This window comes from Planctobacterium sp. AWM4_229 (assembly GCF_056160305.1).
Genome location: NZ_JBSWWX010000009.1, coordinates 1 through 115,343 on the forward strand (window position 1 = coordinate 1; position 115,343 = coordinate 115,343).

At 45.6% G+C, this 115,343-nt stretch carries 97 protein-coding genes (1 of these 97 running past the window's edge); 36 read left to right on the top strand and 61 right to left on the bottom strand.

Translation table 11 applies throughout. The features are described 5' to 3' along the window. Positions 1 to 219 precede the first annotated feature (219 nt). The gene (locus ACXAGP_RS18680) at positions 220 to 1,185 is read left to right on the top strand and encodes a hypothetical protein (RefSeq protein ID WP_475263102.1); all 966 of its coding nucleotides are present in this window, start codon (positions 220 to 222) and stop codon (positions 1,183 to 1,185) included. 13 nt (positions 1,186 to 1,198) lie between these two features. Here the strand turns inward: ACXAGP_RS18680 and flgL are convergent, their stop codons facing one another. From flgL to ACXAGP_RS18745, 13 genes are all read right to left on the bottom strand, one after another. Continuing rightward, a complete protein-coding gene (gene flgL / locus ACXAGP_RS18685; protein WP_475263103.1) occupies positions 1,199 to 2,407 on the bottom strand; it encodes a flagellar hook-associated protein FlgL in 1,209 nt (402 codons plus the stop codon). Between the two features lie 40 nt (positions 2,408 to 2,447). Further along, a complete protein-coding gene (flgK, locus tag ACXAGP_RS18690) occupies positions 2,448 to 4,568 on the bottom strand; it encodes a flagellar hook-associated protein FlgK (RefSeq protein WP_475263105.1) in 2,121 nt (706 codons plus the stop codon). Then, positions 4,565 to 5,548 carry a flagellar assembly peptidoglycan hydrolase FlgJ gene (flgJ, locus tag ACXAGP_RS18695; RefSeq protein ID WP_475263107.1) on the bottom strand — a complete coding sequence of 328 codons (984 nt, stop codon included), beginning with the start codon at positions 5,546 to 5,548 and terminating at the stop codon, positions 4,565 to 4,567. The genes flgK and flgJ overlap by 4 nt, the downstream gene beginning before the upstream one ends. 9 nt (positions 5,549 to 5,557) lie before the next feature. Next, positions 5,558 to 6,670, bottom strand: a complete 1,113-nt coding sequence (locus ACXAGP_RS18700) for a flagellar basal body P-ring protein FlgI (protein WP_475263109.1) — start codon at positions 6,668 to 6,670, stop codon at positions 5,558 to 5,560. A gap of 35 nt (positions 6,671 to 6,705) precedes the next feature. Next, positions 6,706 to 7,401, bottom strand: a complete 696-nt coding sequence (gene flgH, locus ACXAGP_RS18705; RefSeq protein WP_475263111.1) for a flagellar basal body L-ring protein FlgH — start codon at positions 7,399 to 7,401, stop codon at positions 6,706 to 6,708. 12 nt (positions 7,402 to 7,413) lie between these two features. Next, positions 7,414 to 8,202, bottom strand: coding sequence for a flagellar basal-body rod protein FlgG (gene flgG, locus ACXAGP_RS18710; protein WP_338293912.1), 789 nt, complete (start codon positions 8,200 to 8,202; stop codon positions 7,414 to 7,416). Between the two features lie 63 nt (positions 8,203 to 8,265). Further along, the gene (locus ACXAGP_RS18715; RefSeq protein ID WP_475263113.1) at positions 8,266 to 9,009 is read right to left on the bottom strand and encodes a flagellar basal body rod protein FlgF; all 744 of its coding nucleotides are present in this window, start codon (positions 9,007 to 9,009) and stop codon (positions 8,266 to 8,268) included. A gap of 141 nt (positions 9,010 to 9,150) precedes the next feature. After that, positions 9,151 to 10,590, bottom strand: a complete 1,440-nt coding sequence (flgE, locus tag ACXAGP_RS18720; protein ID WP_475263114.1) for a flagellar hook protein FlgE — start codon at positions 10,588 to 10,590, stop codon at positions 9,151 to 9,153. An 18-nt stretch (positions 10,591 to 10,608) separates the two neighbouring features. Then, positions 10,609 to 11,535, bottom strand: a complete 927-nt coding sequence (locus ACXAGP_RS18725; RefSeq protein ID WP_475263116.1) for a FlgD immunoglobulin-like domain containing protein — start codon at positions 11,533 to 11,535, stop codon at positions 10,609 to 10,611. A gap of 9 nt (positions 11,536 to 11,544) precedes the next feature. Continuing rightward, positions 11,545 to 11,970: a flagellar basal body rod protein FlgC gene (flgC, locus tag ACXAGP_RS18730; RefSeq protein ID WP_475263118.1), complete on the bottom strand. Its 426-nt coding sequence runs from the start codon at positions 11,968 to 11,970 to the stop codon at positions 11,545 to 11,547. Continuing rightward, positions 11,970 to 12,371, bottom strand: coding sequence for a flagellar basal body rod protein FlgB (flgB, locus tag ACXAGP_RS18735; RefSeq protein ID WP_475263119.1), 402 nt, complete (start codon positions 12,369 to 12,371; stop codon positions 11,970 to 11,972). The genes flgC and flgB overlap by 1 nt, the downstream gene beginning before the upstream one ends. A gap of 148 nt (positions 12,372 to 12,519) precedes the next feature. After that, a complete protein-coding gene (locus ACXAGP_RS18740) occupies positions 12,520 to 13,344 on the bottom strand; it encodes a CheR family methyltransferase (RefSeq protein ID WP_475263120.1) in 825 nt (274 codons plus the stop codon). A 3-nt stretch (positions 13,345 to 13,347) separates the two neighbouring features. Beyond that, complete coding sequence (locus tag ACXAGP_RS18745) at positions 13,348 to 14,286, bottom strand: chemotaxis protein CheV (protein WP_475263121.1); 939 nt, start codon at positions 14,284 to 14,286, stop codon at positions 13,348 to 13,350. Positions 14,287 to 14,442: 156 nt separating this feature from the next. On the opposite strand from ACXAGP_RS18745, the gene flgA reads away from it, so the two are divergent. The 3 genes from flgA (at position 14,443) to flgN (ending at position 16,152) form a co-directional block, all read left to right on the top strand. Next, positions 14,443 to 15,153: a flagellar basal body P-ring formation chaperone FlgA gene (gene flgA, locus ACXAGP_RS18750; RefSeq protein ID WP_475263123.1), complete on the top strand. Its 711-nt coding sequence runs from the start codon at positions 14,443 to 14,445 to the stop codon at positions 15,151 to 15,153. 240 nt (positions 15,154 to 15,393) lie between these two features. Next, a complete protein-coding gene (gene flgM, locus ACXAGP_RS18755) occupies positions 15,394 to 15,729 on the top strand; it encodes a flagellar biosynthesis anti-sigma factor FlgM (protein ID WP_338293921.1) in 336 nt (111 codons plus the stop codon). Positions 15,730 to 15,732: 3 nt separating this feature from the next. Beyond that, positions 15,733 to 16,152: a flagellar export chaperone FlgN gene (flgN, locus tag ACXAGP_RS18760; protein WP_475263125.1), complete on the top strand. Its 420-nt coding sequence runs from the start codon at positions 15,733 to 15,735 to the stop codon at positions 16,150 to 16,152. A gap of 172 nt (positions 16,153 to 16,324) precedes the next feature. Here flgN and ACXAGP_RS18765 read toward each other — a convergent pair whose 3' ends face one another. Next, positions 16,325 to 16,822 carry an LPP20 family lipoprotein gene (locus ACXAGP_RS18765; RefSeq protein WP_475263126.1) on the bottom strand — a complete coding sequence of 166 codons (498 nt, stop codon included), beginning with the start codon at positions 16,820 to 16,822 and terminating at the stop codon, positions 16,325 to 16,327. Positions 16,823 to 17,114: 292 nt separating this feature from the next. Here ACXAGP_RS18765 and ACXAGP_RS18770 point away from each other — a divergent pair, with 292 nt between their 5' ends. Further along, positions 17,115 to 18,272, top strand: coding sequence for a flagella assembly protein FlgT (locus tag ACXAGP_RS18770; protein ID WP_475263127.1), 1,158 nt, complete (start codon positions 17,115 to 17,117; stop codon positions 18,270 to 18,272). 159 nt (positions 18,273 to 18,431) lie between these two features. On the opposite strand, the gene ACXAGP_RS18775 is transcribed toward ACXAGP_RS18770, so the two are convergent. After that, positions 18,432 to 18,704 (bottom strand): transcriptional regulator, encoded by a 273-nt coding sequence (locus tag ACXAGP_RS18775; protein ID WP_475263128.1) that lies wholly within the window; start codon positions 18,702 to 18,704, stop codon positions 18,432 to 18,434. Between the two features lie 261 nt (positions 18,705 to 18,965). Here ACXAGP_RS18775 and smrA point away from each other — a divergent pair, with 261 nt between their 5' ends. Further along, a complete protein-coding gene (gene smrA, locus ACXAGP_RS18780; protein WP_475263130.1) occupies positions 18,966 to 19,547 on the top strand; it encodes a DNA endonuclease SmrA in 582 nt (193 codons plus the stop codon). 73 nt (positions 19,548 to 19,620) lie between these two features. Here the strand turns inward: smrA and ACXAGP_RS18785 are convergent, their stop codons facing one another. Together ACXAGP_RS18785 and purL are read right to left on the bottom strand one after the other, a co-directional pair. Further along, on the bottom strand, positions 19,621 to 19,779 hold the full coding sequence (locus ACXAGP_RS18785) for a hypothetical protein (protein WP_475263131.1): 159 nt from the start codon (positions 19,777 to 19,779) through the stop codon (positions 19,621 to 19,623). A 255-nt stretch (positions 19,780 to 20,034) separates the two neighbouring features. Continuing rightward, positions 20,035 to 23,922: a phosphoribosylformylglycinamidine synthase gene (gene purL / locus ACXAGP_RS18790; RefSeq protein WP_475263132.1), complete on the bottom strand. Its 3,888-nt coding sequence runs from the start codon at positions 23,920 to 23,922 to the stop codon at positions 20,035 to 20,037. Between the two features lie 197 nt (positions 23,923 to 24,119). Here purL and mltF point away from each other — a divergent pair, with 197 nt between their 5' ends. Then, positions 24,120 to 25,517, top strand: coding sequence for a membrane-bound lytic murein transglycosylase MltF (gene mltF / locus ACXAGP_RS18795; RefSeq protein WP_475263133.1), 1,398 nt, complete (start codon positions 24,120 to 24,122; stop codon positions 25,515 to 25,517). A 243-nt stretch (positions 25,518 to 25,760) separates the two neighbouring features. After that, positions 25,761 to 25,910: a hypothetical protein gene (locus ACXAGP_RS18800; protein WP_338293930.1), complete on the top strand. Its 150-nt coding sequence runs from the start codon at positions 25,761 to 25,763 to the stop codon at positions 25,908 to 25,910. Between the two features lie 10 nt (positions 25,911 to 25,920). On the opposite strand, the gene tadA is transcribed toward ACXAGP_RS18800, so the two are convergent. Further along, the gene (gene tadA, locus ACXAGP_RS18805) at positions 25,921 to 26,412 is read right to left on the bottom strand and encodes a tRNA adenosine(34) deaminase TadA (RefSeq protein WP_475263134.1); all 492 of its coding nucleotides are present in this window, start codon (positions 26,410 to 26,412) and stop codon (positions 25,921 to 25,923) included. 173 nt (positions 26,413 to 26,585) lie between these two features. On the opposite strand from tadA, the gene ACXAGP_RS18810 reads away from it, so the two are divergent. Further along, positions 26,586 to 26,807 carry a hypothetical protein gene (locus tag ACXAGP_RS18810; protein WP_338293932.1) on the top strand — a complete coding sequence of 74 codons (222 nt, stop codon included), beginning with the start codon at positions 26,586 to 26,588 and terminating at the stop codon, positions 26,805 to 26,807. A 390-nt stretch (positions 26,808 to 27,197) separates the two neighbouring features. Further along, positions 27,198 to 29,615: a tetratricopeptide repeat protein gene (locus tag ACXAGP_RS18815; RefSeq protein WP_475263135.1), complete on the top strand. Its 2,418-nt coding sequence runs from the start codon at positions 27,198 to 27,200 to the stop codon at positions 29,613 to 29,615. 116 nt (positions 29,616 to 29,731) lie between these two features. Here ACXAGP_RS18815 and guaA read toward each other — a convergent pair whose 3' ends face one another. Both guaA and guaB read right to left on the bottom strand, forming a co-directional pair. Further along, entirely contained in the window at positions 29,732 to 31,309 is a 1,578-nt protein-coding gene (guaA, locus tag ACXAGP_RS18820; RefSeq protein WP_475263136.1) for a glutamine-hydrolyzing GMP synthase, read from the bottom strand. An 83-nt stretch (positions 31,310 to 31,392) separates the two neighbouring features. Then, on the bottom strand, positions 31,393 to 32,862 hold the full coding sequence (gene guaB / locus ACXAGP_RS18825) for an IMP dehydrogenase (protein ID WP_475263138.1): 1,470 nt from the start codon (positions 32,860 to 32,862) through the stop codon (positions 31,393 to 31,395). A 124-nt stretch (positions 32,863 to 32,986) separates the two neighbouring features. On the opposite strand from guaB, the gene xseA reads away from it, so the two are divergent. After that, positions 32,987 to 34,309, top strand: coding sequence for an exodeoxyribonuclease VII large subunit (gene xseA, locus ACXAGP_RS18830; RefSeq protein ID WP_475263140.1), 1,323 nt, complete (start codon positions 32,987 to 32,989; stop codon positions 34,307 to 34,309). Between the two features lie 15 nt (positions 34,310 to 34,324). On the opposite strand, the gene ACXAGP_RS18835 is transcribed toward xseA, so the two are convergent. The 14 genes from ACXAGP_RS18835 to trmJ all read right to left on the bottom strand — a co-directional run bounded on the left by ACXAGP_RS18835 (position 34,325) and on the right by trmJ (position 48,551). Then, positions 34,325 to 35,173, bottom strand: coding sequence for a DMT family transporter (locus tag ACXAGP_RS18835; protein WP_475263141.1), 849 nt, complete (start codon positions 35,171 to 35,173; stop codon positions 34,325 to 34,327). A 60-nt stretch (positions 35,174 to 35,233) separates the two neighbouring features. Beyond that, positions 35,234 to 36,673 carry a ribosome biogenesis GTPase Der gene (gene der / locus ACXAGP_RS18840; RefSeq protein ID WP_475263142.1) on the bottom strand — a complete coding sequence of 480 codons (1,440 nt, stop codon included), beginning with the start codon at positions 36,671 to 36,673 and terminating at the stop codon, positions 35,234 to 35,236. A gap of 107 nt (positions 36,674 to 36,780) precedes the next feature. Continuing rightward, entirely contained in the window at positions 36,781 to 38,037 is a 1,257-nt protein-coding gene (gene bamB, locus ACXAGP_RS18845; RefSeq protein WP_475263143.1) for an outer membrane protein assembly factor BamB, read from the bottom strand. Between the two features lie 2 nt (positions 38,038 to 38,039). After that, entirely contained in the window at positions 38,040 to 38,666 is a 627-nt protein-coding gene (locus tag ACXAGP_RS18850) for a YfgM family protein (protein WP_475263144.1), read from the bottom strand. A gap of 42 nt (positions 38,667 to 38,708) precedes the next feature. Next, the gene (hisS, locus tag ACXAGP_RS18855; protein ID WP_475263145.1) at positions 38,709 to 39,983 is read right to left on the bottom strand and encodes a histidine--tRNA ligase; all 1,275 of its coding nucleotides are present in this window, start codon (positions 39,981 to 39,983) and stop codon (positions 38,709 to 38,711) included. 107 nt (positions 39,984 to 40,090) lie between these two features. Then, the gene (gene ispG / locus ACXAGP_RS18860) at positions 40,091 to 41,206 is read right to left on the bottom strand and encodes a flavodoxin-dependent (E)-4-hydroxy-3-methylbut-2-enyl-diphosphate synthase (RefSeq protein ID WP_475263147.1); all 1,116 of its coding nucleotides are present in this window, start codon (positions 41,204 to 41,206) and stop codon (positions 40,091 to 40,093) included. Positions 41,207 to 41,208: 2 nt separating this feature from the next. After that, entirely contained in the window at positions 41,209 to 42,426 is a 1,218-nt protein-coding gene (locus ACXAGP_RS18865) for a RodZ domain-containing protein (RefSeq protein ID WP_475263148.1), read from the bottom strand. A 20-nt stretch (positions 42,427 to 42,446) separates the two neighbouring features. Continuing rightward, the gene (gene pilW, locus ACXAGP_RS18870) at positions 42,447 to 43,427 is read right to left on the bottom strand and encodes a type IV pilus biogenesis/stability protein PilW (RefSeq protein ID WP_475263149.1); all 981 of its coding nucleotides are present in this window, start codon (positions 43,425 to 43,427) and stop codon (positions 42,447 to 42,449) included. A gap of 18 nt (positions 43,428 to 43,445) precedes the next feature. Continuing rightward, positions 43,446 to 44,582, bottom strand: a complete 1,137-nt coding sequence (rlmN, locus tag ACXAGP_RS18875; protein WP_475263151.1) for a dual-specificity RNA methyltransferase RlmN — start codon at positions 44,580 to 44,582, stop codon at positions 43,446 to 43,448. A 148-nt stretch (positions 44,583 to 44,730) separates the two neighbouring features. Continuing rightward, positions 44,731 to 45,162 (bottom strand): nucleoside-diphosphate kinase, encoded by a 432-nt coding sequence (gene ndk, locus ACXAGP_RS18880; protein WP_338293945.1) that lies wholly within the window; start codon positions 45,160 to 45,162, stop codon positions 44,731 to 44,733. Positions 45,163 to 45,296: 134 nt separating this feature from the next. Further along, the gene (locus tag ACXAGP_RS18885; protein WP_475263152.1) at positions 45,297 to 46,454 is read right to left on the bottom strand and encodes an IscS subfamily cysteine desulfurase; all 1,158 of its coding nucleotides are present in this window, start codon (positions 46,452 to 46,454) and stop codon (positions 45,297 to 45,299) included. An 11-nt stretch (positions 46,455 to 46,465) separates the two neighbouring features. Continuing rightward, complete coding sequence (gene iscR / locus ACXAGP_RS18890; protein ID WP_475263154.1) at positions 46,466 to 46,951, bottom strand: Fe-S cluster assembly transcriptional regulator IscR; 486 nt, start codon at positions 46,949 to 46,951, stop codon at positions 46,466 to 46,468. A gap of 95 nt (positions 46,952 to 47,046) precedes the next feature. Further along, positions 47,047 to 47,814, bottom strand: a complete 768-nt coding sequence (cysE, locus tag ACXAGP_RS18895) for a serine O-acetyltransferase (RefSeq protein WP_475263155.1) — start codon at positions 47,812 to 47,814, stop codon at positions 47,047 to 47,049. A gap of 5 nt (positions 47,815 to 47,819) precedes the next feature. Continuing rightward, entirely contained in the window at positions 47,820 to 48,551 is a 732-nt protein-coding gene (gene trmJ / locus ACXAGP_RS18900; protein WP_475263156.1) for a tRNA (cytosine(32)/uridine(32)-2'-O)-methyltransferase TrmJ, read from the bottom strand. 181 nt (positions 48,552 to 48,732) lie between these two features. Here trmJ and suhB point away from each other — a divergent pair, with 181 nt between their 5' ends. After that, the gene (suhB, locus tag ACXAGP_RS18905; protein WP_475263157.1) at positions 48,733 to 49,506 is read left to right on the top strand and encodes an inositol-1-monophosphatase; all 774 of its coding nucleotides are present in this window, start codon (positions 48,733 to 48,735) and stop codon (positions 49,504 to 49,506) included. A gap of 58 nt (positions 49,507 to 49,564) precedes the next feature. On the opposite strand, the gene ACXAGP_RS18910 is transcribed toward suhB, so the two are convergent. The 6 genes from ACXAGP_RS18910 to queA form a co-directional block, all read right to left on the bottom strand. Continuing rightward, complete coding sequence (locus ACXAGP_RS18910) at positions 49,565 to 50,518, bottom strand: hypothetical protein (protein ID WP_475263159.1); 954 nt, start codon at positions 50,516 to 50,518, stop codon at positions 49,565 to 49,567. 194 nt (positions 50,519 to 50,712) lie between these two features. After that, positions 50,713 to 51,654, bottom strand: coding sequence for a protein translocase subunit SecF (secF, locus tag ACXAGP_RS18915; RefSeq protein WP_475263160.1), 942 nt, complete (start codon positions 51,652 to 51,654; stop codon positions 50,713 to 50,715). A gap of 9 nt (positions 51,655 to 51,663) precedes the next feature. Further along, entirely contained in the window at positions 51,664 to 53,508 is a 1,845-nt protein-coding gene (gene secD, locus ACXAGP_RS18920; RefSeq protein WP_475263275.1) for a protein translocase subunit SecD, read from the bottom strand. Between the two features lie 63 nt (positions 53,509 to 53,571). Next, positions 53,572 to 53,907 (bottom strand): preprotein translocase subunit YajC, encoded by a 336-nt coding sequence (yajC, locus tag ACXAGP_RS18925; RefSeq protein ID WP_338293953.1) that lies wholly within the window; start codon positions 53,905 to 53,907, stop codon positions 53,572 to 53,574. 24 nt (positions 53,908 to 53,931) lie between these two features. After that, complete coding sequence (gene tgt, locus ACXAGP_RS18930) at positions 53,932 to 55,053, bottom strand: tRNA guanosine(34) transglycosylase Tgt (RefSeq protein ID WP_475263162.1); 1,122 nt, start codon at positions 55,051 to 55,053, stop codon at positions 53,932 to 53,934. A 166-nt stretch (positions 55,054 to 55,219) separates the two neighbouring features. Next, positions 55,220 to 56,254, bottom strand: coding sequence for a tRNA preQ1(34) S-adenosylmethionine ribosyltransferase-isomerase QueA (gene queA / locus ACXAGP_RS18935; protein WP_475263164.1), 1,035 nt, complete (start codon positions 56,252 to 56,254; stop codon positions 55,220 to 55,222). A 205-nt stretch (positions 56,255 to 56,459) separates the two neighbouring features. Here queA and ACXAGP_RS18940 point away from each other — a divergent pair, with 205 nt between their 5' ends. Then, the gene (locus ACXAGP_RS18940) at positions 56,460 to 58,103 is read left to right on the top strand and encodes a methyl-accepting chemotaxis protein (RefSeq protein WP_475263165.1); all 1,644 of its coding nucleotides are present in this window, start codon (positions 56,460 to 56,462) and stop codon (positions 58,101 to 58,103) included. A gap of 336 nt (positions 58,104 to 58,439) precedes the next feature. Here ACXAGP_RS18940 and ACXAGP_RS18945 read toward each other — a convergent pair whose 3' ends face one another. After that, positions 58,440 to 58,880 carry a hypothetical protein gene (locus tag ACXAGP_RS18945; RefSeq protein WP_475263166.1) on the bottom strand — a complete coding sequence of 147 codons (441 nt, stop codon included), beginning with the start codon at positions 58,878 to 58,880 and terminating at the stop codon, positions 58,440 to 58,442. 506 nt (positions 58,881 to 59,386) lie between these two features. After that, the gene (locus tag ACXAGP_RS18950; protein ID WP_475263168.1) at positions 59,387 to 59,647 is read right to left on the bottom strand and encodes a DUF6471 domain-containing protein; all 261 of its coding nucleotides are present in this window, start codon (positions 59,645 to 59,647) and stop codon (positions 59,387 to 59,389) included. Positions 59,648 to 59,778: 131 nt separating this feature from the next. Between ACXAGP_RS18950 and ACXAGP_RS18955 the strand changes: the two genes are divergently transcribed. The 9 genes from ACXAGP_RS18955 (at position 59,779) to ACXAGP_RS18995 (ending at position 66,339) form a co-directional block, all read left to right on the top strand. Continuing rightward, positions 59,779 to 60,168: a DUF2170 family protein gene (locus ACXAGP_RS18955; RefSeq protein ID WP_338293960.1), complete on the top strand. Its 390-nt coding sequence runs from the start codon at positions 59,779 to 59,781 to the stop codon at positions 60,166 to 60,168. A 28-nt stretch (positions 60,169 to 60,196) separates the two neighbouring features. Beyond that, on the top strand, positions 60,197 to 60,877 hold the full coding sequence (locus ACXAGP_RS18960) for a PspA/IM30 family protein (protein ID WP_475263169.1): 681 nt from the start codon (positions 60,197 to 60,199) through the stop codon (positions 60,875 to 60,877). Then, a complete protein-coding gene (locus tag ACXAGP_RS18965; RefSeq protein WP_475263171.1) occupies positions 60,874 to 61,920 on the top strand; it encodes a potassium channel family protein in 1,047 nt (348 codons plus the stop codon). Before ACXAGP_RS18960 ends, ACXAGP_RS18965 begins: the two co-directional genes overlap by 4 nt. Next, entirely contained in the window at positions 61,913 to 62,560 is a 648-nt protein-coding gene (locus tag ACXAGP_RS18970; RefSeq protein ID WP_475263173.1) for a YjfK family protein, read from the top strand. Before ACXAGP_RS18965 ends, ACXAGP_RS18970 begins: the two co-directional genes overlap by 8 nt. Before the next feature lie 28 nt (positions 62,561 to 62,588). After that, positions 62,589 to 63,008 (top strand): DUF350 domain-containing protein, encoded by a 420-nt coding sequence (locus tag ACXAGP_RS18975; RefSeq protein WP_475263175.1) that lies wholly within the window; start codon positions 62,589 to 62,591, stop codon positions 63,006 to 63,008. 12 nt (positions 63,009 to 63,020) lie between these two features. Beyond that, positions 63,021 to 63,647, top strand: a complete 627-nt coding sequence (locus ACXAGP_RS18980) for a DUF1190 domain-containing protein (protein WP_475263177.1) — start codon at positions 63,021 to 63,023, stop codon at positions 63,645 to 63,647. Between the two features lie 44 nt (positions 63,648 to 63,691). After that, positions 63,692 to 64,855, top strand: a complete 1,164-nt coding sequence (locus tag ACXAGP_RS18985) for a glutathionylspermidine synthase family protein (protein ID WP_475263179.1) — start codon at positions 63,692 to 63,694, stop codon at positions 64,853 to 64,855. Positions 64,856 to 64,934: 79 nt separating this feature from the next. Then, positions 64,935 to 65,495 carry a rhomboid family intramembrane serine protease gene (locus tag ACXAGP_RS18990; protein WP_475263181.1) on the top strand — a complete coding sequence of 187 codons (561 nt, stop codon included), beginning with the start codon at positions 64,935 to 64,937 and terminating at the stop codon, positions 65,493 to 65,495. Between the two features lie 67 nt (positions 65,496 to 65,562). Beyond that, complete coding sequence (locus ACXAGP_RS18995) at positions 65,563 to 66,339, top strand: VC0807 family protein (RefSeq protein WP_475263182.1); 777 nt, start codon at positions 65,563 to 65,565, stop codon at positions 66,337 to 66,339. A gap of 77 nt (positions 66,340 to 66,416) precedes the next feature. Here the strand turns inward: ACXAGP_RS18995 and ACXAGP_RS19000 are convergent, their stop codons facing one another. Continuing rightward, a complete protein-coding gene (locus ACXAGP_RS19000) occupies positions 66,417 to 67,208 on the bottom strand; it encodes a substrate-binding periplasmic protein (protein ID WP_475263183.1) in 792 nt (263 codons plus the stop codon). Positions 67,209 to 67,420: 212 nt separating this feature from the next. Here ACXAGP_RS19000 and ACXAGP_RS19005 point away from each other — a divergent pair, with 212 nt between their 5' ends. Next, positions 67,421 to 68,317 (top strand): DUF2608 domain-containing protein, encoded by an 897-nt coding sequence (locus tag ACXAGP_RS19005; protein WP_475263184.1) that lies wholly within the window; start codon positions 67,421 to 67,423, stop codon positions 68,315 to 68,317. A gap of 99 nt (positions 68,318 to 68,416) precedes the next feature. Here the strand turns inward: ACXAGP_RS19005 and ACXAGP_RS19010 are convergent, their stop codons facing one another. Further along, positions 68,417 to 69,514 carry a hypothetical protein gene (locus tag ACXAGP_RS19010; RefSeq protein WP_475263185.1) on the bottom strand — a complete coding sequence of 366 codons (1,098 nt, stop codon included), beginning with the start codon at positions 69,512 to 69,514 and terminating at the stop codon, positions 68,417 to 68,419. Positions 69,515 to 69,809: 295 nt separating this feature from the next. Between ACXAGP_RS19010 and ACXAGP_RS19015 the strand changes: the two genes are divergently transcribed. Beyond that, on the top strand, positions 69,810 to 70,079 hold the full coding sequence (locus ACXAGP_RS19015; RefSeq protein ID WP_475263186.1) for a hypothetical protein: 270 nt from the start codon (positions 69,810 to 69,812) through the stop codon (positions 70,077 to 70,079). A gap of 15 nt (positions 70,080 to 70,094) precedes the next feature. Here the strand turns inward: ACXAGP_RS19015 and ACXAGP_RS19020 are convergent, their stop codons facing one another. After that, positions 70,095 to 71,093, bottom strand: a complete 999-nt coding sequence (locus ACXAGP_RS19020) for a DMT family transporter (protein WP_475263188.1) — start codon at positions 71,091 to 71,093, stop codon at positions 70,095 to 70,097. 37 nt (positions 71,094 to 71,130) lie between these two features. Here ACXAGP_RS19020 and ACXAGP_RS19025 point away from each other — a divergent pair, with 37 nt between their 5' ends. Both ACXAGP_RS19025 and ACXAGP_RS19030 read left to right on the top strand, forming a co-directional pair. Next, a complete protein-coding gene (locus ACXAGP_RS19025) occupies positions 71,131 to 72,786 on the top strand; it encodes an alpha-amylase family glycosyl hydrolase (RefSeq protein ID WP_475263189.1) in 1,656 nt (551 codons plus the stop codon). 89 nt (positions 72,787 to 72,875) lie between these two features. Continuing rightward, complete coding sequence (locus ACXAGP_RS19030; protein WP_475263191.1) at positions 72,876 to 74,402, top strand: GNAT family N-acetyltransferase; 1,527 nt, start codon at positions 72,876 to 72,878, stop codon at positions 74,400 to 74,402. On the opposite strand, the gene ACXAGP_RS19035 is transcribed toward ACXAGP_RS19030, so the two are convergent. Beyond that, complete coding sequence (locus tag ACXAGP_RS19035) at positions 74,399 to 74,800, bottom strand: VOC family protein (protein ID WP_475263192.1); 402 nt, start codon at positions 74,798 to 74,800, stop codon at positions 74,399 to 74,401. The genes ACXAGP_RS19030 and ACXAGP_RS19035 overlap by 4 nt on opposite strands. Next, positions 74,801 to 75,751, bottom strand: coding sequence for a chemotaxis protein CheV (locus ACXAGP_RS19040; RefSeq protein ID WP_475263193.1), 951 nt, complete (start codon positions 75,749 to 75,751; stop codon positions 74,801 to 74,803). It abuts the gene before it with no gap. Between the two features lie 165 nt (positions 75,752 to 75,916). Between ACXAGP_RS19040 and ACXAGP_RS19045 the strand changes: the two genes are divergently transcribed. The 9 genes from ACXAGP_RS19045 to ACXAGP_RS19085 all read left to right on the top strand — a co-directional run bounded on the left by ACXAGP_RS19045 (position 75,917) and on the right by ACXAGP_RS19085 (position 87,615). Next, positions 75,917 to 76,687: a substrate-binding periplasmic protein gene (locus ACXAGP_RS19045; protein ID WP_475263195.1), complete on the top strand. Its 771-nt coding sequence runs from the start codon at positions 75,917 to 75,919 to the stop codon at positions 76,685 to 76,687. 84 nt (positions 76,688 to 76,771) lie between these two features. Next, positions 76,772 to 77,233 (top strand): YHS domain-containing (seleno)protein, encoded by a 462-nt coding sequence (locus tag ACXAGP_RS19050; RefSeq protein WP_475263196.1) that lies wholly within the window; start codon positions 76,772 to 76,774, stop codon positions 77,231 to 77,233. 116 nt (positions 77,234 to 77,349) lie between these two features. Beyond that, entirely contained in the window at positions 77,350 to 78,405 is a 1,056-nt protein-coding gene (locus ACXAGP_RS19055) for a phospholipase A (RefSeq protein ID WP_475263197.1), read from the top strand. A gap of 125 nt (positions 78,406 to 78,530) precedes the next feature. Continuing rightward, a complete protein-coding gene (locus ACXAGP_RS19060) occupies positions 78,531 to 79,466 on the top strand; it encodes a LysR family transcriptional regulator (RefSeq protein ID WP_475263199.1) in 936 nt (311 codons plus the stop codon). Positions 79,467 to 79,608: 142 nt separating this feature from the next. Continuing rightward, positions 79,609 to 81,795, top strand: a complete 2,187-nt coding sequence (locus ACXAGP_RS19065; protein WP_475263201.1) for a malate synthase G — start codon at positions 79,609 to 79,611, stop codon at positions 81,793 to 81,795. Between the two features lie 400 nt (positions 81,796 to 82,195). Further along, entirely contained in the window at positions 82,196 to 83,794 is a 1,599-nt protein-coding gene (locus ACXAGP_RS19070; protein ID WP_475263202.1) for an isocitrate lyase, read from the top strand. Positions 83,795 to 83,983: 189 nt separating this feature from the next. Continuing rightward, on the top strand, positions 83,984 to 85,234 hold the full coding sequence (locus ACXAGP_RS19075) for a saccharopine dehydrogenase C-terminal domain-containing protein (protein WP_475263203.1): 1,251 nt from the start codon (positions 83,984 to 83,986) through the stop codon (positions 85,232 to 85,234). A gap of 66 nt (positions 85,235 to 85,300) precedes the next feature. Beyond that, positions 85,301 to 86,437 (top strand): carboxynorspermidine decarboxylase, encoded by a 1,137-nt coding sequence (gene nspC, locus ACXAGP_RS19080; RefSeq protein WP_475263204.1) that lies wholly within the window; start codon positions 85,301 to 85,303, stop codon positions 86,435 to 86,437. Positions 86,438 to 86,781: 344 nt separating this feature from the next. After that, on the top strand, positions 86,782 to 87,615 hold the full coding sequence (locus ACXAGP_RS19085) for a type 2 periplasmic-binding domain-containing protein (RefSeq protein ID WP_475263206.1): 834 nt from the start codon (positions 86,782 to 86,784) through the stop codon (positions 87,613 to 87,615). Between the two features lie 62 nt (positions 87,616 to 87,677). Here the strand turns inward: ACXAGP_RS19085 and ACXAGP_RS19090 are convergent, their stop codons facing one another. From ACXAGP_RS19090 to ACXAGP_RS19155, 14 genes are all read right to left on the bottom strand, one after another. Next, complete coding sequence (locus ACXAGP_RS19090) at positions 87,678 to 88,640, bottom strand: hypothetical protein (protein WP_475263208.1); 963 nt, start codon at positions 88,638 to 88,640, stop codon at positions 87,678 to 87,680. Between the two features lie 14 nt (positions 88,641 to 88,654). Continuing rightward, on the bottom strand, positions 88,655 to 89,338 hold the full coding sequence (locus ACXAGP_RS19095) for a hypothetical protein (RefSeq protein ID WP_475263209.1): 684 nt from the start codon (positions 89,336 to 89,338) through the stop codon (positions 88,655 to 88,657). Beyond that, positions 89,331 to 89,873, bottom strand: a complete 543-nt coding sequence (locus ACXAGP_RS19100) for an RNA polymerase sigma factor (protein ID WP_475263210.1) — start codon at positions 89,871 to 89,873, stop codon at positions 89,331 to 89,333. The genes ACXAGP_RS19095 and ACXAGP_RS19100 overlap by 8 nt, the downstream gene beginning before the upstream one ends. A 152-nt stretch (positions 89,874 to 90,025) precedes the next feature. After that, positions 90,026 to 90,934 (bottom strand): hydrogen peroxide-inducible genes activator, encoded by a 909-nt coding sequence (locus ACXAGP_RS19105; RefSeq protein ID WP_475263211.1) that lies wholly within the window; start codon positions 90,932 to 90,934, stop codon positions 90,026 to 90,028. Between the two features lie 158 nt (positions 90,935 to 91,092). After that, complete coding sequence (locus tag ACXAGP_RS19110; protein WP_475263212.1) at positions 91,093 to 106,656, bottom strand: Ig-like domain-containing protein; 15,564 nt, start codon at positions 106,654 to 106,656, stop codon at positions 91,093 to 91,095. A 10-nt stretch (positions 106,657 to 106,666) separates the two neighbouring features. After that, a complete protein-coding gene (locus ACXAGP_RS19115; protein WP_475263213.1) occupies positions 106,667 to 107,770 on the bottom strand; it encodes a TIGR03032 family protein in 1,104 nt (367 codons plus the stop codon). A 157-nt stretch (positions 107,771 to 107,927) separates the two neighbouring features. Next, complete coding sequence (locus ACXAGP_RS19120; protein ID WP_475263214.1) at positions 107,928 to 109,343, bottom strand: S8/S53 family peptidase; 1,416 nt, start codon at positions 109,341 to 109,343, stop codon at positions 107,928 to 107,930. 605 nt (positions 109,344 to 109,948) lie between these two features. Continuing rightward, positions 109,949 to 110,500: a phage tail protein gene (locus ACXAGP_RS19125; RefSeq protein WP_475263215.1), complete on the bottom strand. Its 552-nt coding sequence runs from the start codon at positions 110,498 to 110,500 to the stop codon at positions 109,949 to 109,951. A gap of 13 nt (positions 110,501 to 110,513) precedes the next feature. Next, positions 110,514 to 111,038, bottom strand: a complete 525-nt coding sequence (locus tag ACXAGP_RS19130) for a phage tail protein (protein ID WP_475263216.1) — start codon at positions 111,036 to 111,038, stop codon at positions 110,514 to 110,516. A gap of 15 nt (positions 111,039 to 111,053) precedes the next feature. After that, positions 111,054 to 111,593 (bottom strand): phage tail protein, encoded by a 540-nt coding sequence (locus ACXAGP_RS19135; RefSeq protein ID WP_475263218.1) that lies wholly within the window; start codon positions 111,591 to 111,593, stop codon positions 111,054 to 111,056. A gap of 18 nt (positions 111,594 to 111,611) precedes the next feature. Continuing rightward, positions 111,612 to 111,920 (bottom strand): hypothetical protein, encoded by a 309-nt coding sequence (locus tag ACXAGP_RS19140; RefSeq protein WP_475263219.1) that lies wholly within the window; start codon positions 111,918 to 111,920, stop codon positions 111,612 to 111,614. A 377-nt stretch (positions 111,921 to 112,297) separates the two neighbouring features. After that, positions 112,298 to 112,789 (bottom strand): GNAT family N-acetyltransferase, encoded by a 492-nt coding sequence (locus ACXAGP_RS19145; RefSeq protein WP_475263220.1) that lies wholly within the window; start codon positions 112,787 to 112,789, stop codon positions 112,298 to 112,300. A gap of 209 nt (positions 112,790 to 112,998) precedes the next feature. Then, positions 112,999 to 114,330 carry an SAM-dependent methyltransferase gene (locus ACXAGP_RS19150; RefSeq protein ID WP_475263221.1) on the bottom strand — a complete coding sequence of 444 codons (1,332 nt, stop codon included), beginning with the start codon at positions 114,328 to 114,330 and terminating at the stop codon, positions 112,999 to 113,001. 37 nt (positions 114,331 to 114,367) lie between these two features. Further along, a complete protein-coding gene (locus tag ACXAGP_RS19155) occupies positions 114,368 to 114,970 on the bottom strand; it encodes an aspartyl/asparaginyl beta-hydroxylase domain-containing protein (protein ID WP_475263223.1) in 603 nt (200 codons plus the stop codon). A 216-nt stretch (positions 114,971 to 115,186) separates the two neighbouring features. Between ACXAGP_RS19155 and ACXAGP_RS19160 the strand changes: the two genes are divergently transcribed. Continuing rightward, on the top strand, positions 115,187 to 115,343 hold the start of the coding sequence (locus tag ACXAGP_RS19160; protein ID WP_475263224.1) for a hypothetical protein. 347 nt of this gene lie beyond the right edge of the window; 157 of the gene's 504 nt are visible here — the first part of the coding sequence; it begins with the start codon at positions 115,187 to 115,189; the stop codon falls past the right edge of the window.

Here is a 115,343-nt window from a genome sequence, read left to right on the forward strand (position 1 = left end):
TTTTATTAAGTGATTGTCACTGGCTCTCTCACTTAGGGTTATCGTTATTTCAAAAAAAACCTTGAAGGTTTTTTGAGCTTTTTTGAGAAAACCAATAAAAACAGAGGGTTAAATATCAACTTCGAAAAGAATAAGAGAAATTCCGGCTACGACTTTAGTCGTAAAAATCACAGGATAGGGTAGGATAAACAGCAATGCGCTTTAAAAATGAAACCAAAAATGATGCAGTTTAAAATAAAAAAAATAGCAGGTTCAGCAGCCCATAGTGCCTTTACAGACCTCTGCTTATGGAACGGGTATCTTTACTGTTGTTTTCGCGAGGCTACAAATCATATCAGTAACGATGGACGTATATGTATTCTGCAACTGGACTTAAGTGGCGAGCTCCTGAACAAAACTTGGGTAACAGAAGCAAAATCAGATTTAAGAGATCCAAAACTGACCGTCACGCCTGACAATCAGTTAATGTTGTTGGTTTACCAAAGAAGATTTCACACTGAGGATAAAACCGAATACTGCAAACCTGCTATTTATCTGTCGAATTCAGGAAAGAGCTGGTCTTCTAAACGCCAAATCGGGCATAACCATTGGTGGCTTTGGCGCCTTCGTTGGCACTCAATACAACACCAAACATGCGCGCAACCAGAGCAAAAAGCTTACGGCTTTGCCTACAATCGAGGGGCCAATCGCATCCAACTCTATAGCGGCGATCCACGAAGCAATCTTCATATCCACAATAATGAAGCCCTGAGTCTGGCGAAACACAACTTGGGTTATCCCAATGAAAGCGACATTGTTTTTATTGGCAAAACCGCGTTTGCCATTGTTCGCAGAGACACTGACAGTTGCAGCGCACAACTAGGGAAATCAAGGTGGCCATTTAACAACTGGCAATGGACCGATCTAGGGGCTTACATAGGCGGACCTTGTATGATTTTCAAAGACAAAGATTCTTGCTGGGTCGCCGGCAGGATCTGGAAGGATCAGCAGTTTAACACGGCGCTTTTTAACCTGGACTTAAACACTCAACAACTCAAATTGATGGCCCGCCTTCCATCAGGCGGAGACAATAGCTATCCGGGTCTGGTTCAACACAAAAATACACTTTATCTGAGCTATTATTCCAGTCACTTGGACAACAAAAGCCAGATATACCTGGCGCAATTTGATATCAGTGGGCTTTAAATGTAGTCAGAGATTATATGTAGTCAAACAAGGATAGGTTAGTAACCCGCCCAAAAGTTTGTTGCGCTGCCTGAAGTGCAGTTTCTTGTTTGCTTAACTCTGATATCGCCTCGGCATAATCCACATCTTCTATTTGTGAGCGGGCATCTTTATTGGCTATTTCCAGATCCAGGTTAGATTCATAAACCGACTCTGCGATATTGATGCGTCCGCCGATAGAAGAAACCGTATTTGAAACCTGCTTCATACCGTTATCCAGTCCCACGAGCGCATCACTTATGGCTTCTTGTAACGCATCGCCGGTTACCGAAGAATCATTCAGGGCCGTCACAATTTCATCCAATGTCACCGCCAGATTTTTCTTCTCTGGTTGCGATAAGGTAAATTCAATCGTGTCGCCAGCACCGCCTGTCATGGTGAACTCCACACCTTGGAAGATAAACGGCTCACCGGAAGTAAAATTAACCGTCGTTGCATCAGGATCATCAAAAGTAATTTGAGTTCCTGCACCATTTACCGTTCCGGTGAAAACGTTATTTGCAGCTGTCACGGCGTCATAATTGGCCTTGTGGAAGCTATCAAATGCGTTTTGTTGGCTGATATTGATGGTGGCAGTACCAGTTCCTCCGGTAACCGTACCATCAAGACGAGCCAGTACATTTTCAAATACATCTTTACCTGAGTCGCCATTTGCCACAGTGACATTATTGGAGAGTTGAATCTTATTTTGCCCATCGTCTCCTTGAAATACGTAGCGATTTCCCGTCGCAGTTGAATCAAAGGTAAAGGCAGGAGAATCAGCCTGATTGCCAGCAAAGATATAATTACCATCAGCGTCCTGGCTATTCATCAGATCAAAAATTTCGTCGCGAATTTGCTCAAGCTCACTGGCAATCGCAACCCGGTCCTCATCGCTATTAATGCCGTTTCCCGCTTGCAACACTAAAGTACGCGCCCGGTTTGAAGAGCTGGTAATATTGCTCAAAACAGCCTCTTCTTGTGAGAGGGAGTTCTGCAATAAGGTATTGTTACGGTTGTATTGAGTGATCTGGTCCAGTTCTTCTGTAAGTCGCAAAACACTTGCTGCTCCGACGGGATCATCAGAAGGTGTAATTACCTTTTTGCCGGTGGAAAGTTGTAGTTGGGTTTCAGACAAGCCAATCTGGTTATCAATAACGCCATTGATTGCCCGGTCGAAAATCTGGTTATTTGAGATCCTCATTACAACCCCCTCACAGCAATAAACTGCCTGACTTTATTCATTAACTGACTGCACCCAATATTGTCTGGAATAGACTCTGTGCCGTGGTTAAAACCCTGGCTGACGCGGCGTAAGCTTGCTGAAAACGGATCAAGTCAGACGCTTCCTCATCTAAGTTTACACCAGAAACCGAATCTACCCATTCTTTTGACTGTCTTTCCATTGCAACCGCCGCTTCATATTCCACTTGAGCGCTCGCAGTTTTTGAGCCGACTTCAGTAACAATGCCTGCGTAGGCCTCATGGAAGGTTATTTGGGTACTATTGCCATCGTTACCCCGCAACATTAAGTCTTCTTCTTGTAAACCCGCAAGCTCCAGACCATTGCTGTTGTCGTTAAAACCATCGGTGTTATAAGCAATATTAAAGGTGTCTCCTGCTTGCGGAACCCCCTCAATGCTTAAATCATATCCGGGATAATCATCTTGTCCCGTAAAGCCTGCATCCCACGGTACCGCTGCGGCTTGTGCTAGAAGATTTTCAAGGGAAGTAGCGCCATTGACCGTTGCCAACACTGTACCTGCTGAGTCTTGTACTTCAAAGCTATCTGCTGCAGTAAAGACAATGGTAGTTGGTGCACCATCACCACCAGTATGGGGCGACGCGCCCGGACCTTGAATGCCCCCTGCACCATCAAAAGCGGAACCTTCAGTGCCAGCACTAACCTCTGTATTTGTTACTGTGATAGATGAAACTGAGGCCGTTCCCAGATTATTGAGTTCAGATTCCACTCGAATGGGAGACGCTAAAGCCAAATCTTCAGGGCGGTTAGTGGCCATTGCGATAGCACCAGCTGCTTCTTTAGCTGGTTGGATTAGGAATTGATCATCATCCGCATAAGCTGTACCGTCGGGGAATTGGATTTCAATATCACCACCGATATTTCCAGCAGGAATAGTTATATAGCCGCCACCAGAAATATCCACTCCCGTTAAAGATTGTGTGATAGCGGTACCTGTACTATCGGTAACTGGACTCCCATCAGGATTGAGCAAAGCAATATCAAAATCGATGCTAGTGGTGCCTCCACCACCTGTTATCGTTATCTGGTAATCCGCCGAAGTGATCTCGACTCCCCCACCATCAGGTACTCTGGCATTGACAGAACCGGTCCCGGTATTATCGTCATATGTTAGAGCACCGAACTCGGGCGTGGTAAAAAGGTCGGTACCCAATTCGTTATCCAGATCCAGTCCAAGCTTGTTCTGCTCGTTCATCGCATCCGTAATGGCTAAAGCAATTTGACCAAGCTCACGAATATTAGGCTCTAATACGTCGTCTCGGTAACGGATCAAACCGCCAATTTCACCACCAATATCGTCATCGCTAAGGGGAATACTGACATTACTGTTGTCAGCAGCTTCCAAGGTTAAATCCTTATAGGTTGGATCCGGATTGCCATTCTCACTAAAAACGTTAAATGAACCATCTTCCAGCACGAGTGCCTGTCCAGAGCCCATAAAAACTAGAGTTGATCCATCTGTACGTTCTTGTGTGCTTATCTCTACTAACTCAGACAATTCCACAATAGCCTGATCACGCTGGTTCTTGACTGACTCCGATCCCGATGTTTGTGGTGCAAACTGAGTGGACTTGATTTGGGTATTCAAATCTGCGATCTGCTGGATAAGGTCATTGGCTTGCTCTAGCTTGTCATCCAGTTCTTCATTTACAACTTCAACACTGGTTTCAAGATAACCATCAATATTGTTGAAACGCTTCACCATGGCTTCCGCCTCAGCAATGACGATCTCTCTGGACGCAATGTTATTGGGATCATCGGTAGCGGTTTGTAAAGCTGAAAAATATCGACTCATGCCTTCTGCGGCACTAATCGCCTCACTGGCAAAAATATTGTCAAGCTGATTTAGTTTGTCTAAATACTGACTGCTTTCACCAAGCTCTGATGTATCACGAATATATTGCTCTTGAGCAAACTTATCGACAACGCGCTCAACGTTGCCAAGTAGTACGCCGCCAACATCTTGCTCTTCTAATGTACCCCGTTGTCGCACGTAGCCGTCGGTGTTCACATTGGCAATGTTATTGGCAGTGGTGTTGAGTAAACCCTGCTGAGCATTCAGGCCCGAGGTGGCAATAGTAAAAATATCCGTTTGGATCATAACGCAGACCTCATAGAGTTAATCTCAATGCTATCGCCACGCAGACGCTCGCTTTTATACACCGACATTACTTTATCGGCATACGCAGGGTCAGTTGCATAGCCTGATTTTTGTAATTCATTAAAATAGGTAGCCGGATCGTCCGCCTTTTCCAGTGCCTGTTGATATCGAGGACTGGATTTCAGGAAATCGACATAGTCATGCATCGACTCTTCAAATGAGCCATAAGCACGAAAAGCCGCTTTAGTTTTTTGTGCTGCGCCACCTTCAAACTCCAGGGTATCCACATAGTTTTTATCACCTTGCCAGCCACGACTTGCCTTAACGCCAAACAGGTTGTGAGAATTCTGACCGTCACCCGAATGGATCAAGTATTGCCCCCACCCTGTTTCCACTGCTGCTTGAGCTACCATCGCTTTGGGATCTAAACCAATTTTTTCTGCTACCTGTTCTGCAATCGGCATTAAATTACTGACAAACTCTTCGGGTGATTCAAAACCCGGACGTTTTTGCGGTGCAGCCGGACTCATCTGCATCGGCTCAGCAAGCATACTGCGTTGTGCCATGCTCACTTTGGCGCGACTGAAATCGTTTATCGTAGAAAGGTTACCATCATTGCGCAGCAAATTTGCCGGCATCACGTTACTGCTTTGAGGGTCTAACTGTTGCACTATCACCTCAGCTAACCCCACGCTGCCGGAAGCCGACATATTGGTGGCCAACTGTTGATCGTGCATATCACGGTAAAATTTTACCTCTTGAGAATTAAAGGGACTATTTTCGTCGGCTAACACATCTTCTGCAGCACGCATGGATTTGAGCATCATCTGTACGAAAATCGCTTCAAAGTGTTTAGCCGTTTCTTCCAGTGCCTGTTTGTCATTCTTCTGGGCCCCCTGACGCAGCGCATCCAGGCTCTGCACATCATAGGCATTGCGAGCCTGCTGCATCTGGGTTTGAACGTGATTCATGGAGTCCATAATTCACCCCTAAATAATAACCAGCTCACCCTGGAGGGCACCAGCTTCACGCAAGGCTTCCAGAATCGCCATTAAATCACCAGGGGCCGCACCCACTTCATTGACGGCACGCACAAGGTTGTCCAGACTGACGCCCGGATCAAACTTAAACATCCGGGTATCGTCCAGGTTTACATCCACAATGGATTGTTGGGTAACTGTGGTATCCCCTTCGGCAAATTGATTTGGCTGAGACACAGTCTGGGTTTCAGCAATAGTTACTGTCAGCCCACCATGAGTGATGGCGGCAGGTTTTAGACGCACATCTTCGCCAATAACAATGGTTCCGGTACGACTATTAATCACTATGCGCGCTGGCGCATCGGCAGGTTCAAATTCAAAATTTTCGATGGTTGCTAAAAATCCGACACGTGCCCCGACATCTCTTGGAGCAGATACCCGCACCGAGGCGGCATCAATAGGTGTAGCAATCACATAGCCTTTATCGGGATCAGCACCTAAGCGGGCATTGATGGTATCCGCGAGGGTTTTGGCTGTAGAAAAGTCAGGATAATTCAAGTTGAGCGTTAAATAGTCACCATTCATCAGGCCGCTAGGTACAGAGCGTTCCACTACGGCTCCATTGGGAATACGTCCCACTGTCGGGGTATTGGAAATAATACGAGAACCATCAGCGCCTTCAGCGCCAAAACCACTCACCACTAAACTGCCTTGTGCGACGGCGTAGACTTTACCATCCATACCTTTTAAGAAGGTTTGCATTAGCGTGCCGCCACGTAAACTTTCAGACTCGCCAATAGAAGATACAGTAATGTCAATTTTTTGACCGGGCTTGGCAAACGCTGGTAAATCAGCATGTACGGCCACAGCGGCAACGTTGGAAATCTTAGGGCTAACATTACTGGCCAGAGCAATGCCGAAGTTGGATAACATGGCGCGGAAACTTTGTTCCGTAAACGGGCTCTGTTCTCCAGTGCCCGGCAAACCGACCACCAAACCGTAGCCGATAAGCTGGTTGCTTCTGACGCCAGAGATAGAAACAGCATCTTTAATCTTTTGCGCATAACTAACACTGCTCATCAGCACTGCCGTTAATACTACAAAGAATTTCAATAATTTCATGATGTCGCTCCTCACTCGCCTCAATACGTCAAAAATTAAAAGGGCCACCACGTAGATGCAAAGAACTTGCCAAGCCATCCTTGTTGCTGCACCTGTGAGAAACTACCTGTGCCACTGTACTGAATACGGGCATTGGCGATTTTAGAAGAAAGCACTTCATTGGCAGGATTTATATCTGCGGGACGAACGATACCGGTCAGACGAATGTACTCATCACCGTTATTCAGCGTTAACCACTTCTCACCACGAATAATCAAGTTGTTGTTAGGCATTACCTGAACCACGGTGACAGAAATGTTTCCTGTGAGATTATTACTCTGATTCGCTGAGGCATCTCCCTCAAAATCGTTACTGGCACCTAAATCAAGCTGAAAATCACCACCCAAACCTAAATTGAGGTTGCCACCGCCGGGTCCAACAATGGGATCAAAATCAACTTCTGATTCGCGTTCAAGCGTTGTACTGGCAGATTTGGTTGCGGACGTATTTTCACGCAAGATGACGGTAATAATATCGCCAATCCTGCGTCCTTTTGCGTCCGAATACAGACTATTGGCATGCATGGCGTTAAAGATAGAACCATCATTGGAAACCTGCTCAACGGGCATTTCTGGTACCACTGGCGCAAAAAAGGGGTCATTCGGGCGAGGATCCACCTGAACCGTAGACTGACATGCCGTCAGCAACACAAAGGAAGAAACAACAGAAAGTTTTGTGATTAGCTTATTCATACTACACCATCATTAAAGTTGCTGAATAACCTGGCCAAGCATCTGATCCACAGCTGAAATAACTTTAGAGTTCATTTCATACAAACGTTGGCTTTCGATCAGATTTACCAGTTCTTCTGTAACATTCACATTTGAGGTTTCAAGCGAGCCTTGTTGAATCGTGCCCAAGCCATCTAACCCCGGAACCCCCTGGATAGGTGCGCCGCTAGCCGCCGTTTCCACATACAAGTTTTGTCCGATGGGCTGCAAACCTGTGGCATTAACAAAATCGGAAATATTAAGCTGACCGATGATAGTTGGTGCCGCCTGACCTCGCACCTGAACGGAAACTTCACCGTCTTGTGAAATCGTGATCTGCTGCGCATCTTCAGGAACGGTAATAGCTGGTTGCAATTGGAAACCGGCACCCGGTGTCACGATTTGCCCGGTATCATCCAGGGTAAACTGACCATTTCGGGTATAAGCTATGGAGCCATCGGGTTGCAAAATCTCGAAAAAGCCACGGCCCTGAATTGACATATCCAGAGAGTTTTCAGTGGTTAACATATTGCCCTGAGTGTGTGCCTTTTGCGTTGCTACCACTTTACTCCCTGCGCCCACCATCAAACCTGATGGCAACTCGGTATCCGCTGATGAACGACCACCTGGCTGGTTGATATTCTGGTAGAGCAGATCTTCAAATATCGCCCGATCTTTTTTAAATCCAACCGTGCTGGCATTGGCCAGGTTGTTGGAAATTACCGACACATCGGTTTGCGCCGCATCGAGTCCTGTTTTACTAATCCATAATGCCGGGTGCATAAGCCACCTCCTCATTGCCAGGAAACAAAAGTGTTTCCGTGATTAATTGTTTTAATTTAGTCATTACATGATCATCATTAAACGAGTGCCACGCTGATCGATTTCTTCCGCCTTTTTCATAAACTTCACCTGCATTTCGTAATGACGCTGAGACTGAATAATGCCCATCATCTCTTCGATAGGGTTAACATTACTCGCCTCTAAAAATCCGGTACGAATGCCCACCGTCAAATCCTGGTCAGCTTGCTCACCATCGGGTAATCGAAACAATCCATCCTCACTGCGCTGCAGATTTTCAAGATCGGGTTTGACCAATTTGATTCGACCCACTGGCTCCAACACATTGGCAGGCGCGCCTTGGGGTCTGACCGAGATAGTGCCATCCTGAGCCACACTCACGTTTGAAAGTGGGATTGGTAAAAAGATAGGACCTGCCTCACCCACAATTTGATTGCCGCGGGTATCCAACAGCTCACCGTTGGTGCCCATTTGCAGGCTGCCGTTACGGGAATAGGCTTCACCGCCGTTTTTGTCGATTACCGCAAACCAACCATTACCTTCAACGGCAATATCCAGGTCGCGATTAGTTTGCACCATGGCTCCGGCGTCGTAGCGATTCGCCGGACTTTCTGTCATGGCAAATACACGTGTCGGCAAACCGTCGCCGAAAGCCGGCATGGCTCGGGCTTGCGCCATCATCGCCTTAAATCCGGTGGTTTGGGCATTTGCCAGGTTGTTGGCTCGAACCGCACTCGATAACAGGTCCTGAGAGGCACCTGATGCGGCAATATAAAGCATTTTATCCATGACGGTAATTTGACCTGTTATTTACTTAACAGTATCAAAGCATTAATCATGCCAAAAACGATTTTGGAGTAGTGCAGAGCGAAATGGAAGGTGGTTACAAAAAGGGCCACGTTATGTGGCCCTTTATTATTGACGTTAAGATTATCTGATACCCAAGATTGTCTGGTTCAGGGCATTGTTTATTTCCAAGGCTCGTGAGTTGGCCTGGAAGTTCCGCTGCGCGATGATCATATCAATCAGCTCAGTAGTCAGGTTTACATTGGATTGCTCCAGAGCTGAGGAGTTGATATCACCAAAGGTACCCGTGGTGGCCTCACCCGCTAGCGCTTCGCCGGACAAAATACTCTCTTTCCAGGAGGCATTACCATTTTGGGTTAAACCTTGCTCGTTAGAAAAACGCGCCAAAGCGATACGGCTAATAGGCTCTGAGGTACCGTTGGAGAACGTTGCTCTAACCAGACCATCCGGGCCGATATCAATACCCGTTAAACGCCCTACAGGTAAACCATCCTGTTCTAACGATGTCACCTCAAAGTTTGAGGCAAACTGCGTGGGTTCATCATCACCGATGCCATTGGTATCCAGATTAAAGTTGATGGCCAATGTTTGGGCTGTATCGGCACCTGAAGTCAATCCTGTTAACGGAATAGTTGTAGGGATGAGTACATCGCCCGCGACCCCCGTAGGCAAAGCGTTACCATCAGCAGACTGGATTTCAGTGAAATCACCGCTGGAGTCAAACACCAGTCGCGTGCCCCAAATACCGGTGTTAGTGGTACCACCGCCAGCGGTCGTGAGGGTATTGCCAAATCCAACGTGGTTTGAACCACCATTGTTTACAGCGGCAGCATCAGCAGGGTCTGTTCCGTCAGAGTTAGTATAATCGTAAAACTCACCATCTACGGAAGTGATCATTAACCACTCATTGGATGCCGCATTGGAATCCTTTATAAAGTAAAAAGTCTGAATATGAGACTCACCTAGGGAATCGTACACTGTAATCGAAGTTGACGCATTGTAAGTTGTTGTGTCATCTGGATCGAAATCATCCGGGTCGATAGCAGCATCACCGGCAGGGAGGTTCATGCGCAGGTCAACCTCGGTTGTGGCTGATGGATTACCAGAAGAATCGGGTATTTGCACTGGCTCTGCGGTACTCAATGCAATTGAAGATGAAGTCCCATCGCTGTTTACCGGAAAACCTAATAAGTTGTCGCCTTGGGAGTTAACCACAAAGTTATCTTCGTCCAGCTTAAACTGGCCAGCACGAGTATAGGTAAAATCCTGAGAGGAAATATCAGGTACGGTAACAAAAAAGCCGTTACCGGTAATGGCTAAATCCAGCGCAGTATTAGTGAACTGTAAGCTGCCCTGACTGAATTGTTGGGCTACTTCCTGGGTTACTACACCGTCGCCGACTTTGGTTCGACCACCGCCTAATAATGAGGATGCAAACACATCTCCAAATTCGGCACGTGACTCTTTGAATCCCACAGTATTTACGTTGGCAATGTTGTTTGCCGTGGTATCCAGGTCTTTTTGAGCGGCAGCGACACCACTCAGGGCTATATTAAATGACATTGCTCGTTCTCCTGCTAATTAGCTTACGTTTATTATGTCGGTGAGGCGGATGCTTTCATCGCCTACCAAATTGAGTACAACACCTTCATTACCTGCGCCTGCCAAACTGACACTCTCTACGCGACGGTTAATGCCAAAGGGAATTGACTCTGTCTGGCCATTGATTTCACCTTCGATTTTGATGTTATAAGATCCAGGCGGCAGGATATTCCCAGCATCATCCGTGCCATCCCAGCCAAATTCGATATTACCGGCTTGCTGACTGCCCACATCAATGGTACGCAGCACCTGACCAATATCGTCTTCGATAATAATCTTCATGTCTTTGACATTTTGCGCAGCCACGGCAGTACCGGTAACCTGAGCGTTCATCTGTACGTTCAGTTCGGTATTCAGGCCGTCAATGGTGCCTGTTGCCTGCACCTTATACTTACCGGCCGGCAAATGATTGCCGTCGGCATCAGTACCATCCCAGCCAAAAGAAATGGCACCAGCATCGTGATTACCAGCGTCCATTTCACGAACCACCTCGCCATACTCATTTAGTACTTGAATTTGCATATCTTCAACCGGTGCATCGGCTATGATGTAGCCACTCACACCACCCTCTTGCCAGGTGTTGCCCACGCTGCTTTCCGTCAATACGGTTTGACCGATGAGGCTGGTTGCTTGCAGTGCCTGGTTTGAATTCATGGATGAAGCAAATTCATCAAACTTATCGTTCAGCTGGGACAGACTATCCGCCATGGTAAAGCTGGTCATCTGCGCCACCATCTGGTCGTTGTCCACCGGTTTGGTGGGGTCCTGCATGGCAAGTTGCTCAGTGAGTAAGGAGAAAAAATCTTCCTGGGTTAACTGTGAATTGGCATTGGGATCCGCCACCGGTACCCCTTCTTCTTGCCAGTACAGCTGATCGTTTAATAATTTGCTGCCTATTGCGTCCATCTTATTCTCCTATCGGCCTTGGCCTAACATCATCACGCGGCGGAAAATTCGCTTAGTGGTATCAGCCACCTGCACGTTTGCCTCATAGGCTTTTGAAGCTGAGAGCATATCCGCCATGGATTCCACGACATTGACATTAGGCTTAAAGATGTAACCATCTTCATTGGCCATGGGGTGATTGGGGGAGTACTCCATCTGCAGGGGCTTTTGGCTCTCCACAACACCCAACACATTAACTTTGGTGCCCAGCGGTGCCTGGGCATTTGTGGCATTTTTCATTTCTGCGGCAAAAACGGCATGTCGCGCCTTGTAAGTTTCACCGTAGGAAGAACTTACGCTGTTAGCATTTGCCACGTTACTAGCGGTGGTATTCAACCTTACGCCTTCGGCATGCATGCCCGAGGACGCAATGTCCATTACATTAAACAAACTCATTATTGTTGCCCTCCGGTCAGTGCTTTTTTCATGCCTTTAAATTTGCCATCCAGAAATTGAATACTCGCCTGATACCGCAAACCGTTATCCAGGAACGCATTTTTTTCCATCTGTCCTTCAACTGTGTTGCCATCGCCGGTATCCGGCTGGGTTGGAACCCGAAAGGTGACAAGTCGGTCGCTTTGCATTTGCCCTTCTATATGCCCGGATGAGGTGCGATTGAGATGCATACGTTGTTCATACGAAGCGCTTTTCATCGCTTCCTGAAAATTTATGTCTCTGGCTTTGTAGCCGGGTGTATTCTGGTTTGCCAGATTGCCGGCAATAAGCTCCATACGATCCTGTCTCACTGAGACAGCTCGATGATGCAAAGCGGTTAATTTGTCTAAACTGATAGCCATTCTGGCCTCCACAGCGTCAAAAAACTTACAGTGGATTGAAAGCAAGGCATGTGCCAGTTTTGGAAGAAGCAATATATTTTAGATAGAGGGGCTGCGCCGAGAAACGCGAAAGGCCTCTAAATTAGAGGGGTTCGTTGATATAATAAAATTATTTTCGAGTGTAATATAAGCCAGGATTACATCGAATCATATTAAAATCGGAGGATAAGCCAGCCATAGATTCTGACGCACCCAAGAATAAAATGCCGTCTTTATTTAACACAGAGGCAATTTTTTGCAGTATAGCGCTTTTCACTTCTGGTGCGAAATAAATCAAGACATTGCGACAGAACACCATATCAAAACGCCCCAGATTGGCGTAGCTGTCCAGCAAATTGAGCTGTCTGAAGGTAACCATACGCGCAATCTCAGGCTTGATGCGCTTGTTTCCTTCTGGTGTATCGTCGAAAAACTGGCGTTTTCGTTCCTCAGATAATCCTCGCGACAAGGACAATGAATCGTAAGTGGCCACTTTACATTTTTGCAGCATTTCCGTGGACAGATCGGTACCGACAATTTGCACACCGGCAAATCGACTATTCAACTTCTGATATTCAGCTGCAGCCATCGCAATTGAATAGGGCTCTTGCCCTGATGATGCCGCAGCACACCAGATCTTTACCGGCTGTCGACTTTCTGCGAATTTGGGAAACAGCTCTTTGACTAACAGTTCAAAAGGATATCTGTCTCGAAACCACAGTGTTTCATTGGTGGTCATGGCATCAATAGCATCGTCTCTCAAACCCCTATTTCTGCCGTTGATCACATCATTAACCACCTGACTCAGCGAAGGCTCGTCATATTTTCGCATCAAAGGCGCTAAACGACTTCTCACCAAATACTGCTTGTTCGGTCCCAAAACGATACCACAGCAGCGCTCCAGGAATTCACTAAACAGTGTGTAGTCGTCTTCGCTTAATGTTTTATTCACCACAGATTATTTTTCCGCTGACTTGTCCAGCCATTTCTTTACCGCAGTAGCCAGTTCATCTGGGTGGAACTTCGCAATAAAATCATCCGCCCCCACCTTCTTAACCATCGCTTGGTTGAATACACCGCTCAATGAAGTATGCAGCACTACATGTAACTTAGCCAGTTCAGGCGTACTCTTAATCTCTGCCGTTAAGGTATAACCATCCATTTCTGGCATTTCAATATCACTGACGATAACGCCAACTTTGTCGGTTACATCGCCGGTTTCCGAGGCAATTTCTTTCAGTCTTTCAAGCGCTTCTCGGCCATCTTTGGCAGCTTCAATTTCCAGGCCCAATGAGGACAAGGCCTTTTTAACCTGGCTTCTCGCTACCGATGAGTCATCCGCGATGAAAATAATCTTGTCATCCAGACTGGCGTCGTGCTTAGCCAACTCTTCAGCCATGTCTTCGCGCACCACTTCTCGTGCTGGCGCGATTTCATTGAGGATTTTTTCAACATCCAGAATTTCAATTAATTCGCCATCAACTTCTGTGACAGCAGTAAGATAACTGGCCTTACCCGCCCCCTCAGGTGGTGGCAAGATGGCTTCCCAATTGATATTAATAATGCGCTCCACCGAGCCCACTAAAAAACCTTGTACTGAGCGGTTGTATTCCGCGATGACAATAAAGGCATTTTTGATATCTTCAATCTTACGTCCACCTGTTGCCATACTCATATCGATAACCGAGATAGTTTGGCCGCGAATATGGGCAACACCTCTTACCAAGGCATTCAGCTTTGGCATTGAAGTTAAGGGCGGACACTGTAAAACCTCACGTACTTTAAATACGTTAATTCCGTAGCGTTGGCGATTATTGAGTTTGAACAATAATAGCTCAAGGCGGTTTTGCCCCACCAGCTGAGTTCGTTGGTTAACAGAATCTAAAATTCCCGCCATAAAACACCTCTAATTCATCCAAACAGGCACGATACTTGAATAGTACTCTTATGTGGATGCGTGATTATTATTCGCCCACACAGCGTTATTTTTTTGACGCTGTTAAGTTTTTACCAAAATTGCCTTTAAGCATAGCCAAATTGGAAGAAAGTGAACATGAAAAATTTCGCCAACCTCAAGAAAACCTTAAAACTTTCCTTAATTGGTTGGTTTATAACAACCAATATAGCGGCTGCGCAAGAAAAAGATTTAATGCGTAATCTTGTGGAAGAGACCGCAGAGATATTTGTTTATCAAAATGCCGAAGTAGACAACATCAATGATGTACAAATTTCCGTCAGGAGTATTGATGAACGCATCAACATCCCTGCCTGTCCTGTGGATTTGCAAGCCAGCAGTAGTTCGCAATCTTTGCGTCAATCTAACGTAACAGTAAGAGTGAGCTGCCCGAGCAATGGTTGGTTCCATTATTTGAGTGTCAGCGTAACAGAAATGCAAGAAGTCGTTGTACTGGCAGATACGGTCTCCCCGGGTACCTTATTAACCGCCAATAACGTTACTTTAGAAAAAGTAGACAAAAGACGTATAAGAGGCGGCACTTTTGCCGATATAAAAGATGTTGTGGGTGCGCGTTTAAAGCGCCGTTCACGAGATGGCACTACCGTATCTCCGAATATGCTATGCTTTGTTTGTAAAGGCGACGCCATAGTGATAACTGCGAAGCTCAGCGGACTTGAAATAAAAACCAGTGGTGTAGCACTGCAAGATGGCAATATTGGTGATACGATCTCGGTTCAAAATAGACGCTCTAAAAAGCAGCTAGAAGCAGAAGTGGCGAATGTTAACGAGGTTCGAGTCCAGATATAAAATGGAACGAGGTGCGCTGCAACTCGGAGAGGCGCATTAGAAGATTGCCAATGTCGCTGTTAACCTAACAAATATTGGCAAATCATTGATTTTATAAAGACTTTTTTATGGTCTTAATTTAAACTGCGAAAATACAGTTAGCCAGTATAAAAAAAAAGCGCATTTATTGGTTTTTTATTAAAGATTGAAAGGCGTCAGCCGATAAGCTAACTGAGGGTTTAAAAGTATTGGAATTTAATCATGGCTATTAACAATGTAAATGGCACAGGTCAGAAGCCACAGTTGGAGAGTCAACGACTCAATCAACAACAGGCTCAGCAAGGCCAAAGTGCGAATACAGCACAGCAAGCTCAAACCGCTGCTGCTGCCCCTCGCCAGGATTCCGTTTCGCTGACCCAGTCAGCACAACAACTGGCGAACGTGCAGAAAAAAGCAAGCGACGCTCCGGTGAATCAAGATAAAGTTGATAAACTAAAAGCGGCGATTCAGAACGGCTCTTACAAGATTGATGCTGAGCAACTGGCATCCAAAATCTCGAAAGCTGAAACTGAACTGTTTGGCTTATCCAAAGGTTAATTGATGTCAGATTTGACTGCAGCTCTAGAACAACAACTAACGCTACTTCAGGCGTTAGAAGCTAACCTCCAAAAAGAACTGGAGTTGGTGGTTGCTCGCGATGCTGAAAGTCTGCTGACATTGATTGACGAAAAATCGGCATTACTGGAGCAGTTAGCACAAAACGATGTGTCTCTGCAAAAATTAAAAACGCCTGAGAGCGAGCTTTCCGAAGAACAATTCGAATTGGCTCAGCAAGGCAAAGAACTATTGCATAAGTGTCAGCATCAGACTGAAGTAAACGCTGCGGCAGTAGAAAAGAACCAAATAAGACTTCAGCGATTACGCAACGTAATGCTGGCAGCACGAAACAAAGAATCACTTACTTACACCAACAAAGGTAAAACACAGGGCGGCATGTTGGGCTCTGGTGTCAAAGCCTGACGTTTTATTAAAGCTCCCCTAACCGTTGAGCTAAGCACACAATATACCTTACCTATAAACCCCTTTAGCATAAACTCGTTTTACTTTGCACCTCGATAGTACTTGCTCAAAAACGACAAAACCTCTCAAAAGAGAGGTTTTCATGTTGAGTGGAGCGGGAAAACTCAATATATCAATAATAGGTGATTTCTTTTATTTTTCTTGGACGTGCCGTGGAAAGGTAAATATCATACACTTTTTGAAAATCGAGACTCAATTCCGTTGCGTAAACATCCTCACCTACCGGATAGGTTTTAACCACTTCAGCACCTCTGATTACGCCTTCAACCGATGCCTTTAAATCATTGTCCTTGAGCACCAGGTTAGCCAAAGACTGCTGGGTGTCAATTCGCTGCCCATACACTTGCTCGGCCAGTTCTTTGTAAGCATCCAGTTTGGATGCCTTTATGGCCATCAACATTTTGGCTGAGTCTGTTTTGCCCATTTGTGCGCTAACAGGTGCATAACCTACCGCAGTCAGTACAGGATGTTGCTCCGGTTGGACATACTCCCACTCTACTTGCTTATCACTGTAATACATCGCTTCCAGCGATTTACAGCCGGATAGCCCAAGTGTCACTAATCCAACGACAAGTAATTTGTCCATTTTGGAATTGAATTTTGTCTTCATAACCCACCCATCAGTTTGCCTGAATTTTGCATACAATCCGCTTGATAAAAGGATATCTTTATCAGCGCTATATTATTGACGCAATTGATACATCAATAATGTTTAATGCTTTCTAAGCAAGTTGTTTGCCATTTATTCTGATAAATAACAATGATTGATTGAGGTGGTACGTAATGTGCTTGTACCAAAGCAGCTAAAAAAACTGACGCCTTATTGACGGTAATTCACCAATTGCAGCAGATATAAGTGACAAAATATCGCGTCATGGCAAAAGATGTAAATTGAGGTTCTTATGTTCAGACAGATTTTTACTTTGTTGGCACTACTCAGTGTAGCGAGTCTGCCTACGCATGCAGCCTGGTTTGAAGCCAGTGGTCAAGCAGTAATACACAACAACAACAAAGAATTGGCCAGACAACAAGCAACTCATGAAGCGATACGACAAGCCCTTTTGTTTGCAGGTGCTTCGGTGCGCAGTGTTCAGGAAATGACCGACGGGTTGTTACGAGATGAACGGCTTGAAATAAGAGCCTCAGGCGAGGTAGCCAGTGTGGAGTTAATATCCGAGCATTACTACGATGATTTTGTAGAAGTCGCCATAAGAGCGGATATCTTTCCCCAAAGGGATCAGTGCAGTGCGTCTGATTACAAAAAAAATATTGTTACTAGTAAACTCCATGTCAGCGCCTACCGGCAAGCAGCCATAGGTGGTCTCAATGCCCTTGATGGCCCATTGGCTAACGCCATTAAAGAAAGTTTTGAAGTCTATTCCCAACGCGCCACGATCAGTAAAGTAGAGCCTTACACCTTCTTCCCTCAGCCTCAGGACCTTAAAACTCAATCAATGCTGTTAGCCGAACAAGCCAGCGCACAATATGTGTTGATCGGCGACATTGTGGAACTCAGTTTGGATGAAGAACCCCAGACCTACCTGGATGTGGCAAAATTCTGGGATGAGAAACATCCCGGTAGAAACCTGTCGATTCGCTTTATGTTATTAGACGGTACCAAAGGGGATATTCTTTTTGACAAGACTTATCATCGCTCGGCAATTTGGCAATTTGATAAACACCAGAAAGTACAAGCCACAAGCAAAGAGTTTTGGGGATCGCAATTCGGCAAAGCTACTGGCGAAATGCTGCGGGAGTTAACCTCTGAGATTGATGAGCTTATTGCTTGTATGCCTACTTATGGAAGAATAATTGGTATCCACAATAACAGCCTGTCGGTAAACATAGGTAGTAAGCAAGGTGTAAAAAAAGGTGACGAATTAGCGGTTTTTCAGATGCGTCATTTCTTCTCCCCCAATGGTTTATCTCAAACGCAATACAGTATTCATCCGTCAAGAGTTGTGGTGACTGAAGCCTTCTTTAATTCGGCACAATTAAGGGTGGTGGACGGGACTCCATTGGCGAATATTCAACCAAACGATTTTGTGGTGCGCCGCTAACGCTTTTATTGTAATTATGATTGCGTAATAATCTAAACAGTTAATGGTGATTAGTTCATAGCTAAATCAGCGTCCCCATAGTTTAACCGGATAAAACAAGAACCTCCTAAGTTTTAGATCTGCGTTCGAGTCGCGGTGGGGACGCCATTTTTTCTTTGGCTAAATACTTAATTCTTTTTTAATTAATTTGGCAAATTGCTTTTGGGTTTCAATATCTGCTCGTGCACGGCATAAATTCCACCAATTTTTAATCGTATCTAACTCTAATGCCAACATTGATTTTAAATGGCAGTTTTCTACCGCCACCACTTTTTCTCGACTTATGCCCAATTTTTCGGCGATCTGCTTTTGCGTAAAACTACTTTGCAAGCGAAGACTTCTCAAAATATCTGAACGCTCTACATGCAATATATCGGTACTTTTGTTGGCCATATTTACTACTTCCTTAATGCTGCCTTGAATTTGTCATTCTGGTTTTGGCGCTCAATGATAAGCTAGCGCTAATTGTATAGTTTAATTCATGTAAAGTATCGAATATTTACCTATTTAACAATCCCGAATGGTAATTATTTTAACCTGCATTTATTTCTATATAGTCTCTAAGATTTAAAACCATGATGATCTGTAGAAATGTCTTGAAGGTACAAGCTTCGTACATATATTTATATCTGCAGATATTTTTCAGGTTGTATCATGATTGGGAATGAAGATTTCGACGCATTTATGGCGGAAGTGGCTGATGTAAAAACGTTGAAAAATGATGACAAAGTTTTTTTGAAAAAGACAAATGGCAATGAACTGGCAAAGCAACTACGAAGAGAGGCAATCAAGAACGAACAGCGCAATAGCAAAAATTTCCTAACCCTCGCCGACATAGATCCCGTTGCAGTTGAGGATCCTATCCAGTTTAAGCAAGAAGGCGTTCAGGATCTGGTGTATAAGAATCTTCGCCTTGGAAAATACGCCATAGAAAGCTCCTTGAATATGCAACACTTATCATTAGAAGTTGCCCATAGAGAAGTGTTTGATTTCATAACACAAGCCCATGTTCGCGGATTGCGTTGCGTTTTAATGCGCCACGGACTCAGCAAAGATAAAAAACCCTTTTGCGGTTACCTGAAAAGCTACCTGAATGTATGGTTGCAGCAAATGCCAGAAGTTCTAGCATTTCACAGCAGTCAAATGCAACACGGCGGCATTAAAAGCACGTATGTATTGTTGAAAAAGAATAAACAACAAAAAGCAGAAAACAGAGAAAAACACAAACTCAAGTAAAAGCAATTGGTGATATCAGCCACTATCACTAAAAGTAATTTTGCTGTGAGCCTGGCTTTGATGGAGCCTTATTTTATTTTGTTTGAGCCACTTGTATTTGCTCAATAGTAGCAACAGTACCTGACGCATACTCTTTCGAGGAAACGGTGGTACTGATGACAGCGCTTACAATGAGAACCACGACTGTGACGAAAACACCTGCCAGGCCGAAGCCTTTACTGGAACGATTCATAACCCACTCTTATTATTTTTATTCTTGAGATTAAATGGTAATGGTGGCGCTAAGGTTCCTTTAGCTAGAATGCACATATACCTTGTTGTGCTCTGTAGGCACCAAGAGATGTCTACAATTTAACCAATCATATACAATATAAAACCAGCAAACAAGCCATCTTATTCACCAATTCGTCGATTTTTAGCCTAAATTTCAGGAAATTATGGTGTTTTAAGCCAAAATCCAACAAAGAGGGCGTTACGCCCTCCAATCTTAGCCCAAAGATTTCCTGGCATTCCTGAACATTCTCATCCAGGCCCCATCTTCTTGCCAATCATCAGGGTGCCATGAGTTTGCTACCGTTCTGAATACACGCTCCGGGTGTGGCATCATGATGGTGGCACGCCCATCTTGTGAAGTCAGGCCAGTAATCCCTTCAGGCGAGCCATTAGGGTTCATGGGGTAATGCTGCGTTACGCTGCCGGCATAGTCCACGTATCTCAGGCTAACATTCGGTTGTGCAGCCAGTAATGCAGTATCGTTAGCAAATACAGCGCGCCCTTCACCATGTGATACGGCAATTGGGATCACTGAGCCAGCCATACCCTCAAAAAAGATAGACGGACTCTGTTGTACTTCCACCATGGCCAGTCTGGCTTCAAAGCGTTCAGAATAGTTCTGTACGAAGTGCGGCCAATGCTCAGCACCTGGAATCAACTGCTTGAGATTAGACAACATTTGGCAACCATTGCAAACACCAAGAGAGAAGGTATCCTGGCGTTCAAAAAATTGCTGGAATTGGCTGCGAATTTGCTCATTGAACAATATTGTTTTAGCCCATCCTTCGCCCGCTCCTAATACATCACCGTAAGAGAAGCCCCCACAAGCAACCAAGCCTTGGAAATCTTGCAAAGATACGCGACCAGCGATTAAATCACTCATATGCACATCGGTACTAGCGAAACCGGCTCGATCAAAAGCGGCCGCCATTTCTACGTGAGAATTTACCCCTTGCTCTCGCAAAATGGCCATTTTGGGCGCAGTACCTTTAGCAATGCAAGGGGCAGCGATATCTTCATTGATATCAAATGTCAGTTTGGCAAACAAACCGCTGTTGTCAGGGTTACTCTTGAGCTGATGTTCCTGTTCAGCGCACTCTGGGTTGTCTCTCAACAACTGCATATTGTAGGTGGTTTGTGCCCAAAGCTGACGATAATGAGAGCGCGTATTTTGCAGTACCGTCTCTCCGTCTTTACTAAAGCGAACAAGATCTTCGCCACAGACAGAGCCAATGTTATGCACAAGAGCAGACAAACCATTCTCTGCAAAAACCGACATCACTGTTTCTAGTTGTTCATTAGTAACCTGAATTACCGCTCCCAGCTCCTCATTGAACAAAATGCTATTAGCATCACCGGGAATGGCGTCCAAATTAATGTCAACACCACAATTAGCGGCAAAAGCCATTTCTACAACCGTGGTGAACAAGCCCCCATCTGAGCGGTCGTGATACGCTTTAACCAGGCCTTGCTGATTTAGCTGCTGGATGGCAACAAAAAAGCCTTTTAATAGCTCAGGAGAATCAACATCAGGAGCGCGTTTGCCAAGCTTGTTATACACCTGAGCAAGACATGAGCCTCCCATGCGATTTTGGCCTTGTCCCAAATCAATCAGAATCAGACTGGTATCTTCAGAGTTTGTATCTAGTTGAGGGGTCAAGGTTTTACGCACGTCTTCCACACGAGAAAATGCCGTAATTACCAGAGACAGCGGCGCAGTGACACTCTTTTGCTCTGCACCATCTTGCCACTGGGTTTTCATCGACATCGAATCTTTACCCACTGGAATGGTAATTTCCAGAGCCGGACACAATTCTTCACCTACCGCTTTTACCGCTTCGTACAAGCCAGCGTCTTCACCTTTGTGCCCTGCTGCAGACATCCAGTTTGCCGACAACTTGATGCGCTTCAGTGATTCTATGTTGGCAGCAGCAATATTGGTTATTGCTTCACCTACCGCCATCCTCGCAGAAGCAGCATGATTTAATAATGCGATTGGGCTTCGCTCACCCATGGCCATCGCCTCGCCGGCATAAGTATCAAATGCGGCACAGGTTACCGCGACATCAGCGACCGGGATTTGCCAAGGGCCCACCATTTGATCACGCGCTACCAGCCCTGTTACGGTTCGGTCACCAATGGTAACGAGGAAGGTTTTCTCTGCCACAGTTGGCAAGCTCAATACTCGCTGTGCTGCCTCTTCCAGCGATACATTGGCTGCATTAAAATCGTCGCCCTTAGCAGTGGAAGATGTGACATCACGATGCATTTTAGGTGGCTTACCCAGGAGCACATCCAAAGGCAAATCCACCGGGTTATTGCCAAAATGAGCGTCAGTGACTCGTAAGTGTTGCTCTTCTGTTGCCACACCGACAACCGCGTACTGTGCTCTCTCACGGGCACAGATTTGCTCAAAAACAGAGAGTTTTTCTGGGGCTACGGCAAGTACATAGCGCTCTTGCGATTCATTACACCAGATTTCCAGTGGAGACATGCCCGGCTCATCGTTAGGCACATTGCGCAATTCAAAATTACCGCCTCTGCCGGCGTCGTTTACCAGCTCGGGAAACGCATTGGATAACCCACCCGCACCGACATCATGGATAAATAAAATGGGGTTCTCCTCGCCCATTTGCCAGCATCGGTCTATCACCTCCTGGCAACGTCTTTCCATTTCCGGGTTATCACGTTGTACGGAAGCAAAATCTAAGTCTTCATTGGATTGACCAGATGTCATGGAAGATGCAGCACCGCCGCCTAAACCGATGTTCATTGCTGGGCCACCCAATACAATCAATTTGGCACCAGGAATGATATCTCCTTTCTCTACGTGATCTGCACGGATATTACCCAAACCACCTGCAATCATTATGGGTTTGTGATAACCGCGAACTTCCTCACCGTTAAAACTATCCACCTGATTTTCATAGGTACGGAAATAGCCCAAAATATTGGGACGACCAAACTCGTTATTAAAGGCCGCACCGCCCAATGGCGCCTCCAGCATAATGTTCAACGCGGTAACAATACGCTCAGGCTTGCCATAATCGATTTCCCACGGTTGGGTTAAGGCTGGAATTTTCAAATTAGAGACGGTGAAGCCCACAAGCCCTGCTTTGGGTTTTGCGCCGATACCAGTTGCCCCCTCATCGCGGATCTCTCCACCTGAACCTGTCGCTGCGCCGGGAAAAGGTGAAATGGCGGTGGGATGGTTGTGAGTTTCCACCTTCATTAAAATGTGAATATCTTCCATGTGGTAGCGGTATTCACAACTACCACTATCAGGGTAAAAGCGACCAGCCTGCGAGCCTTGCATTACCGCAGCATTGTCTTTGTAGGCTGAATAAACATAGTCAGAACACTGCTCGTAAGTGTTTTTAATCATTTTGAACAGCGATTTGGGCTGTTCAACGCCATCAATTGTCCAGTCGGCGTTAAAGATTTTATGTCGGCAATGCTCTGAGTTAGCTTGGGCAAACATCATCAGTTCGATGTCATTCGGGTTGCGGCCCAAAGCTTGATAATTCTCTACCAGGTAATCAATTTCATCATCTGCCAATGCCAGGCCAAGAGTTTGGTTTGCAGAGTGAAGAGCCTCAGTGCCACCGGATAAAATATCCACTTGAGAAAAGGAAGCAGGCGTGGTTTCCGCAAATAGTGCTTCCGCCTCTTGCAGGTTAGACATAGTCACTTCGGTCATTCTGTCGTGCAATATGCCAGTAATCGCCGAAAGGGCCTGCGCATCGGCGCCATCAGTTAGCTGCACGTAATAAGCAATCCCCCTTTCTACTCGTTTAACCTTAGATAAACCGGTATTGTGCAAAATATTAGTGGCTTTTGAGGCCCACGGAGAAATTGTACCAATCCTGGGTACCACCAAAATTAATTCACCATCAAACGATTGCTCATCCATTTCGATGCCATAAGTCAGCAACTGTTGCAACACTGACATTTCTTTATCGGTCAGTTCATCCGTGGTGTTTGCAAAATGCACATACTGCGCTCTGATACTCGCTACAGGCAGTTGTTCTTCGTGGAATTGGTTGATAAGTTTTTTAACTTTGAAGTCAGAAAGTGCGCTGGCACCATGCAAAATTAACATGCGATATCACTACCCAGAATGACAGTTTCCTTTGCAAAAAGGAAATCAGTTGAAAAAAATGGCTATACCTGCAACCCTGAGACTAAATTTCAGGGAACTTCGGCGGCAGGATTATAGAGCAAATCCGATCCATTTATAAGATTCCTGACCAAAAACCCGGTATAGAATTAGCTTAAATTTCCATATTTTTTTGTTCCATGAAGAAAATACTACTGATCTTGCTATTGAGTTGCCTTTTGCAGAGCTGCGGACAACGCCTACCCGAGGCTTCTCTATTGCTGATAACTCAGGATGGAGTCATTAAAGTAGGAACGCAATACGGTCCCACCACTTACCTGAATGGCTCAACACAACCTCAGGGATTCGAATATGAAATGGCCAAAGGTTTCGCTGACTATCTCGGCGTAAGATTGGAAGTATACCCCTACTACTCCACCACAGAACTGCTTCAAGCTTTACAAAAAGGCAGTATAGATGTGATTGCGTCTAATATGCCGGTCACCAATGAAAACCGGGAATATCTCAAGTTCAGTCCAGCGTACCAACAGCTCAGTCAAAAGTTAGTCTTTTTGCAGGGCCGTACTCGCCCTAAAAGCTTTAGTGAATTAGAAGGTCAACTGGTCCTGGCCAGTGACACCAGCGACGAGCATGTCATCAGAAAAGTAAAAGAGGCCTATGAAATAGATGAAAATCAAAAATGGTCTTTTGAACTTACTGAGGAAAAAGATGAACTGGAATTACTTGAGGCCATAGTCAGTGGTGACATCACATACACAATAGTGGATTCCAATCTGTTGTCATTGATACGACGCAAATACCCTGAACTAAGTATTGCATTTACAGTGAATGCCGAGCACCCCGTGGCATGGGCCACATCTATAAACAGCGATGATTCGTTGTCTGGCGCTCTGATAGAGTACTTTGGCCTGATTAAACAAAACGATACTTTGGCAGTATTGGAAGACAAATACTTCGGTCATGTCAGGCAATTTAATTATGTCGATACGACACTTTTCTTAAAAGCTGCGAAAGAAGTTTTACCAAAGTATGAACCCTGGTTCAGGCAATATTCTGGCGATATTGACTGGCGCTTAATTGCAGCAATGAGTTATCAGGAAAGTCACTGGGATCCGAGAGCAAAGTCTCCTACAGGTGTAAGAGGCATGATGATGTTGACGCTGCCCACAGCGAGAGACTGGAAGGTTACGTCAAGATTAGATCCTGAACAAAGCATCCGGGGCGGCAGTCAATACTTTAACAGTCTTTTGCGTAGGATCCCGGCCCGGATCACCTCTCCGGATCGATTGTGGTTTGCCCTGGCTGCCTACAATATAGGCTTGGGGCACCTTGAAGATGCCCGTGTCCTGACCCAAAGGCAAGGAGCGAACCCCGACCTATGGGTAGACGTGAAAAAGCATCTGCCACTGCTACGCCAAAAACGTTTTTACAAAACGACTCGATATGGTTATGCCCGGGGTAATGAGGCCCTGCAATACGTAGCAAATATAAGACGTTATTACGACAGCTTAGTGTATTATTACGATGAGCAAGCGCCTGCAGAAGAGCAAAAACCGCCTGTACTTCCCGACACCTGACATTGTTAATGTCACAAATTGTTACCTACAGTTTCATTGTTTTGCAATAAAACCCTTGTAATTTGAAACATCAGTCTCAATCTTTAATAAAATTGAAACGAATTTTCAATACTCCGGTCTAATGAAATAAGATGTATTGTTTTTGTGACTTAAGCGAGCCTGCCAGAGTCCAAACGTCAATAGAGCATGCATGAACAGACCCTGCATGAATAGATCGAGAGGAAACCGAACAAGGAGTAGCTTATGAAAAGAAATACATTAACCCAAAGACGCAATATGAATTGCGCCACAAGAAGGAAGCAGTTGCTGAAAAAACTGCAGCGCAAAGTGAATATGCGCAGACAAGACTTTCAATCACAATTAGAAATGGATGATCTGGCAACAGCGAGCTAACACCAACAACTCAGCCCGCTGTTTGCTTCAGCGCTTTTCTTTCAGCGCGACGGCGCTTAAAAAATTCCGATAAACGCGCGCCACATTCCTCCGCCAGTACTCCCGACGTAACTTCTATTTGATGATTTAATTGGCTATTGCGTACCAGGTCCATAATGCTGCCACAAGCCCCTGTTTTATAATCCGAGGCTCCATACACCAGGCGTTCGATACGCGAGTGCACAAGCAGTCCTGCGCACATGGGACAAGGTTCAAGCGTTACATACAAAGTAGTCCCGGGTAAACGATAATTATTGAGCAGCTCTCCAGCTTTGCGTATCGCCTGCATTTCAGCGTGCGCTGAAGGATCATTTAAGGTAATACTTTGATTCCACCCTTCTGCAATAATACTTTGCTCTTGCACCAGAATAGCGGCAACCGGAATTTCACCACTAGCCTCAGCTTTGTCGGTCAACTCCAGGGCCTTGGCCATAAAAAAATCATCGTTATTTTGCTTTAGCATTTTTTCGTCATTCAGGTCATACTTTGGTGAATATCGCCATCAAACGTTGTGGTTCGCTATCATGATATGCGTATCCTTTTGTATTTAAACGTTTTTTTATTTGGCAAAAGATTTGCTTTGAATTGAGACTATATTGCAAATCTCATCAATTCATATTTTAAGGGGAAACAATTATGAATGTCACTGCTGTTGCCATCATCGGTATTATTTTTGGTTGCACCATTGCGATGGTCAGTATGATCCTCAATCACCGTAGCAAATCAAAATTAACCTCTGATGATAGTGAGCAACTAAAAGCTGAAATCAATCAGCTCAAGGAACGGGTTGCGACGCTAGAGCGCATTGTCACCGATAGCAAATATCAATTGAACAAGGAGTTTGACTCTTTAAATTAAATCACTAACAACTGCCAACTGAGTAATGAGATACTTAGTTAGGCTTAATCTTTGTGTGAGGGAGGTCGCTTTGCCAGAATCGTGGGCTCCCTCTGAAGTACTGCGCAGATTCTCTAAACTCAGCCCCTCGCAAAAATCACTCGTAATCAACAGAACTAACTGCTCGTGTGCACTTCTGAATTAGTTAATATTGCTTTAAACTTCACAACATTTTTAGACACGTAAAATCTGCCATTGAACAACAGCAGCCTAATCAGAGTGATAATTTACCGTTCGGGTGATTATCCCATTGGAAGTTAATTGGTGATATTAAACCAAATGCAAAAATACAGAGATTAATTTTCAGCAAAGATGGCAGGCGTTGGGTGACATGAGGAGAATCAGTTAAGTATGAATTTAAAAAATGAATTACTGCAGGGAATAGAAGCACACAAACAAGGGAAGCTGCAAGTCGCAGAACGTCAGTATCGAAAGATACTTAAAGCAAACCCGGCTCACCCTGACGCCAATCATAACTTGGGTATACTGGCACTTACAGCCAATCAGCCTGAAGCAGCGATTCCCCTGTTTAACAACGCCATCAAAGCTAACCCCAGAGAGCAACAGTTTTGGATTAGCTTTGTGAATACTTTGATAAAAATTCGGCACTATAAGGAAGCCAAAGCGGCAATCGATGCGTCAAAAAAACAAGGTATTAAAAGTCAGAAGTTGGATAAGCTCTCGGAACAAATCGCACTACAAACCGATGCCACATCAACAAACAGTATGAGTGAACAAGCCCTTTGTTCGCATTTATTGTCTCTGTTTGAGCAAGGTGAGTTTGCACAAGCAATAAGTGTTGCGCTTGCGGTTACAGAGCGCTTCCCCAAAAACCAATTTGCCTGGAAAGCACTGGCAGGTTCTCATTGGAAGTTAGGTGACCTCGATGCAGCGATGACAGCAATCAATAAGGCGATCGCTTTAAATGGCAAAGACGCAGAAGCATATTGTCATTTGGGCACGATACAGCAAGAAAACAAACAACTGGAACAGGCAAAACAAAGCTACGAAAAAGCAATCGCCCTGAACAATAAGTATGCTGAGGCTTATAGCAACTTGGGTGTTGTCTTAAAGAGTTTGGGACAGATTTCAGAATCTATTGATATCTATAAAAAGGCAATAGAATTAAACCCCAACAGTGCGGAAGCACACAACAATTTAGGTGTTAGCCTGCAAAGCCTGGAACAATACCAGAAAGCGCGCGAATGCTTTCAAAAAGCAATTAAGCTTAACCCGGCTTATTTTGAGGCTTATAACAACCTCGGAGTTGCTTGTAAAAATCTCAACATTTTGGATTCAGCAATATCAGCGTTTGAGAAAGCCATCACACTCAACCGAAATTATTGGGAAGCTCATCGCAACTTAGGAAAAACCCTCAAAGACCAGGGAAAATTTGAAAACGCGGCCCATCATCTCAAACAAGCACTCTCCATCAATCCTGAAGCAATTGATATAAATCTAGACTTAAGCAACGCGCTCAAAGAGTTAGACAAACTGGCAGAAGCAGAAAATTGTTTGCGCGAGTTGATAAAATACAAACCTGAGTCCGCAGAAGCCCACAGCAACTTAGGCAGTATCCACAAAAAACAAGGAAGGCTGGAAGATGCTGAAGCTAGTTACAGGAAAGCTTTGCAGCATAACTCAGAGTTGTTCGAAATCCCCTTCAATCTGGGCAAATTAATGCAGGATAGTGGCAGGTCAGAAGAAGCTATAAAATACTACAAACAAGCCCTATCTTGCGACTCAGAGCACGCTGAAACCTATCGAGTGTTAAGCTCAATGAACTGCATCAAGACAGGTGATGAGGCCTATTTAAAAATGAAATCCTTGTGCCAGAGTGAGGTTTACCCTGAAACAGGGAAATCTGAGCTCTATGTAGGTCTGGCCAACATCTACGAAAAAGAGGGTGAATACGAGAAAGCCTTTGAAAGTTACTCTACAGGAAACGCGTTGCGTAAACGCCTCCTTAGCTACAACATTGAAGAAGATATAAAACTCTTTGATAAAATTAAAAAGACCTTTAGCAAACTTCGAAAAACACAAGTACCAAAGCAAACAAATCACGATTTCCCAGCTCCAATATTTGTGCTAGGCATGCCTCGCTCCGGGACAACTTTAGTTGAACAAATAATCTCTTCCCATTCCCAAATACAGGGCGCGGGAGAGTTAGCCTATGTGGGTAGCTACGGTATTAAACTTGCCAGAGGAGATCGAAAAGCAACACCTGAAGCATTGTTGCAATTTCGAGACGGTTACCTGAACCATATTAAAGAACGCTCTGAAGGCAAGCCATTTGTAACAGACAAAATGCCCGCCAATTTCCGCTTTATTGGCCTTATCAACCAGGTTTTCCCAGACGCTAAAATAATCCATGTACAAAGGGATGCTGCAGCAGTTTGCTGGGGCAACTTTAAGCAATATTTCGTGGCAAACGGATTGGGCTACAGTTATGACCTGGCTGACACTGTTGAATACTACAAATTGTACAAAGATTTAATGAGTTTTTGGTATAAAGAAATCGACGCTAACCTCTGTACCATTAGCTATGATGCAATAACTGAAAATCCTGAATCAGAAACTAAAAAGCTGCTGGACTTTCTGGAGCTGGACTTTGAGGATGCTTGTCTTCGCCCCGAAGATAACAACAGAGCAGTTACAACGGCTTCTAATATGCAAGTACGCAAAGGTATTTACCGAGGAAGCTCAGAGCAATGGAAGCGCTATGCCCCATTTTTAAAAGGGATGCTGGATGATATAGATACGGAATAGTTATAAACCCGTATCGCATAATCAAAAGGCCTTGATAACCAAGGCCTTTCATATATTTATGGGCTACCAGATAAAAATCAATTAGCCAAATACTTTAGCGAGTAAACGCTCACTTACTATTCCCACTCAATCGTAGCTGGGGGTTTGCCAGAGATATCGTAAACCACACGAGATATGCCGTCGATTTCATTGATAATACGATTGGATACCTTACCTAAGAAATCATAAGGCAAATGTGCCCAATGAGCGGTCATAAAATCAATCGTTTCCACGGCGCGCAGTGATACTACCCAATCATATTTTCTGGCATCGCCCATAACACCTACAGAGCGCACCGGCAGGAATACGGTGAAGGCCTGGCTGGTTTTGTGATAAAGCTCAGCAGCGTGAAGCTCTTCAATGAAAATGGCATCAGCTCTGCGTAACAAATCACAGTATTCTTTTTTGATTTCACCCAATACCCGCACACCTAAGCCCGGTCCCGGGAAGGGGTGACGGTATAACATGTCATAAGGGATACCCAACTCCAGGCCAATCTTGCGCACTTCGTCTTTAAACAATTCGCGCAATGGTTCAACCAGGCCCAGCGCCATATCATCGGGTAAACCGCCGACATTGTGGTGGGATTTGATCACATGGGCCTTACCTGTCTTTGAACCTGCTGATTCAATAACATCTGGATAGATTGTACCTTGCGCCAGCCACTTAGCATTTTTCAGTTTCTTCGATTCTTCATCGAATACTTCCACAAAAACACGGCCAATAGTTTTACGCTTGGCTTCGGGTTCTTCAATACCTTTAAGTGCGGAAAGAAAACGCTCTTCGGCATCCACTTTAATAATATTCAACCCAAAGTGGTCACCAAACATATCCATCACCTGCTGTCCTTCATTGAGGCGCAACAAGCCATTGTCTACAAATACACAGGTTAAGTTGCTACCGATAGCCTGATGTAACAGCATCGCGGTAACGGAAGAATCAACCCCGCCAGATAAACCTAAAATGACCTCATCGTCACCTACCTGCCGCTTAATGCGCTCCACTGCATCTTCAATGATTGAAGCTGGTGTCCAAAGTGCCTCACACTGACAAATCTCCTGCACGAAGTGAGACAGCAAACGCATCCCTTGTTTAGTATGGGTGACTTCCGGATGGAACTGTACGCCATAAAACTGTTTTTTAGCGTGGAACATACCCGCAAAAGGGCAAGTTTCGGTTTGTGCCATCAGCTCGAAGCCTTCCGGCATCGCCACCACCTTATCACCGTGACTCATCCACACATCTAACAACGGGTTACCCGCACTGTTGAGATGATCTTCAATCTTATCCAGCAGTGGTGAAGGATTTACTACCTCTACCTGAGCATAGCCAAATTCCCGCTCGGTACTGCCCTGCACCTTACCACCCAATTGTTCCGCCATGGTTTGCATACCATAACAGATACCCAGCACCGGAATACCGGCTTGAAAAACCCACTCAGGGGCTCTTGGCGAGTCAGCTTCATGTACTGATTCTGGGCCACCCGATAAAATGATCCCGTTTGGCGCAAAATCTTTAATACTTTGCTCATCAACATCCCAAGCCCAAAGTTCGCAATAAACGCCAATTTCACGCACGCGACGGGCAATGAGTTGGGTGTATTGTGAGCCAAAATCAAGGATCAGGATTTTATGTTGGTGGATATCTAAATTCATTTGCTCGTCTTCCGAATCAATCATTTAACAATGAGAAATAAAAAAGAGTAGCCGGTTGGCTACTCTTAGAATTACAGGGTCACTTAGCCCATGCGGTAGTTGGGGGCTTCCTTGGTAATAGTCACGTCGTGCACGTGTGATTCGCCCATACCCGCCGCAGTAACCTTGACAAACATTGGCTTGGTACGCAGTTCATCAATAGTCTGGCAACCGGTTAAGCCCATTGCCGAGCGCAAACCGCCCATTTGTTGATGCACGATATTGGCGATAGGGCCTTTGTAAGCTACTCGACCTTCAATACCTTCCGGTACCAGTTTTTCAGCGTTTTTGCTGTCCTGGAAGTAACGGTCAGAAGAACCATTGCGCTGATTCATGGCACCCAGTGAGCCCATGCCGCGATAAGACTTGTAATAACGGCCTTGGTAAAGTTCAACTTCACCCGGCGCTTCCTCTGTACCGGCTAGCATACTGCCCACCATGACACTACTGGCACCAGCAACCAGTGCTTTAGCAATGTCACCAGAGTAGCGGATACCACCGTCTGCAATTACCGGTATATCTCTGTCCTTTAACGCTTCCACCGCATCAGACACCGCGGTAATTTGCGGAACACCGCAACCTGTAACAATACGGGTAGTACAAATTGAACCTGGACCAATACCTACTTTAACGGCATCAACACCGGCATCAGCCAAGTCCCTTGCCCCATCAGCAGTAGCGACATTACCGGCAATAATTTGCAATTCTGGATAGGTATCACGAACCGTTCTCACCCGTTCCAGTACGCCTTCCGAATGTCCGTGAGAGGTATCAATCAAAAGTACATCGACGCCAGCTTCCACCAACAATGCAATGCGCTCATCCGTGCCAGGACCAACCCCAACGGCGGCGCCGACACGAAGTCGACCTAATTTATCTTTACAGGCATTGGGTTTGCTTTCGGCTTTTTTGAAATCTTTTACCGTGATAAGCCCTACCAGCTTAAACTGCTCATCCGTAACCAGAATTTTTTCGATACGGTGCTCGTGCATAAGCTCCATTACTCTTTCCGGCTCTTCACCTTCAGTCACAGTAACCAGACGCTCTTTGGGTGTCATTACACTTGAAACGGGTTGATCGAGATGCAGTTCGAAACGCAGGTCTCGACCAGTAACAATACCCACCAGGTTATTTTCTTTATCCACAACAGGGAAACCAGAGAAACCGTGAGTAGCGCTTAGGGCATTAACATCGGCAATGGTGGCGTCTGGATCAATGGTGATGGGATCAGATACCACGCCACTTTCATATTTTTTAACGCGGCGCACATGATCAGCCTGTTCTTCCGCTGTCATGTTCTTATGAATAAAGCCCATACCGCCCTCTTGGGCAAGAGCAATAGCCAATGGCGCTTCTGAGACAGTATCCATTGCTGCCGAAACCATCGGAATATTCAAATAAACGTCACGCGTCAGGCGTGTGCGAAGGTTTGCAGTATGGGGTAAAACAGAGGAGTGTCCGGGGACCAATAAAACGTCGTCAAACGTTAAAGCTTCTTTGGCGATGCGCAACATGTAACTACCTATATGAGTATTTTGTTGCGGCGCAATTGTAGCCGCTTTAGTTATTCAGGTAAACTTAAAAACAGCATCAAAACTAAAGTTTATTTTTCCCAACAGTTAGGATTCTCAGCAAAACATGCAATCCCGTAGCGATATTTTTACAGTCAGCAAATTAAATCGATTCGCCAAACACATTCTGGAGTCCGAAATAGGTAGTATCTGGATCTCGGCGGAAATCTCCAATTTTGTGGCTGCCAGCTCGGGGCATTGGTATTTCACTCTCAAAGACGCCCGAGCCCAGGTTAAGGCCGCCATGTTCAAAGGTGCTAACCGCAAGGTGAGAGTTCGTCCCAAAGAGGGAGACAAAGTCTTGGTTAGAGGGGATATCAGTCTCTATGAAGCCCGCGGAGACTACCAACTAATCGCGTCTCATCTGGAGCCCGATGGCGAAGGCGATTTAAAAGTGCAATTTGAACAGCTCAAAGCCCGATTGAGCGCAGAGGGGCTATTTGATCCTGCACGAAAACGCCCTTTACCGGAAAAAGCGAAGCGCATCGGAGTCATCACCTCGCCAACGGGAGCTGCTGTGCGCGACATTATTACCGTGTTTCAACGCCGTAACCCGGCCATCGAAGTAATAATCTATCCGGCACAAGTTCAAGGAGCGAGTGCTCATAGTGATCTAATAAAAGCCCTGCAATTAGCCAACGAGCACAATCAGGTTGATGCCATCATCATCGGACGTGGTGGCGGCTCCATGGAAGATCTATGGTGCTTTAACCATGAATCACTGGCACGCGTCATCGCCACCAGTCAAATACCTGTTGTGAGTGCGGTGGGTCACGAAATTGACTTTACCATTGCAGACTTTGTGGCGGATCTCAGAGCCCCTACGCCTTCTGCTGCGGCAGAAATACTGAGTTACTCCAACGATGAAGCCATCAAGCATCTAAGGGGATTACAACGTCAATTAAGTGCCAGCTTTATGCACCTGTTGCAGGATAAGCGCCACATTCTTTTACAGCAACGTCATTCGTTAGAGCGACTTCATCCTGAATATCAACTCAGAGAACAATGGCAAACCCTGGACCGTTTAACTGAACGCTTGAGTCGCATCACTAATGAACAACTGTTGCGAAAACAACACCAGTTACAAGCACTCAATAATAAAATCCAAAACAATAATCCGGTCGTTGAGATCAAACAGCAGCGACCAATATTAAATGAGCAAAACAATCGTCTTAATAAGAGCCTGTTGCACTTAATCAGCTCGAAGAGACAACAGTTTGCCAGCCAATGCCATCTGCTGGACACCGTTAGTCCACTGGCCACCATGACGCGTGGATATAGTATTACCTTTAAAGAGGGGGAAATTGTGAAAAGCGCTAAATCTCTCTCGTCGGGCGATGAAGTAACCACGCGCTTTGCCGATGGTGAAGTTCGCAATCGGGTTATCTAGCAAGGGCAAGTATGCTCAATTAGATTGCTTGCTAAAATGTAACTTGAGTATGCCCAGCATAACCAAAATACTCGCGCCCCAAAATTGCAACGATAAGTGCTCACCCAGGAAAACCACACCAGCCAAAGCTGCCAGGAAAGGAACACTTAATTGAGAAACGGAGGCCTGTAGCGTACTGATATGAGGTAAAACGCGATACCAAAAAGCATATCCCATTCCGGAAGTTAAAGCCCCGGACATTACCGCCAACCAAACTCCATGACTATCAAATTTTTCCGGTTTACCACTCACAATGAATAGAAAAAGACAAAATGGCAGCGTATAGATAAAATTAGCAGTAGTGTCAGCCAGAGGATTGTCGCTATTAGCCCCAAATTTCGTGTAAGCCCCCCATGCAACACCAGAAACTAGCATCAATAGAAATCCAGTAAAAGAAGGGGTTGTGGCGGAGGGCAACAACAACACTAAAAGCCCTGAAAACGCAACTATTAAAGCAATTCCCTCTGCCATGGAGAGTCGATTGCCACTGAATAAATGCAGAGCTATTAGAGTGAACTGCACAGCACCAAATAATATTAAAGCTCCAGTTGCAGTATCCAGACTAACATAAGCAAATGAAAACAAAGTTGCATAGATAAATAATGCCAGTCCCCCCCGAAAACTGCCATGAGCTAAAAAACTGAAACGTTTTTGCGCAGGTTGACTGAAGACATATAAAACACAAAGGGTGAAGGCTCCCGAGACCAGACGTATAAGCGTAAAATCCGCAGGCTCTAGCAAGCCACCCGCCAGTGCCCAGCGACACAACAAAGAGTTGCCCGCAAAGGCTACTAACGCAAAAATGCAATATAGAAGTTTAATCATAACCTTCTTAAACAAAAACGGGATCCATTTAGACCCCGTATTTACTGTAATAATTGCACCTTATTTTTTGTGCATCTTCATCAATCTCTGCCGCTTGCGGTACTGAGATTGAGTGAGTTTGTTGGTTTTACCTTCAAACGGGTTAGCGCTGCCCTTGAATTCAATTTTAATCGGGGTGCCCATGATTTTTAGCGACTTTCTGAAATAGTTCATCAGATATCGCTTATAGGAATCAGGTAAGTCTTCCACCTGATTACCGTGCACAACAATCCTGGGTGGATTGTAGCCACCGGCGTGAGCGTATTTCATTTTAACCCGGCGTCCGCGCACCAAAGGCGGTTTGTGATCATCTTGAGCCAACTCCATGATTCGCGTCAGCATGGAAGTATTAACCCGCTTGGTAGCCGACTGATAAGCCTCTTGCACCGACTCATATAAATGGCCAACACCAGTACCGTGTAAGGCAGAGATAAAGTGCAATCGAGCAAAATCGATAAAACCGAGGCGGAAATCCAACTCCCGTTTGATGTCATCTTTTACCTTGATATCCAGACCATCCCACTTGTTCACTGCGAGCACCAGCGCTCTACCTGCATTAAGGATAAACCCCAACAAGGACAAATCCTGGTCGGAAATCCCCTCACGCGCATCAATAACCAGTAACACCACATTAGCTTCTTCAATAGCTTGCAGTGTTTTTATTACCGAGAACTTTTCGACAGCATCGTTGATTTTGCCTTTTCGACGCACACCAGCCGTATCGATAAGGATGTACTCCTGATCTTCTCGCTGCATGGGTATATAGATACTGTCTCTGGTTGTACCCGGCATGTCGTAAACCACCACCCGCTCTTCGCCTAATATACGGTTGGTCAGGGTGGATTTACCGACATTGGGTTTACCGACGATTGCCAATTTGATAGGTAAGCTTTGCAAGCGTTCCAGCTCTTTTTCCGCGTCCTCTTCGTCCCGTTTTACTTTTTCAGGGATGTGTACCTCAGGGAATTGCTCAGCCATTGGCTCCAGCACGGTCTCCACCAGCTGCGAGATGCCTCGGCCATGAGATGCTGCAATTTGATATACGTTGCCTAGCCCCAGTGAGTAAAATTCTGCTGAGGCACTATCGCCATCGATACCGTCTACTTTATTAGCCACCAAAAGGGTCTTTTTCCCTTGCATTCTCAGATGCTTAGCAATGCCTTCATCTGCCGCAGTCAGGCCAGCGCGCGCATCCACCAGAAACAACACCACGTCTGCTTCGTCTACAGCCATTAAAGATTGGCTGGCCATTTCCGCATCAATACCCTGCTCATCGCCACTGATACCGCCGGTATCAATCAGGATAAATTGCCAACCTTGATATTTTGCCTGACCGTACTTACGATCACGGGTAAGTCCGGGATAGTCAGCTACCAGCGCGTCCCGGGTATTAGTCAACCGATTGAACAGTGTTGATTTACCTACATTGGGGCGTCCCACAAGAGCAATTACAGGTAGCATGAATCTATCTTCCTAAAATAACTAATGCCCATACCGAGATGAGCTAAAAACAAAAACGGCCCTTATAGTATGAGGGCCGCTGTCAATATTGTCGATTATCGCAGCGCCTAAGGCGTTGTAATAGCCGCGATATCACCTTCGCGAGTTATCGCGTATAGGGTGTTGCCGTCAACGACAGGCTCAACGTAAACCGAATTATCTTCGTCGTCACCACCAAAGTTGAGTCGTGCAACCAGGTCACCTGTGGACTTATCTAACCAGTGCAAGAAGCCGTATTTGTCACCCACAACCACATAACCAGACACCGGCGCTGCGGAGGTTAATTCTCGATCTCGCAGTGCCGACTGCGACCAGCGTTCGATACCGTTGCGTCTGTCCAAAGCATACACCTGGCTCTTATCGTCAACCACAAACAGGTTGTTTCCGTCGATCGTCATTCTGCGGTAAGAACGGTATTCGCGTTTCCACAATACGCGACCGGAGCGCAGTTCCACTGCCGCCAATGTGCCGTTGTAAGAGACAACATAAACAATACCACCGAAGACGATGGTCTCGCTGTCGATATCAACGATGCGTTCCAGCTCGGTGGCACCAGAAGGAGCCGCAACAGTTTGTTCCCACAACACCTGGCCGTTTTCCAATAGTACCACGGCCACTTTTCCGCTGGCTGTACCCGCTATCGCGGCTCCATTGGCAATAGTGGCAGGCGCTACACCACGCAAACTCAGTGCAGGTACTTCAGATTCGTAAACCCAACGTTCCTCGCCCGTTTCAGCATCAAGCGCATGCATCACACCTGCAGCGGTATTCACCACAACAACACCTTCGTTTACTGCGGGAGCTGCTAATACTTCACCCTTCACTTTGGACTGCCAAACAACCTTCCCGCTGTCCACATCCATGGCAAACACTAAACCGTTTTCCGAGCCGAAATAAATGCGTTGATATGCAGCGGTAATACCGCCAGACAAGCGCGCTGACACACCGTCGGACCACAATTGAGTCACTGAAGATAACATCCCTTCATCGCGATAGTCCGCCAGGTCTGTTTTCCAGATTTCATTGCCTGAAACTTTGTTAAACGCCTTCACTACCCCCTGTCGACTGGCAGCAAACACTCTGTCATAAGCAACAACTGGGGTAAGTCGAGAAAAGTAAGACTCGACTCCGTCACCTACAGAATCTTCCCAAACAACTTCGGGTTGAAACTGCGCACTGATGGGTTTCAGAACTCGGATTTCTGCTTCTTCCTCGTCCTCGAACCAGGTAGTGGGATCCATCCAGGTAGGTATCATAGAGCACGCTGTCAGGTTCAGCAGAACCAACATCAAAGCGCCTCTTGATAAGATTTTAGATAGCGTCATTGTTAACTACTTACTTTGGCGTTGAGGTGGTCGATCTTCATTTGGATAAGCGCCGGATTACCTTCAGTCAGTTCCAGTGCTTTAGTGTAACTTGCTTGCGCTTCTGCGAATAATTCCTGGCGTGCCAGAATGTCACCTTTTACGGTATAAGCTTGGGCCTGAAACGCATCGCTACTCACCTTATCCAAGGTAGCTTTAGCTATGTCAAATTTCTCAAGCTCGTTTTGCACGCGCGCCAGGCGAACCAAAGCCAGATCTTTAATGGCAATATCGTTGACTGAGTCAGCGGCCCACTGTAATTGTTTTTCAGCTTCAGTTAAATCACTTTGCTCTACTGCAACTTTAGCAAGCTGTAATGCCGCCATAACCGCATAAGTCGACTCTGAGTTGGTATCGATAAAGCCTTTTAAAGCAGCCGTGTCGGTTTCGTCTGCAGCAGCACTCTCAATAGCGACATTATAGGCATCGCTAGCTTGTTCTTGTGCGTTTAACTGCTGTTCGTTATAGAAACGCCAACCCCAAAGTCCACCCAATCCCAGCGCTGCACCGACAATGATTGGCATGCCATTTTCTTTCCAAAATTTCTTTATGGCTTCAATTTGTTCTTCTTCAGTATTGAGATGATCCATCAGTGTCCTCTGATTAATTTCGTATGCTTACCTGAATAATTCTCAGGCCAATTTTGATTCTAAATATGCTTGTAACTCTGCTTGAGCGACTTCTTCTTGCTGGCCATCTTGCAAAGATTTAACCAGAACTTTCTGCTCACTCAATTCTTGCTCACCAACAATAATGGCGTAACTGGCATTGACCTTGTCGGCTCGCTTCATCTGTTTCTTGAAGTTCCCGCCGCCCATGTGGGTTTGCACGCGAGCTTGAGGAAATGCATTCCGAAGGTTTTCGGCAAGCGATATGTTAAAAAGTTCCGCGCTTTCCCCCATGGAAGCCAGATAAACATCCGTAGGCGGGTTAATGGTCTCCTGAGGGACTCTTTCAGCGAGAATTAACGCCAGTCTTTCCATACCCAATGCAAATCCGACGGCTGGACTGGCCTTACCGCCTAATTGCTCCACAAGACCATCATAACGTCCGCCAGCGCATACCGTACCTTGTGCGCCCAAACTGTCAGTAACCCACTCAAACACAGTGCGATTATAGTAATCCAGACCACGCACTAAGGTGGAGTTGACTGTATAAGCAATACCGTATGCATCGAGACGCGCTTGTACCGCTGCGAAATGCTGTTTCGACTCTTCGTCGAGATATTCTGTGAGTGACGGAGCAGATTGTAACAAAGCTTTAACACCGGCATTTTTGCTATCCAGTATGCGCAACGGATTGCTATCAAGGCGACGCAAGCTATCTTCGTCTAACTTTTCTTTGTGCCCACTTAAGTACTCAACAAGGGCGTTTTTATATTGCTCACGCGCTTCATTGGAGCCTAAAGAGTTTATCTCCAACCTGACATCATCAGCAATACCAAACTCTTGCCATAACCTGGCAGCGACCGCGATCACTTCCGCGTCCGCTTCTGCTGATTGGAACCCGTAAGTTTCTATGCCGAATTGGTGAAACTGGCGATAACGGCCTTTTTGCGGCCGCTCGTGGCGAAACATAGGGCCCATGTACCAAATTTTCTGCTGTTGGTTGTATAGTAAACCGTGTTGGTTACCCGCTCTGACACAGCAAGCCGTGCCTTCAGGTCTCAACGTCAAACTGTCGCCATTGCGATCTTCGAAAGTGTACATCTCTTTTTCGACGATGTCGGTGACTTCACCAATGGAGCGCTTGAATAAGTCAGTACTCTCAACGATAGGAGTCCTGAGTTCCTGATAGCCATAGCTGTTTGCAGCGGCTCTTAGCTTCGCTTCTATCCATTGCCACAAGCCCGACTGCTCGGGTAAGCAATCGTTCATTCCGCGTACGGCTTGTATCGTTTTACTCACGGTTTACTTCTCAAACTTATTTTGCAGTTAAAAGCCCGGCATTATAGGCGCAAAGCCTTTAAACAACAATGTTTGAATCGTTGGCTTTGAACAATACCTGTTAAGCATTACAACTGTGTTGTCGGGATTTTATTTTTTTCGTCAAGGGCCGCGGCTTTGGCGCGAATACGCTGCTCAAGTTGCTGCACTAGATTATCATTTGCCAAACGCTCTCTTTGGCGCTTACCATCCAGATAAAAGCCACTCATGTTGCGTGCTCCGGTTAAGCCCAAATCCGAGACTTCTGCCTCACCGGGACCATTAACCACGCAGCCAATGATAGAGACATCCATAGGAGTAAGCACATCTTCCAGGCGCTCTTCAAGCGCATTGACTGTCCCGATGACATCAAATTCCTGACGAGAGCAGCTGGGGCAAGCAATAAAGTTAATGCCCCTGGAACGAATACGCAGCGACTTGAGGATATCAAAGCCAACTTTGATCTCTTCCACCGGATCAGCCGCTAACGAGATGCGGATTGTATCGCCAATTCCCTCAGCCAGCAGCATACCCAGCCCCACAGAACTTTTAACGGCCCCGGCTCGAAAGCCACCCGCTTCAGTAATACCAAGGTGCAATGGTTGATCTATTTTTTGCGCCAGCAAACGATAAGCCCCCACAGCCAAAAACACGTCTGAAGCCTTAACGCTGACTTTGAATTGGTCAAAGTTAAGCTTGTCCAAAATATCCACATGACGCATTGCTGACTCAACCAGTGCTGCGGGAGTAGGTTCCCCGTACTTTTCCTGGATATCTTTTTCAAGCGAGCCGGCGTTAACCCCAATTCGAATGGGAATGTCTTTATCTCTGGCGCTCTCGACTACCGCCTTAATGCGCTCCATGTTGCCGATATTGCCGGGATTAATACGAAGACAATCAACACCATACTCAGCAACTTTAAGTGCGATGCGGTAATCAAAATGAATATCCGCCACCAGCGGCACATTCACTTGCTGTTTAATTTGCTTGAAAGCTTCTGCAGCCTCCATGGTGGGTACTGAAACTCTGACAATCTCACCGCCGACGCCCACGATTCGGTTTATTTGTGCGACTGTGGCGGCGACATCAGTAGTGGGCGTATTAGTCATACTTTGCACGGCAATTGGTGCCCCATCACCAATGGGCACATTACCGACATTGATGCGAGTGGATTTTCTGCGTTTAATGGGAGACTCAGGGGTCATAACTATTCAGCTCCTATAGTAAACGTAGCAGTGCGACCGGCCGGGAACCCGCTCATATCAAACGGCACTCCATCCACCATTAAACTCACAGCTTGAGGAGCGCCTAATTTCACTTCAAAGGGCGGAACGCCGCTAACCGGCATTACACGTCCGGCGGCTTTGATGCCATAAGCTATCGCTTCGCCTGTGGCATCGGTTAAATTCATCCAGCAATCTTCAGAGAAAGTAAAAATCAGTTCAACAGGCTCTGCTGTCGCAATCTCAGTGTCCTCGGGCTGCAGAGTTTGCAGCTCTTCGGTTACCGCAGGTGCAGACGCTTCTGCAGTTTGTGCTATGGTGGATTCTTCTATTGCAGTCGACTCTTCGATTGCGGTCGATTCCTCGATTGAAGACGCGTCCTCTGTTGCTGACAATCCCTCTGTCGTAATTTGAAGTTCTGCACTGTCAGTTGCAACAGTCTCTTGTGCTTCGCTGAAAACTGGCTCAGGATTTTCTTCAATCTCGTCATTAACTTCGTCATCTGCAAGCTCAGTAGTACTGTTCTGCTCTGCAGCGTTTTCAGTAGAATCTACAATGGCAGTAGCAGTGTTATCGCTGTTGTCCGTGATTTCAGAAACAACTTGCGCACTACTCTCAAGCACCTGAGGTTCATTACTCTCAGGAGCGTCTGTAGATATCAGGTCAGACTGGGCAAATGTTTCAATAGGTTGTTGCGCGCTAGTCTCTTGATTATTCGAAGTAGCCTCTGTAGGTTGCTCAACACTCCCAACATCCTGTGCTTGAGATGAAGTGGCTGTCGTGGTTGTTGAGCCAGTATCAGGTTGTTGGAACCACCAGACCACAGCCATGGCAACGATAACGAACAAGACAAACCAGGTAAACATCATCAAGCGGGCATCACTGGCTTGTTTGGCCACTTTCTGCGAAAAGCTTTGCAGTTTGGCAGGCTGTTTGACCGGGTTTGCCAGTTCGTCAAATTCAGCCAGCAAGGGCTCAGGATCCAACTCGAGATGGCGAGCGTATAAGCGGATATAGCCACGAGTAAACGTCATAGAAATATTGTGATCAATGACATCACTCTCTAACTCAGCCACCACAGAGGGGCGCAAATGAAGCTTGTCTGCGATGTCTTCAATGCTGAGGTTTAACGCTTCTCGGCGCATCTTTAATTTTACACCGGGCGCCGGGAGAGGCGTTTCTTCCTGAATTTCTTCTGCCATAAATGCACAAATACTTCTAGTTAATTTGGGTTGGATACGATAATTCTTTGTCCGATGGATAAATCGGCAACATCCTTGATGTTGTTCCAATCCACCAGAGTCTGAACTCTAACATTATATCGACGCGAAATCTGATACAAAGTTTCGCCTTTCTGTAACACGTGATACACCACATCTTTGCCCTCAACCTGGCTGGATAACCCTACGGATTGCTGCTCTGCTTGTGTGTGTATAACTTGAGAAGGTGCCAGTATTACAGTACGCGGCATTCCCACCCGTTCCGGGTATAAGGTTTGCAACATATCAGCGTAACCCTGTGCAATATTGGCATTGCCAAGGCCATTTTCAATCTCTATCGCCAGATTTAGCGTGTCTGCGGTCACCGGCACGACTTTTTCGTACTGACGATAAGCAATTTTCGCCTCTTGCCACTGTTGTTTGGCCAACAAAAGTTCCACCAACATATACCAGCTACGGGCCCGTCCGGGCTGATGTTGTAAGGCGCTGCGCAGATAATTCATGGCTTCGCCGATATTGCCTTGGCGGTGACTACAAATAGCGAGGTTCTCATAAGATTCCGCACTGCGATTGTAGGTTTTAATATTGATAGCGCGCAGCAGGTTTTCTTTGGCCTCCCGATACTCGCCAATCTCACATAAAAACGCGCCGTAAGAGTTGATCAAATCCGGGTTATTGCTATCCAGGTGCATGGCCTGCTCGTAGTATTGGCGTGCGATTTGCCACTCCGAAACACGCTGGTAATAGTATGCCAGCGCAAAATGAGCATCACCAAGACGAGGGGCAAACTCCAGTGCTTTATCGAGATTACTTTTGGCCTGAACATAGTTGCCATTTTTCAGGTAGGTTAGACCCAAGGAGACACGTGTTTTAGCGGCTTCTACCTGGTTTACACCGGGTGCAAGAGTATTCTTGTTACTTACTGGCTGGCTGGCACAACCGGCTAAAAGTATCGAACAAACAAATATTAAGTTGCGCATCATTTTAGGCTTTTATTGTTATTAATTAACCCGAACTTCAATACTTTCACCCTTCATGCGTTTTTTCAACAAGCGTTTGGTGCGATCCACCACATCCCCGACAAGTTGACCACAGGCGGCATCAATATCATCACCACGGGTTTTGCGTACCACCACAGTGTAACCATGGCCCATTAACACTTTGGCAAAGCGATCTATGCGGGAATTACTGGATCGAGTATAAGGGGATCCTGGATAGGGATTAAATGGTATCAAGTTAATTTTACAAGGCGTGCTTTTCATTAGCTGAGCCAGTTCTTCAGCCTGATCCATACTGTCATTGATACCGTTAAGCATCACATACTCAACAGTTACTTTGCCGCGATTGGCGTTGGACTTTTCTAAATAGCGTCTTACGCCGGCGAGAAACTCTTCAATCGGATATTTTTTATTGACCGGGACTATCTCATCACGCAATTCATCATTTGGTGCGTGCAATGAAATCGCCAAAGCGACATCGATTTGATCGCCCAATTTGTCTAGTGCAGGCACCACACCAGAAGTACTCAGCGTAACGCGACGCTTGGATAAGCCGAACCCCAAATCATCTAACATGATCTCCATCGCCGGGACGACATTTTTCAGGTTAAGTAGAGGCTCTCCCATGCCCATCATAACCACGTTGGTAACTGGACGTTCATTGGTATCCGGAGACAGACCGATAAATTTAGCAACACGCCATACCTGACCAATGATTTCCGATACCGTTAAGTTGCGATTAAAGCCTTGTTGCGCTGTTGAACAAAAAGTACATTCCAAAGCACAGCCCACTTGGGACGAAACACACAGGGTGGCTCGATCTTCTTCGGGGATCCACACCGATTCCACTTCCTGACCGCCAGCGAGCACCAAAGCGAATTTAATGGTGCCATCGGAGGCTTGTTGAAATGTGCTTATCTCCGGAGCGCGGATCTCACACCGAGCTTCCAGTTTGGCTCTTAAGTTTTTGTTGAGATTAGTCATTTTGGAGAAGTCGTCTTCCCCTTGCTGATAAATCCACTTCATTAGCTGATCCGCTCTGAAGGGTTTTTCACCCATTTCGGAGAAAAAGTCGCGCAAAGATTGCCTGTTTAAATCCAACAAGTTTACTTTTGCTTCGCTGACACTTTTCACTGTCATTTAGATCATACCTCAACAAAAACCAATGATGCCCTACTTAACAAGCCGCATTGTATATATTTCAACCATTTCTTGCTATAAGCAAGAAAAAGGGAGCAAAAGCTCCCTTTCATTATCAACGAACCGCCTTCTGGCAGTTCAAAAGCAATTATCTGGTGCGAGGGCACACTTCTTCGTCAGCGAAGAAGTAAGCGATTTCACGCGCCGCAGACTCTACAGCGTCAGAGCCGTGAACTGCATTTTCGTCGATAGACTCAGCGTAATCAGAACGCAAAGTACCAGCTAAAGCTTCAGCTGGGTTCGTTGCACCCATGATTTCGCGGTTTTTAGCAACTGCGTTTTCGCCTTCCAGAACCTGGATCATTACCGGACCAGAAGTCATGAAGTCTACCAGAGCCGGGAAGAAAGGACGCTCTTTGTGCTCAGCGTAAAAGCCTTCAGCTTTTTCTTTGCTCAGGTGCAGCATTTTAGCTGCAACGATACGCAGGCCTGCAGATTCAAAACGATTGTAGATAGCACCGATAACATTTTTTGCTACTGCATCGGGCTTGATGATGGAAAAAGTGCGTTCTAGCGCCATTTTACCGCTCCAATTATTGGTTAAAATTAAATCGGCGCGGATTATATGCAATTGTGCGCCGCATTCCTATCTTTGTGAGGTAATTTTTAAGAAAAATTCATCTAGTGGGGTGTAAAAACCACTCAATACGCCTGTCAACCGGCAATGTCGCGCAATCTAGGCACAGCGAAAAACAGGTTGTCCAACGCCAGATCTATATCGGCTTCTGTTGTATAACGACCGAATGAGAAACGAATAGAGGCATGAGCAAGCTGCGGCTCCACTCCCATGGCAGTTAATACATATGAAGGCTCCATGCTGGCTGATGTGCAAGCAGAACCAGAGGATACCGCGATATCTTTTAAGGCCATTAGCAGCGATTCACCGTCCAGGTGTTCAAAACTGACATTCACAATACCGGGCACGGACTGGGATTGCTCACCATTGATGATCACATCAGATAAATCCGCCAGGCCATCAATAAACTGCTCTTTGAGGGCTCGTATTTTTTGTTGTTCTTCTTGCATGCATTCATCGGCAATAGCAAACGCTTTGCCCATACCCACTATCTGATGAGTAGCAAGCGTACCTGAACGCATTCCTCGCTCATGGCGACCGCCATGAATTTGCTCTATTACATGCACTTTTGGTTTACGCCTTACGTACAGTGCACCAATGCCCTTGGGACCATAAATTTTATGACCTGAAAAAGACATTAAATCCACAGGTAACTCAGCCAAATCAATAGCAATTTTGCCGGCACTTTGGGCCGCGTCTACATGAAACAAAACGCCTGCTTCGCGGCACAGATTTCCAATAGATGGTAAGTCCTGAATCACACCGGTTTCGTTGTTCACGTGCATCACGCTAACCAGTAATGTGTCGTCTCGAAGCGCACTCTTAATTTGCTGTAAATCCAGCACCCCATTTTTTTGAGGTGTTAAATAAGTTACTTCATAACCATCATTTTCCAGCGCCAGACAGGTATCCAATACGGCCTTGTGCTCAGTGGCAACAGTAATGATGTGCTTACCTTTTTGATAATAATGGTCTGCAACCCCTTTGATGGCCAGATTATTAGACTCTGTTGCACCCGAGGTAAATACGATTTCTCGGGGATCAGCATTAACCAAATTGGCCACCTGCTCACGAGCGGCTTCAACAGCCTCTTCAGCCTGCCAACCAAAACGATGAGAACGTGAAGCGGGATTACCAAAAACACCATCTTTGGTGAGGTGTTGAAACATAACTTCAGCCACGCGTTCATCAACTGGGGTAGTTGAAGCGTAATCCAGATATACAGGGGGATTCATAACAATACCAATTACAACTGCAAACTAATTTCTATTTTATCACTGTTGCAGCGTTTAGACTTATCGTTGTCCTGGCGTTTCGCAACTGAACGAACTGATGCATTAGTGACTAACTCGCCCAGCGTGATGCCATCTAAAAACACCTCGATGCGTTCACTTAAGTCCTGCCACAAATTATGGGTTAAACAACGGTTGCCGTTTTGACAATCAGACTGCCCCTGACAACGGGTAGCATCTACGGTTTCATCAACCGCTTTGATTACTTCACCTACCGCAATATCTTGAGCGTCACGTCCAAGCAAATAACCGCCGCCCGGACCGCGGATACTGGTCACCAACTTTTCCCGGCGCAGCCTGGAAAACAATTGCTCGAGGTAAGAAAGTGAGATCTCTTGTCGCTCAGAAATGTCAGCCAGTGGAACAGGCCCTTTTTCTGAATGCAAAGCCACGTCCAGCATAGCTGTTACTGCATAGCGACCTTTCGATGTTAACTTCATAGGGGATTCCGGACAAAAACTGCTGCGATAGTCACATAGCTGACAAACGCAGTCAAGATAATACCCGAGTATTTTACTCAAGTATTATCGTTTTACTAGATTTTGGGGTCGAAATCGTCATTCAGGAAGTCTGGAAGGTTCAATTCTGGGAATTTCTTATCACAGACATTGCCGCCCATTTTATTGATCTCACCGCACATGTCCTCCACCTTACTGTCCACCAGGTGCAGATGCTCCAACATCAGGCCAATAGCGTTGGCCACGGGGTCAGGATTATCAGGCGAAACCGCATAAGCATCAAAGCCATATTTTTGGGCGATTTTGTCTCGTTGCGACTGACCAGTATCATTCGCTTTAGACACTACGCGTCCCGGAATACCCAATACGGTAGTCTCTTTGGGCACATCTTTGATCACCACCGAGTTAGAGCCTACCTTGGCATTTTCATTAATGGTTATCGGTCCAAGTACTTTGGCACCTGCGCCAACCACCACGCCATCTTTTAAGGTGGGATGGCGCTTGCCAACATTCCAACTGGTGCCGCCCAACGTTACGCCGTGATAAAGGGTAACATCATCGCCAATTTCGGCGGTTTCGCCGATCACCACACCCATGCCATGATCAATGAAAAAGCGTTTCCCGATAGTCGCTCCGGGATGAATTTCGATACCCGTTAACCATCGTGCAAACGTAGAAATAAAACGGGCTAACCACAACCAGTTTTTGCGCCATAAACGATGGCTAGTACGATGCAACCAGATAGCATGTAGTCCGGGATAGTTAGTTAACACATCGAAATTATTGCGGGCCGCCGGATCACGGTGATACACGCTGGCAATGTCTTCTTTGATTCCTGCAAACATAACGATTACTTAACCGATTTATCTATGGAGGTAAGGATCCCTCTGAGAATATTCAATTCCTGGCTTTCCACTCTGGCGCGATTAAACATTCTGCGCAACTTCATCATGACTTGGCCAGGATGTTGGGGAATAATAAAACCTGTGCCAGACAAGGTCTTTTCCAGGTGCACGTAGAAGCGTTCCAGGTCTTCCGTCAGTGGATATTCTTCTGAGGCCACCTGTTCCGCACTTTCTTCGTTAAGTTCCCCGCTTTTCTCCAACCCAGCCATGCGTACTTCATAACATATAGTTTGTACGGCAGCCGCCAGATTCAAAGAACTATATTCTGGATTGGCAGGGATAAATACATGGTATTGGCACTGTTGTAGTTCTTCATTGCTGAGACCGTTATTCTCCCGACCAAACACAATCGCAACAGGATAATTTGCCGACTCTGCAACGGTTTTCCGTCCGCACTCACGAGGATTTAACATAGGCCAGCTATGGGTGCGCGAACGAGCACTTGTCCCAATAACCAATCCGCAATCTGCGATCGCCTCAGACAGAGTAGATACCGTCTTGGCGTTGGCAAGGACATCACCTGCACCTGCTGCCAGCGCACTGGCCTGTCCATCAGGAGCACTTACAGGATCAACCAAATACAAATCATTCAATCCCATAGTTTTCATGGCTCTTGCGGTAGAACCGATGTTGCCAGTGTGGGAGGTGTTAACAAGAACAATTCGGATATTATTCAAAGCAAAACTCTAATCTCAATTACAAAGTGCGTGATAATAGCATAAGCAAATAATGAAAAATTGTGTTTATTTTAGGCAATTTTTCTGTTAGATTCCGCGCCGAAATACGCACTGCCGCAAAAAATCGGTGCGTTATGCTCTTTCCACAATCCAGATGGCTTTTTAATTACAGGATATCGCTATGCATCCCATGTTGAATATTGCGGTACGCGCTGCTCGTACTGCTGGTAACATTATCGCCCGAAACTTTGAATCTCGGGACAATTTAGAAATTGAGAGCAAGGGAGCCAATGACTTTGTCACTAAGATAGATAAAGAAGCAGAACAAGCCATCATTTCCAAAATTCAACAATCTTACCCCGATCACACCTTTGTGGGTGAAGAAAGCGGCCTGACCGAAGGCAATGAAGACTTTAAATGGATCATTGATCCACTAGATGGCACCACTAACTTTGTTCATGGCATTCCCCATTTTTGTGTTTCCATTGCACTGCAATACAAAGGCAAATTAGATCAAGCTGTAGTGTTTGATCCGCTACGCGGCGAGCTATTCACCGCCAGTCGAGGGAATGGCGCCCAGTTAAACGGTTTTCGCATTCGCGTTGGTCAGCGCAAAGAGCTGGACGGTACGGTTTTGGCTACTGCCTTTCCTTTTAAAAATAAAGAATTACTAGGCGAATCTCTGGAAAGATTCAGTAAAGTGTTTGCAGAAGCCGGTGATGTGCGCCGCTCTGGCTCAGCAGCGTTGGATATGGCTTATGTTGCTGCAGGTCGTTACGATGGCTATTGGGAACAAGGTATCAAGCCATGGGATATTGCGGCTGGTGAATTACTGGTACGTGAATCCGGTGGTCTGGTTTCTGATTTCGGTGGTGGCCATCAGTACTTCAAGAACGAGCAAGTGGTTGCTGGCAACCCTAAAATCGTGCAAAACATTGTGAAGCACCTTAAATAGAGTGCACCATTATCGAAAAGGGCAGCCAACGGCTGCCCTTTTGCTTTTTAAGCAAAAATCAATTCTTTTGCTTTAAACGCATACGCAATTGTTGCTGCTGACTTTCCGGTAGTGTTTTCAGGGCATTCTCAAATGCCACTGTGTTGTTGGCTTTTACAAACGCTGGAACCAGATTCAATGCTTGCCAATAGTCTCCCCTATCCTGCAACGCCTCTGCTATCAAAATTGAAACCGATGTATCTTTGGCAAAATGCTGAGCCAGCAAGTTAAAACTCTTAGTGCGTAGCTTGCGATTAATTGCTGCGTTTTTTAGCAAGGTTATTTGCTCCGGTTCAGAAAAGTTTTCAGGGATCTGATCAAGAAAAGCCAGGGTATGTTCAGAGGCCGTTTGCTGCAACAAATAATTAGCCACTTCCACATCGCCCAGCATACTTGCCATATGTACCAGCATGGCGCTGTAATCTTTACCGCGTAATTCTTCTGAGTCTTGCAGTTGCTCAACACTCCAATCTTTAAAGCCTGTCTGCAAGTAAAGCGGCAAACGATTAAAAAAGGTCTTAAATACTGCCTGGCCTTTGTGGCCAGTAAAATCAGCTAAGTCTGAAACTGTAAATTCGTTGGCCTGCCACTTTTCGTAGGCTTCATCGGCAACGGCACGCGACTGAATCGCCAGAAAGGTGGCTTTCGCTTCGGCACTGATATTGGCCACAGTTTTTGCTTCACCCGCTTCCTGTGATACCACCAGCACGGCGTCTGAGCGGCGCCACTTGTTGAGTTGATGTAACTGTTTAGCGGTGAAGTCCTTTTGCCACTTCAAGACTTCAATAAACTGACTCACCAGCATAATATCTTTCGGGGATTTAGGAGTATCAGGCAGAGTATTGTTATCTCTTGGCTCGCTTTTCAGAGCATAAGAAAGCGTCAGCCATTCCTGTTCTGAAATCTCTACACTGTGAGTATTCACAGATACAAACAATGCAATGATAATCAATAATTTATTGAGGAACTTCATATACCTACCTGTATTTGATGAGCTTATTTTCGTTGCTCTGACGTACATCGAATAACCGACAGAATAGCAACATTTGACAATTTATTAACCACAAATGTAGGAAGTTAGCTCATATTTTTGTTTTTCTTCGAACTTAAAGCTTTCTTCAGACATAAAAAAACCGGGCTGAGCCCGGTTTTCAATTTAGTTGATTTCTAGTTAAAAGGCGTTGATTCCAGCTCCTCACCTTCTTTTTCAACTTCAGCGGGAATAAGATCTTCTTTACTGATCCCCAGCATCAGTGCTACCAAACTCGCCACATAAATAGAGGAGTAGGTACCAATGAAAACACCAAACAGTAAAGCCGTAGCAAATCCGTGGATAAGTGCCCCACCAACAAAGAACAAGGCCAACAATACAAAGATAGTGGTCATTGACGTGATGATGGTCCGGTTCAGTGTCTGAGTAAGAGAAATATTGATAATCTCTTCCGGGCCACCTTTACGCACCTTGCGGAAGTTTTCTCTGATGCGATCTGACACCACAATGGTATCGTTAAGGGAATAACCGATTACGGCCAGTACCGCAGCCAGTACTGTCAGATCGAACTCTAATTGCAAGAATGAGAACAAGCCCAAGGTTAACAATACATCGTGAGCCAATGCCACAACTGAGCCCAGTGCAAAACGCCATTCAAAGCGCATTGCTACATATACCAGGATACACAACAAGGCCACCAGCATGGCCAGTCCGCCCTGCTCGGTTAGTTCTTCACCTACTGAAGGTCCTACAAACTCAACACGTCGGATGTTGCTGGTTTCCAAGTTCAGTGCATCCATAACCTGGTTGCTCAACTCAGACGCTTTAACATTGTCTCTTGGCGCAAGACGAATGAGCACCTCTGAGCTACTGCCAAAGTTTTGCACTACCGCATCAGGAAAGCCTGAGGTTTGCAGTTGCTCACGGATTTGCGGCAAATTTGCTTCCTGGTCATAGCCAACTTCAACCAAGGTTCCCCCGGTGAAATCCAGGCCCCAATTCAAAGAATTGGTGGCCAGACTAGCCAACGAGGCGAGCATCAATATTGCCGAAAATATCATTGCTGGTACCCGCAATGACATAAAAGAAACAGTATCTTTTAATTTCAATAATTGCATTGCAGTTCCTTAAATTGATAATTTCGTTAAACGCTTACCACCCCAGACACTATTAACAATAGCGCGAGTCAGAATGATAGCCGTAAACATAGAAGTGATAATGCCCACCATTAAGGTAACCGAGAAGCCTTTTATCGGCCCGGTACCCACAGCAAACAAAATCAGTGCTGCGATCAAGGTGGTAATGTTGGCATCCAAAATTGTTGAGAATGCGCTGTCGTATCCGTGATGTATAGACTGCTGCGGACTGCGCCCATCTCGCATTTCTTCGCGGATACGTTCAAAAATCAGTACGTTGGCGTCTACCGCCATACCCACTGTTAATACAATACCCGCCATACCCGGCAAGGTGAGTGTCGCACCGGGGATCAAAGACATAACACCGATAATCAACACCAGATTTGCCGCCAATGCAACATTGGCCACGACACCGAAGCCCTTGTAATAAATCAACATGAAGGCCAGTACCAGCACAAAACCCAGCACAATAGCATCAGTACCTTGACTGATATTTTGCTGACCCAGGCTAGGTCCAACCGTGCGCTCTTCAACGATTTGAATAGGTGCGATCAAAGCGCCGGCGCGTAATAATAACGCCAGATTACGGGCTTCGCCTGGTGAGTCCAGTCCAGTGATTCGGAAACTGCTGCCAAGCACCGCCTGAATTGTAGCAACACTGATCACACGCTCTTTTTTCTCAAATTTCAGCTTGCCTTCTTTAGTGCGCTCGCGAGTAGGTTCGTATTCAATGAATACGGTAGCCATGGGCTTACCTACATTGTCACGAGTTCCCCTGGTCATTTTGCTGCCACCTTCAGAATCAAGACCAATGCTAACTTGCGGACGGCCATATTCGTCAACGCCGGAATTGGCATCCACAATATGATTTCCGGTGAGCATAACGCGCTTTTTAAGTAACACTGGAGTGCCGTTCTCATCTTCGATGAGTTGTGAACCCGCTGGCACACGACCAGATAAGGCACTGCTAAGATCGTTGTCTTGATCAACCATACGCAATTCGATAGTTGCCGTGGCGTTTAGGATTTGTTTTGCTCGTGCGGTATCCTGAATACCTGGCAATTGCACCACAATACGGTCTGGACCTTGACGCTGGATCACCGGCTCCGCTACACCCAACTGGTTCACCCGGTTGCGCATGATGGTGATGTTTTGCTTGATGGCATAATCTTTAGTCTCGGCAAGCGTTTGCTCAGACATTTGAGCCACTAAGGTAAGCTCATCTTTATCAACGTATTGCCAATCGCCACGATTGTTACGCAAGAAGAATTTGGCCTGGTCTTTCGTTTCCTCATCGCGGAACTGGATCTCAAGCACATTGCCTTCTTTTACTACCCGACGGTAGCGAATTTTTTCTTCTCGCAACGCAGTGCGAAAATCAGATACGGTATCCTCTAACTTGGAATTCAGCGCCGTGTCCATATCCACTTCCATCAGGAAGTAAACACCGCCGCGTAAATCCAGGCCCAGTTTCATGGGTGATGCGCCCAATGACTTCAACCAATCTGGTGTCGCTGGTGCCAGGTTAATGGCCGCGATGTAGTCATCGCTTAGAGCAATATCTAATGCTTCCTGTGCTCTAAGCTGGGTGTCGTTATCCGCTAAACGCACGAGTATTTTCTGATCTTCCAAGGCAACACTTTTGGCGACAACATTTCGCTCTTTAAGTATTTCCTGAACGCGGTCTAATAATGCCGCATCTATAGGTGCTGTGCGCTCAGCAGATATTTGTACGGCCGGATCTTCACCGTAAAGATTCGGTGAGGCGTACAGCGCAAAAAACGCCACAACGAGGAAAACCAGTATGGCTTTCCACATAGGCGTATGGTTCAAAATGGCAGTTCTATTGTTGTTCATAATCGGCTTGCGCCCTTTTTTTGGGGTAGCTGAAAAACAGGTTTAGATGTTTTTCATCGTACCTTTAGGGAGAACGGCAGAAACCGCAGATTTTTGCACAACAATAGTCACGCTATCGTTTAACGCAATTTCCATGAAATCTTTTTCTTCGGTTACCTTGTTGATACGACCAACCATACCACCTTGAGTCAACACCTCATCACCTTTGCTCAATGAGCCAATGAGATTTTTGTGTTCTTTAACGCGTTTGGCTTGTGGTCTGTAAAGCATAAAGTAAAAAATTAAACCGAAAATACCCAACATAACGAGCATTTCCATACCACCGCCACCAGTTTGGCCAGCGGATTGAGCATAAGCATTTGAAATAAAGAAATTCATGAGTTTTACATTCCCTAAAAGTGATTAATTTTCTTCTAACGCTGGAACCGGTCGTCCCAACTTGTTATAAAAATCTGCAACAAAATCATCTAGTTGATCGTTGTCTAAGGCATTTCTCAAGCCTTCCATCACACGCTGATAATATCTCAGATTGTGGATGGTATTCAGGCGAGCGCCCAACATCTCATTGCACTTGTCTAGATGATGTAGATATGACCTGGAATAATTTTTACAAGTGTAACAATCACAAGTTTCATCCAAAGGTGCCGTATCTGTCTTGTGGCGGGCGTTGCGTATCTTGATTACGCCTTCCGGTACGAACAAGTGACCATTGCGGGCATTTCGCGTAGGCATAACACAATCAAACATATCGATACCGCGGCGCACCGCTTCAACGATATCTTCAGGCTTACCCACGCCCATCAGGTAACGCGGCTTGTGCTCGGGGATTTTCCAGGCAGTGTGATCCAGAACGCGGATCATGTCCTCTTTAGGTTCACCCACGGATAGTCCGCCAATGGCGTAACCATCAAAATCAATATCCACTAAACCTTGCAGAGACACATCCCGCAAATCTTCATACATGCCGCCCTGTACAATACCAAACAGCGCTGAAGGATTACCCTCGTGCGCCTCCTTACTGCGCTTCGCCCAGCGCAAGGATAGCTCCATGGACTTTCTGGCTTCTTCATAGGTAGCCGGATAAGGAGTACACTCATCAAAAATCATAACGATGTCAGAGCCCAAATCCCGTTGCACTTCCATAGATTTTTCTGGCGTTAATAGTATTTTCTCGCCGTTGATGGGCGAGCGGAACGTCACGCCTTCTTCAGAAATTTTGCGCAGCTGGCCCAAGCTGAATACCTGAAAACCGCCTGAATCGGTGAGAATAGGCTTTTGCCATTGCATGAAATCGTGCAAGTCGCCGTGCAGTTTCATGATTTCAGTGCCCGGACGCAGCATAAGATGGAAAGTGTTGCCGAGACAAATATGAGCACCCGTGCCTTCCAGCTCTTCAGGGGTCACCCCTTTTACGGTGCCATAGGTGCCAACAGGCATAAACGCTGGCGTTTCAACCACACCGCGCTCGAACTTGAGGCGGCCACGACGCGCCTTACCTTGTGTATTTAACAGTTCAAATTGCATGATAAATCTTGCTTTTGATAAAAATGACAGTGATTCGAAAACCTTCGATACCACCAAAACTGCGGGATTATAAACGAAATCACCCGGTCGGTGCCAACCCTAATTGGCGACACCACCGGATTGTTATCGAGGCTGTTGTAAAAAAGCTACTGCTTTTCCAAAAACCTCACTTCTTTTCCAGAAACATGGCATCGCCGTAGCTAAAGAAGCGATAACGCTCTTCTACCGCCACCTTGTAAGCATGCAAAATGTTGTCCTGTCCACAAAAGGCACTCACCAACATGATCAGGGTAGATTCCGGTAAATGGAAATTTGTCACCATGGCATCCACCACCTGAAACTCATAACCCGGATAAATAAAGATGGAGGTATCCGAGCTAAAGGGGGCAATTACGCTATTGATTGCCGCTTGCGCTGCCGACTCCAAAGACCGCACAGAAGTGGTTCCTACCGCAATAACGCGATTACCATTTGCTTTAGTCGCCAGAATGGCATCCACCACCTCTTGTGGCACCTCTGCATATTCGGAATGCATTTTGTGCTCTTGAATATTATCCACGCGCACCGGCTGAAAGGTACCCGCGCCTACATGTAGAGTGACAAAAGCGATGTTCACGCCTTTCTCTTTGATAGCAGCTAACAGTTGATCGTCAAAGTGCAACCCGGCCGTAGGCGCAGCAACAGCACCAGGTTTTTCATTGTAAACGGTTTGATAACGCTCTTTGTCTTGCTCTTCGTCAGGCCTTTCAATATAGGGCGGCAATGGCATGTGGCCGTGTTTTTCCAGTAAATCAAACACACTTTCCTCATGCATGAAGCGCAACCTAAATAGCTCATCCTGACGCTCCACCATTTCTGCCTGAATAGCCCCTTCCAACTCTAATACATTGCCGGGTTTAGGGGATTTATTGGCGCGCACGTGAGCCAACACATGATGCTCATCCAATACCCGTTCCACCAACACTTCCACTTTACCGCCGGAGGCCTTTTGTCCTAACAATCTGGCAGGTATCACCCGAGTATTGTTAAACACCATCAAGTCGCCCGGATTGAGCAGTTCCAGAATATCTGGAAACAGTCTGTGGTTAATGCTGCCATCATGCCCTTGCAGATGCAGTAACCTGCTATCGGTGCGATTCTCCGGTGGATAATTGGCAATCAGCTCTTCCGGCAAATGGAAGGCGAAATCAGAAAGTTGCATAAATTGGATTCCTTAATCAATTGCGCGGATTTTACGTTGTTGCGGATTCCGTCGCAAACCTTGCATAAAGTCCATTGATTGCTACTAAAAATAACCACCAATCCCATACAATCGCAAAGTTAATATATCCGTAATAATATCGAAATATACTCCGCGCCACTGGCAAAGGTATGCTCAATGGCTAATTTAGAGGGGTAAAGCAGTAATGGTACCAAACAGATTCAGAAACCTCAGAACCAAAATTTTATCCTTGCTTGGAGCAGGGATTCTCTCCGTTGGTATCATTGCATTTGTTATCTCTGGTTTATTATCAGGAAAGATCGATCAATACGGTCAGCTCATTGAGCAAGAAGTGAATGCTATGACCATGGCAGACAGTATCAATCTCAATTTCAAACGCCAGGTACAAGAATGGAAGAACGTACTGTTAAGAGGCCACAAGGCATCTGATAGGGAAAAATACTGGCAGCGTTTTAAGGACCGCCACGAAGAAGTGCAGCAGGATGCCAGAGCATTTCTACAGCTGGATCTGGAAAACACCTATCTGACCCAAATGCGCCAATTTATAGATATTCACCAAAGCCTTAAACCTCAATATGAAGCTGGCTACCGATCATTTATGCAGAATGACTTCTCCCATAAAGTAGGGGATGAAGCCGTAAGAGGCATAGATAGAGAGCCAACCAAGCTTCTGGAAACACTGTCTGAATCGCTACATAAACTCGGTGTTCAAAAAAGCCAAACCCTTTCAGCTCGAGCCAGCGAAACCATTTTTTGGGGCACTACCATCATCACGCTGGCCATACTCATCAGTATGGCAATTTCACTGCTTTTCATGAACCGTAAAATCATTCAGCCTATCACCGCTCTGATCCAACATTTGCGCAAAGTAAGTAAAGGAAACTTTAAAGAAGAGCTGAGCTTCTATCGCAATGATGAAATCGGTCAGATGTCGAAAGCGATTGAGTTGTTGCGACGCAGCCTGAATGATACCTGTAGCGAAATGGCAGAAGTGCAAAACGAGCTGGATCAGGTGAGTGCCAGTTTGTTAGACAGCGCACAAGCCATTGATATGGGAGCTAAAGATCAAAATCGAGGTACCGATACCGTCAGTACATCAATGCAAAGCATGACGGACATGGCGCGCCGAATTACCGACAGTGCCAATGATGCTTCTGTAGCTGCTTCACAAGCTGACGACTACGCCTCACAAAGTATCAAAGTTATGCAGGAAACTATCGATACCATCACCCATTCTTCCGGGCAAATCAACGATACGGCAGAAGTTATCAATAAATTGGATGAAGATGCCCGAAATGTCGGCACGGTATTGGACGTTATTAAGAGTATCGCCGAGCAAACCAACTTACTGGCGCTCAACGCCGCTATCGAAGCCGCGCGTGCTGGAGAGCAAGGTCGAGGCTTCGCAGTGGTAGCCGACGAAGTGCGTACCCTGGCTGCTAAAACGCAGCAATCCACGGAAGAAATCCAGGAAATCATCGCCAATGTGCAAACCGGCGCGAAAAACGCGGTAGCCGCCATTCAGTTGGGTGAACAGAATTCACAAGTGAGCGTGGACAAGGTATTGGAGGCCGATAGCAACCTGAAATCAGTGACGGGTTCCATTAAACAAATCAACGAACTCAATAAACAAATCGCCGATGCCATTGCCGAACAATCTCATGTGGCCATGGAAATCGAGAAAAATATCTTAGGGCTGGCAGAAATCGCTGCGGTGAATGAGCAACACGCCAACAGTTGTAATGACGATAATGTGGTACTTACCGAAGTAAAAAACCGTATGGCGGTATTGATTGCCAGGTTAATGGGCCAGAAGAAAGGGCGCTAGAAATTTGTGGTTCATCGGAGCAAGGAGGCAGGTTGGTTGAAACCTTCCCACCTTCTCTAGATTGTCGAAATTTGTATAAGCTTTAGGTAAACACCCCACTTCATGATCCAAAGCTAAGTTGGCAAACGTTTTGTGTTTCTAAAACTGATGACGTCAAATTATTTAAAATGCTGCAAGACATCAACTGAACCCCTTTTTAATATTTGAAATGATTCCAAATTCATTGAAATGGTCCATTTGATGTTTCGAATACTCGCTTAAACTTGTTTGCTAGTTGAATGAGCAACAAAGCACAATCTTTTTGACTTAATTCCGAGCTTATTAACATCGCTCATTTTAAAAAGGCATGCCATTATTCACCGTTATTACAAAATCTGAACGTCTGGAGCTTGAATTGGTAGTGCTTCTATACCCATGAGCAACTAATGCAACGGTATCGTTATCATCACCTTCATTTTTCCACTCGACTACGGCGTATCCATAGTTAAAACTCGACGGCTCAATTTTGACATACCCTGTAGTGCCTGCGGCGATCTGAGTATTACTATTGATAAAATTATCAAATCCTGAAGGGGAAAGTGCAGTACCAGATTTATTGTAAAAAGTGACTGTAACGTCCACGTTATTACTACTAATGTTCGACAAATAGATTAGTGTGGGGCTAGCGCCCGGCGATAGACCTGCCCAGTGTGGGACGATTGCTTTACCACTCCCGGCAAAGACCAACTGTGAGAAAAATAAACCGGAGACAACAAATAATTTCACAACAATTTTCATTTTTATTCCTTTTTGATTTGATCACTAAAAAAGTAAATTAATTCTGGCGAGAGTCGTCGACCAAGCATCAAAGCTAACAGCAACTGACTCTCATACAGATGAAAGGGTAAATTATCACGCCGAACTACTCTTTGGTATAGTCAAAACCGCATAAAAGCGTGTTTTTAGAACCTCATTTTTGCTCGCAACTTTGTTTCAACTTCGAATTAAACTGAATACTGAGGATCACAAAAAAGGGGGCAGGTTCACTGAGATCTGAAGATTGGCAACAGGGATGTTGCCCAAGTTAACGCTATCGCAGGAACGCGCTATCATTGACGCTCTTCAGGTTCTGAGATTGATGCTTATGTTGTCTCGCGTCCGGGCCAAGAGGGGGTTGAAGGGGAGCTCCCCTTCGAAGAAATAACATCAGGAAACTAAAATAGAAGTTATGCAAGCATGTTCAAATTAACATCAAGCAATGTACTAAATACAGTATGAGCAGGCATGAATAAAACCCAGGTCCACTACCCCTCTTTCAGCAAACTCTTGGCTATTTCTTTTAACCGCTCTCGTTCTATTTTTTTGATGTCCATTACCAGCATGATTTGCAGCAGTAAATCTGCGCCCAATATCCCTTTATTTACCTTATTGCGCAGGTTGTCGGCGGTCTGGCTAACACCGATCTCCTGGAGTTTATCGCTGAGTTCCTGGTAGCGTATGCCTTTTAAGCTCATTTCCGATTTTATCAGTCTTTGCACTACTAAACGCCAATTAACAGAATCCATGAACACCTCAAAAATCACATTTGTGACTTATAATTTACAAATATTTACTACTTTATACAAATAAATAATTTGACGAGAGTAAAAATAATAGCCTATGCTAAGCATCAAACTAAATAACCCGGAGAAAAACAATGCATTGGGATCTTGACCAGTTAGAAGCGCTTATTGGTAAAGAATCAGATTTAGTTGTTACCCGCGAAGCCGATTGTCTGTTGATAGCGAACCAGGATGGTATCGACGCATGGCTGGCCATTAGCGGTGAACAGATTCTGGTGGAATCACTGTTATTTGCCACCAGCGAAGTAAAAGACCAGGCGGAGTTGAATGAGGTGATTTTACGCACCCACATGATGTTCCCGCTAACAACGGTTGGTATTTCTGACATCTCGGGCGAAAGCTACTACACAGCATTTGGCTCATTGAGCGCGCAGTCAAAAGAGTCCAGCGTACTCATTGAAATTCATACCTTGTTTGACAATGTCGAAGCCTTTATTGATGCCTGGCAGGAATTTTTAAAGTAACCCATTTATCCATCTGAGGAGATGTATTATGTCTGTTTGGAGAAAACTTGTTACCGCTGTAAAAGGTGGTGTTACTGAAGCAGCGGAATCCGTTGCTGATAATCAAGCGATCCGTATACTGGAGCAGGAAATTCGCGAAGCCAAAGAAGAGCTGCGCAAATCCGATCACGCTCGTACCCAAATTCTGGCCAAGTGCAAATTGGCGCAACAAAAAGTGGATGGCTTGAATCAATCCATCGCAGAGTATGAAGAACACGCCCGCAAGGCTATCGATACTGATCGCCAACTGGCGTTAGACTGTGCCCAACGCGTTTCTGAGCTGAGCGAGCAATTACAAACTGAGCAAACTTACCTTGACCAGTTCAAAAAGTCTGAGGTACAACTAGCCAATAATATCAGTCAGGCTAAAGCAAATTTGCGCCGTCTGGAGCAACAAGTGGATATGGTGAAAGCCACGGAATCGGTGCAAAAAGCACAGGTAGCCGTTTCTTCACGCCACATGGGTGCTAACAGTAAAATGAAGACGGCAACTGAATCGCTGGATCGCATTCAGAAAAGACAAAACCTGAGAGCCGCTGAGTTAGAAGCCGCTGAAGAGTTGGCCGCTGACGAAAGCACCGATGATCTGGAGAAACGACTACAGGCCGCAGGTGTAAAAGGCGGTAACAAATCAGCTGAAGATGAGTTAAGTCGAATTCTAGGAAAATGATACATAAAATTCGCAAAGTATTAATGCGTTATTTCACGCAAATGCGCTGGCACACAATTGTGCTGGCGCTTTTGCTTTACGGTGTAAGCAGTTGGTGGTTCATGCAACTGGCCGGTGAAACCGCGCTAATTAATCCTACTGATTTTATTTATTGGATGGTGGTTACCGGATCTACCGTAGGCTATGGTGATTTCTCACCTGCAACTGCCGCGGGCAAATACGTAGTAGCGTTTTACATTATCCCGGTTGGATTAACTATTTTTGCGTTTGTCTTGGGTCGAGCTGCCGCATTTGTTTCCGAACAGTGGCATAAAAAAGCCAGGGGGTTAAAGCCAGTGCATTTAACAAACCACATACTATTAATTGGCTGGAATGGTGAGCGCACTATGCATCTGCTGCGTTTATTATTACGTGAACGGGAATATGCCGGAGACGATCAAGCCATTGTCCTATGCGTTAAGGTCGATGTGGAAAACCCATTACCCGGCCAGATAGAATTCGTAAAAGTCACCTCTTTTAATCAAGATGAAGACATGAATAACGCCAGCATTGATTCTGCCGCCACGATTATTGTGGATAATCCGCAGGATGATCTCACCATGACCACCAGTTTGTATGCCAGCCATCGCAATCCTGATGCCCATATTTTGGCCTACTTCCAGGACGAGAGTCTGGTGAAATTGCTCACTGAACATTGCCCCAACGTGGAATGTATGCCCAGTGTAGCCGTAGAAATGCTGGCAAAATCTGCCTTCGATCCCGGCTCCAGCAAACTACACTTTGATTTACTGGATGTTTATGCTGGTCAGGCCCAATATTCAGTGGCGGTGCCAGAACTGGATAAAACCATTAACACCGGTAATCTGTTTGCGGAATTCAAAAAACAATACGATGCCACCCTGATAGGGCTCGCTAAAGCACAAGATCTGAAAAATATTGAATTGAATCCGGCATCAGATTCTCAAATTGGCAGTGGCGACAAACTTTACTACATCGCCGATAAACGCATCGCAAATATCGACTGGCAGAACCTTTATGTTTAGTAAACTATTCGGCAAAAAAGAACAAAAAGTCACTCCCAAGGCCCCTGAAATAATGGGCTTATACCTGGGCGGTTCTTTTGAACTGGACGCGTTAAAGCTGAAACTTATTCAACCGCAATTGATTATTGAAAATGCCGCCAGCCACCACCTTATTCAGGCGGTTGGAGAAGTGAACCTGGATACCGGCGGTAAAATACTGCGTTTTTATACCGATGATGATGCATTTTTACAGGTGGTGATGGATGGCGGTGACACCGAAAATCACATCACAGATGTAAAACTTTGGTACTTTTATGATACTAAAACCGTCGGCAGCGATAGTCAGTGGCAACAGTTATTAAGCGATGAGATTTCAAAGCCTCTTTACCAGCTTGAAGGACACGAGTTCGAACGGGTATGGGATGCTGTGGGTGAAGAGTCTCCGCCGGTCGCCATGACCGAAAAAACCTACGAAGAAGACGGTGATACCAGCACTACAGACCAGTTTGTCATGCTCTACGAACGTGATTTGGGCAATGATAACGTAGAAACCCTTTTGGTTTCTGGTGAAGAAAAAATCATTAACAATAATCATGACCGTTGCCTGGTGATCAGTACCGGCTTTAATATCAATCCAGCAGATATCCGAATTAACGGCTAACTGAATTTAGCGAGAAAGGGGAATAACTATGACAGACACCATTATGGAATCCATTGCGGGCTTGGGAAATTTCGCCATCTATTTCGTTATTTCTGTGGCGCTGCTTTTTGTATTTAAGTTTATATTTACCGCCATTACGCCCCATGACGAATGGCAACTGGTGAAAGAAGAAAAAAACGTCGCCGCGGCACTGGGCTTTGGTGGCTCTATGGTGGGCTTTAGTATTGCCTTGGCGGGTGCAGTGTCGAACTCAGCAAACCTGATTGATTTTGTGGTGTGGGGCTTTGTTGCTATTGTGGCACAGGGTTTAGCATTCGCCTTGTTGCGCTTTACCTTTATGCCCAAAATTGTTCAGCGTATTGAAGACAATGAAGTATCTGCCGGCATCATGTTAGCGGCTATGTCAATTTCTGTTGGTTTGCTTAACGCCGCTTGCATGAGTTGGTAAGAGGAGGTTCTGATGTCTTCACAACCTAAGTCTAACAATAAACGTTCGTCCGTTCTGAATCTCGGTCAGTTTCGCAAACAACACACACTGAAGCCCTTATCACTGGGGATTGCGTCTGTGTTTATCGCTTCAGCGTGTAGTGACAACCGTCAGGAAGCAATGGTGTTTACCAGCTTAAATGATTGCCAATACCAGCTTCCCGACTACGCAGCGCAATGTGAAATGGCCTATCAAAAGGCGCTTGAAGAAGCCGCGGAAACCGCGCCCAAATACAATTCCCGCTCAGATTGTGAATATGAATTTGGTTCAGACCAATGCGTTGTTTATCGCAACGATTCCGGCAATAGCTGGTTTATGCCACTAATGGCCGGTTACATTATTCGAGATTTGTTGGAGCCGCGTCGCTACTCGCAGCCGCTTTATACTTCGTATTCCCGTTATTCACCTTATCGCTATCGCTGGATCACTGCCAATGGTTACGATTACGGCGATTTTCGCAAGCGAGAAATACGGGTGCCCAAGACCTATACCAAACCCCCTGCGGTTAACCGTACTATCAATCGCGGCGGATTTGGCTCTTCGGTACGAGCTAAATCCAGCTGGGGTAAAAGCAGCAGTAGCAAAGGTTGGGGCGGCTAACGCCCCGCTATACTTTTCGCAGATACTCACACTCACAAAAGACTATGATCCGACTCCCCACCCAGGAAAGGCCAGGCTGGCGACAGCAGGCCGATGAATTTGGCTTTAAATTTCATACTATGTATGGCCAACCCTATTGGGACGAAAGTGCTTACTATCAATTTACCTTGCAACAGATAGAACAACAGATTGAAGACCCCACAGAGGAACTTCACCAGATGTGTTTGCAAGCGGTAGACAAGGTGGTGAAAGATGAATATTGGTTAGAAAAGTTCAAAATACCCAATCTCTATTGGCAAAGTATCGCCGACGCCTGGCGAGACAAAACACCATCACTGTATTCCCGTCTGGACCTGGTTTTCCACAAAGATAAACCCGTGAAATTGTTGGAAAACAACGCCGACACCCCTACCAGCTTATATGAATCCGGCTTTTGGCAATGGTTGTGGCTGGAAGATATGGTCAATACGGGCAAAATCAGTAAAGCCGCAGACCAGTTCAACTCGCTGCAGGAAAAACTAATTGCTCAGTTAAAAACGATTCAAAACTGGTATCAGACAGACACCATTCATTTTGCTTGTTGCAAAGACACCGATGAAGACCGAGGCACGGTGCAATATTTACAGGATTGCGCCAGAGCCAGTGATATTAACAACAAATTTGTCTTTATCGAAGATATTGGCTTGGCGGATACCGGCTATTTTACCGATCTTGACGATAATGCCATTGCCCTGATATTTAAACTCTATCCATGGGAGTTTATGATGAAGGAAGAGTTTGGCAATGCCATAATTGAGTCACCCACCCAATGGATTGAACCTATGTGGAAGGCAGTATTGTCTAACAAGGCATTGCTGCCTTTACTGTGGCAGATGTTTCCCAATCATCCTAACCTGCTACCCGCCTGGTTTGAAGAAGACCTGGGTAAAGCGGATGTAAGTAAATTAGTGAAGAAGCCCTTGTTTTCCCGCGAAGGCGCTAACATCTCCATTATGGAAAACGGTAATGTCCACCAAGCGGTTGATGGCCCTTATGGCGAAGAAGGTTATATCTATCAGGCATGGTATCCACTGCCGCAATTCGCTGACAATCATACCTTAATCGGCTCCTGGTTAGTGGATGACAAACCGGCGGGTGTTTCCATTCGTGAAGACAAACAACCTATTACCCAAGACTTATCACGCTATTTACCGCATATTATTTTGTGACATTTTTTCACAATTCTGGTCATCTATTCATGACACAATTTAGTATAACAACTGGTGTTGAATCATCTAAGGATAACTCTTGAGCGCACGTTACAGCCTCGAGCAACAACTTAATATTACGCTACGCCTTTTTGCCTTATTAACAGTGCTGGAATTGCTGAACCTGGTTACAGGGCGACAACTTAATCACCTGGCGCTGGTGCCTCGTGAACTGGATGCGCTTGGTGGTATTTTTATTAGTCCCTTCTTGCACGGCAGTTTGATGCATTATGCCTCGAATATCATCCCGATTTGCCTGTTTAGCGTATTGCTTATGCAATACGGGCGCAAAACCTGGTGGCAAGCCAGCGCGTTTATCCTTGTGCTTACAGGACTACTGGTCTGGCTACTGGGTCGCAACGCCTACCATCTCGGCGCGTCAGGTATGGTATATGGTTATTTTGGCTTTTTACTGTTTGCTGGCTTTATCAGCCGCAGCATAAAGCTTATCGCCATATCCTTGTTGGTGGGCTTTTTCTACGGAGGCTTAATTTTTGGCGTATTACCCATGCGCCCTTATATTTCATGGGAGTCGCATCTTTTCGGATTTCTTGTGGGTATCGCGGCAGCCCGCTTATTTGTGAAGAAAACCACAAGTTAAACGAAACCGCTGCATCGAGGAGCCCAGACGGGTTATAATTGAGTTAATATCACATATTAAGTATCACATGAATCAAGCAGACAATAAGCCAGTAAAAGACGCATCAAAAACAGACAGTGGGATAGAGACAAAATCGACCCAGCCACAACAGGGTGGTTTCTTCGGCAACCTGGTGTTTAACATCATTATTCCTACCTTAGTGCTCAGCTATCTCAGCAAGCCTGAGTACCTTGGCCCCGCGATGGGCATTGTGGTAGCACTTGCCTTCCCGATAGGGTACGGCATCAAAGACCTGATATCCTCAGGTAAAATTAACCCCTTTTCAGTACTGGGCATCATCAGTGTGTCTCTGACAGGCGGCTTCAGCTTGATGGAATTAGATCCCAAATATATCGCCATCAAAGAGGCGGCAATACCCGCCATTATCGGCCTGGCAGTACTCATTAGTAATCGTACCCAATACCCGCTTGTGAAAACCTTTATTCTCAATGAGCAGTTAATCAATATCCCTCTGTTAAACAGCGCCTTAGATGCCAAAAACAATCTCAAAGCGTTTGAGCGTAAAGTGGCACAAAGCTCCATGATAGTCGCCGCTTCGTTTTTTCTATCGGCTACCTTGAATTATATTTTGGCCAAAGTATTACTGGTGAGCCCGCCGGGAACCTCAGCCTACAATGAAGAACTCGGTAAGATGACCGCATTGAGCTATCCGGTTATTGTTATCCCGAGCATGATTGTTTTGTTTATCGCGCTTTGGTTTTTGTTCAGTCAAATGAAGAAATTAACGGGGCAAGATATTGAAACCTTCTTAAACGATCCGCAGCAGTCTGAAAATAAGGCGTGAGGCTCTCGTTTTAAGTCATTTACCTGTTTATTTCAGGAGTGTTTTTACGCTCCTGAATATCTATTGCCTACCCCTGACTAATCACTTACTAAAATCTGCTTTTCCAACATTTTCAGATATTTTGTAGTCAGCTTTTCCACAACACCCGTTGCGATAAATGTTGCAATTTTTTTGCTCAGGAAGTCGGAATATTGGCGACATGGCGAAGATCTGGCAAAAGGCAGATACATTGGCTCTGAACTGATGAAGTTGGGCGAATAGCTAATCTCACCTGAAAATCCGCCTTTGGCGGCTTCTGCAAGTCCTGGGTTTAGGCCATAAATCACATAATCTACACGCTCATTGACCAACATTTCAAACAACTGTTGTATGCTTGAGGCGCTATAAAACTTTAAATTCTCTTGCGCAAAACCATCAAACTCATCACCGAAACGATGCCCCAAAGGTCGCGCTCCGGTGTAGGATCTCAATACTGACCAATCTGAAATATCTATTTCATGACCTTTCTTAAAAAATATAGCGATAGGGTCCTGCATGAATGCCGGCTCCAGATATTCCAGATACACATTGCGCTCAGGCGTGTGGTAAGGCCCGGCGAGCAAATCAATTTTGCCTGTCATGGCACTGTGCTGAGCGCGTTTCCAGTTACCCACATGGACAACTTCTACTGGAATTGATATTTCGCTAAAGGCCATCTCTACCAATTCTATAGCTATGCCTTGCATTGGCATCGAAGCGCGATTTTCACTCCAGGTGATTGGCGGGTAATCGGGATTGCCAGATATGACTATTTTTGAGCACTCTTGTGCCTCCAAAATAAATGGAAGCATCAAAAAAGTGATAATGAGTAGTGGTTTTAACCTGTTCAAGCGCTGAAGAATTACGATTCAGTGAGACAAGACTCACTGCAGTTTAGCCTTTGAATTCCTGTTTTTACAAGGCTATTGTTAAGCCTTGAGAAATAAGCAACGCTGTTCTCCATGATGACCCGTTTAAAAACCTGTCGATAAAAATAAGCGCATAATGATAGTATCACCCGATACCTTAAAAATTCGCTCATAGAGATAACAAGAAGATAGATATGAACAAATGGTCACATAAAGCCCTCATTCTCACGGCACTTTTCACAATCGCGGGTTGCTCAGCGACTGCTGAGACTCCAGCTTTGCCCATTAAGCAAGAAAAAGTATTGTCCTACGAACCTATTGTGGCGGAAGTTAAACGATTAAACGCCAAATATGGCGAATCCAACGTTTTAATCGTATTGGATATCGACAATACCATTCTCACCAGCTCTGTAGATTTGGGTGGTGACGTTTGGTATCAATGGCAACGGGGAAAACTGGACATAAAGCCCACGGACGAGCAAAAAGTGGCTTGCCTGTTCGAAGATTCCATTGGATTACTTTATGAACTTGTGCCCATGACCCTCACAGAGAGCAATGTGGTGGACATCATTAAACAGTGGCAAACCGGAGGCAATACCCTGTTTGCTTTGACCTCGCGTGCGCCAAAATACAGAGCGGCTACCGAACGAGAACTCTACAACAAAGGTATCAACCTTGAAGCTACGGCGCTGGCACCAGCAGGACAACCTGCCCCAGTTTACCGCGAAAAGGCAGGCCGAGAGTTGAGCTATATGAAGGGAGTTATGATGACTTCCGGCATGAACAAAGGCGACATGCTGGAATACATCTTACAAAAAACCGGCAGAAGCTTTGATGCCTTTGTATTTGTTGATGATTCCAAGAAAAACATTGTCGACCTGTACGAAAAGTACAAAGACAACACCAATATCGACGCCAATATTTTTCACTACGTGCATATCGAGCATCAAAGGGAAGAAACCTATGGCAAGATTATCACCGAGCAGCAAGCGTTGAAAATGGATAATGATTGGAAAACGCTTAACAAGACACTGAACAGCCTGTTTCCACAGAGAAAGCTAACTGAAGGCTGTTTGAGTTCTGGGGATTAGTAGAAAATTTTAGCACTGAATATATAAAGGTTTGCAAGGTCGAATACTCTCTTCGACCTTGCCCCTGCAAGATTTCATCAAGCCCTTTCTGATTCGGGACTAATTCTTACGCCCCGTATTACCACCCGTAGTTTTATTCATTCCCATTTGACGTTCTTTGTGAGCGACGTAACTGCGCTGATGTTGCATCAAATTAACCAGCTCCGCCTTGTTATCTTTGATCTTTTCTTTATCCGATTTGGTGACTCTGGATTTAAGCGCATCTTTGCCAAAGTATTCGGCAACACTAGTCGTCGTTCCTACGGTTTTTTGAGTTATGTTAGTCGCCTCTCTGGTGGCGTTGAGTGCCCCCATTCCAGCTTCTATGCCTTTTTCGATGCCCATATCGACGCCCATCATAGCGCCGCCAGCAACGGCTGACACCGCCGTACTTTTCGCTGTGGAGTTACGAGTATTTTGCATTAGGTTGGCTTTTTCCTGGGCGATATGACTATCAAACATATTCATCCCTGTTGCATCATCTCTGACATTTCCTTGATAGGAGCTTCTGGCTTTCTCATAAGCACCAGTAGCAGCAATTCCAGCTAAAAGTTTTGTACCTTTCGCGCCAGCCTTTATTCCCATCCCTACTTGGGGGGCTATTAAACTCACTCCAGTACCAATATGGTTGGCCACCGTGGCGCCTTTTCTGACGTTGACCATGGTGTCACCTGTGCGCTCTGCAGTCACTGCACCTTTGTTTAATCCTTCCATCCGAGATTGCATCGGCATCAATGCACCATGTTGCTCTCGCGCATTCTTGCGATCGGCTTTTTGGGCGATGGCTTTGTCAGCCCTTGCTTGCGCCTTATCGCCTATTCCTAGCATGTTTACATTTTGCAATGCCTGTCCCGCTTTGGAGTTCCAGGCTTTCACCGCCATAGAAGAGGTTTTGCCTCTTACCGTATCAGCGGCTTGCCCACCAGCAGTGTATATGTTCATTTTATCGTAAATAGCGACACGCTGATCTCTCAACTTGGTTGCGCTATTTTCGTGAATTTCCTGACGACCACGTGTTAATGCGGCATTCAAAGCAAGCCTACCCGACGCCCCAATTTTGTTGAGCGCAGCATTTGTCCGGCCGGTATTCTGAGTCGGCTTAATAACACCACCTGATTGGCTGGCACCACGACCGACGTTTGGCGGCTTGTTACTCATGATAAACTCCAATAATCTGCGTAAAAAACGCATCTATGAGTTAATAAAATTACCGCTTAAAACCCAGACAGGCAAATTACACCACATCAGTTTCATAAATAATCACCAAAAAACACGCCAAAATTCTATCGCAATGCTGAGTATGCAGAAATAAATCCACACTATTAAACGCCACAAGGTTTTTATTCGATATTGAAAAGCTAACACTTCGGTATCTTTAAATAAAAAACTTGAGTTTATTGGAGACTCACCTATCTACTTCACTAACAAGTTGATTCTAAAAAGAATGATTTAAATGGATTTTTTTAATGTATTACCGGGAAAAATATTAGCATTAGTAGTTGCTCTACTCATCTTTCTTATATTTGTAGTGGCATTTATTAAACTCGTGCTGTGGAGCAAAAAAATGCCGAAGGGGGCCTACTTGTTCCTGGCGTTTTTTCCCCTCATATCTCTGTTTCCTATCCCGCCACAAGAAATTAAAAAGCTGGAAAGGATAAAGCAAGAACGGATTAACGAAGAAGACGAAAGTGGCAAAAAGAAGCGGGATTCGAAGGAGCACTGAAAAAGCGATTTCAGGTCAAGTCACTTTCTTTTCAGTAGCCACCAGATAAACCCCCATCATCACCAACCCAGTTCCCAGTAGATGTGCCAGGCCGAAAGGCTCCTGCAATAAATACACTGCTGATAACGCAGTCATGATGGGCCCCAAGCCACCGAGAATACTGGTTTGCTGTGGACCAATGCGGCTTATCGCGGCGGCAATCAACAGCGACGGGATCACCGTACACACCAGCGCCAATATTAAGACATGACCGTATACTGGCCAGGGTAAACCTGAGATTGCCACATCGCCTATCAAGCTTAAGTGTCCGCCTACGCAGATAGAAGCCACCAGCATGGCAAAGCAGGTAAATTGCTGCGAGCCCAGTTTGGCAATACCGCTTTTACTCAGAATTAAATAGCCGCCAAATGCTGCTGCACTGATGAGTACCAACGTGCCTCCCCACAAGACATCCAACATATTGTTTTGAATCTCAACGCCCAGTACCGTGAAGATCCCCATCCAGGTGGCGACTAAGGCGAAAATGGTGTTTTTACCCGGTATGGTGCGCCAAACCAGCCAGCTGAATAGCATCACAAAGCCCGGATAAGTGTATAAAATTAAGCGCTCTAACTGGGCACTGATCAGCTCCAGTCCCTTTAAATCCAGTAAGCTTGCCAGATAATAGCCCAATACCCCTGATGCCAATATAGTCCACTTATTGGCATTCAGTGTTTGCAGCGGAATAGGTTTACGCCAGCATAAAATCCCCAAGATGATTAAATAAACCGGGGCAGAAAATAGCATTCTCAACGCGATAACTTGATAGGCATCAATTGCGTATTGATAAGCCAGTTTAATCACAATGGACTTAAAGGAAAAAAGTACCGTACCTAATACGGCCAGCAAAATACCAATATTGCGTTGACCGGATACGGGGTGATTTGGGGATATCATGGCAGTCCATTGTGGTGAAGGATAAATGCCCTGCCAGCATAACAATTTCGGCATTAAATCCAAATACGGATATGGCATAGTATATCCTTAACGGTACACAGCGCAGAGAGTAACTATGTCTGATTCGAAGCCGCTTAAAAGAGACTTTACGCAAGCAACGACTCCACAGCAAACACCAGACGAATGGTGGCGCGGAGCGGTGATTTATCAAATATACCCCCGCAGTTTTTACGATGCCAACAACGATGGCATTGGCGATTTGCCAGGCATAACCGCGAAATTAGACTACATTAAATCCCTCAACGTAGATGCCATCTGGTTGTCTCCCTTTTTCACATCCCCAATGAAAGACTTTGGTTACGATGTTAGTAACTACCGCGATGTCGATCCCATCTTTGGCAGCCTTGAGGATTTCAAGGCGCTATTAAAATCGGCCCATCAACTGGATATCAAGGTCATCATTGATCAAGTGCTCAGCCATACCTCTGATCAGCATCCTTGGTTTCAGGAAAGTCGAGGAAATACTCACAACAGCAAAGCGGATTGGTATGTATGGCAGGATCCGCGCTCCGATGGCACGCCCCCAAACAACTGGCAAAGTGTGTTTGGTGGCTCATCCTGGCAGTGGGATAGCCGTCGTCAGCAATACTATTTGCACAATTTTTTGGTGAGCCAGCCCGATCTCAATTTTCACAACCCCGAAGTGCAACAACAGATGCTGGATGAAATGCAATTCTGGCTGGATTTAGGGGTAGATGGGTTTCGTCTGGATACCGTAAATTACTATTTTCATGATAAAGAACTACGCAATAATCCAGGGCTAAAACAAGACCGACGCAAGCTGTTTAACCCTTACGATTTTCAGCGTCATTTGTACGATAAAAACCGTCCTGAAAGTATCGATTTTACCAGACGCATGCGCCACCTGATGGCGCAATACGACAATCGAATGTTGGTGGGTGAAATTGGTGACAAACACGCTGAAAAGATGATGCAAGACTACACAGGTGATAGTGACAAACTGCATACAGCCTACAGCTTCAGGCTGCTCAACAAAGAATTTGGTGCCGAGTATTTCGCCTCTGTTTTGACCCAGCAAGAATCATTGCTCAATGACGGATGGCCTACCTGGGCTTTCAGTAATCACGATATCACCCGTGTAGCCAGTCGCTGGGCAGAAGAGTCCCAAAATCCAAAAGCCTTAATCGAAACCTTATTGGCTTTGTTGTTTTGCCTGCGTGGCAGCGTTTGTTTGTATCAGGGAGAGGAGTTGGGCTTACCCGAGGCCGAGCTTGAGTTTGAGCAATTGCAAGACCCTTGGGGCATTACTTTCTGGCCAGAGTTTAAGGGCCGAGATGGGTGCCGTACCCCCATGCCTTGGCAGCAAAACAAGATTAATGCGGGTTTTAGTGAGGCCAGTCCCTGGCTACCCGTGGTTGAAAACCACTATCCACTGGCCGTTCAACAACAAGAAAGCGATAGTAACTCTAGTTTACATTTTACCCGTCACTTTCTGGCATTCAGAAAAACTCAGCAAGCTTTGCAAAAAGGCGAGATAAAGCATATTCAGGCGCAAGACCACCTGTTGAGCTTTGTGCGTCTTTGCAAAGACACTCAACCTTTAACTTGCTGGTTTTGGTTAAGTGATGAGACTAAAGAGCTCAAAGTGCCAGACGATTATACCCTTTTGCGACGTTACAATTGCGATTACAACGACGACAAAATCACCTTTCATGGTGCGGGTTTTGTACTGTTACAGCAAGATGAGTGAGGAAGTGATCGAAACAGGTTAATCACAGCGTATGACATTAATCGATGTTTAGCTAAGCTTATATTAACTCCAACTTTTCAAAGGCCAATATGTCAGAAGATCAGCATATTTTATTAAAAGGACTTACCATCGCAGATTATCAACAGGTTAAAACCGTGATGGACGAAGCTTACCCGGATTTGGGCGGTGCCTGGCCCAGACATACCTTGGAGCGTTTATTAAAGCATTTTCCAGAGGGGCAGATAGGCGTATTCGAAGGTGAAACTCTGGTGGGACTCGCCTTTTCACTACGAGTGGACTATCAAAAGTTCTCTAATCCTCATACCTATGACGACATTATCGACAGCAATGACAACGTTAAAGGCGATGACAATGGCGATGCCATTTATGGCCTGGACGTGGTAATCGCGAAAAGTCACCGAGGCTTACGACTGGGTCGACGTCTCTACGACGCCCGCAAAGAAGTATGCCGTCAGTATAATCTAAAAGGCATTCTGGCAGGCGGCCGTATACCCAACTATCACCAATATGCCGAACAATACAGTCCGCAAGAATATATTAGGGAAGTGGCCGAGCGTGCCATCTATGATCCCATATTGAGCTTTCAGTTATCCAATGATTTTCGCGTTATCAGATTGCTTCGCAAGTACATCCCTGAAGATGAAAAATCCGGTGGTTTTGCCACGCTCCTGGAGTGGAACAACATTCTCTATGAACCGGCGAGTACGGTGTTTAACACACCCAAACCCATTGTGCGGGTAGGCGCTGTGCAATGGCAGATGCGGGAAGTGGAATCTTTTGAAGAATTGCTATCCCAGGTAGAATATTTTGTGGATACTGTCTCGGATTATCAAAGTGATTTCATTGTATTTCCGGAATTCTTCAACATGCCCTTGATGGGCCTGAAAAAAGAGGTCAATCAACAAATAGAAGCGATTCATTATCTGGCCACCTACACTTCGCGAATAATAGAGGCCATGTCGCAAATGGCAGTGGAATACAATGCCAATATCATTACCGGCTCAATGCCCATTTGCGAAGATGGCGAGTATTACAATGCTTCTTTTTTATGCCACCGCAGCGGCAAAATTGATGAGCAACGCAAAATTCATATCACGCCACACGAGCGCAACGACTGGGCTTTAAGAGGCGGCTCTGAACTCAAAGTCTTCGAAACTGACGCTGGCCGAGTAGGTATTTTGATTTGTTATGACGTAGAGTTTCCGGAATTAGGCCGGTTGCTGGCGAGCCAGGGACTGGACATTTTATTTGTGCCTTTTTGGACTGATACCAAAAACAGCTACCTCAGGGTGCGCTTGTGTGCCCAGGCCAGAGCCATCGAGAATGAATGTTATGTAGTGATAGCCGGTAGTGTCGGCAACCTGCCGCAGGTGGAGAGTCTGGATGTGCAATATGCCCAATCGGCGGTGCTGACCCCTTCAGACTTCCCGTTCCCTCATGATGCACTACTTAACGAAGCAACACCCAACACGGAAATGCTGCTGTTTTCCGATTTGGACATGACGAAACTAAAAATACTGCATAGCGAAGGAACGGTACAAAATCTCAAAGACCGAAGAGAAGACCTATATTCAGTTATATTTAAGAGCAGTTAAGCGTTGCTTTCAGCCCCAAAACTCAACAGATGCCCGTCGGGATCTTGAAGGCTGAATTCCTGCATCCCGTAATCAGTCACTTTGAGCTCGGTGGGTTTAAACTGGTTAGCCACAAGTGCTTCGTGTAGTTGTTGGATATTGGCGGGGTAAAAATAAAAATTTACCGACCAGCGATTGTTGGCCAATGGGTCGATTTGTGATTCTTGTTGCGGTGCGCAGTCAGACTCAGACAACATAAATTCAGCACCATCTGCCGCAATGATACCCCAACGAAAATGGATCAACTCTTCCATAGGGCTCACCAATTCAAAGCCCAACGCTTGTTGATAAAAGTCCAGACTTTTAAAAATATCACGCACATTGAGCATCGGAGTCATGCGCCCCGGTCCTGTGGCCATTTAACGCTTTCCTTCCAATACTTCGCGCATTCTCTCCTGGGCACACTTGATCAGCATATCGGGCTGAAACTTGGAGATAAAGCGGTTACAACCCACTTTTTCCACCATGGCCTCATTAAAATTACCACTCAGAGAAGTATTAAGGGTGATAAACAAGTCCTTCATTCTGGCATCGGCTCTCACTTCCGCCGTCAGCATGTAACCATCCATCTCAGGCATTTCGGCATCAGTGAACATCATCAAGATTTCGTCGTTTATGTTTTTACCTTCATCAGCCCACTGCTTGAGTAAGCGCAAAGCCTGTAAGCCATCCTGGCGCTCTATCACTTCAACACCAACCTGTAGCAAGGACTCACGGATCTGCTGCCGTGCTGTTTTGGAATCATCCACAATCAGTACTTTTTTGCCAACGAGGTGAGTATTCACTTCATCATCCAGGATTTCTTTAGATACCTTGATGTCGTATGACACAATTTCTGCCAACACTTTTTCCACGTCGATGATTTCAACGATTTGTTTTTTACCCTCTAATTCAATTTGGGTAAACGCGGTCAGATAGTTGTTCTTTCCGGCGCTATTAGGCGGCGGTAATATCTCCGCCCACGACAAGTTGGTAATACTTAACACCGGACCAATCAAAAAACCCTGCACTGTGCGATTGTATTCGGTGATGATCACATTTTGATTTTCACCCAGCGGAGCCGGTGGCATTTTTATCGCCCTACGCAAATCAACGATAGGCACCGATAAACCGCGTAAACTGGCAACACCACACAAATGCTGATGGGAGCCCGGCATTTGTATCATTTGAGGAACAGGGATAACTTCACGAACCTTAAACACGTTCATGGCAAATATTTGTTGCGAGTTAAGTTGAAACAAAAGCAACTCTAGGCGGTTTTCACCCACTAATTTCGTGCGTTGATCAACCGAGGCTAAAACACCTGACATTTAACACCCTTTGCAAAGCCCGGAAACAGGTTGGGGCTTTGTGATTAATAATTTTAAAACTTTACATCTAATGTGAAGATCCAGCAAATGTGAAGCGACTTTTTTACAATTTAATACTTTAGCGATAAGCTTGCTGTGATTATTTTTTATCACTTTGAGGTTCCGGTGCTAAAATTCTGTTTAACCTTTGTTGTCATCACCGCATTTTGTTTTCCCCTGGCAGCGAAAGATGCGACGCCCACCTTAACCATGTGTATCGATCACTATCCACCGCTACAAGTAGTATTACCCAATGGCGCCGCCACGGGTGCAAACGTAGAGGTAACCCGCCAATTTATGCAACACCTAGGTTACAAACTAGAATTTACTGCTGACACCCCTTTCAAGCACTGTTTACGGTTGCTAAAAGAAGGCGAAGTTGATTTGATGGCAGGCCTGTTAGACTCCGAGCAGCGCCAACAGGATTACCACATGTTCCTGTATGATGATCACACGGTGAAAGCCTTTTTTATCAATGACAATGTCGATGACATTACTCATTTTTCTGATTTAGCAGGCTTGAATATTGCTGTAGTGCAAGGAACAAGACAGTTTGAGCAATTCGATGAAGCAGACAGCACATTCTTCACCCGTACCTATACAGACAGCTTACCCATAGCCTTTGAAATGGTAGCAAAGGGGAAAGTTGATGCTGTAGTAAGCACTGACTACTATGGTAAAAACATCCTTGCCAGACATCCTGAGTATCGCGAAACTGTCAGACAAAGTAGCTATAAAGTGATTGATGGTACAAAAGTTTATATCGCTTTATCCAGACAATCTGAATTTGCTTTTGACGCTTCTCGTATGAATCAAAAAGCCATCGAAATGTTTTTATCTGGAGAGTTTGAATCCTTGATAATTGGATTTCAGAAGGACAATCCCGAACTGTATTAAAAGGGGTATTCCCGGTCAGCCTTGAAATAAATTGTGCCTTGGCCCGGTTATGTACTGCAAGCTTTATAGATTGCAGGTAGCACCATGATAAAACACCTGGTCCCGATTATTTTTTGTTTGTGTAGCTTTTCAGCTCTGGCCGCCGACCCGGTACAAAGCTCATTGTTTGGCAGTGAAGCCATAGACGGCTACGATACCGTGGCGTATTGGACTGAGAGCAAAGCCATTGAAGGCAAAAAGCAATTTACGTATGAGTATAAGGGGGCCAAATGGCGCTTTGCTTCCCAACAAAACCTTGATCTATTTAAAGCCACCCCAGAAAAGTACTTACCAGAGTACGGTGGTTATTGCGCTTGGGCAATGTCTGATGACCGTCTGGCAAGCGTTGATGGTGAAGCCTGGACTCTGTACGAAGGCAAACTCTACCTGAACTACAACAAGCGTGTGATGGAAGATTGGCGGCAACAAAAAGCCCTATTTGTAGAGCAAGCCAATGGCTTTTATAAAGCCCGTTTTCCCAAACAGGAACAGTCCGCGCGCTATTAAGCAAATAATTGAGGCTCAATCTGACTCACAAGCGGTGCAGCTCATTGGTCATATTTCTTCAACCACAAAAATGCTATGATGCCCCCCTGATTTGAGCTTGCAACAGGGAATAACAGATGGTGAATCGCGTTTGTCTTAGTGTGATATTACTGGGCATCTCCAAGATAGTGAATGCCAGCATTAAAGATTCGGAGACACAAGACTGTGTGATGGCATTGTTTGCAGAGGGCGATGCGACAATGACGCTGCAACAAGTTCGAGCAAAATGTCATGCTGCAACCGAAAACAAACCGCAGCCAGCCAAGAACAAAGCTGTCGGCATCGCGGTTTCCGGTCCTAAAACACAACAGCTAGTTAAGCCGGGTCTTATCAGTGAGCGCATCAAACAGGAAGCGCAAACCCAGTTTGAGCCTTATGTCATCACCCCGCATCGCATTAACTATATCCTACCCGCCTATACCACTAACGCCATTCACAAAGAACCATATCAAGACATTGAGGGTTATCAGGAAAACCTGGCGGAGATTGAGACAAAGTATCAGTTAAGCTTTAAAGTGCCCGTGCTAAAAGATGACTTGTTTATAGAGGGCGATGCCCTTTATTTTGGCTTTACCGTACAAGCGTGGTGGCAAGTCTACGCCGACAACATTTCTAAGCCCTTCCGCGAAACTAACTATCAACCAGAGATGTTTTACATGGCGCCGCTGAACTGGCATCCATTTGGCGGAAATACCGGTTTTATGCTGGGGGCAGAACACCAGTCAAATGGGCGTAATCAAGCACTTTCCCGCAGCTGGAACCGAGTCTATGGGCAGTTTTTGTTCGAAAAAGACAATTTCGCCTTATCCTTCCGCCCATGGGCCAGAATCTCAGAGAAAGCCAAAGAATCGCAGCTGGATCCCAAAGGCGACGACAATCCTGATATCGACGACTATATGGGTCATTTTGAACTAGGTATGTTATACGAATGGCAGGATATGGAGTTGATGGTTATGGGGCGCAACAACTTTTCCACCCACAACGGCGCCATTGAGCTGGGATTGACCTTCCCCCTGTGGGGCAAATTGCAGGGTTACGCCACCGGATTTCACGGCTACGGTGAGAGCCTGATTGATTACAATCACAAACAAACACGCTTCGGTATCGGTATTGCCCTGAATGACTTGCTTTAAAAAAGCGGGCTGTCATCAATCAGCACACTCTAGCGCCAAAATTTTTTCGAGTTAGCTACTGACAAGTCAGAAAACAGCGAATACAATTCAAAACAGTTATACCCTACATAAAAGCTATTTTTAATATGAATATCGCTAAAATTGATCTGAATTTGTTAGTTTATCTGGATGTTTTACTGCGTGAAGGCAGCGTCACCAAGGCGGCCAATAAACTCAGTATTACTCAACCCGCCATGAGTAATGGATTGCGGCGATTACGGGATTTATTTAACGACCCGATATTAGTGCGTACCAGTGAGGGAATGACCCCTACCGAGCGAGCACTGCAGTTACAGCCTGTCATCCGAGATGTGCTCAGTAAACTGGAAGCCACTATCCAACCTGAGACAGAATTTGAACCGCTCACCAGCGACAGAACCTTCCGCATTATGGCTAGTGATTATGCTGAATCCACGTTACTAATGGTATTGCTTGAACACCTGCAAGAGCAGGCGCCTCATATTTCATTAGATGTCATAACCCCCAGCGATGTAACTTACCATGATGTTGAACAGGGCAAGGTTGATATGGCCATCAACCGCTTCGAGGAGTTACCACTGTCATTTCATCAAAAAGTGGTGTGGTACGATAGTTTTTCTTGTGTCGTAAATGCCAATCATCCTTTCATTGCCAGTTTCGGCAAAGACCAATACCTTAAATCAAAACACATTTGGGTGAGCAAAACCGGTTTTGGTGTGGGCGTAGGTATCGATCCAAAAGAAATTCAAAAATTGGGCTGGGTAGATGCCGAGCTGCAAAAACAAGGCTGTGTGCGAGATATCAGTGTCTTTACTCGTCACTATCACGTAGCCTTGCAACTCGCAAAAAAATACAACCTTATCGCCACCTTACCTAGTCGCGTAGCCAAACTTTACGGCGATGACAGTGCCGTTAAAATCATCGACCCACCCTTTGATATTCCGCCAATTGCATTAAAAATGGCGTGGAGTCCTTTATTGCAACACGATGCGGGTCATATCTGGTTGCGTCGTCTGATCACCCAAGTCGCTGAAACGCTGTAACATTCACAAGGATTATAGCAACCATAGAATGCATAAATTTTTATTACAGTGATTAGCAGGCGTAAACTGAGGGAAAATAGTTAAAAAAGCTCAAGCACCCCATGTGTTTCGAGCGCACCCTACAGAAAGAGGAAGTTGTACCATGACCAATAGCCAGGGTAATTCCAAAGCCAATTACATCACTTCAGGCAAGTTAAGCATTCATCCTGCCCTCTGGGATTTTATTAACAAAGAAGCACTGCCTGCGGTAAAGCTTGATCAAAGCCAGTTCTGGCAAGACTTTGAGGCACTGCTAAGCGAATTGCAGCCGATTAACCAAGCCTTATTGGAAAAGCGTGATGCACTGCAATTGCAAATTGATAGCTGGCACAATCAACATCCGGAAATGAACTTTGCAACTTACAAACAATTTCTGCAAGAGATTGGTTATCTGGTAAATCCGCCCGAAGACTTTCAAGTCAGCACACAAAACGTTGACCCCGAAATTGCTACTATGGCCGGTCCGCAACTGGTTGTGCCCATTAACAATGCTCGCTATGCGCTTAATGCGGCCAATGCCCGCTGGGGTAGTTTGTACGATGCATTATATGGCACTGATGTGTTGCCAGGAGAAGCAGATAAATCTCTTGCTTACGATCCTGCTCGTGGTAAGCAGGTTGTAGATTGGGTTAAGAACTGGTTAGACGAGACATTTCCATTGCAAGCGGGTAGCCATAAAGATGTGACAGGTTATCTGGTCCCGGAAGGCGAACTCGTGATGCGAATGCAGGACGACTCTACTCAAAGACTCAGAGATACAGAGCAATTTTGTGGTTATCAAGGAGACGCACAAGCCCCAACCTGCATCTTACTGCAAAACAACGGCTTACACGCAGAAATAGCCATTGATACCAGCCATATTGTGGGCGAAGGCGATCCTGCAAACGTTAAAGACGTTATTTTGGAAGCGGCCTTAACCACCATCATGGACTGTGAGGATTCCGTGGCTGCGGTAGATGGTGAAGATAAAACCCTTGTTTATCAAAACTGGGCAGGACTGATCCGCGGTGACTTGAGCCTGGAAATGCGCAAAGGCGACAAAGTGCTGGTGCGCTCCCTTAATAAAGACAGAGATTACACCAGTAAAAGCGGGGACAATCTAACACTACCCGGTAGAAGTTTAATGTTTGTGCGAAATGTGGGTCACCTGATGACCAACAACGCTATCTACCTCGGAGATGAGGAAGCGTTTGAAGGCTTAATGGACGCCGTTGTGACCTGCCTGATCGCCAAACAAGACGTGCAACAATCCGGAAAATACCGCAATAGCAAAAACGGCAGTATTTACATTGTAAAACCCAAGATGCATGGACCAGAAGAAGTTGCCTTTAGCAATGACCTGTTTGGTAAAGTAGAGTCGATGCTAGGATTAACACCCGATACCATTAAAATCGGCATTATGGATGAAGAACGTCGCACCAGTGTAAACCTTAAAGCTTGTATTGCCGCCGCGAAATCACGGGTAGCCTTTATCAACACCGGGTTTTTAGACCGCACTGGCGATGAAATCCATACCTCCATGCAATGCGGTCCATTCGCCCGCAAAGCTGAACTGAAAACCATGCCCTGGATTCAGGCCTATGAAAAATCCAATGTTGCAGCAGGGCTTTCTTGCGGCCTGGCAGGCAAAGCGCAAATTGGTAAAGGCATGTGGCCAGAGCCAGATAATATGGCCAAGATGATGAGCGCCAAAACCGGCCATGTGAAATCCGGAGCCAATACCGCTTGGGTGCCCTCGCCTACAGCAGCCACGCTGCACGCCTTGCACTATCATCAAATCTCGGTGAGTTCGATGCAACAGGCGTTAAGCGAAGAAACCTTTGACGGACTGGACGACATTCTCACCATTCCGGTAAAACCAGAGGTTGCCAACCTGTCACCGGAGGAGATCACAGACGAACTGGATAACAATGTTCAAGGTATTTTGGGCTATGTGGTTCGCTGGGTTCACCAAGGAGTTGGCTGCTCCAAAGTGCCAGATATCAATGATGTTGGTCTGATGGAAGACAGAGCAACATTGCGTATCTCCAGTCAGCACATTGCCAATTGGTTGGAGCACGGCATTGTCAGCGAAGCACAAGTTCGCGCCAGTATGGAGAAAATGGCCAAACTGGTAGATCAGCAAAACGCCGCTGATCCTGAATACATAGCCATGACACCTGAGCCAGACAGCGCCATCGCCTATCAGGCAGCAGCGGAGCTGATATTTGAAGGAAAACGACAACCCAGTGGTTATACCGAACCAGTGCTACATCGCAAGCGCCTGGAAATGAAAGCAACTCGACGCTAATACCTGCTAATAGTTATTGGTATGAACTCCAAAAGCACCGCCTTGTCGGTGCTTTTAGTTTTTTGAAAGTGAAAACATTCACTCAAAAGAAATTAAAAATATCGAACATTCACAATGTGAATATACCAATTTTCACCCTTCACGAGAGTTAACACCGTATTTTTAAGGCCTGAAATTTAACAACAAATCAAAAACCTCACATTTATGCTGATTCACACATTCACAAAACTAATACTCTAAATGCACTTTATCTATTAGATGAATTTAAAATAGTCACATAAAGTAGACATCAAGAGATTCGAAAATCGATTGAAAGTTTTCACCATCGGTTTCACAGGATCAACAACAAACAACAAGTACCCCTACCAGCATACGCTGTGAGTAAAACGAGGAAGTAAATATGTCTGTCTACAACAACGATATCGAATTGGTTCAAGCAGTGATTGCAGCTCGAGGACAATCATGGAATGCCATTGATGCCGAGTCAGTGGCTAGAATGCGCGCTCAAAACAAATTTAAAACCGGCCTGGACATCGCTAAGTACACTGCAGACATTATGCGTGCAGATATGGATGCCTACGATGCTGACAGCTCCAAGTACACTCAATCACTGGGTTGCTGGCATGGTTTTATCGGTCAGCAAAAAATGATCTCTATTAAGAAGCACTTCGGTGGCAGCACTGAGCGTCGCTACCTTTACCTTTCGGGATGGATGGTTGCTGCTTTGCGCTCTGACTTCGGCCCACTGCCAGACCAATCAATGCACGAGAAAACGTCTGTACCAGCACTGATTGAAGAACTTTACACCTTCCTGCGTCAAGCAGATGCTCGAGAGCTAGGTGGCTTATTCCGCGAATTGGACGCGGCGAGAGAAGCTGGAGATGAGGCAAAACAAGCTGAGATTCAGGATAAAATCGATAATCACCAAACTCACGTTGTGCCCATCATTGCAGATATTGACGCCGGTTTTGGTAACGAAGAAGCGACTTATTTGCTGGCTAAGAAAATGATTGAAGCGGGTGCTTGCTGTCTGCAGATAGAAAACCAGGTAGCAGACGAAAAACAATGTGGTCACCAGGACGGTAAGGTTACTGTTCCCCATGCAGATTTCCACGCCAAACTGCGCGCACTGCGCTACGCCTTCCTTGAATTAGGTGTAGACAATGGCGTTATCGTGGCGCGTACCGACTCATTAGGTGCCGGACTGACCAAAGAAATCGCCGTAGTTAAAGAGCCCGGTGATGCGGGCGATATTTACAACTCCTTCCTGGATGTTGAAGAGATCGCGGTTGAAGAAATGAATCAAGGTGACGTGGTATTTAACAAAGACGGTAAACTGGTTCGCCCTAAGCGTTTACCTTCTGGCTTATACCAATTCCGCAAGGGTACAGGTGAAGATCGCTGTGTATTCGACTGTATCGGTGCATTAAATGCCGGCGCAGACTTACTGTGGATAGAAACCGAAAAACCGCACGTTGGCCAAATCGGCGGTATGGTAAATCGCGTCAGAGAAGTGATCCCTAACGCCAAGTTGGTATACAACAACTCGCCTTCCTTCAACTGGACCTTAAACTTCCGTCAGCAGGTATTTGATGCCTGGTCAGAAGAAGGTAAAGATGTATCGGCTTATATCCGTGCTGATCTGATGAATGCCGAATACGACGATACTGAATTGGCTACGGAAGCAGATAACCGCATTCGTACCTTCCAGGCTGATGCGGCAAGAGATGCAGGTATATTCCACCACTTGATCACACTGCCAACTTACCACACTGCTGCGTTGTCTACCGATAACCTGGCAAAAGAATACTTCGGTGAGCAAGGCATGCTAGGTTATGTAGCGGGTGTACAGCGCAAGGAAATCCGCCAGGGTATTGCCTGTGTTAAACACCAAAACATGGCGGGTTCTGATATGGGTGATGATCACAAAGAATACTTTGCCGGTGAGAATGCCTTAAAAGCCTCTGGTAAGGACAACACCATGAACCAGTTTAGCTAATACTGAGCTTAACAATGTACAAGCGGCAGGATGCAACTCCTGCCGTTTTTTGTTTTTAACACTAATATGTACCTGAATCGCAAAATCTGCCCCTGTTTCCCACATTGTCAATAGACTTTACAAACCGCCAATTTCCCCTATTTTTAATAGCTTTAGTATTGTATTGCGCTGGCGAAAAAACGTGTTAGGATGCAGCACTTTTTGTCCCATAGCTCTGAACAATTTGAGGATTTTATTATGTCAAAAGTGTTAATCATCGGTGCCGGCGGTGTCAGTACCGTTACAGTAAAAAAATGTGCAAGGTTACCGGAACATTTTGATGAAATTTATCTGGCCAGTCGAACTCTGAGCAAATGTGAAGCGCTGCAAAAAGAATGTGGTGAAGATCGCGTTAAAGCCGTATTTGCCGTCGACGCCGATGACAAAGATCAAGTGGCGGCGCTGATCAATCAAATACAGCCTGATTTGGTGGTAAACCTTGCCTTACCATACCAGGATCTCCCCATCATGGATGCCTGTCTGGAAACCAAAACAGACTACCTGGATACTGCTAACTACGAGCCTAAAGACGAGGCAAAATTCGAATACTCCTGGCAATGGGCATATCAGGATCGCTTTAAAGAAGCCGGTATCATGGCGCTGCTGGGCAGTGGTTTCGATCCGGGCGTTACCAATGTTTATACAGCTTACGCTGCGAAACACTACTTTGACGAAATTCACTACCTGGACATCGTAGATTGTAATGGCGGTGATCACGGTCAGGCCTTTGCCACCAATTTCAATCCGGAAATCAACATTCGCGAAATCACTCAGCGCGGTCGTTTTTGGGAAAATGGTGAATGGAAAGAAACCGAACCACTTAGCGTACGTGAAGATTTGCACTATCAAAACATTGGCGAGCGCGCCTCTTATCTGATGTTCCACGAAGAGCTAGAGTCGCTGGTTAAACACTTCCCGACGCTAAAACGCGCTCGTTTCTGGATGACATTTGGCGACGCCTACCTGAATCACTTACGCGTATTGGAAGGCATCGGTATGACCTCAATTGAACCTGTAGAGTTCCAGGGGCAGCAAATTGTGCCATTAGAGTTCCTGAAAGCTGTATTACCTAACCCAGGCTCACTCGCTGAAGGCTACACCGGTATGACTTGTATTGGCACATACATTACAGGTATCAAAGATGGCAAAGAGAAAACCATCTTTATCTATAACAACTGTGATCACGCAGTGTGTAATGAAGAGGTAGGCGCACAAGCGGTATCTTACACGACAGGTGTTCCTGCAATGATTGGTGCAGCATTAATGTTAAATGGCACCTGGAAGCAAGCCGGCGTTTGGAACATGGAACAATTTGACCCAGATCCGTTTATGGAGATGCTTAACAAACACGGCCTGCCATGGCATGTGATGGAATGTGACGCTTCTCCATTCGCTAAGTAATAAAGTAAGCGGGCTCACGCAGCCCGCTTTGGCTTAGCCACTGTTAGTTTTAACGAGAATAAATTGATGACTGATCCGCTACTATCGCCTGACATTCCCTCCCCCAGTTATGTGTGTGAAGAAGCTAAATTGAAACGCAACCTGGAATTGATGCAACACGTTCAAGCTGCGTCTGGTTGCAAAATCATTCTGGCACTGAAAGGCTTCAGCATGTGGTCAACTTTCGATTTGGTTGGTAGGTACTTACATGGCTGTACGGCGAGTTCTGTTTGGGAAGCTAAACTGGCTAAAGAAGAAATGGGTAAAGAAGTGCACGCCTATGCACCGGCTTATAAACCCGAAGACATCGCAGAGCTCAAGCAGCTGGTTAATCACATCTCGTTTAACAGTTTGAACCAGTGGCAGCGCTACAAAGCCGATCTTGACCATACCGACATATCACCCGGCATTCGCGTTAATCCCGAGCATCAGGAAGCGGATACCGAATTATATGATCCCAGTGCACCTGGCTCTCGTCTCGGCATTCGCGCCATCGATCTTGAAGGCCAGGATTTAAGTGGTATTGAAGGATTCCACATTCACAACCTGTGTGAGTGCGACTCCTTTGCGACAGAACGTACCATAAAGGCGGTAGAAGAAAAATTTGGCAAGTGGCTACACGGCCTTAAATGGATCAACCTCGGTGGCGGTCACTTAATGACCAAACAAGGTTATGATGTTGAGCATTTGATTTCGGTCCTGAAAACTTTTCGGGAAAAATACGACGTCGAGTTGATCTTAGAACCCGGCTCTGCTGTCGCCTGGCAAACGGGTCCTTTGATTTGTGAAGTGGTTGATATCGTGAAAAATCAAGGGCAAATCGCGTTGCTGGATATCTCAGCGACAGCACACATGCCGGATGTGTTAGAAATGCCCTATCGCCCGGCAGTCAGAAATGCTGGCGAACCCGGTGAGAAGGCCTTCACTTATAAACTAGGCGGAAATTCCTGCCTGGCGGGTGATGTGATTGGCAGCTATAGCTTTGATCAGCCACTTGAGCCCGGTAGCCGGCTGATATTTGAAGATATGATCCATTACACAATGGTGAAAACCACCTTCTTCAATGGCGTTCAACACCCCCATATTGGCATATTGCAAGAAGATGGTAATTTCAAGTGCATAAAATCCTTCTCCTACGAAGAGTTTCGCGCCCGTCTTTCCTGATTTTGGTGCAGAGTATTGGCTCTGCACACTCTCTACTGCCAACCTTTGGTGAACATTTTTCGAATTAAGAGTGGCATTCTTCCCCAAGCGTTAATCCCAAGAAAACAACTTGTTAAAGTTGTGTATATTGCACTTCCTTGGTGCTGGAAAGCTTTTGTTTTGTGCTTTTTTTGCTTCATTTTCTTCCTGTTAAATACTTATTTCTAATGAAATCATTTAGTTACCAATCTGGCCCAAGACTGGCATTAGCAGAACTGTGGACAGGACTCTGCAATAACAAAAACAATCAACGCTGTCTCTGAACATTCGTTTATCACATCAATCACGATGTAAAGGAGAAGGATATGTCGCGCTTAAATAAACTTTTGGTAATGTTGTTTTACACTGCGTTGTTCAGTACCTCTGCCAATGCGAACAGGATAACACTGCCCTTTCAAGACAGTGCAGAAGACAGCCATGCCAGTGAACTCATTGCCAAAGCATTGGCTGATCAAAACCTGCATGCAGCAATAACCCATCATCCGCAATCACTTTCAGGTGAACGATTAAAAAACGCTTTTGATGATGGCGAAATAGACATCCTATGGCAGTCAGGTAAGGCCGTTTCAGAAACCAATCATCACCTGCTTAACATTCCTGTTTTCAGGGGTCTGATGAACTCTTACCGTATAGTGGCTCGCAAGGGAGACGCGATACCAAACCTTAGCAAACTGCGAAACCTTGAAATAGGTATGTTTAGGGATGACGGCATTGTGAACCCATTGCAACAGAGTGATTACAAGGTGATCAGAGTCAAGCACGGCAGTAACCTGACAGCAATGCTGCGGGGAGAGCGATTTGATGTGGCTTTTATGCCTGTCGCCCGTCTTAATGGAGAAAACGACCTCACTACCTCGGATTTTATTGTCAATGTCGAAAACCCTTGGTTTTTCGTCGTGCACGAAAGTCGCCCCGATATCGCCCAAGCACTGCGCAAAGGCCTGGTTTCCATGCTGGAAAATGGGTCTTTAGATGAACTATTAAAGAACACTCCCTGGATGTTGAGCCTGCACAATGAACTGAAAGAAAATCAAACAGAAGTTGTCACATTACCTTATGTGGCACAACCCGGTTTTGAAATTGCTCAGGAGTTTATGTTGGTGGATAGTACGTCCAGCTTATTAACCGCTTCTTTTTAAGGCCTGGTGCCAGGACAAACAGAAAGGCCGGCAAATGCCGGCCTTGTCAATGTTCAAACCTTTTAAAACATATAGGTTTGCGCTTTGGTTAACAGATCATTCGGAGAAATCTTCTCCTGCACACACTGCTTCACGTCTTTGAGGTTAAACACATAGATTTTATCTATGTCCTTATCGGAGCGTCGATTGTCGTCTCTGACAAAATCCTTCAAGACAAAATTGACTTTTTCATTGTCGGGTAACGATTTCAAACCACTACCATAATCACACAAAGTATCAGCAATTGTCGCTTCAAAATCCGCCAGAAAGCGATTTGTCATTTGATTTTTCGCCTCTTCAAGTTTAGCCTGGCGTTTTTCTTCTTCTTCAGCGAGTTGTTTAGCTTTTTTCGCGTATTCGGCTTTCTTGGCTTCCAGTTTTTCCAGCTCAGCTTTAACTTCTTTTACATCCTTTTCCAAGGCTTTCTTACGCTCTTTTTCAGCATGTCTCATCTCAAATTCCATATCGCGAACTCGTCGCTCATATTCCCTTGCTTCCCAATTGAGATCGCGCTCCCGCTCCTGCAGTTCGCGACGTCTCTCACGCTGTTCCCGCATTACTTCTCGAGTGCGTTCTTGTACTTCTTCAATGTAATCTTCCATGTCCTCATCAACTTCAAAGGAGAACACAAAGTTTTCAGAATCACTGTCTAAGTCCGGAGCTGGGGGCGCAGGAGGTGCCGCGGGGAAATCAAAGGCTTCCACCATGCCTTCAATATTCTGCACCATGGTGCCTAAATCGAAACTAAAATGCATATTGCGGGACGATGAGGTATACACATCAAACAACAGCCCCTGCCCGGCCAGGTAACCTGACTCTATCTTGCGAAAACGAATACCTTCCTTACGAGTATTTTGCTTTAAAGAAGTAGTGAGGATGTTTTGCATTATCTGCGCATCTTTATATACGGCTTTCAGGTTTTCTTCTGCCTGAGTGCTGAAAGACAGGCTGGCAATAATGCTGATCACTAAAAATGACTTGTTCATGTTCTGATACTCCACTAGTTTTCAGAATTGGGTTGTTCGTTAGGTTGAGATAACCAATCGGGTTGACGGCTATTAGCGCTAAAATCGGTTTTGAGTCGATTTATCTGGCGTGCATAAAATACCTGATCATCTTCCCTTTGCTCGTTAACATGCTTGATTAACTCAGCAAAATCCTCGCGTCGTTCAGTGCGACTGGTGGCTAATACATAGCTTGCTAATTGGTTGTTCATTTGCATTTGATTGTTCTGTAATAATTCTGCTTGTTCTTCAAACTTGCTATTTTGTAACGCGGCATATTCCGCAATTCGCTCATTAACTAATTGCTCAATCTGTTTTTGCTGAGCTGCACCGGCGAAACTAATGGTCATACTGCCATCATGCACCGTAACCTCTAATTTCAGGGTCACCAGTAAAATCGCTGCAAATGAGGTAGCAAAAGACAGGGCCGGCAAACCTTTCCATTGCCACCAGGGGGAAGACTGTGAGTGACTAAATCCGGTACTTCGATCCCACTCCGGCACTTCTGCTGCTTCATAGTGCTCAGACATTTGTTGCAAACGCCCATGAACAGATACCTTGTCGGCAAAATCCTCATCATCAATGCAGTATTGCTGAAACAATTGTTGCTCATGGTCTGTCAGTTCTGACTCTGTCCATTTCATGAATAGCGCTTGTTTTGCTTTATTCAAATCAGACATATTCCACCTCTAATAAAGACTTCAGTTTTTCAAGGGCACTGTAAAGTCGAGACTTTACCGTGTTACTGGAAACATTGAGCTGCTCAGCAATTTCCTCGAACGTAAACTGACCAAAAAATTTCAATTCCACCACGGCTTTTTGTGCCAGTGGCAACTGTGCCATTGCCTGGATCAGTTGCTGATTGTCTCGATTGCCTATCAAAACCTCATCAGGGGCTGCCGCTTCGCACACCATTTCCGGACTATCATCCAGCGCTTGAGTGGGCTTTTTGCGACGATAAAACTCGACACAGCGGTAACTGGCAATGCGAAATAACCAGGCTTTAAAACTGCCCTCTCCTCGATAAGAAGATAAATTTCGGAATACCGATGTGAATATCTCCTGCATTAAATCCAGAGCATCCTCTCTATTGCTGGTCATGCGAATGCCGTAGTTATAGATGGATTTTTCATAACGCTTAACCAGCTTCATCCAGGCTCCTTTATTTCCCTGCAAAGCCTTTTGAATTAATTGTTCATCCGTTTTTTCAAACACGCTTGTTTGTCCCGTGTGATAACCACTGCAAATCACTGCTTGTGGCTATCATGTGTTGCTCTTGGTTATTAAAGTCGAAGGCTTAAAGCAAAAAGTTGTGTATCGCACAAAAAAATTTCATAGGCGATAAAAACCTGGTTAAATAAAGATTGTTAACTGAGCTTTGGCACTGGCATTAGCGGTGCGATCACTTCCGCGAATTTGCGAAATAGCTGCATACGAGTCGTACCGTTGCGCCACACCAGACCAATTTCCCGAAAGGCTTTGTCTTCTGGCTCCAGGGCCACCAATGGAGAATCAGCCAGAATGTTTTCAGCCAGCGCCATACCCGGCAAAAAGGTGACTCCCATGCGACAAGCAGCTAACTTAACCAAAGTGTGGATACTGCTAGCCGCCAGTGCACTCACTTGCTCAGCATGTTTCAACCCACATGCGCTCACAGCATGGCCGGTCATACAGTGTTCTGATTGCAATAAAAACACACTATTTTTGGGTAGGGAGGATATTTCCAGTGGTTTGGGAAGTTGCGCTAAGAAATCTTCGTGCCCCACCAGATGGAATGGGTCGTGTCCAACAATGAGTTGCTTGCAACCCGGTGTTTCGATGGGTAGCGCCAGCACCAATAAATCCAGCACACCATCGTTGAGTTGTTTTAGTAAATTGTCAGTAGTATCTTCTTGCAGTTGCATATTTAGCGCGGGTAAAGCCGAGCCAATAGCATTAATCAAGCCTTCAAAGATAAATGGCGCTATAGTCGGAATGACTCCCACCTTCAAGTTTCCGGCCTGCCAATCGCCAGCCGATGTAGCGTAGTCCACCATTTCTCCCGCCTGCTGCAACAGGGCTTTACTGCGCTCTACAATCTCGAGGCCAAAGGAAGTAAAAATAAAGGTTTTGTGATCGCGTTCCAGCAACTGTCCGCTTAACTGTTCTTCGAGGTTTTGAATGGCGGTACTCAATGTGGATTGGCTGACGTGACAGCGTTGCGCCGCACGATTAAAATGCTGCTCCTGATGCAAAGTAACCAGATAGTGTAAGTGTTTCAAATTTGGCCATTTCATAATGAGTCCTGTTGCATTGACATTTGATAATTATTTCCCCCTCCATTAAATAATTCAATTAAAAATAGATATTTTAATTCAAAATAGCTTTAGTAAAGTGATCGTCGAGCAATAAAAAAGGGCACTCTGTGCCCTTTTTCAAAATTGCTTTTGCTCAGTTAACGACGACGCATGCTATTAACCATCTCAGCTAATACTTTGCGACGCCAGGCCACCATTAGCAATACCAATAACCAGAAGGCATTGATGGCACCACCACCGGACTTATTATTCACGGTAACCACTTCCACTGGTTTAGCAGCTACTGTTACCGTCACTCGCCCTTCATCGGTGAGCTCACCATCGCTTATCACATAGGTGATGGTCACAGTGCCGCTGAAGTTCGATGCCGGTGTAAAGCTCAAGGTATTGTTGCTATTAACCACAACACTACCTGAACTGGCACTGGCACTCACAACAGACAACTCATCGCCATCAATATCCATGTCGTTATCCAGTACAGCAATAGTTACCGAAGTTTCAAACTCAGTAGAGACGGTATCATCCAGAGCCTGAGGCGCCTGATTACCATCCACTACCACTGATACCGTTGCAGTTGCCGTGGCACCGAAGCTATCGGAAACCACATAAGTAATAGTGGCTAAGCCATCGAATCCACTCATTGGCGTATACAACAGGGTGTTACCTGCCGTGATACTCACCGTACCAAAGTCTACGTTAGCAGAGCGGATTGTCAGTTCATCACCATCGATATCGATGTCATTCGCTAATACATCAATTTCGATTGCGACGTCATCTGTCGTGCTGGCGCTATCACTTCTGGCCCCCGGTGCACGGTTACCATTAATGGTTATAGTCACCTGGGCACTGCCCGTACCGCCATTTCCGTCACTCACTGCATAGGTAAGTACTTCTGTGCCAACGAAGCCGTTGTCAGGCGTGTACATAATGGTATCGGTTGCCGTGATATCTGCAGTACCAAAGCTACCATCGACACTTTCAACACTCAGTGAATCACCATCGTCATCACTGTCATTAGCCAGTACATCAATCTCGATAGTCGTATTCCACTGCATGCTGGCACTGTCATCCTGAATATCCGGTAGACTATTGCCGGCCAGAACCACTGCTACACCACCCGGGTCAGAGACGGCGCCATTCACCAGGCCATCATCATCATTGATGCCACCATCCAGAATTTGCAACTGCACACACCAGTGACCTTCTGTCAGACCTGCAATCCAGCGGGAGCTGCCCGGAGGTGGACATACGCCTTTAGAGCCGCGAGCTGAGAATATCTGGTTGTTGTCATTGATAACAAAATCATCCCAGCGCTCATTTCTGACACTGTATTTACGATAAACTGCATTGGCCGGTACCGGACGGGTTTGCGGTAGCACTACCGAAGCGGTTTGCCCTTCTTCAGGTAAATCGTACAGAATGAAATCAAAGATGCCGCCAATGTTAGTGGCCTCAGTATCTTCTGGTAATCCCTCTGCTTGTAAGATAACGCGTTCGCCACGGCTATTGTAGGCCGCGCGCCCAGCACCATCAGTACCGGTGATCACTTCCAAACCATCTGAGCTGTTCAGGGCTGAGGTAGAACCCTGACGCAAGCAAACACCAGGCTCACTTTCCACAAGGAACTCATCTTGGGTGACAGCTTGTTCTGGCACCACGTTACAGTCGTCAATTGCATCCAAATAATCCGGAATACCATCACCATCTGCATCGGCATAACCTTCCTGATCATCCGGAATAAGGTCGCCATCTGAATCCAATGTGTCCGACAGTACCTCGAGTGTTTCAACCACTTCAATGAATACATCTGCAGTATTAGACAACACTGGCTCACCATTGTCGCTGGCGAATAAGGTTACCTGGTAGATACCAGTTGCCACATCAGATGGACGGAAAATAAAGTTATTATCCGAATTACTCAAATCCGTTAATCCGGTACTGCTCCATTCTACCTCTAGCGTATCTTGAGGATTAGCATCATTAACAGTGCCGATAATACGAACATTACCTTCATCTTGTGCAACGGTCAGTCTATCATCACCACCTTGTTGAACAATGAGCGTTATCTCAGGGGCAATATTATCTTCGGAAATAGTCACTACAGATTCATTGTTAGCGCCCAGGTTCTGCCCACTATTGAGGGCAAAGATAACCGTTTCACCACTTTCCACCTCATCATCAGCGAAGACATTGAAGGTAATGATCTGCTCTCGGCCACTGGTAAAGGTCACGCTGCCGCTCTGGGCATCGTGATCAACACCTGATGTAGCAGTACCGCTTACCGTATAGCCCACAGTTAGCGGATACACTGGCGCATCACCGTTGAGTATTACTCTCACATTAACCGTGCTGTCTTCTTTCACGATTTTGTCCTTACTCAGTGAAATCAGCGGATTAACGTGCAGTATTTGCGAGTCGGTAGTTGTGGAACCAAAGCTGTCTTCGGTAGTCCAGAACACTTTTTTAGCGCCCGGCTTGAAGTTGCTCGAACCACGTACCAAAGATACTGGTAACGGATTACCATCTGCGTCCGTAGCACTCGCTACACCAAGATCCACCTCTGTAAACAGACCTTCTGCATCAACTGTGAGATCAGCCGGGACAGTCAGGACTGGCTGTCCGATACCTGCCACGCCATTAATGGTGAGATTCACCCGCGCTTGCGCACTACGACGGGCACTGTCTCTAACCGAGTAAACCAAATCAACATCACCGATAAAGCTAGCGCCCGGATTAAACTGAACCTGATTGTTAACGATAGAGGCTACACCGATATCCGGATCTACGCCTTGTAAGGTCAACACATCACCCGCTGTTGCAATATCTGCATCGGTATCATTGGCAAGTACATCCAGTACATAAATACCCTCACCGTTTTGATCGACATTGAAGGTATCGGCAACAGCCACCGGACGGTCGTTGATATTGTTCACGGTAATGCTGACCGTGGCATTTTCAGAGTTGGCTTCGCCGTCATTCGCTTGATAGACGAAACTGTCACTGCCATTAAAGTCTGCATCAGGCGTATAAACCCAGCCTGAAGTTGTCTCTGTCAAGTCACCATTGGCGGGTTGGGTAAGCACAATCAACGTTAAGTTATCGCCATCACCATCCACCACATCTGGCGTTATAGCAATACTGCTGTCCTCATCAACTGTAACGCTGCTATCAGTAGCCGCTGGTATGGCATTAGCATCCGTTACTGTGATAGTGAATCCAGTCAGGCTTGCGCTATCAGTTCCATCAGTTACCGTCACCACTATGGTGCCAGTTACTCCAACATCATCAGAGCTCGGCGTACCGCTCAGCGCGCCAGTATTAGCATCAACTGATAACCAATCTGGTAATCCTGAAGCACTAAAACTCAAGCTATCCCCATCAGCATCAGTAGCAGTCGGCGTAAAGCTATAGCTCACTCCCTGTGTGATGGCTGTTCTCGGTGAACCGGAAATCACCGGCGCACTGTTGCGAGCTACAACCTCAATGCTAAATGCTTCCAAAGTACTGCTGCTATTACCGTCGCTGACACTGATAACAATATCACTATAATTGCCCACATTGCCTGCGACAGGTGTACCGCGAAGCGTACCTGTACGGTTATTAAAGGAGGCCCAACCAGGTTTGTTACTGATGCTAAAGGTTAAGGTATCGCCTTCGGCATCAGAGGCTACTGGAGTAAACAAATACTCATCATTCTGGAACACGGAACTGGCTGGGGTACCGCTGATCACAGGCGCATCGTTTAGCTCACTCACAGTGATACTGAAGGCCGCAAGACTTGCGCTCAGCTCGCCATCACTGACAGATATTACGATACCTGTGAAGGTGCCTACATCCGCCGTGCCCGGCACACCAGTCAATGAGCCCGTAGTACTATCGAAGCTAGTCCAACCTGGCTGATTATCAATGCTAAATGTCAAGGCATCGCCATTGATGTCTGACGCGGAAGGTGTGAAGGAGTAGCTTGAGCCTTCCGTGACTGCCGTGCCCGGAATACCGCTTATAGTTGGTGCAACGTTACCGCACACATCACAAACTTCAACATCGAAAGCCGGTAAGGAGACGCTGTCAAAACCATCGCTGACACTGATCACAATCCCAGCATAAGTACCAATATCGCTATCCTGTGGAGTACCACTTAACGTGCCCGTTTCACTGTCGAACGCCGTCCAGCCGGGCTGGTTTTCAATACTAAAGGTAAGTGTGTCTCCATCCGGGTCAGTGGCTTGTGGCGTAAAGCTATAGCTTTGTCCCACTTCTACGGCACTTACCGAGTTACCGCTAATTGCAGGAACTTCATTCTCCAACACATCAATATTGAACGCTTCCAGCACCGTTTCGTCAGTACCGTCTGACACGGTAATAGTAATATTACCGTAAGTCCCCACATCACTACTGCCAGGCATACCAGTTAAAGCACCAGTGTTGCCATCAAAACTACTCCAACGGGGCTGGTTCTCTATGGTAAAGGTCAGTGTATCGTTCTCGATATCAGACGCAGACGGAATAAACTCGTAAGTTTCTCCCACGCGCACTGAAGTGGCAGGCGAGCCCTCGATTTCTGGCGCATCATTAACCGCAAGAATATCGATGGTTACCGTCGCTTCTTCTGAGGTATCAACGCCGTCATTCACGGTAAAGCTCAAGCTATCCTGAATATCACTCACATTAGCATTTGGCGTATAAGTCACGCTGCTGCCATCTTGCTCAATGGTACCCGAAGCTGGCGTCTGAGTGATGGTATATGAGAGCGTATCCTCATCGGCATCTGTGGCCACCAGCGTGAAGGTTACTGCTGTATCTTCGTTGGTTTCGACATTGCTGTCAGTGGCCTCAGGGGCAGTATTCGCATCCGGATCCACAACTTCAATGCTAAAGGCAGTCAAGCTACTACTGAGGTCACTATCTGATACCGAGATAATGATGTCATCATAGGTACCAAGATCCGCTTCAGCAGGTGTACCACTGACAACGCCAGTCTCTGCATTGAGCGATAACCATGAGGGCAGATTTTCTGAGCTGAAGGTCAATGCATCTCCCTCAACATCGCTGGCCAACGGCTCGAACAGATAAGCAGAACCAAATGCCACTTGGGTATCGGGCTCACCAGTGATTGACGGTGCATCATTGACAGCACTAATAGCAATAGTCACGGTTGCAGCTTCTTCAGCACTCAACAAACCATCATTAGCACTGTAAGTAAAGCTATCTGAACCATTGAAGTCGGCCGAAGGTGTATAGGTGGCAATGTTACCTGCGATCACAACTTCACCATTGGCCGGAGCCGTAACCACTGAGTAAGTAAGATCATCACCATTAGCATCCTCACCGGCAAGAGTAACCTCTACGGCAACATCCTCATCGGTACTATCAGCCACATTAGATACCGTCGGTGCGACGTTTACATTTGGATCAACCACAGTAATGGTAAAGGCCGTCAAGCTTGCCGAAGCATCGCCATCAGAGACACTGATCACTATGGCATCAGAGGTCCCTACATCATTGCCTGTCGGCGTACCAGTTAACGCACCTGTAGCATTATCAAAGCTCGCCCAAGAAGGTGTTGTTTCGATACTGAAAGTCAGAGTATCACTGTCAACATCAGTGGCAGTTGGCGCAAAGCTGTAAGCATCACCAATAGAAACCGACGTTTCCGGTGTACCAGAAATAACTGGGGCATCATTAACCGCTTCAATAGTAACAGTTACAGCAATGGAGTCCGTCAGGCTGCCATCCGATACCGTGACAGTGAAGTTATCTGTTCCGCTCACATCAGCCTCAGGGTCATAAGAGACTACACCACTATTGCTGACACTAACCACTCCAAGTGACGCGTCACCCACAGACCAGGTAAGCGAGTCTTCATTGGCATCGCTGGCACTCAAGGTTAATGCAAAGGCTGTAGGCGAACCATCTTCGCTCATTGTTACAGAAGTACTTTCGCCTTGTGCTATCACCGGCGCTTCGTTGAAATCGACGACGGTTAAGGTGAAGGCAGCCAGGTTAACTGTCACTGTGCCATCATTAACACTCACTACGATGTTTGAATAGGTGCCAACATCATCGCGAGTCGGTGTACCGTCGAGACCACCACTTCCACTGTCAATTCGCAAGAATGAAGGCAGATTAGAAGCGCTGAAGCTAAGCGTATCGTTATCATCATCACTTACTGTAGGCACAAAGCTATAAGCATTACCCACCGTCACTTCAGCCGCTGGCGTTCCGGATATCACCGGCGCGTCGTTGGTATTGGCAACAGTGATAGTAAAGCTTTGGGTATCCACGGCACTGCTTGTATCCGTAGCGGTTAACACCACAGAGTGACTACCCACATCGCTGTTTTCCGGTGTACCTGACAATACGCCGCTAGAACTATTGAAAGATAACCAATCCGGTAATGTCGTGGCGGCCAACGTAATCGTGTCGCCATCATCAACATCGCTGGCTACCAGCGTATAACTATAAGCGCTATCTTCATTGACCGAGGTAACCGCGGTAGAGCTAATCACAGGCGCATCATTGGTATTGGCGACGGTAATGGTAAAGCTTTGAGTAGCAGATAAGCTGCCTGTATCGGTTACGGTCAGTACAACACTATGGCTTCCAACGTCATCATTCTCTGGAGTCCCAGACAGAACGCCAGACGAAGAGTCGAAAGATAACCAAGAAGGTAATGTCGGTGCAGCGTACGTCAGACTATCACCAGCATCCACATCAGTTGCTGTAATAGTGTAGCTATAGGCAGAGTCTTCGGTAGCTGAAGTCACTTCCGTAGAGGTGATTACAGGTGTTTCGTTGACGCTGGTAATACTGATACTAAATGTCTGACCGGTTAATTCTGAGGCGCTATCTTCGCCACCATCAGCTAGCGAGAAGATAAACTCGTCAGAGGTAGTTTCGCCACCGTCATGAGTATATTGCACATCTCCGTTGGACAAGTCTGCCTGAGTGAAGGTGCTATTTGCTGACAGTGTTTCAGCTGAATCTGCAGCATCATCACCATCTGCATCCAGGAACAAGGTACCGTTAGTCACCGCTGTAGTTACGGTGAAGGTGAGTTCAGTTCCGGTATCATCGGGGTCAGAATCGGCAAGCAGGCTGGTAGTAATCACACCGGTTGCACCTTCATCCACAGTCAATCCAGTATTGGTACCTATGGTCGGCGCATCGTTCACTGCGGTAACAGAGATACTTGCGGTATCAGTGTCGCTTGAGAACGCCGTATCGCCACCAGTACTGCTGACATCGGCCGTTGAACCATTAGTTCCGCTTGCCTCATCCCAGGCTCTGAATGTAATGGTAGCAGTGCCATTAGCATCTTCATCCGGAACAAAACGGATTTTGTTATTGGTGGAAGAAGACGATAACAAGCGTGCCGCTGTCGTGCTGGTTAAGTCCACGGATGAGCCGGTGGTGCTGGTGAAATCATTCCAGTTAGTGCCGCCATCTGTCGTGTACTGCCAAACACCATCGCTGTTATCAACGTTAGTCACCACAATAGATTCGGTAGTTTGGGCCGCTTCTATATTATCGATACTGCTATCAACCACAATCGATGCCACGCTATCACCGGAATTATCCGTATCAGCAACGTCTTCCTCGATGGTGGTCAAGGTTGGCGATTGGCTATCATCTAACGTTGGGGCATCATTAACCGCGGTAATAGTTACCGTAGTTGTATCGCTTGAACCACTACTAGACAGCTGACTGTCACTGAAAGTCCAATCCAGCTGCACACTTGTAGTTGGATCTTCGGAGGTATTCTCGTAAGTAATGTTCTGCAGTACTTCATTCACCAGTGCCGTTGTTGGCGTTGTAAGATCACCACTAAAGGTAACGGTTAACGTACCACTACTGGATGAGAAGCTGGCAAATTTATCACCAATACTGTCGGTAATATCAGTGCCGGACACAGCCATTTGGCTACCGGACACTACGGCGAATGTATCGTTGCTATCAGCACCACCGTTACGAGCAATGGTTAACGTAGAATTAGTATAGTTACCGCTACTACTATTCTCAGCATCATTCTCACTGTCAGTAATGGTTACATCACTATCCAGCGTTACAGCAGAGTCATCTTCGGTAAAGTCCGCTGTTCCACCCAAGCTTGAGAATACCGGGGCGGTGTTATCATCATCACTGATAGTAACGGTAACTTGCTGAGTGGTACTTTCTGAGGCACTACCTCCGCTCACACTATCTACGTCGATAATAACCGTTTCATCACCTTCGCTGTCGCTATCATCTACTGAGGTAATGATGGTTGTAGCATCTGCACTGGTATCACCTTGGCTAACGGTAACAGAGGTACTGGCCGTATTGTTGTAGTCTGCACCACTCGCCGCTGCCGTAGCAGTACCTGAGTATGCAAAATTAACCGTCACATCTTCATAAGTGGCATTTGACAAAGTTATTGTCGGGGTTGAGGTGCCACCATCTTCATCGATTGTGCTGTTATCCACACTCAAGGTAACTGTCGGTGCTGATTGTGCATCAGTAATGGTAATCGTCTGAGTAACCCCTGTGGAATAATTAGCATTCCCCGTGATGAGGCAATCAATCGTCACTATCACAGTTTCATCACTGGCGGCATCAAACAAGGTATCTGCAACCCCTGTCACCGTGAACGTGCCACTGGAATCGCCGCTGCTTATAGTCATTGTAGAAGCACTAGAGGTGTAATCTGTCGTACTCGTCGCCGTACCTGTGAAACTGAAGGAGAAGCCAATATCCTCAGGCCATTGGTTATTTAAACTATTAGTCAATGACGCGGTTAAGGTAGCCACGCCACCATCTTCCGAGATAGTCGTCGTATCGGCAGACAAGACCAGATCTGGGATATTGGCGTAGATGGCATCACCAGACTGACTAATTGCAGTGGTGAACGCCGAATTACTATTACTTGAACTATCCGTCAACACAATACTCACTGGCACATCGCTCGAGGCAGCGTAGTCGGTACCGCCGTCGGAAACGGTAAAGGTGGCCGTATACGTAGTATCGTTAGTTTTACTCAGGCTGCCCAAGGTATATCCAGCAACGGTACTACTACCCAGTGAATAGGTATCAGAATCAGAATTTACCGTAATGGTTGCGGTTACTGTATCACCGACCTTATGGCTGGTGTTGTTAATGCTCACATTACTAATAGTAGGCGCAGTGGTATCCTGCACGGTTATATTGAAGGTTTGCCCGGTAACCGAACCAGAGTTCTGGTCGGCGACACTAAAAGTGAAGGTGTCGCTGGTATTCACCGCGCCAGCATGCACATATTGCACACGGTCATTATTGATATCATCTTGTGTAAAGGTATCATTTGCACTCAGGCTAGAGCTTGAAAGCTGTAACGCACCAACGGTAGGCACTGCGGTTACTGTATAGGTAACATCGCTGGCTCCATCTTCTGTATCACTGGTAGACAGTGCACTGCTACCGATAGTGATACTGCTGCCCCTTTCTACCGTAACGCCGTCATTAGTATCCACACTCGGGTCATCATTCACTGAATTAACCGTAATTGAGGCTGAATCACTCACGGAAGAAAACGCCGTGGTATCGCCATTGGTAGAAGCATCAGCAGTAGAACCTGCCGTTCCAGAAGATTTATCCCATGCGCGATAGGTGATGGTGGCTGTGCCGTTGTAGTCGGCATCCGGTGTAAATCTGATTTTGTGAGTGCTGGCTCCCGACAAGGTGCCATCTAACAATCGAGCAGATGATTCGATGTCTACAGATTGTCCAGTAGTTGCAGAAAAATCATTCCAGCTAGTGCCGTTGTCAGTACTGTACTGCCAAACACCATTGCTATTATCCACAGTGACAACCGCTATCGCTTCAACCGCTGAGCCATCAGGATCAGTGATGGAACTGTCAGTTACCATAGTTGCGACATCGGTACCAGTATTACTGCTATCTTCAACATCTTCGTCGATGGCCGTTAAGGTGGGTGACGCAGAGGAATCCAGCACTGGGGCATCATTTTCTGCCGTAACAGATACCGTTACCTGGTTGGTCCCTGTACTATTGGCCGTGCCATCATTGAATGTCCAATCCAGAACAACACTAGAATCTGGTGCATCGGAGCCATTGCTATAGGTAATAGCCTGCATGATGGAGGCAACAATTGCCGTCGTTGGGATATTGCTGCTATCTGAGAAGGTAAGTACCAATGTACCACTACCATTTGTGGTAACCGTACCATAAACCAAACTGTTATAAGTCAAGCTACCTGAAGCGGTTAGCGCTGAAAGATTGCCACTTTCGCCAAACACATCATCGGCATCAGCGCCGCCATTGCGAGCAATTGTTAAGGTAGCACCGCTGTAGTTACCAGCTGAGCTATTGAGTGCATCCAATTCGGTATCTGAAATGGAGACATTATCGTCAAGTACCACTGCAGAGCCATCCTCAGTAAATGCAGGGGTATTGTCCAGACCTGAGAAAACCGGTGCGTCGTTAGCGTTCTCAAAGGTAATATCGGTATCGCTGCCATTATCTGCCACGGCGAGGATATTAAGATTACCACCTGCACTATCCGACAAGGTAATCGCCACTTCAACCGCACTGAAATCGGTGGCATCCGTATCGATTTGCAGTGTATTGGAATCACTAAAGCGCACATTCGACGTTGTCAGACTGGTAACGCCAGTGATTTTAACTGTGTCGCCTTCTGAAAGATCAGCGATAGTATCGCCATTTAAATCCGACGATGAGCCAGAGAAAATATCATTGCCATCAGAGCCCGTCATGGAATCGGTGCCCGCACCAGGAGAGAGCGTATCTGCACCTGCGCCACCGTTAAGTGTGTCCGCACCCGCATTACCATTAATAGTATCAGCACCATCACCGCCAGATAAATTATCTCCACCAGCACTACCATTGATGGTTTGCGAGCTGGTAGAACCAGTTACCGTAAAGCTGTCGCTGGCAGAAGTTGTAGCCGTTAAGGTTTTACCATCCACATCCGTTGCTGGGATGGTAATGGTGATACTACCACCACTACCTGTCGCGAAGGTTTCTACTCCACTTAGATTTCCGCCTGTCACCGTACCTGTTGCGGTCAATGTCAAGGTATCAGAGCTTGAAGCGCTGCCATCAATGGTGCCACTAAAGGCATTCAATTGAGCGACAGTGAGTGTCAAATCATTAGAAGTTGAACTGTCCAATGTCAGATTTGTGAACCCTGATAACGTGGCTGAGGCAATGTCATTAGTTCCATCAGACACTACAGTATTGGCAACTGTACTATCAGCTGTGAAAGAGCCGCTAAAATCAGTTGTACCGATATCCAATGTAATGGCGTCAGAATCTGAACTCGCAGTAAAAGTATTGCTGTTGTCTGACCCTACAGTTATGGTGCGAGAATCAGAACTATCATCCTCAATAGTGTAAGTTTCTACAGTCGTCGAGTTTACAGTGAGGTCACCAGTCCCACTGATAGTAATCTCCTCACCGCTTACGCCAGTACCTGCTGCAACTATTGTGGCATCGTTTAGTGCATTATATTGGGCAGCAGACAGAGTGACACTAGCCCCGGACGCCAATGATAGTGATCCTATGTCAGTTAGCGTTCCCCCAGAAACATCAGCCGAGTCTGCTAATAATAATAGGTCTCCATTGGTAGTTTGGCCTTCTAAGGTTCCAGTATAGGTTATGCCCGGTACGGAAAAGGTAATGACATCAGTGCTGCTAGTAGCAGATACATCAGTAGCTGTATCGTTAGTACCCAAGGTAATAGTTCGGGTATTCGTGGAGTCGTCTTGGACACTGTAAGTTTCAATAGCACTACTATTCAGCGTACTGATATCGCCATCACCGGAGACGGTAATTTGCTCTGTTCCTGCTGCAGTGATAGTGCCATCAAAATCTGACAGTTGCGATGCATCCATGGTGACAGTCGCGCCTGATGCAAGGGTAAGATTTTCAAAATTCGAGGTGGTAGCACCGGCCACACTGGCACCATTGGACATACTCAGTGTATCGGTGCCATCACCGGGATTCAGCGTGCCCGTCGCGGTTAACGTCCCAATATCGATGCTATCATCACCTGTGCTGCCAGTAACGTTTTGTGCTGCCGCACCAAGGGTAATATCGTTAGCTACACTAAGAACATAGGTCTCTATGGCACTGTTACCTGTAAAGCCATCAGTGGCTGAGCTAATGGTGATTTGTTCTGTACCCGCAGCTGTAATGGTTCCAGTAAAAGCATCGTGTTGTGCTTCAGTCATAGTGACTGAAGCACCGGAATCAATGGTCAGATCGAGAATATTACTGCTGTCTATTGTGGCACTAGCAATACTACTACCATTGCCCATTTGCAGAATATCATTGCTATCTTCACCATTAATGGATCCCGTAATTGACAGGGTACCAATGTTGAACGTAACAACATCATCCGTATTTGAATCGCTAATCGAAGTAACATCTGAACTTAATGTAATTGTTCGGGTATCAGTCGAATCATCACCTACTGTCCAGTTTTCAATATTACCTAAGGTGGTAAAATCATTATCTCCACTTATCGATACGCTTTCAGTGCCGGAAGCTGTAATGGTTCCATCAAAATCAGAAAGTTGTGAGGCGGCCATGGTAACAGATGCCCCACTAGCCAAAGTCAGGTCTTCAAAGTTAGATAACGTTGCGCCAGCTACGGAAGAACTATTCACCAAAGACAGTGTGTCTGTGCCGTCATTTGGATTTAATTCACCCGTATATGAACCGCCCCCCAAGGTGATGGTGTCATCATTAGTACCCGAGCCTGTAATATCTTGTGCTAGGTGACCGGTGTCGGTGCCAAGTGTAACTGAGAGTGCAGCGCCAAGAACATATGTTTCAACGTCAGCATCAGTGCTTACAGCTCCATCACCATCAGCTGAGCTAATAGTAATTTGATCAGAGCCTCCAGAGGCAGTTACACCTGAAGAAAAACCATCGTGCTGCGCTTCGGTCATGGTGACAGAACCAGTCACATCCACTGTCTCAAAACCGGCGATACTGCCAGCTGAGGCGATAGACGAACCCGTGGCCATTTGCAGAACGTCAGATTGGCCTGAACCACCATCCAGGTCACTGGTGGCAGATAAGGTCAATGTACCAATATTAATCGTCTGGCTGGCAGCATCTGAACCTGTCACATCCTGTCCCGACGCCCCAAGGGTAAAAGTGTACGCATCATTTAACGTATAGGCTTCGATATCCGCATCACCTGTGACCGTATCATTATCGTCAGAAGTGCTAAGAGTAATAGTTTCTGTACCTGCTCCCGCGGTGATACCGCCAGTAAAGCCATCATGAACGCTTTCTGTCATGGTGGCAGAGGCATCGTCATTAAGCGTTAATGCTTCAAAGCCGGAAAATGAGGTTAATGCCGTAAAATCTGCAGACTGGCTAGCCGCGATAACGATGGTATCCGCAGTCGTTTCCCCTGCACCAGTTGCTGTGGAGCCCGTCATGTGCGAGCCGTCAGTAATGGTTAATGTCTCGTCACTGGAATCAAACGTGAAGGAAGGACTAATATTGGCGGGCGTACCACCTGTATTAAACCCGGCAGCCGTCGTTGAAGCACTGGTAAAGGAAACCGTATGAGCAGTACCGGAGGTGTAAGTCGCTACATTTCCGTTACTCCCGTTACCATTGCCGGAGTCATCGACGATGTCGGTACTGGCGTCCAAATCTAGTCTAAACGTCCCTTCGCCTTCAATAGGGGTAACCGTCACGGTATACGTCGTATTGCTACCTGAAATGCTATCAATTGTACCTGTGGCATCACCTGACACATTAGTCACTGAGAAATCATCGGTGGTAACATTACTGGCGTTTTCATCGAAAGTAACGGTAAAGTCTACGGACGTGGCATCATCCGCACTACTTTCGGTAATAGATTGAACAACCGGCGGGGATACGTCAGAAGTGGTTTGACTAATCGGACCTTCAGGAGATGCCTGTAAATTCGGTGATGTCTCGTCATCTTCTGCTACAACATAAATATCGTAAGCCACACCTTCGGTTAAGCCACTCAATACCAGCGTATCGGCAGCAGCTGTTACTGCCTTGCTATTAGAAGAAGTAGCGGCGCTGTCGGATGCATCCGTTCCTGCTTTGACTTGGGCTGAACTTGGCGCACTAGCACCATCGGCAAGCGCTACAGCATAAACCGTACCCGCCTCATTGATATCCACATCCAAAGTAATTGAGGTGCCATTTTCAGAATTAACACTGGTGGCTGAATCGTTGGTGGGTGCAGTGACATCGGGCACGGTAAAGTTATAGGTGGTGGTATCCGATATCCCGGCAAAGCTGTTCCCAGTAGTATCATCAATGGCAGTAGCCGCTATCTGAATGTAATAGCTGTCGTCCTCTGTTAAATCAGAAGACGGATTAATGGTAAGCACTGCGCCAGAAATACTGGCCTCTGCGCCCGGACTAGCAGCATCAATAGTCACATCGGCATTGTCACCGGAGTCGTAAATAACGATATTCCCGGTACCAAATGCGACATCTTCATCAAAGGTGATCACGAAGTTGGAGCTTGCCGATACTGTCGTGTTGCCGTCAGTGGGATTTAAACTGCTTACTGTAGGATTGGTTGTGTCATTGACGGTGATCGTAAACGCTTCCTGGTAATCATCAGTACCATCGTTCACATTGAGACAGATACTGTAGCTCCCAGCGGAGACAGAACCACCTGTCTCTAAATCATCATTAGTGTTGTCTACCTGAAAATTGCCATTATCTGCGCCATTGGTGCCATTACATGTGGTACCCGTAGTGGCCAGTGAGTAAGTATGCGAATCGCCACCATCAGAGTCAGTTACAGATAGATTACCCACCACAGCTCCGGCAGACGTTGCACTGTCGTCGATTGAAGTGCTGTCCAACCCAATATCGGTGGGTGCACTGTTAGGTATCGACACACTGAACGTTAACCCCGGTGTTCCCCCGGCTAACGAGGTCGCAGCAAGTGGTGCATCATCGGTAACAGGACCGCTCCCCAGTGATAATGTATAGGTGGCATTGTCTGATTTATCCCAGGTTCCGCCAGGTGGAGTGAAGGTATAATCCACCACCATTGTGGCTGTGTTACCTCCCGAAACAACGTTAGTTGAGGCTAACGTCATTGATGGTGATACAGAGATATCATCTGTACCAACAGACGATGACAGAATAACGTCGCCTGAATCCGAATAAGTAACCCTAACCACATAGGTACTTGCCCCCGCAGACGAAACATCATCAGCGGTGGTCACCGTGGCTGCTGGCGCAGAATTGCTGGATGGGCAATCAGTGTCTTTAGTACAGGAAACGCTTGGTGCATTGGTACATGTAGATTCACCCGTATCACAGGTTCCAACAAATTGCACCATTGACTCAGCAGTCATACCGGTGGCAGATAGCCCATCTCTGGGGCTGTCTGATGCACCAGAGATAGTATTACCAACAAGCCGCTCCAATGGAATCAACTTATTGCGTTTGAAAATTCGCTCTATCGTTTTCTCGTCAATAGGCTTAAATTTGCTTTTGGCATCAGTTTCAGGTTCTGCTTTATCAACTTGTGCCAGTTTTTTTGAGTTAGTTGCTAGTGCGCTTTGACTATTTTCTATAGGCGCAGAGGCTGAAGCCATAGTGACATTAATTACTCCAGCAGTCACAATTAAAGGGAGGCTGCGTTTGAATAATTTAGCGATTTGATTCATTTCCATAATCTTGCACCTATGCAAAAGCATTGTAATTTTTATCCGGTTCAGTTTGATAAAGGTTCATCAATATCTCGTCCTGGACACCCGGCATAATCGGTTTCTGACAATTTTCTATCACTTTAATGTCGTAAATTTGTTTTACGTCGCCCGTAAAAGTAGTGTAGTCGGTAACCGCAAAACTGCTTAGGTCAACAATAAAAACGGCCGCAATTGACTCTTCAAGAATATCGTGAACCGGGAGTTTCACCACCCCCTTACTCAGCCTTACCCTTGAAGTACCAACCAGCATTTTATCGCCGTAAAACTCAAGACCCCGAGCGTAACCGGGCAACTCCAACAAAACTTCTCTCTTACCACTACTCAGGTGAATTCGCTCTACCAATCCCATACCTGAATGACAAAAATACAAATATTCACCATGCAACCTTGGCGTATGAGGCACAGATAGGTTTTGAGCAATAAGCTCATTTGTTTCAATTTCGATAATGCCGCCGCTGAAAGGATCATTGAGTTCTTTCCAATCAATCTCTTTTTTCAAGGTATGAAAGCAGCTGGCATATTTTGGCTTACCTTTATTAACGGCCATGCCATTTAGATGATTAGCGTTATTTTTCCTATCTTTGCGAAAAAAATAAGGAAACCACTGGTTGGTAAAGTGACAGCCAGGCGCCAATGAGGAAATACACCCTTCACGCGAATTAACAAACCACAACTCGTCACCGCACCATTCCATATCGTGTAGATTAATATACCCGGTGATGTGGCGATCATATGGCAAGAACAATGCATCAGCTCGAGATAACTTATCATCGAGAGATACCGCTTTAGAAAGTAACTGGTCTGTGCGCTTGTAGTGAATTACTTCAGAATAGGAAGCGATAGATATCCGATCTCCTTTGACTGCAAGCCCAAAGGGTCTGGCGACCGGTACCAGGTGAGTATCGAGTCCTGTTTCACCTGACCTAAATAATATCAACCGGTGGCAATCGTAGGACGTTACCGCCAGACTAATATTATGGCGTTCTAAGAAGCCGGCAAAACCGGGGGTGGACATTGACCGAAAATCATATTCCTGAAAAACCTCTTCTTCAGTTAATTTTTCGTCACCTTTAGCCATTACGTTTTTTTACCTGAAATAATAAAGCACAATACAATCCATGACATTGTGTATCATTTTATTCATAGTTTCACAAAAAGCTATTATAAATAACAAGTTAAACAAAACTAAATTACATGCTATTACATTTTCAATGTGAATTGCAGCCTACCAAGACTTAAAGCTTGTCTGCCGCTGACAACAATTTAACTGGGTTTAATTTTCGTACGCATAGCTCGCCAATACTTGTATTTTGGCACACTCTGGTAGCCGAACGCCTCAATAGCACTTTTATTTCCGTCGGCTTAATTGTTGGATACCTGGCTCTTATCATGGCGGCGTAGCCGGTAACGATCGGCGTTGCCGCTGAATTTTTTGCGAAAATTGAATATGAATTATCGGCCCTGGTGTCTCGGGTAATCACATAACCCAATGTGGCCACGTCTGTTCGTTCACTAAACGATGTATTAGCCAGTCTATCCTGATAATCCAAAGCACTTACAATGATAACATTGGCAATATCTTCAAACGCTGTTTTACCACCATAGCGGTTGTGTCCAGCTGCAACTACCACAATGCCAACTCCATTATTAAAACCCGTTGTCAGATAATCCAAATAGTGTTTAAGCGGTGCAACAAGGTACTCGGATAACCAGCTCACATTAATAACATCTGATTTATAAAAGGCACTTCGAGCAAAGGATTTGAGTAAATTCGATGTCCATGGTTGAGTCATTTTAATAGCCTGCATCCTAGACGTTGGCGAAATGCCCGTAAGTACATTTCGATGGTACTTTGGCCTATCAGAGAGCGGAGCCCATAACAAAGCAGCGACCCTGGTACCATGTGAGTATTCTTTGGGAGGAATGGCCCCTGCAATTTCCATGTCCTGATCCCAAGAATCAACCAGCCCTACCTTACTAAACATGGGGTGATGGTTAAAAACACCATCATCAACGACGGTAATCATTGAACGCCTGGCCCCAATAAATTGATGCCATTGCGTTAATGCAAATAATTTAATAGCATCAAAGCTATTTGACCTTTCCTGCAAATCGTCATGTAACTTGATTATGGGAGCTTTCTGCCTACGCAGCATAATGAGGTCAGGCTGCACCAAAATACTCACATTTTTGTTTGTCTTCTGTTTTGCCTGCCAGCGCAACATGGCAAGCCTGGTATCTGCTAGTTTCTCATAATTTATCAGCCATATTTGGTGAACGTGCTTGCTCTTTTTGTGGTTCGATTCTGTTGCTGGGTATTGAGTGATAAGTTGCGTGTTTTCGTCTTCGGAAATGAAGTTATTAATGACCTCAGAGTCTCCCGTAAAAGCAATTACCAGCCTGCTCGCCAATAAGAGTTCTCTTCCACTCACTAAATCAACGTATTTTGCCTGCTTTTGATTTGCCGCCTCGGGTTCAATAGCCTCCAGTTGAAAATGCTGTTTACCGTCCTTGAAATGCCACATTTCAGCAGAGGCAGAATTTACGTCAATCCCATTCAATACAACAAAAAACAAAAGGCTGAATAGTCTTCTTGGATTAATGAGAAAACTCAACACAACGCGAGGATTTCCTGCTGAAAAGTATTTCATATTGAGATTTGGATCCGTGCTTGTCCCACTTTTAAATTTTACACAAGTATACTACAACCACACATCACAAATACTTTAATTAAAGCTTTCACTTAGTACCAGTCCGCTGCGAAAATGACACTGATGTAAGATGACAAAAGTCTTGAGCTCTAATAGAACCGGATTTTTATGTGCTATTTCAACAGGCTCGAAACAGATACAAAGCAAAGACGTCTTCTTGATACTTTTTTTACCAGCGCCAAGAGAGGCCTGAGGCTGCGTAAGGCAATCGGTTAGGTATCACGGTTCCCCAAGGTAATTATAATTTAAAGGGCTAATCAGTTTGGCTTTGGTGGCTGCTCCAGTCTGTGTATTGCATCCCGAATGACAATCCGACCAGCATACCATGGAATATTAGCAATACTTTGCAACTCGATTATGATGCAACTTAGGGCCTATCATATGACTGCACGACAGGAAGGTAGCACTAGTTCGAAATAGATAAAATCGAAAACCTGTTAACGCTCTTATAGAAAACGCCAGTCAGTTAAACTGACCGGCATTATACTTTCACTTTTATGCCCTACTTGAGACTAAGCAGGAACTAGCAATTAGTACCCGTTTTATTAATTTCGGGAAGGATACATACCTAACATTGCTATGCAAAAGTTAACACTAAGAAAAGGTTGCCGATTCTCATGCCCCTGGCTCGCACCATAAACGGAAGTGATATTCTCGCTCATACTGGTGGACGTTGCCGCATCATATGGAGCATAGGCTCGATACGAAATGCTACCACTATCCTTACGTCTGGCAGGGACAACTGTAGGACCAGGCGTATCTTCAGTGGAATTTGCGGGTTCCTTTTGACCAACCAGCGTACCGTGATTGTGCGAAGGCATATGCAGCTCATTGAGCACTATACTTGTATAACCACCAAATTCTCCCCAATACCTTGGGGTTAATCCGGGTCCTGTTCCCCAGTTCATTGGCGCTCGCCCACGAAAATCAGGAACCCCAAAACTCACCCGGCCATCACCACCGTAGGTAGTACCTATTAGTGAGAACAATGCGGTGTTCTGGGAGATATTCATTAAACTCCCATAACAATACGCCCAGCCTCTTGGGTTAAAATTATTTGCCCACATCTGAACCTGTGCAATAAATGGATCTGCCATAATTAATTCCTCTCTAGTTTCTTTGTGGATAAAGACCGGTCAAGCACATAACAAATGTGACGGTGAGATATTGCATCATATTATGGTGAGCTTGGCCTCCCCCGGCATTCTCAACAAGGCCTTCTGCAAAACTTTCCATTTCAGTAGTTGTGTCAGTCGAATAAAAAGTTCCGTCCGATACTTTAGCGGGCAGATGGCCAGTTGGTTCATCAGAAGTATCGCTTGACGTTGACCCCTGCAAAGCGTGGGTATGCGCAGGTATTTGGCTTGTCGTAAGAGCCACTGTTTGAACCCCCGCTCTTGCTCCTAAAATGTAGTTGGACAGAGCTGGTCCCTGTCCAAAATTAACCGGCAGGCGGCCTCTTAAATCAGGTAATCCAAAACTTACTCTACCATCACCACCGTATGTAGTGCCAATTAAGGAAAAAAGAGCTGAGTTTTCGCTAATTGCAAGTAAACTACCAGAGCAGGATCCCCAATGGCGCGGAGCAAAATTGCTCGCCATCATTCTGATTTCAGCTGTATAAGCATCTGACATAATTTTCTCCTTAATCTAATTACGCGACGGGAAAGCCCCGGAAATAGCGATAATAAAGTTAATAACCTGATAAGGTTGTATATTGTAGTGAGACTGTGAGCCACCAGCTGAAGTAGGAAGCGCAGCAGGATTAAACTCTACAATATTTGCTACAGATGACGTATAAGCCGTCAACGGAGCACCATTAAATTGAGGTTGTGCGTAGGCATCCCCCTGGAGATTACTCGTTGTACCTTGAACCGACATACAACTCACATCATGCCTGTGAGCTGGCGCTGTAGATTGAGTCAACGTGACATTCTCGAACCCGCCAATCGCACCGCGATTATAAACATTACCGTCTTGCGTACTGGTACCTGTACCAACCGGTGTTCTACTGCGGAAATCGGGCAAATTAAAGGTGGTTCGAGCATTACCACCAAAAGCATTCCCCATCAGCGCAAAAAGGGCCTGATGCTCTGTTATTTGCATAACAGCGCCATTACACAAGGCATAATCAACGGGTGCCCAGCTCATCCCGTTCATGCTTATCATGCTCATAAAAGGATCTGACATAATATTCTCCTTGATTGTTTAAGAGGGGTTGCGATCACGACAAATAACAAATTCCAGTTCAGTGGCGCTATTCGGGCTGGAAAACAGCCTGACTGGCTCGTCCCCAAACTTCTCGTGAGACAGGTCATAGTCCCCTTGTTCGGGTTCCACTGGCGGCTCATCTATTACATCCATACGAACAACAAACGATTCCCATTTATCACCATTCGTGGGAGCTTCCTTAACTTCTGTTATCTTCGCCCTGAACGGAGCATTAGCGCCTGCGACAGACACTTCCACTACTTCGCCATCCATCCCATTTAGGGTGGTTAAATTAAAATTTGACATTCACTTTCCTCGACAGTCCACCATAGATTGGAATAAAGATAGTAGAGCTTTTCCAATATAACCAAGTTTTAATCTATAAATTTCCCAAAATAATACAATTACATTAAATTACACTAACCATTATCATAAATTTATTTAGATATTTTGATACTCAAATATCAATAACGTGTTACTAAGCTATTTAAAATATAAAAATGTTTAGTCAGATTTTTCCGTTCTTATGGTATGCCAGTAGTGCGGAGGTTAACATGCGCTTTTGCGGTTAAGCGTATGGGGAGAGAACGAGCACCCGGTTTTTGTTATTGCAACAACGGGTGCAGAACGAAATTATGGTTCAAAATCAAACAATATCGAACAAGTCGACACGGGTTAATTTGTTAACTCGCTACGGGATACCAAATCATACTGTAATTGGGTGGCGTATGTGACTCAACCTGGAAACCCAGAGACGTGTATAACTTTTGCGCAGAAATATTAGTTTCCGACACGTTAAGCGTCATCGGCACTTTACTTTGAGTCGCAGCTTGTTGAAAAGATTGAATAATTGCCTTACCAAAACCCAATCCCCTTGCCTGTGGCAGTATAGCAATATCCACCAAATGAACGCAGTTAGGACCAAAATCGATTGTCGCTTTTCCCACTTTTTCATGATGCTTTTCAATGATGAAATACATAGCATTGGGGGTTTGCTCACCATAGCCATTATTCATGGCATTAAATTGCATTTCTACTATTGATTCGATGAAATCAGGATCGCCATCAATAAGCTGTAAGTCGCTTCTTTGAGCTCGATGTATCTCCTCCAAAAATGGCGCATCTTCGGGTCTGGAGGGTCTCATGTGAAGTCCTTCAGGAATAGTCACGTTCATTAAGTGTTCCTTATATTACATATTTTAAGTTATTTTGCCTTTTATAGAAGCTCAATAAAAGTCAACAAGCAAATCCAGCAACATTGCGATTCAACACAAAATATCGAAAGCTCAGTTAAATTCAACAAACAGATGCGTTTTAAAGCACTGGCATTTTTCCAACCAATGGTTCAAAAAAAATGCGCTGCGGTCAATTAATACCACTCTTGTTATTTCCGTGAAAAACTGAAACAAAAATCATTAAATTCGGTGATGTCTTCGTCAGTGACCTCTTGCATCTCTGCTTTTAGCCATGACTCAAACGCCTCGAAACTATCAATAAAGTCCAGAGATTTATTCATTAAGGTTCTCAAATCAATAGCAAGTAAATCAATAAACCTGATGTCCAGTTCAAACTCATCTTGAATAATGTCTTGTTTGTGCGCATCAGAAGCCATTCGTCGATATTTGTCCCAAAAACGAGGTATATAGCAAAAGCCGAGAGTTCCCTTCTGGGTAATGGGATATTCGTTACGGTTATGAAAAAGATTAGGTATATCTATTTGCCAATATGGATCATCATTAAGCTTGTACTCAAACTTTATTTGCTGTCCGGGTGCGCAGGCGAGAGACAATCGGTGCCTTTGAATATTGAGACTACAATCGTCTAACCCCAACCTATGTTCTCTGTACACTTGCAGGTCGGTATTCAGGTTTAATTTTTGATAAATGATTTCCGAGTCAGGGAGTGTCAAGGTGTGAAAAAAGTCTTGGGTGTCTCCCTGTTGAATTTTGCTACAGCTGTCTTTATCCAGAACTAATAGATCTTTTGAATAGCTTTGTGTTTCACCACCAATAACAGGTTGCACTTCGATACTTGTGCGGATCACCTGGGGGATTAGCTCCCCTTTGGGCTTTAGAAACTGACATAAATTTGCAAATATTTGTACCTGAGGTTCTCTTTGCAAAAAGGTGTTCATTGTCTCAGAAATAATAATATCGAACTGAACGTCCATTGGTACCCATTGAGTGGCGTCAGCCAAATCAATAGCTAAATTTTCGTCGTCAATTTCTAGCCAGGAAGCAACCTTTTTTAGGGCCCTAACATTGGTCTGGTGGATATCGATACATTGTACGTTGAGTTTAGCCTCTCTCAGCAAAGGTAAAAGCGGTAAAAGTATCGTTCCATAAGGTCCTGTACCCGCGTACAAGATGTTAATCTCCCTGTTGCTGTCAGCTTTATCTTTGATTGCTTGGCTAATTCCCTTTAAAAACACTTGAGTTCGCGTAACCTCTAACAAACATTTAGCGGCCTTAACCGGTGAGATTGCGATACCAGATTCCAAGACGGTATCATCAGCGGCCAATATCTCGTCGTTAACAGAAATACCCGTTATCTCACTCAACATCTCGGCCATCTTTAATGCAATATCTCTATTCTCGATACCATTAGGAGAACTCAACAAAACCTGCACACACTCAATAAACTCGTTTTTATCGGGCAGATTTTTTTTATTGGAAGGCTGATTCAGCGTTGCTAACACGTCTTTTTTCGATGACACTTTATTCTATTATCTCCATGTTCATTTACGGTTGACCTTAAATGACAGAGGCACACTGACTATTGTCGGTCACCAGGCCCATCAGCCAATCATTGACAACGCAATCTATCACGAGGTTCACCCGCGGTGCTGTTCCACGATTGTGCACAGCATGTTCCTGATCGGCATTGACATACCATAATTCAGCAAATTTCATTGGCAGACGAACGCCGTTACTATAAAAATCTACGCTATCATTTGTTTCCAAAGGAACATGTAACCTTGCCTCACCATACTCAATCGCCAATCCAGCATCGCGGTGAGGGGCGATATTCCCCATAGGACTCAAGCACATTAAACGAACGGCGTTAAGCTCACATTTTATTTGTTTCAGCAGGCCACGAATCGTTGGCATTTTTTGCAATGCCGGCAAATCTATCCAGCTGTCCCCCCCTTGAATATTAAACGCCTGCAAAATTGGGTGAGCCTGTGCACTGGATGCTTCGCAGCGCAGCGGCAAAACATCCCATTGCCCTTCATAAACACCAGTATTAACATGAGGTAACCATTGTTCTGCAGGAAACTGAGCAACCTCTCGCAAAATGTGTTCTGATTCAAAATGAAACGCAATAGGAAGCTTTTTTGATGGGATTACAGCCACTTTTGGTAAAGCTCCTTTTTAATTTTACTTTTCCTGTTTATAAGCCATGCTGTGAAGATGGAAATTTTTTACTAAATCCTAGATGAATTTAGGTAAATTACAAATTTATTTACTAAAAGATTAGGGGAACATTGCGTTACCGATTTGGTATATTTGTAACTCTCACTTTGTTGACAAACATCATCAGAAATATCTACAGAGGTTATCAGAATCACCATGGCATCAGCCCCCACTCATGAACAAGACATCTATCTCTCAACAATTGTCAGTTTTCTCAACGGAATAGGTATCACGGTAGTAACCGGAAAGGTCAACAACAATGCATTTCTTGAAGGTATTGAAATTAAAAACGGTGGTCTTGTATATCAACCGG

Excerpts from the sequence above, each read along its gene's own strand:
- ACXAGP_RS18680 (WP_475263102.1), top strand. The coding sequence starts at position 220 with ATGATGCAGTTTAAAATAAAAAAAATAGCAGGTTCAGCAGCCCATAGT.
- flgL (WP_475263103.1), bottom strand. The coding sequence starts at position 2,407 with ATGAGGATCTCAAATAACCAGATTTTCGACCGGGCAATCAATGGCGTT.
- flgK (WP_475263105.1), bottom strand. The coding sequence starts at position 4,568 with ATGATCCAAACGGATATTTTTACTATTGCCACCTCGGGCCTGAATGCT.
- flgJ (WP_475263107.1), bottom strand. The coding sequence starts at position 5,548 with ATGGACTCCATGAATCACGTTCAAACCCAGATGCAGCAGGCTCGCAAT.
- ACXAGP_RS18700 (WP_475263109.1), bottom strand. The coding sequence starts at position 6,670 with ATGAAATTATTGAAATTCTTTGTAGTATTAACGGCAGTGCTGATGAGC.
- flgH (WP_475263111.1), bottom strand. The coding sequence starts at position 7,401 with ATGAATAAGCTAATCACAAAACTTTCTGTTGTTTCTTCCTTTGTGTTG.
- flgG (WP_338293912.1), bottom strand. The coding sequence starts at position 8,202 with ATGCACCCGGCATTATGGATTAGTAAAACAGGACTCGATGCGGCGCAA.
- ACXAGP_RS18715 (WP_475263113.1), bottom strand. The coding sequence starts at position 9,009 with ATGGATAAAATGCTTTATATTGCCGCATCAGGTGCCTCTCAGGACCTG.
- flgE (WP_475263114.1), bottom strand. The coding sequence starts at position 10,590 with ATGTCATTTAATATAGCCCTGAGTGGTGTCGCTGCCGCTCAAAAAGAC.
- ACXAGP_RS18725 (WP_475263116.1), bottom strand. The coding sequence starts at position 11,535 with ATGGACGCAATAGGCAGCAAATTATTAAACGATCAGCTGTACTGGCAA.
- flgC (WP_475263118.1), bottom strand. The coding sequence starts at position 11,970 with ATGAGTTTGTTTAATGTAATGGACATTGCGTCCTCGGGCATGCATGCC.
- flgB (WP_475263119.1), bottom strand. The coding sequence starts at position 12,371 with ATGGCTATCAGTTTAGACAAATTAACCGCTTTGCATCATCGAGCTGTC.
- ACXAGP_RS18745 (WP_475263121.1), bottom strand. The coding sequence starts at position 14,286 with ATGGCGGGAATTTTAGATTCTGTTAACCAACGAACTCAGCTGGTGGGG.
- flgA (WP_475263123.1), top strand. The coding sequence starts at position 14,443 with ATGAAAAATTTCGCCAACCTCAAGAAAACCTTAAAACTTTCCTTAATT.
- flgM (WP_338293921.1), top strand. The coding sequence starts at position 15,394 with ATGGCTATTAACAATGTAAATGGCACAGGTCAGAAGCCACAGTTGGAG.
- flgN (WP_475263125.1), top strand. The coding sequence starts at position 15,733 with ATGTCAGATTTGACTGCAGCTCTAGAACAACAACTAACGCTACTTCAG.
- ACXAGP_RS18765 (WP_475263126.1), bottom strand. The coding sequence starts at position 16,822 with ATGAAGACAAAATTCAATTCCAAAATGGACAAATTACTTGTCGTTGGA.
- ACXAGP_RS18770 (WP_475263127.1), top strand. The coding sequence starts at position 17,115 with ATGTTCAGACAGATTTTTACTTTGTTGGCACTACTCAGTGTAGCGAGT.
- ACXAGP_RS18775 (WP_475263128.1), bottom strand. The coding sequence starts at position 18,704 with ATGGCCAACAAAAGTACCGATATATTGCATGTAGAGCGTTCAGATATT.
- smrA (WP_475263130.1), top strand. The coding sequence starts at position 18,966 with ATGATTGGGAATGAAGATTTCGACGCATTTATGGCGGAAGTGGCTGAT.
- ACXAGP_RS18785 (WP_475263131.1), bottom strand. The coding sequence starts at position 19,779 with ATGAATCGTTCCAGTAAAGGCTTCGGCCTGGCAGGTGTTTTCGTCACA.
- purL (WP_475263132.1), bottom strand. The coding sequence starts at position 23,922 with ATGTTAATTTTGCATGGTGCCAGCGCACTTTCTGACTTCAAAGTTAAA.
- mltF (WP_475263133.1), top strand. The coding sequence starts at position 24,120 with ATGAAGAAAATACTACTGATCTTGCTATTGAGTTGCCTTTTGCAGAGC.
- ACXAGP_RS18800 (WP_338293930.1), top strand. The coding sequence starts at position 25,761 with ATGAAAAGAAATACATTAACCCAAAGACGCAATATGAATTGCGCCACA.
- tadA (WP_475263134.1), bottom strand. The coding sequence starts at position 26,412 with ATGCTAAAGCAAAATAACGATGATTTTTTTATGGCCAAGGCCCTGGAG.
- ACXAGP_RS18810 (WP_338293932.1), top strand. The coding sequence starts at position 26,586 with ATGAATGTCACTGCTGTTGCCATCATCGGTATTATTTTTGGTTGCACC.
- ACXAGP_RS18815 (WP_475263135.1), top strand. The coding sequence starts at position 27,198 with ATGAATTTAAAAAATGAATTACTGCAGGGAATAGAAGCACACAAACAA.
- guaA (WP_475263136.1), bottom strand. The coding sequence starts at position 31,309 with ATGAATTTAGATATCCACCAACATAAAATCCTGATCCTTGATTTTGGC.
- guaB (WP_475263138.1), bottom strand. The coding sequence starts at position 32,862 with ATGTTGCGCATCGCCAAAGAAGCTTTAACGTTTGACGACGTTTTATTG.
- xseA (WP_475263140.1), top strand. The coding sequence starts at position 32,987 with ATGCAATCCCGTAGCGATATTTTTACAGTCAGCAAATTAAATCGATTC.
- ACXAGP_RS18835 (WP_475263141.1), bottom strand. The coding sequence starts at position 35,173 with ATGATTAAACTTCTATATTGCATTTTTGCGTTAGTAGCCTTTGCGGGC.
- der (WP_475263142.1), bottom strand. The coding sequence starts at position 36,673 with ATGCTACCTGTAATTGCTCTTGTGGGACGCCCCAATGTAGGTAAATCA.
- bamB (WP_475263143.1), bottom strand. The coding sequence starts at position 38,037 with ATGACGCTATCTAAAATCTTATCAAGAGGCGCTTTGATGTTGGTTCTG.
- ACXAGP_RS18850 (WP_475263144.1), bottom strand. The coding sequence starts at position 38,666 with ATGGATCATCTCAATACTGAAGAAGAACAAATTGAAGCCATAAAGAAA.
- ispG (WP_475263147.1), bottom strand. The coding sequence starts at position 41,206 with ATGACCCCTGAGTCTCCCATTAAACGCAGAAAATCCACTCGCATCAAT.
- ACXAGP_RS18865 (WP_475263148.1), bottom strand. The coding sequence starts at position 42,426 with ATGGCAGAAGAAATTCAGGAAGAAACGCCTCTCCCGGCGCCCGGTGTA.
- pilW (WP_475263149.1), bottom strand. The coding sequence starts at position 43,427 with ATGATGCGCAACTTAATATTTGTTTGTTCGATACTTTTAGCCGGTTGT.
- rlmN (WP_475263151.1), bottom strand. The coding sequence starts at position 44,582 with ATGACAGTGAAAAGTGTCAGCGAAGCAAAAGTAAACTTGTTGGATTTA.
- ndk (WP_338293945.1), bottom strand. The coding sequence starts at position 45,162 with ATGGCGCTAGAACGCACTTTTTCCATCATCAAGCCCGATGCAGTAGCA.
- ACXAGP_RS18885 (WP_475263152.1), bottom strand. The coding sequence starts at position 46,454 with ATGAATCCCCCTGTATATCTGGATTACGCTTCAACTACCCCAGTTGAT.
- iscR (WP_475263154.1), bottom strand. The coding sequence starts at position 46,951 with ATGAAGTTAACATCGAAAGGTCGCTATGCAGTAACAGCTATGCTGGAC.
- cysE (WP_475263155.1), bottom strand. The coding sequence starts at position 47,814 with ATGTTTGCAGGAATCAAAGAAGACATTGCCAGCGTGTATCACCGTGAT.
- suhB (WP_475263157.1), top strand. The coding sequence starts at position 48,733 with ATGCATCCCATGTTGAATATTGCGGTACGCGCTGCTCGTACTGCTGGT.
- ACXAGP_RS18910 (WP_475263159.1), bottom strand. The coding sequence starts at position 50,518 with ATGAAGTTCCTCAATAAATTATTGATTATCATTGCATTGTTTGTATCT.
- secF (WP_475263160.1), bottom strand. The coding sequence starts at position 51,654 with ATGCAATTATTGAAATTAAAAGATACTGTTTCTTTTATGTCATTGCGG.
- yajC (WP_338293953.1), bottom strand. The coding sequence starts at position 53,907 with ATGAATTTCTTTATTTCAAATGCTTATGCTCAATCCGCTGGCCAAACT.
- tgt (WP_475263162.1), bottom strand. The coding sequence starts at position 55,053 with ATGCAATTTGAACTGTTAAATACACAAGGTAAGGCGCGTCGTGGCCGC.
- queA (WP_475263164.1), bottom strand. The coding sequence starts at position 56,254 with ATGCAACTTTCTGATTTCGCCTTCCATTTGCCGGAAGAGCTGATTGCC.
- ACXAGP_RS18940 (WP_475263165.1), top strand. The coding sequence starts at position 56,460 with ATGGTACCAAACAGATTCAGAAACCTCAGAACCAAAATTTTATCCTTG.
- ACXAGP_RS18945 (WP_475263166.1), bottom strand. The coding sequence starts at position 58,880 with ATGAAAATTGTTGTGAAATTATTTGTTGTCTCCGGTTTATTTTTCTCA.
- ACXAGP_RS18950 (WP_475263168.1), bottom strand. The coding sequence starts at position 59,647 with ATGGATTCTGTTAATTGGCGTTTAGTAGTGCAAAGACTGATAAAATCG.
- ACXAGP_RS18955 (WP_338293960.1), top strand. The coding sequence starts at position 59,779 with ATGCATTGGGATCTTGACCAGTTAGAAGCGCTTATTGGTAAAGAATCA.
- ACXAGP_RS18960 (WP_475263169.1), top strand. The coding sequence starts at position 60,197 with ATGTCTGTTTGGAGAAAACTTGTTACCGCTGTAAAAGGTGGTGTTACT.
- ACXAGP_RS18965 (WP_475263171.1), top strand. The coding sequence starts at position 60,874 with ATGATACATAAAATTCGCAAAGTATTAATGCGTTATTTCACGCAAATG.
- ACXAGP_RS18970 (WP_475263173.1), top strand. The coding sequence starts at position 61,913 with ATGTTTAGTAAACTATTCGGCAAAAAAGAACAAAAAGTCACTCCCAAG.
- ACXAGP_RS18975 (WP_475263175.1), top strand. The coding sequence starts at position 62,589 with ATGACAGACACCATTATGGAATCCATTGCGGGCTTGGGAAATTTCGCC.
- ACXAGP_RS18980 (WP_475263177.1), top strand. The coding sequence starts at position 63,021 with ATGTCTTCACAACCTAAGTCTAACAATAAACGTTCGTCCGTTCTGAAT.
- ACXAGP_RS18985 (WP_475263179.1), top strand. The coding sequence starts at position 63,692 with ATGATCCGACTCCCCACCCAGGAAAGGCCAGGCTGGCGACAGCAGGCC.
- ACXAGP_RS18995 (WP_475263182.1), top strand. The coding sequence starts at position 65,563 with ATGAATCAAGCAGACAATAAGCCAGTAAAAGACGCATCAAAAACAGAC.
- ACXAGP_RS19005 (WP_475263184.1), top strand. The coding sequence starts at position 67,421 with ATGAACAAATGGTCACATAAAGCCCTCATTCTCACGGCACTTTTCACA.
- ACXAGP_RS19010 (WP_475263185.1), bottom strand. The coding sequence starts at position 69,514 with ATGAGTAACAAGCCGCCAAACGTCGGTCGTGGTGCCAGCCAATCAGGT.
- ACXAGP_RS19015 (WP_475263186.1), top strand. The coding sequence starts at position 69,810 with ATGGATTTTTTTAATGTATTACCGGGAAAAATATTAGCATTAGTAGTT.
- ACXAGP_RS19020 (WP_475263188.1), bottom strand. The coding sequence starts at position 71,093 with ATGCCATATCCGTATTTGGATTTAATGCCGAAATTGTTATGCTGGCAG.
- ACXAGP_RS19025 (WP_475263189.1), top strand. The coding sequence starts at position 71,131 with ATGTCTGATTCGAAGCCGCTTAAAAGAGACTTTACGCAAGCAACGACT.
- ACXAGP_RS19030 (WP_475263191.1), top strand. The coding sequence starts at position 72,876 with ATGTCAGAAGATCAGCATATTTTATTAAAAGGACTTACCATCGCAGAT.
- ACXAGP_RS19035 (WP_475263192.1), bottom strand. The coding sequence starts at position 74,800 with ATGGCCACAGGACCGGGGCGCATGACTCCGATGCTCAATGTGCGTGAT.
- ACXAGP_RS19040 (WP_475263193.1), bottom strand. The coding sequence starts at position 75,751 with ATGTCAGGTGTTTTAGCCTCGGTTGATCAACGCACGAAATTAGTGGGT.
- ACXAGP_RS19050 (WP_475263196.1), top strand. The coding sequence starts at position 76,772 with ATGATAAAACACCTGGTCCCGATTATTTTTTGTTTGTGTAGCTTTTCA.
- ACXAGP_RS19055 (WP_475263197.1), top strand. The coding sequence starts at position 77,350 with ATGGTGAATCGCGTTTGTCTTAGTGTGATATTACTGGGCATCTCCAAG.
- ACXAGP_RS19060 (WP_475263199.1), top strand. The coding sequence starts at position 78,531 with ATGAATATCGCTAAAATTGATCTGAATTTGTTAGTTTATCTGGATGTT.
- ACXAGP_RS19065 (WP_475263201.1), top strand. The coding sequence starts at position 79,609 with ATGACCAATAGCCAGGGTAATTCCAAAGCCAATTACATCACTTCAGGC.
- ACXAGP_RS19070 (WP_475263202.1), top strand. The coding sequence starts at position 82,196 with ATGTCTGTCTACAACAACGATATCGAATTGGTTCAAGCAGTGATTGCA.
- ACXAGP_RS19075 (WP_475263203.1), top strand. The coding sequence starts at position 83,984 with ATGCAGCACTTTTTGTCCCATAGCTCTGAACAATTTGAGGATTTTATT.
- nspC (WP_475263204.1), top strand. The coding sequence starts at position 85,301 with ATGACTGATCCGCTACTATCGCCTGACATTCCCTCCCCCAGTTATGTG.
- ACXAGP_RS19085 (WP_475263206.1), top strand. The coding sequence starts at position 86,782 with ATGTCGCGCTTAAATAAACTTTTGGTAATGTTGTTTTACACTGCGTTG.
- ACXAGP_RS19090 (WP_475263208.1), bottom strand. The coding sequence starts at position 88,640 with ATGAACAAGTCATTTTTAGTGATCAGCATTATTGCCAGCCTGTCTTTC.
- ACXAGP_RS19095 (WP_475263209.1), bottom strand. The coding sequence starts at position 89,338 with ATGTCTGATTTGAATAAAGCAAAACAAGCGCTATTCATGAAATGGACA.
- ACXAGP_RS19105 (WP_475263211.1), bottom strand. The coding sequence starts at position 90,934 with ATGAAATGGCCAAATTTGAAACACTTACACTATCTGGTTACTTTGCAT.
- ACXAGP_RS19110 (WP_475263212.1), bottom strand. The coding sequence starts at position 106,656 with ATGGAAATGAATCAAATCGCTAAATTATTCAAACGCAGCCTCCCTTTA.
- ACXAGP_RS19115 (WP_475263213.1), bottom strand. The coding sequence starts at position 107,770 with ATGGCTAAAGGTGACGAAAAATTAACTGAAGAAGAGGTTTTTCAGGAA.
- ACXAGP_RS19120 (WP_475263214.1), bottom strand. The coding sequence starts at position 109,343 with ATGAAATACTTTTCAGCAGGAAATCCTCGCGTTGTGTTGAGTTTTCTC.
- ACXAGP_RS19125 (WP_475263215.1), bottom strand. The coding sequence starts at position 110,500 with ATGGCAGATCCATTTATTGCACAGGTTCAGATGTGGGCAAATAATTTT.
- ACXAGP_RS19130 (WP_475263216.1), bottom strand. The coding sequence starts at position 111,038 with ATGTCAGATGCTTATACAGCTGAAATCAGAATGATGGCGAGCAATTTT.
- ACXAGP_RS19135 (WP_475263218.1), bottom strand. The coding sequence starts at position 111,593 with ATGTCAGATCCTTTTATGAGCATGATAAGCATGAACGGGATGAGCTGG.
- ACXAGP_RS19140 (WP_475263219.1), bottom strand. The coding sequence starts at position 111,920 with ATGTCAAATTTTAATTTAACCACCCTAAATGGGATGGATGGCGAAGTA.
- ACXAGP_RS19145 (WP_475263220.1), bottom strand. The coding sequence starts at position 112,789 with ATGAACGTGACTATTCCTGAAGGACTTCACATGAGACCCTCCAGACCC.